This is a genomic window from Enterococcus sp. AZ020 (genome assembly GCF_050499205.1).
GTDB classification, from domain to species: domain Bacteria; phylum Bacillota; class Bacilli; order Lactobacillales; family Enterococcaceae; genus Enterococcus_L; species Enterococcus_L dunnyi.
Genome location: NZ_JBIPAT010000001.1, coordinates 2,836,029 through 2,951,371 on the forward strand (window position 1 = coordinate 2,836,029; position 115,343 = coordinate 2,951,371).

Below are 115,343 nucleotides of genomic sequence, written 5' to 3' on the forward strand. Positions count from 1 at the left end.
GGATGCATGGATCTTTCGCGGCGAATATGGCATTAACTGATTGTGATCTATTGATTAATATTGGATCGCGTTTTGATGACCGATTGGCAAGTGCACCGAAAGAATTCGCTTCAAATGCAATAATTGCACATGTAGATATCGATCCCGCTGAAATCGGAAAAATCATCGATACTCAGATCCCGATCGTAGCTGATGCCAAAGAGACGTTGAAGGAAATGTTGAAGATCGATGTGACTTGTGGTGGCTGGAATGATTGGAACAAACTGAATCTCTCAAGAAAAAAATTACATCCATTTAAATACGATAAAGAACAAGAGGCAGAAATCAAGCCGCAAAAAGTAATTGAATTCATTGGTGAATTAACCAAAGGAGAAGCGATCGTTGCGACAGATGTTGGGCAGCATCAAATGTGGGCGGCTCAATTTTATCCATTTAAAAATGAAAAGCAGCTAGTCACTAGTGGAGGGCTTGGAACAATGGGGTACGGTGTTCCAGCAGCAATTGGCGCAAAACTAGGTTGTCCAGATAAAGAAGTTGTCTTATTTGTTGGCGATGGCGGCTTCCAAATGACGAATCAAGAATTAGCCATTTTAAATGAGTATAATATTCCGATCAAAATCGTCATTTTAAATAATCAGTCCTTAGGGATGGTTCGTCAGTGGCAAGAGAGCTTTTTCAATAATCGCCGTTCAGAGTCTGTTTTTTCCAGTCAGCCTGATTTCGTAAAAATGGCTGAAGCATATCATATCAAAGGTGTTAAAATCGATGATCCGAAAATGTTGGAGAAGGCGCTGACAGAAGCCTTCAAGGAAAATGGACCAATACTTATCGAAGTAATGGTTTCTCCGACAGAACACGTGCTGCCGATGGTTCCAGCTGGAAAAGCGAACTATCAGATGTTGGGGGTGGAGTAAATGAGGCGCATTATCACTGCAACAGTTAACAATAATTCTGGTGTGCTGAACCGTTTTAGTGGGGTATTGACACGAAGACAGGTGAATATTGACAGTATCTCAGTTGGTCCAACAGAGCAAGAACATGTTTCAAGAATAACGATAGTTGTTCAGGTAGCGGATTTAAATGAAAGTGAACAGGTCACAAAGCAATTAAACAAACAAATCGATGTGATCAAAGTTTCTGATATCACAGACGAAGCTCATTTAGAGAGAGAATTGGCATTAGTTAAAGTCAACGCACCTGCTGCGGTTCGGGCAGAATTATTTTCAGTCATCGATCCATTTCGAGCAAATGTCATCGACGTTGGAACACGTTCAGTTGTTATTCAAGTTACGGGTACCAGTGAAAAGATCAGTGCATTTGTTGATGTGGTCGCACCATATGGCATCAAACAGCTTGCACGTACTGGCGTTACAGGATTTACAAGAGGCAACAATTAGAAAAGGGTTTTAAGCATAAGCTTATAAGCATAAAAAATTTGGAGGGTTCAACATGGCAAAAGTATATTATGATAATTCAGTAGAAAAAAATCAATTAGAAGGAAAAACGATCGCAGTCATTGGCTACGGTTCTCAGGGACATGCTCACGCGCAAAATCTAAGAGATAATGGAAACCAAGTCATCATTGGTATTCGCGAAGGAAAATCAGCTGAAGTAGCTCGTAACGATGGGTTTGATGTTTTTCCAGTAGCAGAAGCATCTAAAAAAGCAGATGTTGTGATGATCTTAGCCCCGGATGAAATCCAAGGAGATCTTTATGACAATGAGATTGCACCAAACTTAGAAGCAGGCAATGCCTTAGCGTTTGGACATGGATTCAATATTCATTTTGATGTGATCACACCACCCAAAGATGTGGATGTTTTCTTAGTTGCTCCTAAAGGACCGGGGCATCTTGTTCGCCGGACATTTACAGAAGGTTTTGCCGTACCTGCATTGTTTGCAGTTTATCAAGATGCTTCTGGTCATGCTAGTGATGTTGCTTTATCTTACGCAAAAGGAATCGGCGCAACGCGTGTAGGAGTACTTGAAACAACCTTTAAAGAAGAAACAGAAACAGATCTATTTGGTGAACAAGCAGTTTTATGCGGCGGTTTGACTAGTTTGATCGAAGCTGGTTTCGAAACGTTGACAGAAGCAGGTTACCAACCAGAATTAGCCTATTTTGAAGTTTGTCATGAATTAAAATTGATCGTAGATCTTATTTATGAAGGAGGATTTGAGAAAATGCGTCACTCTATCTCAAATACTGCGGAATATGGAGATTATGTTTCAGGTCCACGAGTTGTTACAGCAGAAGCAAAAGCGAATATGAAAGATGTTTTGACAGACATTCAAAATGGAAAATTTGCTAAAGGCTTCATTGACGATAACAAAAATGGTTTTAAAGAATTTAATCAAATGCGTAAAGAAAATGCTGGACATCCAATTGAAAAAGTTGGAGCAGAACTACGTAAAATGATGCCTTTTGTTTCTAGAGAAGACTAAATAGGTAGCAAATGGATAAAGAGAGCGGGACAAAACTAAACATCCGTTTTGTTTCGCTCTCTAAACCTAAATAAATGGCGAGAAAAAGCAACTACTACGGCTACGCTTCGATCACATCAGCTAATGCATATAGTTTCACTACTGTTCAAAGAACAAAGTAAAGCTAGCAACATTCTAAGTCCTAAACTCCTAAGAGTTGAAAGATTCGGAAATAAGCTGAAATTACTGTAAAACACAACGAAGAATAAGTGGATGCTTTCTCAGCAAAGACTTGCTGCTGATAAACAGTGTTGCAAAGTACCTAATTGGTTCTTGGAGCTAAACACTTTAGTCTCAGCCTTTTTCTGGCTATATGAAAGGTAGTGGAACAGTTGTCACAATTAACACGAGAAAAAATAGAAGATGCGTATCATACATTAAAGGAAGTCGTAACTGAAACACCATTACAATACGATATCTACTTATCCCAAAAATACCAATGCAATGTTTATCTGAAAAGAGAGGATTTGCAAAAGGTTCGTTCCTTCAAGTTACGTGGAGCTTATTATGCTATCAAAGAAACACCGCAAGAAATGCTAAAAAACGGCGTTGTCTGTGCGAGTGCGGGTAATCATGCACAAGGTGTTGCCTATACTTGTCAAGAAATGAAAGTTCCTGCAACGATTTTTATGCCGACAACCACTCCTCAACAAAAGATTTCTCAAGTGAAATTTTTTGGTGGCGATGAAGTCACAGTCAAATTGATCGGTGATACGTTTGATTCCTCTGCGGCAGCGGCGAAAGACTATGCAAAAGCGAATAATCAAGCATTTATCGATCCATTCAATGATCTAAATATCATGGCGGGGCAGGGTACCGTTGCAGTTGAAATCTTTAAAGAAGCAAAAGAAGCGGAATTTCAAGTTGATTATCTACTGTCAGCGATCGGCGGCGGCGGTTTAGTCAGTGGTGTTTCTACATATGCAAAAGCTGTAAGTCCAATGACCGAAGTGATCGGTGTAGAACCACTAGGGGCTCAATCGATGAAAGCAGCTTTTGATAAAGGCGGACCGGTCATGTTGGAACAAATCGAAAAGTTTGTTGATGGCGCTGCGGTGAAAAAAGTTGGCAATCTGACCTATGAACATGCAATGGACTATGTAGATAGATTACTGGCTATTGATGAAGGACAAGTTTGTACGACGATTCTAGAGCTCTACACAAAGCAGGCAATCGTAGTGGAACCTGCTGGGGCGTTGAGTGTTTCTGCATTAGAACACATCAAGGAAGAAATCAAGGGAAAAACAGTTGTCTGTATTATCAGTGGTGGAAACAATGATATCAATCGAATGGAAGAAATCGAAGAACGTTCGTTGATTTTTGAAGGTTTGAAACATTATTTTGTCATTAACTTTCCACAGCGGCCTGGAGCATTAAGAGAGTTTGTAACCGATATTTTAGGTCCTGATGATGATATCACTCGTTTCGAATACACGAAAAAAGTGAATCGGGGAACCGGACCAGTAATTTTGGGGATTCTTTTAAAAGAAAAAGAAGAATTATCCAATTTATTAAAAAAGATGGCTACATTTGATCCGAATTATATTGATTTGAGTGACAATCCATCTTTATATGCATTACTTGTTTAGAGAAAAAATAATTGTTTATATTTTAAAATTATTGTTATTTTATTTTGGTTTTTTAGTAAAAATTTCCGAGAATAAGAAGGGGAGAAATTGACATCATTTATCAGCGGATGACCTGATAAATGAGTCAATTTTTTTTTACAAAAATAAATATCTAAAATTTGATTAAAAATGTAGAAAAATGGAGAGAGAGTCCTTGCCATTTCCTCCGAAAGAACGTATATTTAACTTACTACATTAAATCAGTCAAAAACATCGACTGTCAATGAGCATGAGCCAGATAGAAAATCATTTTCACTTCATTCGATCACCTTTTTGATCAAACCAGAATTATTTTTTCTATCATTCGTCATTTTTATTATCATGTCTCTTTGTTAAACATTACTCGAAATACCAAAATAGAATATTAGTAAAGTTGGAATATAAATGAATATTAATAAAAGGTTAGAAGATCGCCGTTATATCACCGGATTTGATGGAATTCGGACACTAGCGGTCATTGGCGTGATTCTTTATCACTTGTTCCCAAATATAATGCATGGGGGCTATTTAGGTGTCCCTATTTTTTTTGCTGTCTCAGGTTATTTGATTACTGACCTGCTGAGGCAGGAATGGCTTCAGACCGAAACGATCGATGTCAAGGGCTTTTATATTCGTCGGATGAAGCGGCTTTACCCAGGCTTGATTGCTATGTTGATCCTATCATCAGCCTATATCGTTCTTTTCCAAAAAGATTTACTGAACAATTTACGCAGCGTTTTTGCCAGCAGCGTATTTTACTATAATAACTGGTGGCAGATATTTAAAGGCTTTTCTTATTTTGATCGTTTTGCTACACAATCTCCTTTTACTCACATTTGGTCATTGGCAGTTGAAGCACAGAATTATCTGGTTTGGCCGTTGTTATTTATTGTCTTAAAAAAATACGTGAAACATAGTGGTAAAATTTTTGCTTTGATCATGGGGGCGACAGTCATCTCTGGGGTGCTGATGGCGGTTTTGTTCACACCAGGATCGGATCCCACAAGGGTTTATTACGGAACAGATACGCGATTATTTTCGATTTTAATGGGGAGTGGCTTGGCTTTTGTTTGGCCAAGCTATCGTCTGAAAGAAGAAATTCCTGCTAAAGCAAGGAATTTATTGAATGGCGTCGGAATTGCTTCATTGGTCGTTTTATTAGCTTCGTTTTTGTTTTTCGCAGATCGTTATTCTTTTGTCTATTACGGCGGGATGTTTATTGTCAGTATTTTTGCTACGCTTTTAGTAGCAGTTACGGCTCATCCAGGAGCTGACGTCAATCGTTGGCTGACAAATCCCGTTTTTACTTGGATCGGTAAGAGAAGCTATGGGATCTACTTGTATCAGTTTCCAGTGATGATTTTTTACGAAGCCAAAATAAAAAATCTTAGTGATCATGTTTTATTGCACTCATTGATCGAACTAGCTTTGATTTTAGGCATCAGCGAGCTTTCTTATCGCTTTATTGAAAAACCTTTAGGCAAATTTTATTATAAGTATACATGGTTCGCAATCAAAGATTTCTTTAAAAAGCCTTGGTTTACTTCGGCTAAAATCACTGCGGTCATCTGCACAGTATTCACTTGTTTTGCGTTATATGGTCTGGCGATCGCACCATCTAATGAAGTAACTGCTGATCAAAAGCAGCTGCAAAAAACGATTGAAGAAAATAAGAAAAAAGCAGAAGAACGTAAAGAAGCAGAGAAAGCGAAAAACGAAGGAAAAACGGCTGAGTCTACAGAACAGTCAGCAAAAGCACCAGAAATAAATGTTGATTTGACAGCTGAAGAAATCAAAAAAGCACAAGGGATGGAGATCACTGCTTTTGGGGATTCAGTAGTACTTGATGCAGCAGCTGGACTACAGGAAATTTTTCCAAAAATAATTGTTGACGGTGAAGTGGGAAGACAATTATATGAAAGTGCTCCGACGATTCAAAAGTTGGATAAAGATAAATTATTAAAAGACAATGTTTTGGTTGGGCTTGGGACGAATGGCTCATTTACTGAAGCACAGTTTGATGAATTTATGTCAGCGATCGGTACGAAGCGAAAAGTTTATTGGATCAATGTTCGCGTTCCAACACGTAGATGGCAAAACGAAGTTAATACGATGTTGGACAACATGAAAAAGAAATATAAGAATTTAACGGTTATCGATTGGTATAATTATAGTAATGCACATGAAGAGTGGTTTTATGAAGACCGAGTTCATCCCAATGTTGATGGACAAGTCAAATATTCTAACTTTATTGCAAAAGAAATTCTGAAATGATATTGAAAGAATCTGGATGATGACGAAAAAGTCAATGTTCAGATTCTTTGCCATTTTTCTATGTATCCAATGTATAATATAAAAGAAAACAGGATGAAGGAGGCACAAAAAATGCAGTTTTGGTCAATAAAAACAGAAATACCTAAAGTTGAAGAATACCTAGATTTACGTAAAAGCGGAGGTCTGTCTCCACGTGGAAAAAAAGCAAGTGAATTAGGATTAAAAAATAGCTTATTTTCTATCTGTATTAGAGAAAAAGAGACAGGAAGATTAGTTGGAATGGGGCGAATCGTAGGGGATGGCGGTACAAGTTATCAAGTTGTTGATATTGTTGTCCACCCAGAATATCAGAAACAAGGTTTAGGAAAGCAGATCATGGAGCAGCTGATGGCTTATATAAACGAAAAATGTGACCCGCTAGCTTATGTCAATCTAATTGCAGATGTGCCTGCAAATAAATTATATGAACAATTTGGATTTGTTGAAACAAGTCCTTCTAGTGTGGGCATGTATTTAAAAGTGAAACATTGAATTATAGTAAAAATGTATCTATTGAGGTTGTATCACTGATAGATGTTTAGTTAAGAATGATAGTGAACAGTCTTTTATTTAGTAGGATGTCAAAATAAGTTAAATAAAGAGGTGAGACAACTGATCAACAGTTTGTTTCACCTTTTTACTTATGTTAAGACTAATTGATAAGCATAACGCTCTCCATTTGGTGCTTCCAACAGGATATCCCCTTGATACGAAAAGCCTGCTTTTTTTATCAATTGTTGCATGGCTTGATTTTTAGGATGAGTATCAATTCGGATATCTAAATATCCATTTAACCTAGCGGCTGAAACAAGCAGATTCATCAGGGTCAGCGCTAAACCTCTTCCTTGGTGATCTGAATGAAGAGCAACTCGATGGATAACAGCATAAGACGAACCTGTATCTTGCCAGTTACCATTTTTTATTTGTTCATAAGGTGGTTCTTTATCGGTAGAAATAACGCCTAGACCAACAATCATTTGATCGACGACCAGGACATAGCAGTGTCCCAAAGAAATATCTGAAATCAATTGATTCTCACTTGGGCCTTCACCATTTTGCCATTGTGGAATTTTCTGTTTTGCTAAAAGTTGCCTTGCACGGACAATAATTTCTATCAGCTCAGGCAAATCATTAGGTTGCGCATATCTTAGATAAGTCGCCATAGTATGATCCTTTCTTTATGACATTTAGTGGTCATTCAATGAATTTTCAGGTTTTAGCTGGTAAATTTTTGAAGGACGACCGATTCCTACGGGACGCTCGCCAATTTCTTCAAAATGGTGAAGCATTGCTTTTTTAAAGTTTGAGTGATCGATCGTTTTGTAGTCAACTCCAGAAAATTTAGCGAATACTTTACGTGCTTCAGTAATTGTAAAATCTTTTCCCAATACCTGTAGAACTTGCGGATCATGCTCCATTTTGTTTGAAACCCGATTAAATGCTTTTAAAATAATTTCACTATGGTCAAAAGCTAATGTATCCTTGCCGTTTGAAGCACCTGTTTTCAAGTCCAAAATAATCTCTACACTGCCATTAGTTAGTGAAAGAAGATCTCCGTCACGTTCCATCGTAAACCAACGTACTTCTTTAGCATCATCTCCTGCAATCAATGGTTCTTCTCCAATAAATGCTAAATAGCTGACAGTCACGACCCAGCCGCGCGGATCACGATCAGGTCTGCTGAAACTATGCAGCTGTTCAATATTTTCTTTAGAGATAACAACGCCTGTTTCTTCAGTCGTTTCACGCAGTACGCTTTCACCAGTAGACTCATTTCGGTTGACGAATCCCCCAGGTAATGCCCATGAATTTCGATAAGGATGGCCTTTTCTTTTTATCAATAATATTTTTAATTGATCCTCTTCTTTGTTATAGCACATCAAAACAATATCTACGGTCAGAGAAGGCTTTTCATATTCAGGAAGTTCTTGTTGATGATACCAATTTAAAAATTCGGCTTCACTAGCGTGTTGCTCATAGTATTGTTTTTCTTCTTCCTTAGAATTAAAGTGCACCAAATCGCTCATCCTCTCTAAATTAGATAAAAGTACTTTTTACTTTATTGTATCATTATCAACAAGAAAAACAACTAAAGACTGATGATTGATAAAAAATAAAAATCTTAAAATTTTGCGTATCTTTATCAAGAAGGAAAAATAAGAATGAAAAACATGAGGGAGCAAAGAGAATGCATAGCAAACAAGGACTTAAAACAACGATCACTAAATATTTCACTAGCGAAATAGAAGAAAAAATGCTTTATCCTAATGAGGAATTAACACTATTGATGGTTATTTCAGGACAAATAGAATTGATTTTATTGGATCAGTATGTGGTGTTGAAAAAAGGGGAGATTTACCTATTGAATAAGAATGAAGTGATGAGTGTTTTTCCAAGCAGCAAGAATCAGGTATTAAGTGTAAGCTTGAACATTACGCCAGAAAAGTGGCTGAACTGTCGATTTAAACAACCCAGTCCTTTAACAATTTCTAGTGAAAAAATCTATCAAGAAATTGTTAAATGTCTACTTTATAAAGAACATCCTCAGTATTTGTTGAAGATGTTACTGAGAAATCAGATTATATTCATCGAGAAGACCGTGAGAGACGAGGGCAGCCCATTCACTGATTTTATAGAGATTTTGGAGTATATCAATAAAAATTATATGGAGGAGCATTGCTTAGAAAAATTGGTCGAACATTTTATGTTGGATAAATATACTCTTTTTCAAAACTTTAGAAAGAGTACAGGTTTTTCTATCCAAATCTATTTACGGGAAGTCAGACTATTTTACAGTGTTCGTCTTCTAAAAAAGACGAATGCCAAAATTATGGACATCGCTTTGGACACAGGTTTCTCCAGTCTTAGGGCATTCAATAAATCATTCAAGGATAAATTTGATTTACCACCATTATCATTTAGAAAACAACATAAATTATGTCAAAAAAATAGTGAAAATGAGTTTGAACTTGAACAAGTTGAACAGTTTTTGGAAAGAAAAATCGATCAGACCTCCTAAAATAGTAAAAGAAATAGCTGTAAATCTTATTGATGTGAGGATATAATTGAGTCTTCTGCTTTTTTTGTTAACCATTATTTGAAAAAGGTTGACAAAAGAAAAAGTAAATAGTATTTTAAAGATACAACAAATACAAATAGTTTGGAGCCGATCTATGAAGACAAAAGATATTACAAGAGTTGCAATTATGATAAGCATTATTATTGTGTTAGGATTTTTCCCGCCGATCCCAATTAGTCTGTTACCAGTGCCGATCGTTATTCAAAATGCTGGATTCATGTTGAGTGGGTTACTTTTAGGGAAAAAGAATGGAACGATTGCTACGCTGCTGTTTTTACTACTAACAGCAATCGGATTTCCGATTTTAGCAGGTGGACGCGGTGGGATCACTGTATTTATAGGTATTACGGCAGGGTATCTTTTCGCGTATCCTTTTGCGACTTTTTTGATTGGCTGGTTAACTGAAAAATTCAATCCAAACAATCAGAAGCTTATCTATGCATTTGTCATTACTTTTATCTTTGGCGCAGTTTTCATTGATTTTTGTGGTGCTGTTGGTGTAAGTCTATTATCAGATGTTTCTCTTTCAAAAAGTTTAGTGGCAAGTTTGGCATTTATTCCTGGGGATACGATCAAGGCCTTTTTAACTGCTTTTGTTGCTAAGAGACTGTCAAGAGTTCTTCTAAAAAAAGGGGAACAATCGTGAAGAGGATCAGCGGCATCGGTGTCGATGAGCATGGCAGATGCAGTCATTATGATTCTGAGTATGATGTTGTTGCCAATCAGTGTTATGAATGTCGGACGTATTATGCATGCTATCATTGCCACGACGAAATGGAAGAGCATAGCTTTAAAGCTTGGCCAGTCAGTAAAGATTCCCAGGTCAAAATAATTCTCTGTGGGGTCTGCTCTGTTGAAATGAATTATGATCAATATAAACAAAGCGGTTCTTGTCCAAATTGTGGTCACCAATTCAATTCTAAGTGTGCAAGTCATGAAGGTATTTATTTTTGTTAATCGTATAAACAAGGATGAAAGAAGCCAAGTAGACATAGCAACTTTACTTACTACATCAAAAAAAGAGCCCGAAACAAAGTTAGAAAATAGCTTTGTTTCGGGCTCTGATTCTTATTGAGTCAATTCCAATAATTTATTTTTCAGATCTTCTTCCATATGACCTAATTCGATTTCAGCAGCTCTACGTTTTTCTTTTCCTTCTTTTTGAATACGTAATGTTTCTTGGATCGTTTCTACTAAGTCATTTTGTGTTTTTTGTAATGTTTCAATATCAACAATACCGCGTTCGTTTTCTTTAGCAGTTTCGATTGCTGAGATTTTCAACATTTCAGAATTTTTCTTCAATAGATCATTGGTTGTTTCAGAGACTTGGCGTTGTGCAGTTACAGCATCTTTTTGTCTCAAAAGAGTTAAAGCAATAACTACTTGGTTTTTCCAAAGTGGAATGGCAGTATTGATCGATGCCTGAATTTTTTCTGCTAATGCTTGGTTGGTATTTTGAATTAGACGAATCTGTGGTGCTTGCTGGATCGTGATTTGACGAGCCAACCGCAAGTCATGGGTCCGTTTATCTAAACGATCTAAAAATTGTGTATAGTCGTTGGCGATTTGTACGTCCATCTGATCGCCTGATTCTTCTGCTTTTTTCATTGCTTCCGGGATGATCGTTGTTTGTAATTCTTCGATTTTTAATTCTCCTGCAGCAATATAGATATTCAATGCATCAAAATAATCTTTATTTTTGTTATACAGCTGTTCCAACATTAAATTATCTTTTAGCAAGCCATTTTTTTCTTTATCAAGTTTGATGGCGATCTTATCGATTTGTGCACCGATTTTTTGATATTTTGCAGTGATTTCAAAGATCGACTGTTTGACTTTTCCAAACATTTTTTGGAAAATATTTCCTTCACCAGTCCGTAATTCATCCGGGTTCGCTTCATTTAGACGATACATCAAATCGGTCAATGAATCGCCAAGAGGGCCGATATCTTGTGCTTGCACATGATTTAACATTGATTGAGAGAATTCTCCTAATTTTGTTTGAGCAGCAGCTCCATAAGTAATGACCGCTTGGGCATCTTGTACATCGATTTTTGACGCTAATTCTCTGGCCTGTGCCTGACGTTCTTCTGGTAATTTATCTACCAAACGGGCAGCCACTTGCTGATCCTGTAAAGCAGAAATTTCGCTTTGCTGTGTAGCAGTCAATGAATCGATAGGGGTTGAAAACGGGTTATTTAATAAATCATCTAAAGTATCACTGACAGGTGTCACATCTTTTGGCTTATTTTCCATATAGTTTCCTCCTCTGTGCATAAACGAGCTTACATAGTGCTGTTAATGATATTATTCTTCATTTTCACTATGTTCATTATCTCTTTTTAAGCTGTTTTTAGCAACGGAAATCTCAATATCTAGATCATCTAAATCGTCTGCAACAAATTGTTCATAATCTTTTTTGATCAATTTTGAGACTTGATCGATAATTTGAGCACTTTCTTCTAATTTTTCATAGGTTTGTTTATTTTTGATTTCATGATCATCGATTTCTAAATACTTACTTGTTAAATCAACTAAGTTAGGTAAGTGTGTGTAAAGAAAATGATTTGCTAAATGAAGCTTTTTAGGCTCCTTAACTAATTCCTTGAACAAAGCTTTGGATACTCGCAATGTATCATTGCGCAAATCGATCGCTCTCAATTTAGTTGAGGCGTTCATATTTTCTTGCAGTTTAATGATCTGTTTTTTTGTTGTGTTCATCGTATCACGGAAAAAGGTGATTTCCTGATCTGTCATACCTGATTCAGAATAATGTTCTTCTTTTGCCTTGGTCAAGCTAGGCAGCTGTTCTTCTTTTTTCACATTCTTTTTGTTTGACCCAGTAAAGAGCAGCACCATTAATATCACTAAAGCCACGATAACGGCAGGTAGATGTATACCGGTAATAAAACGCAGAACGAAGCCAGCTAAAATCAAGTAGGCAATTATTTTAATAAGTTTTCCTGTTCTCATTTCAGTTCCCTCCAATCATTTATTCCATCGAAAGTTAATTTTCCTTCGCTATATATGCTATTTTAGCACATTCTACTTAAGAAAGAATATCAGTCCAAAGATGGATTTTAATATTTAGAGAAAATGTAAGAAATGACAAGTGAATTCAACTGTTTTTTACTACTTAGGATGTAGAATGATGCATCCTGTTCACAAAAAAGTCAAAAGAAATCTGAGAAAAAAGCAAAACCATAGGGTATAATGGATAATAATGATTTGGTATAAAGGAGAAATACAGTGAAGATAAAAAATATCATACCGCTTTTATTTGTAGGGTTTATGCTCACAGGTTGTTTTGGGCGTAAAGCTGAGGTAGAAATAATAGAGGATGCCTATAAAGAAGAGTCGAGTTCCAGCATTGAGGAATCTGTTTCCTATGAAGGCGATGAAGTGTTTTATGAACCCAGAGATAGCACTGAGACAAGTAGTACAATAGATGAAAATAAACAAGCGACAGAAACAACAACACAATCTTCTACTGAAGACAAGGGCAAAGTAGAAGTGATCAAGACAAGTAATGGTGACTTTAAAGTAGAGCTTCCAACAGGATGGGAGACTGTCGAGACAAAAGAATTGAGTGATAATGCAGATATTAGCGTGAAAAATTCGAATACAGAAACCTATTATATTGTGTTAAGTGAAGCCAAAAAAGATTTTGAAAATTTTTCTGCGTTTAAAAAATCAGTCGATATTTCTGATTTAGGAGAGATATCGAATGAGAAAAAAGAATCGATCAAATATAACGGGATGAAAGGTGAACGCCGTAAGTTCACTGCAACGAAAGACGGTATAGAAGTTTATTACATGTATGATTTAATGGAAAGCGAAGACCACTACCTTCAATGTATCAGCTGGACTTTGGAAAGTACAAAGAAGGAGAATGAGCCTGATATGATCAAGCTTATGAAATCATTGACAGAACTATAAAAAAGTTTTTATAGAGAAGAAGGGAAACGAGCGTCTTGTTTCCCTTCTTTTTTTATTTTAGCGAGTAAAATCGAAAAAAAGTTTGTTAAGACTAATTACTGGTATAATTGTAACTGATAGCGAAAGTCCTAAGTTATTGTTAATAAATCATGTGAATTGCGCATAAATGAGCAATTAATTGAGAGAAAGGATTCACAAAAAGAAGCAGAAGTGATAAAATTTCAAAATTAAGGTATGATATCGATAGAAAGATTGGTGAACAGTATGATGAATTTTGAAGATTTTGAAGAAAAAACGATTTCCAGAAATGAAATATTTAAAGGTCATATCATTGAGGTCGTCGTCGATGATGTTCAGCTGCCTGATGGAGGAACGGGAAAACGAGAATTAGTGTTTCATCCAGGTGCTGTTGCAGTCATTCCGATCACAGAAGATAATAAAATGATCATGGTCAAACAATATCGAAAACCACTGGAAAAAGTTACTTTGGAAATTCCTGCCGGCAAAATCGATCCTGGAGAACAGAATAATCCTAAAGAAACGGCTGAGCGAGAGTTAGAAGAGGAAACAGGTTATCGTGCAAATAAGTTCTCTTTTGTAAACTCTATGTATGTCTCACCAGGTTTTGCGAATGAACTACTTCATATTTATTTTGCTGAACAACTTGAAAAAGTTCCTAATCCTCGTCCATTAGATGATGATGAAGTGATAGAATTATATACATTAACATTAGCTGAGGCAAAAGCTGAAATCGCTAGCGGATTGATTTGCGATGCCAAAACAATCTTTGCTGTACAATATTGGGAATTGCAGCAGCTAAAGGAGGATAAACGATGAGCAAAGGTCCGCTGGTCACTCGGACAGAATTACGAAAGCGAAAAGAAGAGGCTGAAAGAGAAGAACAGAAATATTTGGAACAACAAAAAAAAGAAGCGGATAAAGAATACCGTAAAAAGGAAAAAGAAATTTCCAGCTTTTACCGCAAAGAACATAAAAAGCAAAAGGAAATCACAAAAAGCCGATCAAATGAGCAGACAAAAATCCGCGAACGGAGCAGCACATTGACGAAAGCGATTATTGTTGTTGCCATTTTACTTGCGATCGTGATATTTATTGTATTGAATTTATAGAAAAGAGGTAATCAGTATGAAAATCGGTATTATCGGTGCGATGGATCAGGAAGTAAAAATTTTAAAGGAAAAATTATCAGATACTCGTTCGTGGGAAAGAGCAGGAGCACTTTTTGTCTCAGGGTCTTTAGGGCGTCATGAAGTAATCGTTGTACGTTCAGGGATCGGTAAGGTATTGTCAGCAGTTACGACGACGCTTTTGATCCACCAATACGGAGTAAACATGGTCATAAATACTGGCTCAGCCGGCGGTATAGGATCAGGGTTAAAAGTTGGTGATGTAGTGATCTCTGATAAATTAGCTTATTTTGATGTTGATGTCACTGGCTTCGGTTATGCACCAGGACAGCTGCCTGGCATGCCTTTATACTATGAGTGCAGTGAATATTTGAAGCTAGAAATGAAAAAAGCTGCAGAAAAAACTGGAATGTCCGTTCGACATGGACTGATCGTTACAGGCGATTCATTTGTCAACGATAAAGTAAAAGTACAAAAAATCCTTCAAAACTTTCCAGAGGCATTAGCTTGTGAAATGGAGGGGGCATCTATTGCTCAAGCTGCGGCACAATTCAAGATTCCGTTCCTAGTTGTTCGAGCAATCAGTGATACGGCTGATCATGAGGCAAGTCAAACGTTTGATGAGTTCATTGAAGAAGCAGGCGAGAAATCTGCTCAAATGGTGATTCATTTTGTAGAACATCTTGTCTAATTTGGAGGGATAGCGATGAAAGCACTGATTTCTATTGATTACACTAAGGACTTTGTAGCCAATGAGGGCGCTTTGACAACAGGGCAGGCTGGACAAGCGATTGAATCCGCATTAGTCGAATTGACAAAAACATTTACTGAAAATGATGATTTTGTTGTCTATGCAATAGACTGCCATGATACAAAAGATCGATATCATCCTGAAAAAGAGCTGTTTCCTCCCCATAATCTCAAGGGTACAACGGGCAGAGAGTTGTATGGAGCACTTGCTGATCTTTATGAACAAAGCTCGGATCAGTCAAATGTTTATTGGATCGATAAGCGCCATTATTCTGCATTCAGCGGGACGGATTTAGATATCCGTTTACGTGAGAGAAAGATCACAGAAGTTCATTTGACAGGTGTTTGTACAGATATTTGCGTCCTGCATACGGCAGTAGATGCGTATAATTTAGGGTATCAAATTGTTGTGCATAAATCAGCAGTCGCCAGTTTTGATCCAGTAGGTCATGAGTGGGCCTTAACGCACTTCAAACAAACATTAGGTGCTCAAATAATTGAATAGAAAAAATAGGTTGAGACAGAAGTGTCTAATCCCGAGAAATTAAGAAAGAATCCGCGAAAATTATTTTCCAAATTTTTGTGAATTCTAGCTTATTTCCGAAGGGATTGCTTCTGCTCTCACCGCTTATCTGGATTCCAGGTGTCCGGGATTTGACTCGCAGAGTTTTGTCCCAGACACTTTTTTAGTGCGAAAGATCACTATTTTTGTATTAATGGTAAAAGAACCATTATAATAATAAAGAACAGGAGAACTTATTAAATCAGAATGGAAGTGATCAAATGCAGATACTGAAAAAAGAAGTGACTGAGTTTGAATTGTTTTATGATTTGATTTTTGCGTATGCTATTAGTAAAATCGCCTCTATTTTACTTGTCGGAACAGATCACCTGTTGTCTTTCAAAAGCCTTGGAGAATTTTTGATGCTGACGCTTGTTTTTTGGACGATTTGGACTTACCAAACCGTTTTTGCGAATCGTTTTTCGATCAAAAATAAGTTAAGTGCTCTTTTTTTATTTTTTGATATGTTTTGGGTCATTATTTTAGCGCAGTCGATCAATGTCGATTTTGAGCGAACTCATTTTACCTTTGCAGGCGCGACCTCTATTTTGTTTTTTAGTATTGCTTTGCAGTATTACTTGAAGATGAAAAGTACGGATAATGAAATTATTAGAAAGTTATGTATTCAATTGGCGGTAGTCTTAGTCGTAAGTGGAGTGCTCGGATTCATTTCAATACTGCCGTTTGGAAGCTATTGGCTTCGTTTTGCTATCTATGCATTTTCAATTTTTATCACCGCTTTTTTCCCGATCTTGACAAAAAAAGCATTATTGGATTTTCCAACCAACTTTGAACATTTGACTGAGCGCTACAGTTTATTTACCTTACTTTTGTTTGGTGAGGCTGTGATAGCTGTTGCCAGTACGATTTTATTTAATGATATTCAGTTTAGCAGTGTCTTGTTCTTTTTATTGATCGTTGTGATGTTTCTATTTTATAATACGATCTATAAATCTGGGATCGATCGGCAAAAAACTACGGCAGGGCTGGTCTTGATCCATTCTCATTATTTTGTATTTGCTGGATTGGAACTATCGATCGTCTTATATGAAAACTACGTAAAAGGTGAGATCGATCCACTGTTTTTTGTTCTGTGTTTAGCGGCCAGTCTAATTTGTTTCCTGGGCGGCACGCTTGTCAATATGTTCATCTATACGAAAAAAGAGTACAATTATCTTCCTTTCATCAGTAAAAATATTCTTTATTTTGTCGGCTGGGTGGTGATAGGGTTGCTGTTGCAAGATTATACAGCTCCGTTCTTACTTGTGAATATTATTTTCTTATTATTCTTCCTTTATAAGGTAAAGCAGGAGTTGAAAATGCAAGTTGAATAAATAAAAACCATCTTTGATCAGTTTTTTGATCAAGGATGGTTTTTATTTAAATAGGCTATTTTTTGTTTACGAGTCAATTTTTTAAAGGCATACTCTGCCTTAGTTGCTTCGCTGCGGCTGGTAAATTTTTCGATGTGGATCATTTGTGCCGGTAAACGTGAAGCAAGCCTCGTATATTTTGCGCCAGTTCCGCTATTGTGTTCTTTCAGGCGGCGATCAGGATCAGTTGTGTAACCGCCATAGTAAGTATCATCTTTACAATGAAGAACGTAAAAGTAGTGTTCAGTTTCCATATAACATCGCCTTCATTTCTGGTAAATAATTATTTTCTTCATCATAAGTAAATAGAGGAGAAAGAACACGAAAACCATCTTTCTTTCCTTGTTTGATTCCTTCGATCAATAATGCATTTGCCTCTTTTCCAACTTTCGGATAGACAAATCGAACTCGTTTAGGTGCAATATCAGCAGCTTCCATTGCATGTAAAATATCTAAGAAGCGATCAGGACGGTGAACCATCGCTAAGCGTCCGTTAGTTTTTAATAGTTTTGAAGAGACTTCAACGACTTCAGTTAACGTCGTATGAATTTCATGGCGAGCGATCGCTAGGTGAGGATTAGGATTTTTCTGACTGGTTGGCAGTTCCTTAAAGTAAGGAGGATTACATAAAACAAGGTCGACAGAGTCTGGCTTGATTGCTGTTGTTGCCTTTTTTAGATCTAGTTCGATCATAGTCATCTGTTGTTCTAGCTGATTAAGCTGGATACTACGCTGTCCCATATTGGCCAAGCGTGTTTGAAGTTCGATCTGTATGATTCTGGCGTCTGTTTTTCTACTGGCAAATAAACCCACAGCACCATTACCGGCACATAAGTCTACGACTACTCCTTTTTTAGGAAGCTTGGGAAAATTTGCCAGCAAGACAGCATCGATCGAAAAAGAAAACACCTCTTTACTTTGGATGATCTGGATATCATCAGCAAATAATTGATCGATTCGTTCACCTGGTAATAGCATGTATTGTTCATTCCTTTAAGTAGATTATAATTAAATTTTTTTCATTAAATAAAACTTTGTTGTTCCTTCAAATGGAACATCTTCTAGTTTTCCAAAAACGGAATAACCAAATTGTTCATAAAATGTTTTTGCTTGGTAATCTTGTGTATGGATCGTAATGACAGATGCTCCTTTTTCTGCAGCAAAAGCTTCAGCCTTTTTTAAAAGCTTTGTTCCATAACCTTTTCCGCGAGCACTTTTGACAAGCGCAAGTAGAGAAATATGTGTGATGTTCATCCATTTATTTGCTGTGATTCCGCCAAGATAATGTCCATCGTCATAAAGCGCCAATGAAAAATCACAATTTGGTTCAGAAGGAATTTGTTTCTCTTCAAGTTGATTTTCAGAAAGCAGTTCGATCAGTTTCTCTTCATTTTCACTAAGTGCGAGTTGTTTGAATTCAACCATAAGATAGCCTCCATTTTTCTTAGATTATATAGTAATTATGCTGAAATAGAAAGACTTGACAATGATTCTTAATGTAAAAGACACTTTGATGGAATCACTAAAATCATTGTATTATACTACGATTAAGAATCATAAGAAACTAAAGAAAAAGACTTGTCAAACGCCAAAGCTTTCGGCATACTTATAACTAGTGAAAAGAAAGGAAGAAAATTATGTTTTTTACATTTATGCGCGGTGTTGTGCGTGTTGTGCTATTTGTTATCAATGGCAATGCACATTATGAAAAAAAAGACCGTATTCCTCAAAATGAAAATTATATTTTAGTTGCACCTCATAGAACGTGGTGGGAGCCTCTTTATTTGGCTGTTGGCGGTTCACCTAAAAAGTTTAGCTTTATGGCCAAGAAAGAACTATTTAAAAATGGTATTTTAAGCTTCATCCTGCGTCACGCCAATGCTTTTCCGGTCGATCGGGATAAGCCAGGGCCAAGTGCGATCAAAACACCAGTCAAAAGTTTGAAAAGCACAGATTTAAGTTTGATCATGTTTCCGAGCGGGACGAGACATTCTTCTGAACTAAAAGGCGGCGTCGCTTTGATCGCCAAAATGGCGAAAGTCAAAATCGTTCCAGCAGTTTATCAAGGACCATTAACATTAAAAGACTTGTTCAAACGTCGTCGTGTCACTGTGAGATTTGGAGAGCCGATCGATATCAGCGATGTTCCAAAAATGGACAAAGAGGGTATTGCTGAAGTGGAACGAAGAATGCAAAATGCGTTTGACAGTTTAGATAAGGAAATCGATCCGAACTTCAAATATGAAATCAAAGAGTAAAACAAACGGACTAAAACCTAAATAGGTTTTGGTTCTTTTTTTGATGCAATTTTAATAATTACAATACATTTGGATGACCTCTTTTTCCATAAATTTGGTATAATAGTGAGAAGGACTTTTTTTAGGTGGTGAAGGAATGCGTTTTTTACATACAGCCGATTGGCATATTGGCAAGAAACTGCATGGATTTGATTTATTAGAGGACCAAAAAGCTGCATTTGACCAAATTTTGCAAATTGCAAAAACTGAAAAAGTTGATGCAATCGTTATTGCAGGAGATTTGTATGACCGTTCTGTACCAGCGGTGGAGGCAATTGAACTTTTCAATCAGATGGTCATTGAAATGAATTTGCAGGAAAAATTGCCAATTTTAGCAATTTCGGGAAATCACGACAGTAGTACTCGTCTGGAAACAGGCGGTCCTTGGTTTGTACAGTCTGATTTTTATTTACATACACGCTTAGAGCAAGCATTTCAGCCGATCGAAATGGGCGATACTCAATTTTTTCTATTGCCATATTTTGAGCCGATTTCTGCTCGTTTGTATTTTGAAAATGAAGAAATCAGAACGATCGAACAGGCAATGAAAGAAGTCGTCAAAGAAATGACCATGCATTTTGATCCGGAGAAGGCACATGTTTTAGTTAGTCACTTTTTTGTGGCTGGCAGTGAAAAAACAGATTCAGAAACAAAATTGATGGTTGGCGGACTAGATACAGTACCATTAGCAACACTGGATGCTTTTGATTATGTTGCTTTAGGCCATCTTCATGGGAAAAATGCTCTTCAATCAGAAACTGCCAGATACAGCGGTTCGCCGTTGAAGTTTTCATTATCTGAGCTGAATCAGACAAAAGGGGTTTGGCTCGTAGATATCGACGTTCAAAAATTAGCGCTTGAATTCAAAGAAATTCAACCGGTAAGGGACATCGTACAGATCGAGGGGAGTTTCAAGGAACTGACCTCACCTGAATTTTATGAAACGATCCAAAAAGATGATTATCTTCATGTGCAATTGACAGATCGCGCGGTTATTCCAAATATGATGAATCAATTAAGACAAGTGTATCCTAGAATCATTGGTGTTGAGCGACTGTATGGAAGAGAAGACCAAACGGCAAAGAAAACAACTAAAGCTGGATTAAAAAAACTAGCACCAAATCAATTGGTCGAACAGTTTTTTTCAGAAGTCACTGGTGAAGAACCAACTGGTCAACAGCAAAAATGGATCAAAGAACAATTAGCTGAAATCCATCAATCAGAAAGAGGGAAATAAGTTGAAACCATTAAAATTAACATTGAAAAACTTTGGCCCTTTTATTGACGAAACGATCGATTTTAGCCGATTTGAAGATTCCTCATTATTTTTGATCAGCGGTAAGACAGGGGCTGGAAAAACAACGATCTTTGATGGGTTAAGCTATGCTTTGTTTGGCGAAAGCTCTGGAAAGCTGCGGCAGGGAAAAGAAATGCGTTCAACATTTGCAGATCCTTCTGAACCAACGGAAGTTCATTTGACTTTTTCACATGGAGACCATGTTTATGATATTCTACGAAAGCCTGAACAGGAATTATTTAAAAAACGCGGAGATGGTACTAGGGTACAGAGTGCCAAGATTTCATTGGTGGTTAAAGATCACAAAGGCAAAGAACTTAGAGAATATACCAAGCGACGTGAAGTTGATACTTTTATTCAGGAATTGCTTCATTTAGATGCTAACCAATTTGCTCAGATCGTGCTTTTACCTCAAGGAGAATTCCGCACCTTTTTAATCGCAAATAGTAGTGATAAGGAAAAGGTGTTGAGAAATCTTTTTGGCACTCGTTTATATCAGACCTTGAATGAACAGCTTAAACTACAGTTAAAGGAAGTCAATAAAGGAATCGAAGCAACACAACAAACAATTGAGGCTAAATTGGATCAATTATATTGGCTGACTGACATAGAAGCTGAACAAACGGTGGAACAGCAATTAGCACGATTGAATCTACAACAAAAAGAAATGCTGGAGCAACAATCAGCAACTAAAGAAGCTGTGACTATCCTTCAACAGAAAAAGCAAACGAAGGAACAAGAAAAATTTCAGTTGGAAGAATTGATCAATGATTTTACTAAGAAGGCACTGTTAGAAAAACAAAAGACCGAATTAGATGAAACAGCTGAGTTGATAGAAAAACTGCGAACAGAAGAGCAGCAACTGAAGTGGATCAAAGATCATCAAAGCGTCATCGAAAAAATCGACGAAAAAAATCGGGCAGTTTTGTCTTATACGGAGCAACTACAGACCAATCAATTGGAACAAGAAAAGCAGCAGGAATTAGAACAGCATTGGAAAAAAGAACATGAGACGAGTCAAAGTCAAGCAGCGGCAATGGCTCAAATAAAAGAAAAAATCACTAAATTGCAATTTCAAATTCCTTTATACGAGGAAAAAGAGAAAGTAAATAAAGATATTCAGCAAAATCAACAGACTTTGGCAAAGATCAATAGTCGATTAGCAGAAATCAAAGAGAAGCAAGTCATCACCCAAAACGCATATCAGGAACAACAGTTGATCGTTGAGCAGCAAGCAACGATCGAAAAAGAACAGCTGACATTAGAACGAAGTCAGGAGCAGTGGGCAATATTTCTCGAAAATTGGGAAAATAACCAACACCTAGAACAAAGAAAAGAACGGTTAGGAGAAGAAATCACCAATAAAAAGACAGCATTGGCAGAAGCTGAACAAACGAAAACGGCCGTTTATGAGCAAGTCAAAAAACAAAAAAGCCAGTGGGCAAAAATGCAAATCAGCCGCTTAAGCCTGCTTTTAGTCGAGGGAGAACCTTGTCCTGTCTGTGGCTCTCTTGAACATCCTATACAAAACGAACACCAAGAATTTTCACTCGAAGAAATCCAAATGATGGAAAGTCAGTTAGATGAGCTGGAGAAAAAGGCACAAAAGCAAGAAGCACTTGCAGCAATGCTTCAGTCAGAACTTACGCAAGCTCAAACAAGTAAGGTAGAACTGACAAGTGAACTGCAAAAACAAGAGAAGAAACTGAAGCTATCGAGAGAAGCCTTAAATAAGATATCCTTCTTGACACTATCAAAACCAATAACTGAAGAGTGGATCAAAAAGGGAAGCGATGAATTCGAAAAAGCAGCTCATGATTTGAATCAGGCATTGGTACAAGTTGAATCAGCTAAGTTAAAGAGCATTGAATTAGCATCAATTGTCGACCAGCAGATTGAGATGTTGAAAGAGCAAGAAAATCAATGGAATGAAAAAAATCAAGAGCAGATTTCAGCTAAAACAAAATTAAAAACAATCTCAGAACAATTACAAAATGAAGATATATCTTTAGCAGAGGTACTAAATGAAAAGCAACAATTAGAACAACAGTATACTCAGTGGGAAGAAATGAAAGAAACGATCGAAAAGCAATGGTCAAAAGTAAAGGAAACACATTTGATCTTAAAAAATACAGCAGTTCATCTTGCTAAGGAAAAAGAAGCCAGTTTAGCGGAGCAAGTAAAGTCACAAAAACAGCTAGAAAAGGCAATCAGTGCATCAATGTTTGATTTTGATGAACAGAGCTTGCGTTTGTTAGTGCAGGAAGTTCCAAAACTAGAAAAGATCACAGAAGAATTGACAGAATTTGATAAGAAAAAAGACCAATTGATCTTCCAACTCACTGAGCTAGAGCAAAAATTAGAGAATAAGGAACAACCTGAAATCGATGCAGTTGAAGCGGAACTTACTTCTTTATCAAATGAAATTCAGTCAAAAGAAGAACAATACTATCAACAACAAGAAAGAATCCAAACAAATGAACATATAGAAAAACAGATCAAAGAATTGATTGCTTCTGTAGAACAAAAATGGGAAGAAGTGACAGCTTTGCATCAATTATCAGCAACGATCAATGGCGATAATCCAAGAAAAACAAGCTTAGAACGATATGTTCTTCAAACCTACTTGGAAGAAGTATTGACTGTTGCGAATCAGCGTTTGGGTTTGTTGACGAATAACCGATATCAGTTTGAGCTGAACCAAGATTCGGGCAGTTATAAAAATCAAACTGGACTTGAAATCAATGTATATGATGACAATGCGGGAACGAGTCGAAGTGCTCATACACTTTCTGGCGGCGAAAGCTTTATCGCGGCGTTAGCGTTGGCTTTGTCTTTAGCAGAAGTCATCCAAGAACAAGCTGGTGGTGTTTTGATCGAGGCACTCTTTATCGATGAAGGATTTGGATCTTTAGATGAAGAAGCGCTAGAAATGGCGATGGAAGCCTTGGAAACAATTGAAAATGAAGGAAGAATGATCGGTATTATCAGTCATGTAAGTGAATTAAAAGCAAGAATTCCACAACAGTTACAAATCAAAACAAATGGGAATGGTCAAAGTAAAGTGACCTATCAAATGGCATAGGAGGTGAACATATGAAATGGAGTATACCGGAGCGTATCGTAGAGCGCGGTAGAGATTATATGAAAGAAGGACGCGTCTTGTCGATCGTTCAAGACCCAGAGCGAAAACTCTGGCATGCTGAAGTGTTAGGGAATGAACTATACCATGTACAATTAGATGGTTCAGCAAAGGAAAATGATGTCTGCGAATGTCCATACTGGATGGATCATGGTTATTGTAAACATACTGTAGCTGTTGAGTTATCTTTGCGGCAAAAAGGAACCTCAAGGATCATCAAAGACGATCAGCCTCAGATGTTTGAAAAGCGTTCTGTATCTATGTCTGAAATGTTTACAAAAGGCTTTGCTAAGCTAAATCAAACAGCTGAAACGGAAAAAATAATTCCTTTAGTTGTTGAAGTAGTTATTGATGTGATCGAAACAAATAATTATTATCCCGAACTGGCTGTTTTAGGTGTTTCTCTTCGATTGGGGTATCAAGGAGTCAAACCGAAGACCTATATCATCAAAAATATTGGTGAATTTTTACAAACTTTTCAAAAAGAGGGCACTTTTTTAGTCAATAAACAGCACTACTTTGATTTGAAGAAAGATGCATTTTCGATCGAAGTACAAGAGTTATTGACGCAATTGGCTGCTGTTTATCAAACAAGTCAGCTGCTTGGTGCGAATGGTGTCCAAGTGAAAGGAAAGATCGATAAGCGCTACCTCATTTTACCGATCGATCAAGGACAACAATTGATCGAAAAAATGACCCATATTCCCTACTTTCAGCTGAATGATGAAGAGAAAAAATATCGTCATTTGACATTTACTAGAGGCGCGTTGCCGATTTTGTTCGACGTTAGTAAACAAAGTGACGGTACGTATAAATTAAAGATCGATGATCGAATCACTACTTTTTTGGCGCATTATCAGTGGGGGATCAGTGATAATCAAGTCTATCTGTTTACACCGGAGCAAGAGTCAATTTATACTACCTTGCTGCAATTGTTGAAACGGATCGAAAAGCCTGAGATCGTTTATGAGAAACACGAGTTATCAGATCTATTTGGTTCCGTTGTGCCATTATTAGAAAAAATCGGGATGGTCACAGTCAGTGATGAAGTCTCAGGAGAAGTTGTTTACCATTCTTTGGAAACAATTTTCATTTTCAGGAAAATCAAAGGAATGATCAAAGTTCGAGTTGATTTTACTTATGGTGATGTTGTTTTCTCAACTGATGAAACGCATTCTATCGCTTCAGGAGAAAATCAGGAAGTGATTCGTGACGGAAAAAAAGAACAAGAAATCCTTGAGCAGCTTGGCACATTCGGCTATCAAAAAAGTGTTGATGCCTATGAAAAACCATTACCAGCTGGTGAGCGTTTGTATTACTTTTTCAAAGCAGAAATTCCTGCTTTCCGACGTCTAGGCGAGGTTAGGATGGGGAAAAAACTACGAGAATTATTCTTGGATGCTCAACATCATCAGCCAATGATCGAAGTTTCCGATTCTGATTCTTGGTTGGACGTTCGGTTTGATATCAGTGGTATCCGCGAACAGGAAATCGATGAAGTCTTATCCAGCTTATTACGGAATGACCGTTTTTATACCTTAGAATCAGGAGAGATTTTGTCATTTGATTCAGAAGAATTTCAACAAACCAGTGAAATACTGACATTGTTAAGACAAAATATGAAAAATGTTCAAGGAACGATTCAAGTACCTAGAAACCAAGGGTTGATGATCGAAAGTATGCTGGAAAATAATTCACGGGCTCATTTTTCAGAATCATTCAAGGAAATGGTTGCAAACCTGACTCACCCAGAAGAATTTGAAGCAAAATTACCTGATAATATTCAAGCAACTTTACGAAATTATCAAGTCGATGGATTTAAATGGCTCAAGATGCTAAGTTATTATCAATTTGGCGGTATTTTAGCAGATGAAATGGGTCTTGGGAAAACACTGCAGACGATTACCTATTTGCTTTCTGAAAAAGAAGAAAATAGAATCAAAGGCAAAGCATTGATCGTTGCGCCAGCGAGTTTGATATACAACTGGGCTGCGGAAATCAAGAAGTTTGCACCAGACCTGGAAGCAGCTGTTATCGCCGGCAACAAAGCAGAGCGAGAAGTTATTGCGGCTCAGAAAGATCTGGATATTTTGATCACATCTTATGCAAGCTTAAGGCAAGATGTCGATATGTATCAAGCATTTGATTTAGGTTATCTGATCTTAGATGAAGCCCAGATGGTCAAAAATAGCGGCACTAAAACAGCTCAGGCGCTAAAAAGTTTAGTAGTCCCTCAACGTTTTGCATTAAGCGGAACGCCAATCGAAAATAATTTAGATGAGCTGTGGTCGATTTTTCAAATGATTTTACCTGGTCTATTTCCAACGCGTACATTATTTAGAGCGATGAAGCCGGAAGAAATCGCCAAGATGATCCAACCATTTATCTTACGCCGGGATAAACAGACGGTTCTTAAGGATTTACCTGAAAAAATTGAAAGTAATTTGTATAGTGTACTGACTGAGGAACAAAAAACAGTTTATCTGGCTTATCTAAAACAAATGCAGGAAGATGTCAGCCAAATGGATCAAGATGCGTTCAAGAAAAATCGTTTAAGTATTTTAGCAGGCTTGACAAGATTACGCCAGATTTGCTGCGATCCTCGTTTATTTATTGATGATTATTCTGGTGGTTCTGGTAAGCTTGAACAAGTGAAAGATCTATTGATCGCAGCTAAAGAAAATAATCGTCGCGTCTTGCTTTTCTCTCAATTTACCAGCATGCTGTCTATTATTGAAAAAGAATTAGATGAATTAGGTCTGTCGACCTTTTATCTAAGGGGGAGTACGAAGCCCAAAGAGCGAATGGAAATGGCGGATGCTTTCAATGCAGGTCAAAAAGACGTTTTCTTGATCTCCTTGAAGGCTGGAGGTACTGGACTTAATTTGACAGGAGCAGACACAGTTATTTTGTACGATCTTTGGTGGAATCCTGCTGTGGAAGAACAAGCTGCTGGACGCGCACATCGTATTGGACAAAAAAATGTCGTTGAGGTCTGGCGAATGATTGCCGAAGGAACAGTTGAGGAGAAAATGAATTCTCTTCAACAGGAGAAAAGGGAACTATTCCAAAAAGTAATTCAAGGAAATGAAGAGCAGTTAGCTAAAATGACTGAAGACGATATTCGTGCAATTTTGAGCATTGGAGAGTTGTAGAAAAGGAAACAATAATGAAGCTGTATGTCCTAGCTGATGTGATCAGAGCGCAGCAGCAGCTTACTCGTAAATAGAGAGGCTGAGACAAAAGTGTTTAGCTCCGAGAAATAAGAAGGAATTCACGAAATTGCTCTTCAAATTTTTGTGAATTTCGGCTTATTTCCGAAGGAGCTGCTTTTATCTCGCCGTTTATTTGGGCTCTATTTGTATTTCCTTATGAAAATATCGATTGAATGACTGGCAGCAATTCATCAAATGAAGTTACTTCATGAAGATGTGTTGGTGTTTCGTTTTCAGGTAAGGCTCTTAAACGATGATTGAACCATAGAGAGTGCCAGCCGCCGTTTTTGGCACCAGCAATATCATTTTCAAAGCTGTCACCGACGTAAAGTGTGTGTGCAGCCTCCATAGAAAATTCTTTTGCTGCTAAGTCAAAAATTTCTTTTTCTGGTTTTTGAAAGCCAGTACTTTGAGAAATAATGATGTTATCAGTAGGAACCCATTGTTCAAGTTGAAGCTGTTTTACTTTTTTATATTGATGATCTGTTGGACCATTTGTAATGATTCCCATTGGAATATTTTTGTTTTTTAAGAAGTCAAAGACTTTTTTTAATTCAGGATGCATGACGATATTGTCTAATTCCTCTTCATATACTTTTTGAAAAGTGATGCCGTCTTCTTTTGTAACAGAAGCATACCCTAAATCTTTCAATGATTCGTCGATTCGATAAAAACGCATAAAGTCTAATGTCCATTCATTGGACATTACTTTTGGAAATGTTTCATCGCTATGAAAGCGAAAACGAATGTAAAGCTCATGCATATCATCTGATTTCACAGTAGGAAAAACTGTATTGATCGCATTTCTAAAAGGCTGTTGTTGGTCATAAATCGTATCATCCACATCAAAAACAATAGTTTTCATTAAAAAAGTTGCACTCCTTAATATTTTTCAGAAATTTTTTCAATCTCATTTTCATTGTAGCGAATTTCACGAAAAAAGAACAGAAAGAAATTTTTAATGTTAGAGGCAAATTTTCTTGAAATAGGAGGCGGATTACTGTTGAAAGTTAACTCGATTCTTTAGAATAAGGCTTTTAAAAAAATGTACATTTAGTATAATATAAACAGAAACACCGATTAGGCCTATCTTCCCCAAGATATAAGCAACTTATCGGTGTTTTTCAATGATGTACATGTATGTATATAATTTAACAAATACTGGTCAGCTTTTCAAGTATTTGAAATAACAGGGAGCAAAATGTATAAAAAACTAAAACTAAAGTTAATTATAATAAGTACGAAGTAGTTATCTGATATTTATACTGATTATATCTGAAAATATTACCGATGGATTTATTAAAAAATTTTCATAATGATGTTGTCTACATGAAGAAATAACTATCTATTTCAACGACTTTAATTACTAAAGAAACTATTTTTTATTAACGTGAAAATCAAAATATATTATTCAAATAATATGGATTTTAAAAATAGAATCATTATTTTCTACATTTAAAAAATAACGATCATTCATTTTTTTATGCTTAAAAAATAAACTTTTTTCTCTTTTTCTACTTATCATGTGAATTTATTCTCAAGTTTTTTTACTTTGCTTTTTGTAGAGTATGAAGTGTTTTTTTCAAATTTTGCATCAATGCTTTTCTTTGCGTATAATATATAAGAGTCAAAAAGAGAAAGAGGGAGTTTATGTTAAAACGTTTTTTTAGCTATTATCGACCATATAAGCATTTATTTATCTTAGATTTTTCCTGTGCTGTTATTGCAGGTCTATTAGAATTATCATTTCCCGTTGTCGTCAATCAAGTGATCGACAAAATCATGCCTAAAGGTGATTTTCGTTTGATTGGATTGGCTTGTGTAGGCTTACTGTTTTTTTATATTTTAAACACAGTTTTACAATATATTGTTGTATTTTTTGGTCACAAGTTAGGGGTCAATATTGAAACGGATATGCGCAGGGAGTTATATGAGCATTTACAGACTCAACCGTTCGAATATTATGACAACCAAAAAACAGGGAAGCTGATGAGCCGCTTAACGACTGATTTATTTGAAATTTCAGAAGTTGCCCATCATGGGCCAGAGGATGTTTTCATTACCGTAATGACATTGCTTGGTTCCTTTTATCTAATGCTTCGTATTCATGTCCAATTGGCGCTAGCAACGTTTGTTCTTTTACCATTCATCACGATTGCACTAGTCTTTTTCAATAAAAGAATGACAAAGGTCAATACTAAGATTTATGACAATCTAGGGGAATTCAATGCAGGCGTAGAAGCTTCTGTCAGTGGAATAAGAGTCACACAATCTTTTGCAAATGAACCTTTTGAGCGTCAACGCTTTGAGGGCTTGAATCAGGCTTATCGCCAATCAAAGATCATGTTTTATAAATTGATGGGTGTCAGCTCTGCGTACAATTATTTTCTTATTCGCCTGATCAATCTGTTTACCTTGATTTTTGGCGCGTATTATACGATCAATGGTGAGATCACTAATGGTGATTTTGTAGGATTCATTTTGTTGGCAAATGTTTTTGTGCGTCCGATCGAGAAAGTCAATAACATGATCGAAAGTTATCCTAAAGGGATCGCTGGATTTAAACGTTTTACTGAGGAGATCGACAAGAAGCCGGCAATCAAGGATAAACCGAATGCGGTAGCAGTTGAGCATTTAACAGGAGATATCATTTATGATGATGTATCGTTTTCATATGCAGATTCCACAAAAGTACTGAATCATATCGATTTGCATATCGTTCCTGGTGAAACGGTCGCGTTTGTGGGTCAAAGCGGTTCTGGTAAAACAACACTTTGCAATTTACTGCCGCGGTTTTATGAAGTAAGCGAAGGAAATATCACGATCGATGGAATCAACATTCAAGATATGACTTTAGCTTCATTAAGAAGTCAAATCGGGATCGTTCAGCAGGATGTATTTTTATTTCCGGGAACGATACGAGAGAATATCGCTTATGGAAAATTAGATGCAACAGAAGAAGAGATCCAAACGGCTGTCAAATTAGCCCATTTAGAAAAAGTGATTGATCAGATGTCTGAGGGCTTGGATACATTGATCGGTGAAAGAGGAGTCAAGCTTTCAGGTGGGCAAAAACAGCGTGTAGCAATTGCCCGAATGTTTTTAAAAAATCCGCCGATCTTGATTTTGGATGAAGCAACTTCTGCACTTGATACAGAAACAGAACAGGTCATCCAAGAATCACTGAATTCTTTAGCTGAAGGTAGAACAACAATGATCATTGCCCATCGTTTAGCAACGATCAAGCATGCAACACGTATCATCGTCGTCAGTGATCAAGGAATCCTAGAAGAAGGAACACATGAAGAACTGCTATCAAAAGGTGGACATTACCGTCGTTTACATGATGCACAGTTTAGAGATTGATCAACAAAAAGGGTGTGAAGCAAAAGTCGTTGTACTTTTGCTTCACACCCTAAATTCATATCTACACTGAGAATAGAAGTAATTTCTTAACTATGCAATCGATCTACTTGGTTCAAGTTCTTATCTGCGCGGTTTTCTACCTAAGCCAATCGCATTTTTCATTCGTTGTAATGTCTTATTCGCAACTAGACGTGCCTGTTCAGCGCCTCTATCAAGGATCTCATCTAGTTCATCTGAAGCTAATAGTTCATTGTAGCGAGTTTGGATCGGCTCAAGTAGCTCAACAACAGCTTCGGCTAAATCAGACTTAAAATCACCATAGCCTTTACCTTCATATTGAGTTACTATTTCTGCAACAGGACGACCTGTCACCGCTGAAAAAATACTTAATAGATTAGATATACCAGGTTTATTTTCTGAGTCATATTCGATGATTCCAGTAGAGTCAGTCACAGCTGATTTGATTTTTTTACGGATCACATTAGGTTCATCCAGCATAGAAATGAATCCTTTAGCATTCGTATCAGATTTGCTCATCTTACTTGTTGGATCTTGTAAACTCATCACGCGTCCGCCTTGTTCCGCGATTTTGACCTCAGGCATCACTAATAGTTCTTGGTTTGCCTGACCATAGCGTTTGTTAAAGCGTTCAACAAAATCTCTAGTCAATTCTAAATGCTGCTTTTGATCGTCTCCGACAGGAACTAGATTAGCGTTGTATAAAATGATATCTCCAACCATCAACGGCGGATATGTCAAAAGACCGGCACTCACACCAGTTCGTCCATTTTTTTGTGATTTATCTTTGAATTGAGTCATACGTTCAAGCTCGCCGATCGTTGTATTACATTGAATGATCCAGGCAGCTTCTGCGTGTGCTGATACTTCAGATTGAATAAAGATCGTTGCTTTCTCAGGATCTAACCCAACTGCTAAATATAAAGCTGCTAGGCCGCGGATTTGCTGACGCAATTTAATAGGATCTTGAGGGACTGTGATCGCATGTTCATCAACGATACAAAAGTAGCAATCATAATGATTCTGCAAATCAACAAACTGTTTCATTGCACCGATATAATTACCGATCGTTGGTATTCCGCTTGGCTGTATGCCAGAAAAAATTGTTTCCATAAAGTAACCACCTTAATCAATTAATAAACGTTATTGTTATCATTATACAGCTAAAAGAAAAAAAAAACAGGGAAACAAAGAAAAAAACTAAATTGTCACAATTTCTGGACTAATACAGATAGAATAATAGGGGAAACTGTATCATTTTTCACCTGTGTGAAACCGCTATATTTTTTCGTGACTAAGTGGCAATTTATCTTTGCTTATTAAAAAAAAAACGTAAAATAACGAAAAAACTATGCTTTTTTTCAAAAAAAGACCTAGTATTTTTATTAGAAATTGGGTATACTTACATTAAACAGGTAAACAGTTTGATTTCCTGTTTTAAAAAAGTATTACTAATCACAAAAGGAGTGATGCACATGTTGACACTTTATACTTCCCCAAGTTGTACGTCTTGCCGTAAGGCTCGTGCGTGGTTGCAAGAACACGAGATTCCATTCAAAGAAAGAAATATTTTTTCAGAACCATTGAATATTTCTGAATTGAAAGCAATCTTGCGAATGACAGAAGACGGAACTGAAGAAATTATTTCTACCCGTTCTAAGGTCTTCCAAAAACTTAATATGGATTTGGATGAGCTGCCATTGCAAGATTTACTAGAATTAGTAAAAGAGAATCCAGGATTGTTGCGTCGGCCAATAATGATTGATGAAAAAAGATTACAGGTTGGTTTTAATGAGGATGAAATTCGACGTTTCTTGCCAAGAGGAGTTCGGCAGTTAGAATTACGTCAAGCGCAACTAATGGCAGGTTTATAAAATTTAAGCAGAGGGACTGGGACATAACTCTACGAGTTACGACCCAGTCCTTTTAAAAACGAATAAACATTGAAAGCAGGAGTGATTATTGTCATATCAGCTATGTCGTATAGTTTCACTGCTTTTCGATTACATCAATTTTTAAGTACGAAATATATAGAAAGTTTGAACGCATAAGCCTCGTTGCTGAACGGTTCTGTCCTGAATTTTTTACATAGAACAATCAAATTTTTATAGAAAAGTAAACATATATGCTGCTAGAGTTAAGGAAAGTAATAAGAGAACAGTTTATTTACAAATATTGTTACTTTTCCCTTTACATTTGGCGTGATTCCGCTACAATGTACGTAAGAATAAGTTTCCTGAAAAGCAAAAGTGAGGTGTAGCGACATGGAAATGGAACATATCAATGAAAATACCATACGGGTATTGATTGGCAATGAAGATCTGGCTGACCGAGGGATTACGTTTTTAGATTTACTTGGCAATCATAAGGAGGTAGAAAATTTTTTCTACAGCATTCTAGAAGAAGTTGATGTGGAAGATGAATTTCAAGGCAGTGAAGCTGTTACCTTTCAGGTTCTGCCAAAAAGTGATGGGTTAGAACTTTTTATTAGTAAAAATGCTTCGATGGATGATGTTTCTAATTTTGAAAATTTTAATGATTTGAGCTCAGAAGAAGTGAGTAATATTATTCGAAAACAAATAGAAGATGACTTTGCTGATGACACACAAGAATTTTCTGATAATACAGTAAAAAATTTAGTGTTTGAATTGAATGATTTTGAAACAATGATTCAACTAGCAAATGAAGTTTATCTACAATCTGTGATAGCGAATTTATATACATTTAAAGGAACATATTATCTGCAAGTTATTTTCTTGCTGGATGAGTTAGGGAAAAATGATGTGGAAAATGAATTAGCACAATTATTAGAATTTGCTCGTTTATCGACAGTCACTCCTGAAACCTTAAATGAATATGGGACGTGTATTATGGAAAGAAACGCATTGGAATTGACTAGATATTACTTTGAATAGACTCAATGAAACTGAAACAGCACTTAATATGTGTGCTGTTTCAGTTTTTTTCGTGCATCATTGAAAAAAGTGCGTATATTAGCATTAGAGGTGATCACTATATTAAATGCATATACGGAAGACAAAGAGCTCATCACATTACTCCATAAGACCAGAGAAGAGATAGACGAGCTAAAAGGAGTCCAATATTTTTGCCCTATTTGTGAAGCCGTTGTTCAAATCAAGAACGGACGTATAAAAATTCCTCACTTTGCACATTATAATCGAAGTCATTGTCCATTTGCCGCAGATGGAGAAACACAAGAGCATCTTTCTTTGAAGGAAATGTTTGCAGCGTGGTGTGAATCTGAAGGACTTGCTTATGAATTGGAGAAATATTTGCCGGAAATCAATCAGCGGCCAGACCTACTGATCGGAAAGATCGCTGTGGAATTTCAGTGCAGTCCTTTAAGTTTATCAAGATTGATCGAAAGAAGTAAGAACTATCGAGATAATGGGTATCAGGTTGTTTGGATCTGTGGGAAAAAGCTCCTTCGTGATTTTAATAGTTTAACAGAACTAGCGAAAAATTTATGTTATTATTCTGAAAACATCGGTTTCTATTTATGGGCAGCAGATTGGCAAAAAAAGGAGCTTTCCTTATACTTTCATTTAGAAGAAGATTGGAAAAAGAGGGTCTATTCTGCTAAAAAAACTTGGCCGCTGTTTACAGATTTTCTTCTTAAAATCATTCATTTTCCCGTGACAGCAGCGCTGCATCATTACAGAGAATACCAGGTTGGACAGTTGATTTCAGCTTATTATGATGAACTGAATAAAAAACTATGTAAAAGAGAAGAGCAGGTACGATTGATTCAATCTCAATTATATAACAACCATTTTCATATTCTCCAATTGCCTTATTGGTTTTACTATCCAGGTCTTCATATTTTTTGCTGTGTCGGATCAGATATGTTGTTAAAATTGATCGTTTGGAAATGGGTACAGTTTTTTGATCAGAATGTTTTTTTGCCTGATGAACTAAAAGCATCTTTGATGGCTGAATTAGCAAAATCAACAGAATTATTTTATGATTTTCCCAATATTTCGTTAGGATCGATTCAAAAGTATTGCTTTGAGCAATTGCTTCGTCGTTTGGTCCATTGTCAGCATTTGATCAAAACGTCAAAAGGTTGGAAGGTAAATGCAGGGGAAAATGAATATTGTGTTGTCGATATCTACAAATGGCTGAAAAGTATTGAAAAGAAACGCGTAATCAGTGCTACTCCACATCAAAATATGATACTATGAATTTATGAAAAATAATTCTTAAAGGAGTAGATATGATGAGCGGAGCAAAACAATTACCAGAACGTTCCACATTACCTATTGAAATGACTTGGGATCTAACTAAAATTTTTAAGGACGATCAGGCATTTGACGATGCTTACCAAGTGTTGACGAAAGAATTACAAGAAGTAGAAAAATATAAAGGGACGCTGGATCAGGGCAGTACAGCTTTTTTAAATAGTATTGAGATGCTGCTAAAAGTATATCGACAAATCGAAGTCATCTACGTGTATGCTCATTTAAAAAATGATCAGGATACATCGAATGCAACCTATCAAGCATTGTATTCTAGAGCGAGCTCATTATTTGCACAAGTCAGTGAGGCAGTTGCGTGGTTTGAGCCAGAATTATTATCTTTAAATGATGATCTGATTTGGGGATATTTTGCTGAGAAGCCAGAATTGGAAATTTATCGACACTTTGTTGAAAATATCCTAAATGAACGTCCGCATATTTTATCTGCAGAGCAAGAAGCGCTACTAGCAGGCGCTAGTGAAATTTTTGGCGCTTCAAGTGATACATTTTCAATTTTGAACAATGCAGATTTGAAATTCCCTGTGATCGAGGATGAAAATGGCGAAAAAGTTCAATTGACTCATGGCGTTTATGGCCAGTTAATGGAAAATATCGATAGAGATGTTCGTGAAAAGGCATTTAAAGCGCTGTATTCAGTGTATGATCAGTTCCAAAATACATTTGCTCAAACGTTGAGTTCTCATGTCAAAGCGCATAATTATAAGGCAAAGATTAGAAACTATCCATCGGCTAGAGCAGCTGCATTAAGTAGTAACCATATACCTGAAAGTGCCTACGATACGTTGTTAGATGTTGTAAATAAGCATTTACCGTTGCTTCATCGATATGTTGCATTACGGAAACGTTTACTGAACCTAGAAGAACTGCATATGTATGATATGTATACGCCGATTTTAGGAGAAGCCTCGATCAAATACTCTTATGAAGAAGCAAAAGAAAAAGCACTGGCTGCATTAAAACCAATGGGAGAGGAATACCTGACCGTTGTTGAAACAGCGTTTAATGATCGTTGGATCGATGTCATTGAAAATCAAGGGAAACGAAGCGGTGCATATTCATCAGGAGCATATGACACAGCACCCTATATTTTGATGAATTGGCATGACAGTCTAGATCAACTCTATACATTAGTACATGAGATGGGCCACAGCGTGCACAGCTATTTTACTCGTAACAATCAACCTTATGTTTATGGAGATTATTCGATTTTCTTAGCTGAGATTGCGTCTACTACAAATGAAAATATTTTAACAGAGCATCTTTTAAAGACAGAAACGGATCCGCGCATCAGAGCGTATGTACTGAACCATTATTTAGATGGATTTAAAGGAACGATTTTCCGTCAAACACAGTTTGCTGAATTTGAGCATTTTATTCACACTGAAGATGCGAAAGGAACGCCTTTAACTAGTGAGTATTTAAGTGAATATTATGAGCAGTTGAATGCAAAATTCTATGGACCGGATGTTGTGAAAGATCCAGAAATCACGTTGGAATGGACACGAATTCCACATTTTTACTATAATTATTATGTTTATCAATACGCAACAGGTTTCTCAGCCGCTTCTGCTTTAGCAAATAAAATTTTAGCAGAAGAACCGCAAGCATTAGAAAACTATTTGACCTATTTGAAATCAGGAAGCAGTGATTATCCGATCGAAGTCATGAAAAAGGCTGGTGTGGATATGACTCAGCCACAGTATATAGAAGATGCAATGAAAGTTTTTGAAACACGTTTGAATGAATTAGAGAAACTTGTAGAGTCAATGGAATAGAAAAAAAGCCTCCTTTTAGATAAGGAGGTCAGACTGTAGACAAAGTCCTAAAAAAGGGATGACGTCTACAGTTTTTTCTTTTATACTTAACGTATGAAAACGTTTTAAAGGAGAGTGGGAAAAATGATGACAAAACACCCAATGAATGGCAGAGATCAGTACATGATGATTTCCTTGGAAGAACTTGTCCCAACAGATCACTTGATTCGAAAAGTAGATAAAGCAATCGATTTTACCTTCATTTATCCAATTGTTGAATCAACTTATTCGACCTTAGGTCGACCAAGTATTGATCCTGTGGTTTTAGTCAAAATCGTCTTCATTCAATATCTCTTTGGTATCCGTTCCATGCGTCAAACCATAAAAGAAATAGACACGAATGTCGCTTATCGTTGGTTTTTAGGCTACGATTTCAATGAAACCATTCCACATTTCTCTACCTTTGGAAAAAACTATGTTCGCCGCTTTCGAGAGACCACACTCTTTGAAGATATCTTTGCCTACATACTGGAACAAGCTGTCAAAGCTCGGATGGTTACGGAAGATGTTCTCTATATGGATTCTACTCATATCAAAGCCAATGCAAACAAGCACCATTTTACTAGAGAAATGACCCATATTGAAGCTAAGGCCTATCAATCAGAATTAGAGAAAGAAATTAACGAGGAACGCATCAAGGCAGGAAAGCGTCCTTTTATTTTCCCAACAGAAAGTGAGTTGAAAGAACGGAAAATAAGTAAAGTTGATCCTGAAAGTGGTTATTATGTAAAAGGGGAACGAGAGAAACAATTTGCTTATTCTGCTCATACAGCTTGTGATGAACACGGCTTTATTCTAGATGTTATTGTTACCCCCGGAAACCTTCATGACAGTCAAGTGGCTCCGAATTTAGTGAAAACCGTTTGTCACAAATTTCCCAAAGTACGTGCTGTTGCGGCAGATGCTGGGTATAAAACAGCTACTTTTGTAGAATTTCTCCGACGGAGAAATCTTCGCCCTGTTCTCCCTTATACAAGACCTCGTGGCGATCGAACGCTACTCCCTAAAAAACAATTTGTTTATGATGAATACTACGACTGTTACTTATGCCCAGAAAATAGAGTATTGTCTTTTTCCACCATTACTCGAGAAGGATATCGTGAGTATAAATCCAAAAGTTATATTTGCCAAAACTGTCCTCAATTAACGCAATGCACACGGAGTGAAAGCCACCAAAAGGTCATCACACGTCATGTTTGGAAAAAGGGCTTAGAAGAAGCGGAACATCTTCGACATACCGCGTTTAATCGAGAAACTTATGGCAAACGAAAAGAAACAATTGAGCGAGTTTTTGCGGATGCCAAAGAAAAACACGGAATGCGCTGGACAAAGTATCGAACCTTAGAAAAAGTCGCTGTCCATACGCGGCTGATTTTTGCTGCCATGAATTTGAAAAAGTTAGCCCTATGGGGCTAAAGAAAAGGGCGAGAACCTTTCTTTTTTTGCTCTTTTTTCAGAAATAAATAAAAAATACGTTCAGAATTTCTATTTCTAGAAACCTAAACGTATTTGTCTACAGTCTGGCCTCCTTTTAGATAAGGAGGTTTTTTGTTTAAAGTAAATGTAGGTGACCATGAGGAACTCTTGAATCATTGAAATGGTTCAATTCGAATTTTTCATGGAAATATTGTAAGTTATCTTCCGAAGTCTCACAAAGGCTTTTGATGTCATCCATAGATTCACAATCTTCAACAAGTACGCCAAAATCACGATCACAAGCGTAATTATAAACAACTGCAGAAGGATGCTTAGTGATGCCCATTTCTCGAGCGATTTGTTGATCTGTTTGGAATGATTCCTTAACAAAATCAGAAGCACGATCAGCATGGAACATCTCTAAATCACCACCAGCTTCTACAACAAGTTTTTCAACTAACTCTGATGAGTAAGGTTGGTTATCAACTGCTACAGCTTGTTGAAGACCGAGAAGTAAATGACGACCTTTCTTTTTTCCTTGTAGCTGTGCAGCTTTGTAATCAAGAGCTGCGGAATAGATATCTTCAAACAATTGATTTCGTTGTTCAATATCATGTGCGGGGATATCAAATAACTTTATCAGGTGGTTTATCGTTTTCATATTAACTAATGGAATGAAACGAAACTGAATTTTCTTATTTTCCGTTTCAACTAATTTTAAAATATCCTTTTCTATGTTGAGACAAATGCCCCCCAAAGGATTAACGAACAGATAGATTTCAATCATTCATACTTCCTCCAATTTGACTCTTTTTTTGCAACTAGACATCATTTCTCAACTAAGTGACCCTAATTTATCAGAAAACTTGGGAAAATTGAAATGATATGTTTTACCATTATAACTTCTTAATCTTTTTACTTGAGCTTTGCATCATTCGCTGAATTTTATTTGGTGATGGCTTTTCTTTGATATTCAAAGTATCCAATAAAGCAAAAAATTCTTTTTTACCAATAATGGCATCACTAACTTCTAATTCTAATTCAAAATCATGCTGCTCGTTGTACCAACTTTCATCTAGCGCGAGTAAACCTTGGGGAAGTTTTTTTTCTGCTCGTTTAGTTGTTAAGCTGCCGATTAAACGTAAATCGTCTTTGGCAATGCCTAATGTAATCAATTTATTGTAGACAGCTCCTGAATTAGGGAGTACGCCTGAGTCGATAATTGCTTGTGCTTGCGCAGTGGAAAGCGAGTCATTGATCTCTAATAAACCGACCTTTTCAGGTACTTTCAAAGTGATTTCTGCATTTTTCGATAGTGTTCGAACTCTTAAACCAATGTGCTTTTCTTTTAACTGGAAATCAGCTGTATCGAAATAGTAATTGGTTTGTGTAAAAAAGTGGTTTTCTTCTAATTGAAAAAAATCAGCGGTGCGCAAAAATTCTTCTTTAGATAATAAGGTTTTAAATTCTATTTCTAAATTTTCACTCACTACTTTTTGACCCACTTTCTTTAATTTAATTCAATTTTTACATACTTTACCCATTTACGTCAAGAAAAGTGAACTAGAAGTTAAAAAGTTTACGAAAGTCTAAAAAAAACAGACAATTTCTCAAAATGTCCTATTTTTCTCAGCTCTATGGTAAAATAAGCTGTGAATCAAATTCAAGGAAATAGAGGGATTAGGATGGAGAAAGAGTGGGAGCTTTTTCTGGCACCTTATGAACAGGCTGTTGGAGAAATGAAAGTCAAACTGCGCGGCATTCGTAAGCAGTTTCGAGAACAAAACAAACATACGCCTATTGAGTTTGTAACTGGACGTGTGAAACCAGTCGATAGTATTTTAACCAAAGCAGCTCTGCGGAATATTCCAGTAGAACGAATTGAAGAGGAAATGCAGGATATAGCTGGTCTTAGGATCATGTGTCAATTTGTGGAAGACATCCGTCAAGTGGTGGATATCATTCGCAATAGAAAAGATTTACGGATCATTCAAGAGCGAGATTATATCACGAATAAGAAAGAAAGCGGCTATCGTTCGTATCATTTAGTGATCGAATATCCTGTCCAATTGATCACAGGTGAAAAGAAAATTTTAGCTGAGATTCAGATTCGGACATTAGCAATGAATTTTTGGGCGACCATTGAGCATTCATTAAATTATAAATATCAAGGTGTTTTTCCCGAAGAAATGAAAGAACGTCTGCAAAGAGCAGCAGAAGCAGCCTACCAATTAGATGAAGAAATGTCCACGATTCGTGAAGAAATTCAAGAAGCGCAGCATTTATTCTCTCATGGGCGGGGAAAATTTCAAGATGATTATTATCAACGATTATCTGAAAAGAAAGAGAAACTAGATCGATAGGAGGCATCAGATGAAAGTAGCAATTGTTCATAATCATGAGCATCTGTCAAAAGAAGTGACAGGGCGTCTGCTTTTGCTGTTAAAGCAAAATAACATTGAAATCGATGAACAACAGCCGGAACTGGTGATTTCTGTAGGTGGAGACGGTACATTGTTATCGGCCTTTCACCGCTTCAACCATCGCTTGGATGAGGTTAGTTTTTTAGGTGTCCATACAGGACATCTAGGATTTTATACGGATTGGCGGGACTATGAACTTGAAGAATTAGTGCAAAGCTTGTTAGTTCATCAGGAAAAAAGCATTAGTTATCCATTATTAGATGTGAAAATCAGTTTTCACGGGAATAAGCCTGACAAGCATTTTCTAGCTTTGAATGAGTCAACGATCAAGCGTGCTAATCGGACGATGGTAGCAGATGTATTTATTAAAGATGAGCTGTTTGAACGCTTTCGGGGGGATGGCTTGTCTGTTTCTACACCGACGGGCTCAACAGCTTATAACAAGAGTATTGGCGGAGCTGTTTTACACCCAAGTATCAATGCCTTTCAATTAGCTGAGATCGCCTCATTGAACAATCGTGTCTTTCGAACGTTAGGATCTCCGATCGTGATTGCTCATACCGAATGGGTCGAAATCAAACTGCAGGAAAGTAATGACTATCTGATCACAGTCGATCAGTTGGATATTTATCAAGATGACATCAAATCGATTTATTATCGTATTGCTGATGAACGAATCCATTTTGCGTCATATCGACATATGCATTTTTGGCATCGAGTGAAGGATGCATTTATTAGTGAGGATTAAAGGAAAATGGAATTTAGTTGGATTGTAGAGAAAGAAGAACCGCAGCAAGTAAAATATTTTTTAAAAGAGCAGGGGATATCCAGGGGTCTCCTAGCCAAAATCAAGTTTCAAGGTGGTAAGATCGAAGTCAATGAATCAGTCGAAAATGTTTTATTTAAGCTGTCTTTAGGCGATCGAGTCAAAGTGACGATCCCGGATGAACTGGAACATGAGACGTTATTGGTTGATGATAAACCTTTAGAAATTTTATTTGAGGATGAGCACTATTTAGTAGTTAATAAACCGGCTGGAGTTGCCTCTATTCCATCTCAGTATCACCCGAATGGTACGATGGCTAATCGAGTCAAAGCGTATTATAAAGCTCAGGGGTATAAAAATCAGGTGATTCATGTAGTTACTCGTTTGGATCGTGATACCACAGGATTGATGTTATTTGCAAAGCATGGTTTTGCTCATGCGATGCTGGATCAAGAACTGCGGCAAAAGAAAGTCGTAAAAATTTATCAGGCGTTGGTTGGCGGACATGTAGAGTCATTATCTGAACATGGGAAAATCGATCAGCCAATAGGAAGAGATTTGTCGTCACTATTGAAGCGCACGATCGTTGAGACAGGGCAACAAGCTGAGACGGAATACTGGTTGTTGAAGCGTCAAGCGGATCAAGCCTTGGTGAATATCCAGCTTCATACAGGAAGAACGCATCAAATCAGAGTACATTTTGAATCGATCGGCTGTTCGTTATTAGGGGATGATATGTATGGCGGTAATATGGATCAAGGAATCGAACGTCAGGCGCTGCATTGCTGCCAGTTGAATTTTGTTCATCCTTTTTCAAAAGAGTATATGGAATTAAGGTCTCCTTTAGCAGATGATATGAAAAAAATTGCAGCACGATTATAGCGAGGAAGGAGCGGTATATGTGAATGAAGGACAGGAAATGGAAGAGCATTTCTCGCTGTTGCTAGAGACGCTGCAGAAACAGGAAATGACTGAGTTTCGCGAATTGTTTTTAGCACTTCACATTTATGAACAAGGACAATTTTATCAATCGATCGACGAAACAGATCGAAAACAGATCTATAGCTACTTATCACCAAAAGAGCTGGCGGATATGTTTGATGTGATCGAAGAAGATAATGAAAACATGAAAGACTACATCGCTGAAATGCGGCCAAGCTATGCAGCCGAGATGCTGTCAGAAATGTATACAGATAATGCGGTTGACTTATTGAATAAATTGGATAAAAGCCAAAAGGCTAAATATCTGAGCTTAATGAGTTCAGAAGATGCTGGTGAGATCAAAGAGTTGCTACATTATGAAGATGACACGGCTGGGGCGATCATGACCACTGAGTTTGTTTCGATCGTGGCTAATCAGACTGTTCGTTCAGCGATGTATGTATTGAAAAATCAAGCAGATGTTGCGGAAACTATCTATTATGTGTATGTCGTCGATCAGGAAAATCATTTAGTCGGAGTTATTTCTTTGCGTGATTTGATCGTGAATGATGATGATACCATGATTTCCGACGTTTTGAGTGAACGGGTCATCTCGGTTCATGTGGGAGACGACCAAGAAGATGTTGCTCAAACGATTCGGGATTATGACTTTCTGGCATTGCCGGTCACGGATTATGATGATCACTTATTAGGGATCGTCACTGTCGATGATATCATTGATGTTATCGATGATGAGGCTGCCAGTGATTACTCTGGTTTAGCAGGGGTCAATGTAGAAGAGGTAAGTGAAAATCCAATTAAAGCCGCATCCAAACGTCTTCCGTGGTTGATTACGCTATTATTTTTAGGAATGTCTACAGCAACGTTGATCAGCCATTATGAAGAATTAGTTAGTGAAGCAAGTATTTTGGCTGTATTCATTTCATTGATCACAGGAACGGCTGGTAATGCTGGTACACAATCGTTGGCGGTTGCAGTTAGGCGGCTTGCTGTTTCAGATGAAAAAGACAATAGTTTTGTTCGACTGATCATCAGTGAGGTATTGACGGGATTGGTGACAGGTGCTGTAACTGGAGTTTCTATTTTTGTTGTCGTGGGAATTTGGCAGCATAATTTTCCGCTTGGCTTTGTAATTGGCATGGCAATGCTTTGTGCGATCACTGTTGCGAATTTAGCTGGAAGCTTGATTCCTATGCTGATGGATAAATTGGGTTTCGACCCTGCAGTGGCCAGTGGTCCATTCATTACAACATTGAGTGATTTGACTAGTGTACTGATCTATTTTAATATCGCTAGTTTGTTCATGCAGTATTTTGTATAAGGAAGAATCTAAACTTTTGATATAAGATTTATTAGCTAAAACATACTCAAAAATGAGTGTGTTTTTTTATTTATTTGACAAAAAAATTGTTATAAGATAAGATACATACTAACGGTATGTATAGAGGTGAATAAATGGCACGGAATAAATATCCTGAAGAGACAGTGAAAAAGATTTTGGATGTATCAGAACAACTTTTTATAGAAAAGGGATATGATCATACCACTGTTCAAGATATTGTTGATAACTTAGGCGGATTGACTAAAGGTGTAATCTATCATCATTTTAAATCTAAAGAAGAGATCTTCAATACGATTTTAGAAAAACGATATACAGTTGATATCAATAAGCAAATTCAATCATTGGAAGGAATCAGTGGTTTTGAAAAAATCAAGCGGATCAACAGGATCAGCCTTCGATCATTAGAACATCAGAAATTAGCCTTTTCTGCGAAATCGTTGATCACAGATCCTAGGGTGATCGGTGAGTTGTATATAGAAGCATTTCAAAAAACGATCCCTTACCTTCAAGGAGTCATTGAAGAAGGGATTCAAGATGGTTCTATCTCAACTCAATATCCTCAAGAAATCGCTGAACTGATCGTTCTTTCAACGAATATGTGGTTAGCGCCTTCTTTATATAAAATGAATGAAGAGGAACTTTTAAACAAATTGAATTTTTTTAAGCAGTTGTATGATGGGGTTCAATTTCCGTTGATCGATGATGAGTATATTCAAGATGTCGTTACCATGTATAGAGTGATCAAAGAATAAAGATGCTAAGAGCATTTTTATTTTTAATATATACATACTAATGGTATGTATATAGATTTAGTTTATAGAGTAGTAAAAAAAATGAAGGAGGAAGAATGATGATCAATGAAGTAAACAGAAAAATCAACCAGTTAAATAAAAAAGTGGGAAGTCAGATTCGAGTCCCAGAATTGACTAAGCGAAGAATGAATCAGAGTGCCTTGACGAATTTGGTTGTTGGTGGATTCATAGCAAGTGCGGGTATCATTTTTGAAAGAAAAGAACTATTTTTTTTAGGAGGTCTAGGACTGGTAGGAAGTCTCGTAATGAGTATTGAAGCTAGTAATATTAAGAATGATGAAGAGTAAAGGAGAAGATCTTGAGACAAACAGAAAAAGCAGTTTATTTCTAAATAAACTGCTCTTTCCTCATTTTCTTTGAGTTATCCTACAATTTTTGTTCCATGAACTTCGTTTACCTGCAGCGCATTGACAACAGTGTCTAAATTTTTATCTGAAATACCTCCGCCAGGGAGAATAAGGATTCGATCATTTGCATAGGCGATCAATTCTTTTAAATGATCAAAATTATCTTCGATTGGTGTTCCGCTAGGACCGCCATGCGTCAAGATTCGATGAACCTCATGATCTGCTAGCCAATCGATGGCTTTGAATTGTTTTTCTTTCGGTAAGGCATCGAAAGCCATATGGAAGGTGATTTGTAAGCCTTCTGCAGTCTCAATCAACAGCTCCAATGCATCCTCATCAAGCCATCCATCCTCTGTTAAGCAGCCTAAAACGACACCGTCAGTGCCTATTTTTTTTGCTTCGATCAAGTCTGTATGCATGATCTTTAATTCGATATCGTTATAGACAAAATCACCTCCGCGCGGTCTGATGATTGTCATCACAGGAACAGAATGCTCACCAGCATAAGCAATTACTTCTTCAATAACGCCTGTACTTGGTGTTGTTCCGCCAACAGCAAGATTGTCGCATAGCTCGATGCGGTTAGCTCCATTTCGGATAGCTGTTGGGATATTTGTAAAATTCTCAGCACAAAATTCTTTGATCATTGGTTCCACTCCTCATTTTTGTTTCACAGGCATTGTACCATAGTTCAGCTAGTTGCCAAAGCGTTGTTCTCGTTGTAAGATAAATAACGATAGTTTAAGAAAATGTAATAGAACTTTTTAATAGAATAGGAAGAGGTCTATGTTAAAAAAAATTGAGGCAGCACGTAACTTTTTAGAAGAACATCAACAACAATTTCTATGTCCAGTTTGCCATGACCAAGTTCAGTTAAACGAATACAGCTTAACCTGTAAATTAGGACATCGGTTTGATCTTTCAAAAAAAGGAACGCTTTATTTTCTTTCACATAGTATTCAAACAGAATACAGTAAAGAAATGTTAGAGCCTCGTGGACGTATGATCAAAAGCGGGATGTATCACCCGTTATTAGAAAAAATCAGTGAGCATATCGAACCGACTGCCAGTGTGTTGGATGTAGGATGTGGTGAGGGGAGCTTCTTATCTGAACTTAGCAAACTGGGGTTATGTGGGTCAAAAGTTGGCTTTGATATTTCTAAAGAGGGAATTTATTTAGCTAGTAACCAAGCAGTCGATGCTTTTTGGTGTGTCGCTGATTTAACCAACTTGCCATTTGCAGATCACTCAATGAATACGATCTTGAATATTTTTTCACCATCACACTATCAAGAATTTCGTCGTGTTTTGACAAAAGATGGAGCATTGGTCAAGGTCATACCAGAAGCGGATTATCTGAAAGAGCTGAGGGCAGCATTTTATCCGGACGACGAACGGAAGCAATCTTATTCAAACGAAAAAGTCTTTGCGAAATTTTCTGAAGAGATGGATATTTTAGTGGATGAAAGAATCCGTTATACCTTTCATATTCCGGAAGAAAATCGTTTGGATTTATTAGAAATGTCCCCCTTGGAGTGGGGCGCTGCAGAACAAGTGAAAGAAACATTGAAAAAGGACCCGTTGAAAGAAATTACAATTGACGTCCGAATGTTAAAAGGAAAGGTGAAATAGCGCTTACATTTAGTTAATTTACGAAAAGGTATTGCAAAGCTCCAATATTGGTGTTATATTACATACAAGTTGTTTTTTCATTGGTTTTTATCAGGTTCCTGTTCTGATAAAAGTTAGTGAGAAGAGCTTCACTAACGTAACGACTCGCAGTGATTGACACCGAGGCGGTACGTTTTTTTTATGTCGATAATGAATAAAAAAGTGAGAATTATGTCATTCAATTGAAAGGAAATTGTAATCATGACCAACCATATTGTCTTATTTGAACCACAGATCCCGGCAAATACAGGGAATATTGCTCGCACATGTGCAGCAACGAATTCTCCTCTACATCTCATTGAGCCGTTAGGTTTCTCTACAGATGACAAACACCTGAAACGTGCAGGATTGGATTATTGGAATGATGTGAATATTACGTATCATAAAGATCTGGAGGCGTTTATAAATCATTTAGGTGAACATTCACTACATCTGATCACTAAATTTGCGAATCAAACATATAGCGAAGTAAAATACGCAGATGAAAAAGATCATTATTTTATGTTTGGGAAAGAAACCACAGGATTGCCGGAAGAATTTATGCGGGAGAATACAGAAAAATGTTTACGTATCCCGATGAATGATGAGCATGTCCGTTCATTAAACTTGTCGAATACGGTGGCTTTGGTCGTTTATGAAGCACTGCGGCAACAAAACTTCCCTCAGTTGGAATTACAGCATCACTACGAGAATGATAAAATAGATTAACTTAAAAAGAGCTTGAGAACAAGGGCGATTAGGTTCTATCAAGCGTCGAAGAATCTGATTTTTCACCGTTAGCTATAAAGTTTTAGAGTGCGAAACAAAACTGTTTTTTTAGTTTTGTTTCGCACTTTTTTTGTGATTATTCATGAAGCTCTAATGGCAAGCCATCAGGATCAAAGAAAAAGGTCATTTTTTCTCCAGTAAAAGTGTCCGTTCGAATGGGCTCACAATCGATATCTTTACTTTTCAAATCGGCGATAACTTCTTCAATATTTGTCACTTTAAACGCCAGATGTCTTAAACCTAGTGCTTCTGGGTAAGAGGGACGTTTTGGATAATCAGAGGAAATGAATAATTCTAGTTCGTAAACACCTAGTTTTAAATCAAGTTTGATATCGTTTTTATCTTCTCTATGATTTTCACGAATGATCTGAAAACCAAGTTTGTCTACATAGAATGCGATCGTCTGCTCATAATTTGAACAGTTGATCGCAATATGATGAATGGTTGTTAAAAACAAGGGAATGCCTCCTTCAAGTTGGTTGATCGTGCGTCTCCCATTATACGCTATTTTTCTAGAGAAAACCTTAGAGGTGAATGGAATTTTTATAATGAAAATGATACACTAGTTAAGATAATCAATATTATAGGATCAAGGGAGCAGTCAAAAGAATGAAATTGTACTTTACTCGGCATGGTAAAACAGAATGGAATCAGGAATTACGTTTTCAAGGCATGACAGGTGATTCGCCATTATTGCCAACGAGTTATGAAGAAATAAAATTACTAGGGCAGCAAATCAAGGATGTGCCGTTTGAAAAAATTTTTTCCAGCACCTCCTTACGTGCGAGAAAAACAGCTGAAGGAATTCAAGAAGTACTAGCGTCTCCGGTTGAGATCGTCTATACTGATGAGCTGAAAGAGCTGGGGTTAGGTCAACTTGAAGGTCAGCTGATCAACGAGATGCGAAAAACTTACTCAGAACAGATGGATCATATGCGTTATCAATTAGACAAATACGATCCGAGTGTTTTTCAAGGAGAACCGATCGAGCAAGCAATCTCAAGAATTTCATCTGTTGTTGAAAAAGCAGTTGATACGGGTGTAGGTCCCTATTTATTCGTAGGGCACGGAGCATCATTGACTGCGGCGATCCAATCTCTAGCAGGCAAAGATTTAGCCGACTTGCGTAGTATGGGTGGGCTAAAAAATAATAGCTTATCGATTTTAGAAACAACTGGTTCTGATGATCAAAGCTACCATTTAAAATTATGGAATGATGATTCCTTTTTACAATAACAATATTTTTGGAAAGAAGGCGGGGGCAAAACGATGGAAACACTATTTGGAGATGAGGAAAAAGAATATGTCGTAGGCCATGTTCAGGCTATTTTTTTCCAAAACCCCAGCAACTTTTACAAAGTATTATTAGTGAAAATCACAGACACAAATACCGATTATTTAGAAAAAGAAATTGTGACCACAGGTAGTTTTGGCCAGATCCAAGAAGAAGAAATCTATCGCTTTTTTGGTCACTTTGTCGATCATCCTAGATATGGGCGTCAATTTCAAGTAGATAATTATCAGCAGGAACGACCAACTTCAGCAAATGGAGTCGTCAATTATTTATCCAGTGAAAAATTTCCGGGAATCGGTAAGCGCACTGCTGAAAAAATTGTCGAAATACTAGGTGAAGATGCCATTGATCGAATCATTGCAACACCGGATGTACTAGAGGAAGTTCCACAGTTGAACGAAAAAAAACGGCAGACGATCATTGAAACGATTCGGTTGAATCATGGGATGGAGCAAGTGATCGTAGGCTTGAATCGCTATGGCTTCGGGAGTCAGTTGTCATTTTCGATTTATCAAACCTATAAAGAAGAAACGCTGGATATCATTCATGAAAATCCCTATCAATTAGTTGAAGACATTGAAGGAATTGGGTTTAAGCGTGCAGATACGATCGCAGAACAACTGGGGATCGAAGCTGATTCTGAAAAACGTATTCGAGCAGCGGTCACTCATGAGATCTTTCAACATTCTGTACGTTCCGGAAACACATATGTTGAAGCTGAAACGTTGCTGCAAGAAACGATCAACACGCTTGAATCCAGCCGTCCATTCGAGATTTCAATGGACTTAGTTGCAGAACAAATCATTCATTTAGTAGAGGAAAGTAAAATCCAGCAAGAAGGGACAAAACTATTTGAAAATAGTCTTTACTTTTCAGAATGGGGCATTGGGACATCTGTGCAACGATTGCTTTCACGCAAAAAAACGATCAAGTATGACAAGAAAGATGTCGAAAAAAATATTCGGATGATCGAAAAACGTTTGGGGATCTTATATGGAGAGTCTCAGCAGGCTGCTATCGAAGAAGCGATCAAATCTCCTTTATTTATTTTAACTGGGGGACCTGGAACGGGGAAAACAACTGTTATCAATGGAATCGTTTCGTTGTTTGCGGAGTTGAATGGGTTATCTTTAGATATCAAAGACTACACGCAGGATATGTTCCCAATTTTACTGGCAGCACCTACCGGCAGGGCTGCAAAACGGATGAATGAGACGACAGGCTTACCGGCCAGCACGATCCATCGCTTACTCGGCTTGACAGGACGGGAAAAAAATCCCAGCATGTCTGCTAAGGAGCTGGAAGGTGGGCTTTTGATCATTGATGAAATGTCGATGGTCGATACTTGGTTAGCCAATACGTTGTTCAAAGCGATCCCAACAAATATGCAAGTGATCTTTGTCGGTGATAAAGATCAACTTCCTTCTGTTGGACCGGGCCAAGTCTTGCATGACTTATTACAGATCAATGAAATTCCTAAGACGGAGCTGACAGAAATTTATCGTCAGGGAGATGGCTCAAGTATCATCCCTTTAGCTCATGAAATCAAACAAGGGAAATTACCGCAGGATTTCACTGTGAATCAGAAGGATCGTTCCTTTTTCCCAAGTGATGTGTATCATATTGAAAATTATGTTCGGCAAATCGTGACTAAAGCAAAAGCTAAAGGTTTTTCACCACAGGATATTCAATTGTTAGCTCCGATGTATCGTGGAGCTGCAGGAATTGATGCATTGAACAAAATGATGCAGGAGATATTCAATCCGAATGATGGTTCAAAAAAAGAAGTGAAATGGAATGAATCGGTATACCGAATTGGCGATAAAGTGCTGCATTTAGTTAATACTCCTGAACTGAATGTGTTTAATGGCGATATGGGTGAGATCGTCGGGATCATTCTGGCGAAAGATTCAGAAGATAAAGTAGATGAATTAGTGATACAGTTTGATAATAATGAAGTGAGCTACAAACGAAATGAGTGGAATAAGATTACGCTGTCGTATTGTTGTTCGATCCATAAGGCACAGGGCAGTGAATTTAAAATGGTTATTTTGCCAATGGTGCATCAATATCATCGAATGCTTCAACGAAATTTACTATATACTGCTGTCACTCGGAGTAAGGAAATTTTGATTTTGCTGGGTGAAGTTCAAGCTTTTTCGACCTGTGTCACACATGAATCAGCGAGTCGTTTGACAATGTTGAAAGAACGGATCACGAGTGCTGATGATATGACATTGACTGTCAGAATGCAGCTGGAAGCTTATGAAGAAGGACTGAGCGAGGAATCACCATTTTCAGACACTCATGAAAATAAATCAGTTGCCTACGAAGAAGTCAAAGAGAAGAAAGCCTCTGTTGTAGAAGAGAAAATAGAACCGATCCCCACGAAACCAAAAGTAGAAGAATTGTCTCTGTTTACCCAACCAGAGGAAGAAATAGAGGAACAGGTAGCGTTAGAAATCAAACGTCTGTTAACGCCAGCATTAGTTCAAGAGCAATCGATCGATCCAATGATCGGTATGAAAAATATAACGCCGTATGATTTTATGAAGTAGTAAAAAAATAAAGTGCCCCTCAAAAATTTAACTTTTGAGGGGCATTTCATTTAAAAAACTTATAATGAAACAAAGGGAATATGTTTTGCTAGTTGAACTAAATCATCCTAACCACAAATTTTCTAGTATTACATGCTTTAAATATTTTAGATAGGATAGTCCCATTTTAGAGCAATGAACAATACTTCTTATAGGGAATGATCTCTCCACATTTTTCTTCATCTATTTTTTTGTCCAACATTGCGAGATATTCAATCGAATGACCATTAGGGTCTGTCACATAAAATGAGACAGCAGGCATAAAAGTAAAGACATATAGATCACCTGAGTCGTCGCCGTAAAAGTTCTCTGTCTGGATCCCCTTAGTTTCTAATTCCTCTCTGATAGAGAAAAGTTGATTTTCTTCTACTTCAAAGGCAAAATGCTGTCTTTGAATTTGACTAGAAGGATAGTTTTCTCTGATCCCTAACATTCCTTTGCCTTTTCCACCAACCCAAAAAAAGATCGATTTCCTTTTATGATCGATATGTAATGATTCCAATCCCGGTAGCTGTTCATAGAATTTAGCACTCTCCAGATAACTTGCCACATTCAAATGTGTTTCAAAAATTCCTTTTACCATAATTAATATCCCCCATTTTTTATTCTAATTTTTCAAGGTATTTCTATAGTAAATCAAAAAAGATAGATAGTATAGTTATTGGTTTCTTGATCAAATATAGCAAAAAAATAAATAATACAAACATGCTTGTAATAATTATTGGACATCGCCATAAAAGAATGATAAACTTAACTTTATTTTTGGTAGAAATGAGGGAAGCAAATGGGATATGAAGGGCAAAGAGACAACATTCAAACAGACACCTTTTTAGCACAAATCGGAAATCATCAAAATCCAATGACAGGATCGATCAATACGCCGATTTATTTTTCAACGACGTATGAGCATCCAACTTTAGGAGAGTCGACGGGCTATGATTATACGAGAACGAAAAATCCAACAAGAGAAGTTGTAGAAAATGCTTTAACTGTGCTAGAAAATGGTTCTGTAGGTTTGGCAACGAGTTCAGGTATGAGTGCAGTTCAGTTAGTTTTTAGTCAATTTCCTGTAGGCAGTCAAATTGTTGCTTCAAGAGATTTATATGGCGGTAGCTATCGTTATTTTAAAGAATTAGAAAAGCTGGGAATGTATCAGTTTGTTTATGTGGAAGATGAAGCTGGGTTTGAAAAAGCAATTTCGGATCATACAGCAGCAGTCTTTATTGAAACACCGACTAATCCATTGATGGGGGAAGTGTCCATTGAAAAAATAGCTGCTATTGCTAAGCGTTATAAAGCACAAGTGATCGTGGATAATACATTCTATACACCATTGATTCAAAAGCCGCTGGATTTAGGAGCAGATATTGTTGTCCATAGTGCAACAAAATATCTTGGAGGTCATAACGATCTCTTGGCAGGTGCAGTGATCGCTCGTTCGAAGGAAATAGGTGATCTATTAGCGTATCAGCTGAATACAACAGGGGCAGTCCTTTCTCCTTTTGACAGTTGGCTATTGATTCGAGGGTTGAAGACATTGTCCTTACGGATGGAAAGGCATGAAAAAAACGCACAGGCAGTTGCAGAATACTTGAGTCAGCAGCCTCTTGTAAAGGAAGTCATGTATCCAGGACGTGGCGGTATGTTGAGTTTCAAATTAAAAGACCAACAGGCGATCAAAGACTTTTTAAAGCAATTATCGATTTTTACTTTTGCAGAGAGTTTGGGTGGTGTTGAGAGTTTAATTACGTATCCCACAACACAAACTCATGCAGATATTCCACAAAACTTGAGAGAATCTTATGGTTTGACTCCAGATTTACTGAGGATTTCAACTGGTATCGAAGCAAGTGAGGATTTGATCAACGATTTAAGACAGGCTTTTGAAGCAATAAAATAAAAAAAGAACATTAGACGAAAGTATATACACGCTTTTGTCTAATGTTCTTTTTTTGCTAAAACCAAAATAGTCTAGGCTCTGTTGCAAATGAAAAGTCTGTTCCTCGTTTGCCTAGAATTTCGCCATCTGCATGGATATATTCAGGAACGGTTGAAACTATTCTTAATTTACTTGATTGAAAATGATGAAAATACTTAGATTTCATGTGCTTTTTTTGAATCAATAAAATAATCAACCAAAAAATTTTGAATAGATTGACCCGTTCGACTAATACAAAATCCAAAACCGGTTTGCGTGGATCGGCAACTGGTGCAATCGCAACGCCTCCTCCAAAGTAAGGATGGTTAGTTACTGTACACAAAAACGCACGGTCAAACTCGAGGTCTTGTCCATTCACTTCTACACGAACAGGAAATCCTTTTTGAGTGAATAAAACTTTTAGAATCGAAAAAATATAAGAAAGTGAGCCTAAATTGAATCTATTCAATGCATGCTTCGAAGCCGATTCATTAGCCGCATTGACGATAGCTGCATCTAAACCAATGCCGACATTATTGACAGCAATCCCCTGTTCTTCCTGGATCGATTCATTATAGGTGATGACTTGCAGTTCTTGCGGTCGTTCCGCCTTCAGCAATTGAACGAAGGCTTTTTCCGTTTGACGTGAAATTCCAGCACCACGAGCAAAATCGTTACCAGAGCCACAAGGAATATATCCTAAGGGAATGTTTGGATCAAATGCTTGCAGGGCATTCATCACACTATGTAAAGTTCCGTCGCCGCCTAAAACGACGAGTAATGGAAATACTTCGATATCCAAATCATCTGACCAAGGAAGCAGTGTATGCTCAATCAATTCTTGGACGATCACTTCTTCGTGACCTGCATATTCTGTATAAAAAACTGTATGATCGATTACTACTGTTTGTAATTGATTAATGATTTTTTGAGCAGCCTTTTTCCCAGTTCCGCTGCCGGCGTTTTCATTGATGACAAGATAAAAATGCTTTTTCATTTGTTTCCTCCTTGTTCAAACTCCTATTATAACAGACAATGGAAAAATTAAGAATGTGCAATGCTTGAAAAGTATTCGGGAAAAAATAGTGATGATTTTCCATTGTGAAAGAATCCAATATAAGCTATAATGCCTAAGTATCATTTTTTGAGAACGAAAAGTTCTCGACAAGGTTCATCAACCATCCCTTGTAAAAAAACTCGGAGAAAGAAGGAGAAACTATGCAAAAAACTGTTACAACAAACAGTAAAGTCAAAGTAATTACCATGAACAGTATCGTGATGGCGCTCTATCTTGCCTTAACGCTATTGGTCGCACCAGTTTCGTCAGGACCAATCCAATTTCGAATCTCGGAAAGTCTGAATCACTTAGTCGTTTTCAACCGCAAGTTGATGTGGGGTGTTTTAGGCGGAGTAATTGTTTATAATTTCTTTTTTGGATATGGTGCTATCGATGCGTTATATGGCGGAATGCAGTCATTTATTTCACTAGGCTTAACAGCCTTGCTTTATAAAAAAGTACCTAATGTGATGCTTCGATTAGCATTGAATACGGTCTTTTTTACGGCTACCATGTGTATCATCGCATATATGTTGGCGCCACAAGGTGGAGCTGCTTTTTGGGGCAATTATGCAACACTTGCACTTAGTGAATTTGTGACAATGGCAGTAGCCGCACCGATCATGTATTGGATCAATAAATCGGTTCATTTTGAAAAAAGAGCATAATTCAAATAGTATCTAAAAATGTGGTTGGGACTACAGGGGTTTCTTTTGATTCCACTGTTTATTAAATTTTAGAGTGCGAAACAAAACGGTTTTTAGTTTTGTTCCGTACTCTTATTTCTTTAATGATCCATTTTTTATTTATTTTCCCGAAAAACTTTACTGTTCCTAGTGGCTAAATTATGATATGGTAATACAGAAGCAAAAATGTAGAGGAGTTTTTAACCAATGTTTGAATTTAAGATCGGAATCGATGCAAAAGAACATGATTCCTTTGTAGAAAACCATCCCTTATGTAATTTACTGCAATCATCTGCTTGGGGAAAAGTAAAAGATAACTGGGGCTCAGAACTTGTCGGCGTTTATGAAAATGGGACGCTCGTTGCCTCTAGTTTGGTTTTGATCAGACCTTTACCGATGAAATTTTCCATGTTATATACCCCACGCGGACCGATCATGGATTATTCTAATAAAGAATTAGTCGCTTTCTTTTTAAAAGAATTAAAGAAATTCGGCAAACAAAAAAGAGCTTTATTTGTGAAGATGGATCCAACGGTGCATTACAAAGATTTTCATTTGGGTGAGGAACAAACGATCGATCCTGCTGCCAAAACGATCATCGATAATCTAATTGCCAGCGGAGCAAAACATCAAGGGTTGACGATGGCGATGGATGCAACGATTCAGCCACGTTTCCAAGCAAATATCTATAAAGAAGATTTCAGTGAAGAGCAACTGTCAAAAAGTACGAAGAAAATGATGAAGCAAGCGCAAAAAAAAGGTGTCACAGTAAAAATGGGACATACTGATTTTGTTGATGATTTTGCCAAAGTCATTGAATTAACGACAGAACGACAAAATATTTCTTTAAGAAACAGTGATTATTTCAAAAAGCTATTACAGATCTATCCAGAAAATTCATTCATCATGTTGGCAGAAGTGAATTTGAAAGAACGCTATGAAGAAACTAAACAACGTTTCGATAAAAACAAAGAAGATCTGGCAAATTTGAAAGAAAATCAAGTTAAGAAGCGTCATAATTTAGAAGAATTAGATTTTTCTTTGACACGTGAAATGACAGAATTAGAAGAAAACATCGCACATTCCGGAGATGTTGCTGTCGTTGCAGGTGCTTTGGCGATCACATTCGGTTCAACGAGCGAAATTTTATATGCGGGTATGGATGACCGTTACAAGCGCTATATGCCTGCGTATTTAACGTGGTTCGATGCAATCGAAGAATGCTTTAAACGAGGATGTTCTTCGTGTAATATGGGTGGACTTGAAGGAAGTTTGAACGATGGTTTGATCAAATTCAAATCTAATTTTAATCCAACGGTCAATGAATTTATTGGTGAGTTTGATTTACCTGTCAATAATTTATTATTTAAAGCAAGTGAATATGCATATAAGTTAAGAAAACAGAAAAAATAAATAAAAGAGGTGCGATTTCGATGGAAAAAATTGAAATCGTATCTTTTTTTATTGGGTTTACCTTCTGGCAGAAAAATGAGATAATCAAAAAGGAAAAGTGAGTTTTTGGAGGGAATAAAATGGAAGAAACGTTAGTTCAGAATCAATGTTCAGCTTGTGGGGGAGCGATCAATGATCCATCATTTAAAAATTGCCCGCATTGCGGAACTACGTTGGATATGATCCAAAAGGAAATCGATGAGAAAAACAAAAATATCGAGTTGTGTGCAAATTGCGGCTCACCGGTGACTTTTAATATTGAGAAACAGCAATTTTCATGCGATTTTTGTCACTCGACTTTTACAACAAAAGCGGAGCAGGATTTTGATAATTTGACCTATGAAGCGGATGATTTGATTCCGTTTCAAGTGCCGGAAGGCTTAGCAAAAAAGAAATTTTATGAATGGTTGATCGCAGGGGAAAATGTTCCTTTAGATATTCTTGGAAAAGCAACGAGCATCCAATTAGAACAAGTGTATATTCCTTATTTGGGGGCAAGTGTTTCATATGAAGGCTCTTGGAGTGCCGATATTGGCTATAATCGCAGTGAAACCTATACAGAATACGTAACAAAAGAGGATAAAAATGGCAATAAATATACAGAGCCTGTGACTAAAATGCGAACAGTCGTTGATTGGAATCATTCAAGCGATATTTTCACAGGAACCGCTTATAAAAGTTATCTGATCAGCAATGAATTGACAGGAGCTGTTGTGGCATTTGCAGAAAAAGCTTCCGGACTAGCAATCATAAATGAAGTGAAGCCTTTTGATGCGCATTATACAGCTGGAACTCGTCAACTAAAGATTTCGTCAGACAAGGTTTCAGAAGCGTTACGTTCTGTTCGTGGATTTGCCCATGAAGAAGCACGCAAGAAAATGAAGAGCCTCTTACCTGGTGATAAGAATAAGAATGAAAAAATCACTAAATTTTCGTATACGTTGATATCAAAATATACGTATGTACCATTTTGGAAAATTACGTATAAATACGAAGGAATCGATCATATGACGTTGATGACTGCATCTAAAAAGGAAAAAATTGACATTGACGGCAGTCGTCCTGTGAGTCAGGAAGATTCAATAATTGAAAAAGGGATGAAGCGCAAGGGACGTTACGGTTTGTTTGCAAGTCTTGGATTTTTCTTAGTAAATATTTTAGGTGTGCTTCCAGATGAAGCAGGTCCTTTTCTAGCATTACTTGTTGTAGGCGGTATTGGTGTTTGGCTATTTTTTGCAATAAAAAGGCATAGATTTCTCGGTGCAAATAAGAAAAATTTAAAAAATAACTTGCAAGAGCATCCTGAATATATGAGTTTACTAAAACAATATTCAGAATAAGCTTGGCGTGAGATAATGAGAGCTAGAAATTTTTTTAATTTCTAGCTCACTCTTATTTGTTATAATCGATTTTTGTCATTATATTTATTTCAAATGAGACTAAAAAATGTTTGTAGAGATTTTTATGTAGATAAAATATTCTTCGAAAAGATCAATGGCTAGAATGTTTACAAATGAATAACCGTAAAGAGAAAAAGGAGTTGGAAAAAAGTGTTAGCTGTTGAAAAAAATAAACGAAGTATCCTCTTAGTTTTTTTTATTTATCTGGTCATCAATTTGGCGATAGGGATAGTGAATTTTCCTTATTTAGATGATGTTGGACGGCAATTATGGGGATATTCAAAATTTGCAGAAGGATATTCACGGTGGGGCAGTGAGATTTTAGCTTGGATGATACAGGGAAGTAGGCATCTAACTGATTTAGGATTAGTTTCTTCGATTCTAACGGCAATTATTTTAACTATCTCCAGTAGTATCGTTGTATATGTATTAAATGATAAAAAATTACAGATCATTCCAATGATCGTATCCACGATCGTCGGGATAAATCCTTGGTTTCTTCAAAATATAAGTTTCAGATTTGATGCTCCTTTTATGACATTCAGCATTTTGTTCTCAGTCATTCCATTTCTTTGGTGGGATAGCAAACGGTATTTCTTTTTTTGGATATCGGTTATCGGCGTTTTTCTTATGTGCAATACCTATCAAGCGTCTTCTGGCGTATATCTTCTTTTAGTATTGGCTTTGTCCTTCAAAAGAATTTTGGAAAACGAAAAATGGATAGAGATCCTCAAACAAATAGCGTTGTCAGCGTTAGCTTATATTGTTGCTATGGGGAGCTATGTACTTGAAATGAAATTTAACCCTGAATTAGCAAATAGAGGTGGCAATGTTGCAATAGCCTCTCTAAAAGATATTCCAGCGGTTATCTTTATTAATAGCAAAATGTATTTGCAAAAAATTATAGAACAAAGTACGCGCTTATGGATATTATTCGTTATAGTTTTGTTGATAGTATTCATTTTTGTTCACGTTATTACAGCTAAAACTAAAAGAGCTAATGTCTTCTTTTTTTCTTTTGTTTATTTGATTTTAGGATCAATATTAAGCTATGGTGTTTTCTTGATATTCTCAGAAAAATTAGCTTTAGCAGCACCAAGATACGCATATGGATTTAGTATTTTTGTTGCTATAACGCTGATCTTACTTCTTAATCGATTGCCTATGATTCCTAGTTTATCAATACCGATACAAGGAATAATCACTCTATTTTGTTTCTATTTACTGTCATTTCCTTTTGTCTATGCCTCATCTTTGTCCTATCAACTTGATGCATTTGAACGTCAAAGCCTTGTGTTAGCATCAGATTTAAAGGATTTAGTACTTTCAGATAAGCAAAAGGTCTATTCAAACACTCTTTTTAAGGAATCACCTGTATTTGAAAATACCGCTAAAAACTACCCGATCTTAAAAGATTTAGTACCAACAAATACAGCACTTTTCTGGCCAAATCAAGTGCTATTCAAAACATATTCAGGTATGAATATTGATATCCAACCTTTTAACTTAGAAGAATTCCAATCCGATGAAAAAGAACGAAAGAAGTCGGACTATTATTATGATATTTACCAAAAAAATCAGGATATTTATATTATTGTTAAGTAAACAAAATCAATTAGTGTAATTGATATGCATGATGAAAAAAGCTGGTCGTTATATCTATATTGTTACTATTAGACAGAGATAAAAGGGTAAAGCTGGCAATGGATTTAAAAAGGTATTGGATGGTTTAGAAAATAAATCAGGTGAAGCTTATAGGACAAAAAATTTAAGTACTTTTTCTATCAATAATCGATTCTGTGGTTCAAATGAGTATTGACGTAGCTTTTAAAGAGGAATTGCAAAAGTTACAGATAAAAAAATTGTTCAAAATAAATTAAATTTATTCTTTAGAGAGCGTGTCATCTAAGTGAATGGATTGAAATTGCAATCTGATACAACGTAAATTGTTTTATCGAGTATTTTGTTTAGAAGATAACTCAACCAGTTATCCTCTAAACTTTTTTTATATAAAAATTTACTGTAACAGACAAAATAGCTACAAGAATACCTTTATCGAATCAGATAAAGGTAAGAAATAATAAAAATAATAATTGACTTGTTGAAAGGATGTTTTATAATAGAGTAAATGAAAGTGCTTAAAAATATTTATGCTAGATGAAAAATATTTAGTTTTTTGATTTACTTTGGCTAGAAGGAGGAGTTCTGTGGGAATGATCAAAGAGGCTACAGCCGTCATTTTATGTGGGGGAAAAAGTACAAGAATGGGCTTTGATAAATCTTTGCTAAAAGTCAATGGAGAGTTCGTTCTACTTAGAACAGTAAAACAGCTCCAAAAAACTTTTCCTAAAGTATTGCTCGTAGCAAATCAAAGAACAAAATTTCCAGCTGTTTTTTCTCAAGTGGCTATCATTGAAGATCATTACCATGAAAAAGGGCCTTTGGGCGGTTTAGCAACTGGACTGGAAGAAATAGAAACAGAATATCTATTTTTAGTTGCTTGTGATATCCCTAACTTAACAGTTGATTTGATTCGGATCATGACAGAGCATTTATCAACGTATCAAATTGTATTATGTCAGCAAAACGGTCGATTAGAACCATTATTCGCTTTTTATCATCGTTCTTGTTTGTCTGTCTTTCAACAGCAGCTTACATCAAAAAATTGGCGCATAGCAAAAGAATTCGATCGATTTTCAGTTAAGATCATTACATTAGAAACGTCTACGACTATCAACAATGTGAACACGCCAAAAGAACTTGTCTTTTGGAATTAAAATAAAGTGACATGAAAGGAGTACAGGATGGATTTTGACAGCAGTCAGGAAGTCGTCAGCAGTTTAGGGGATAAAGCAAAGGCAAAGACGAAATTATCATTTGTTCGGTTGAGCATTTTAGGAATTATGGCAGGCTCTTTTATTGCACTGGGGTATTTATCGTTTATCAGAATTACAGGAACTGTTCCTGAAACGTGGGGCAGCTTTGCGACGTTTTTAGGAGGTTGTTTATTTCCAATTGGATTGGTAGCGCTTACTTTTGTAGGCGGTGAGTTAGCAACAGGAAATATGATGGTGATGACTTTAGGATTGATGCAAAAGAAAATTACGAAAAAAGATGTGATTTATAATTGGCTGATTGTATTGATCACCAATTGTCTTGGCGGTTTTTTGGTCGCTTTTTTCTTCGGTCATATCGTTGGTTTGACTGAAGGCGCATTTCTAGAAAAAACGCTCTCTGTGGCACAGGCAAAAATCAATGATACGCCGCTTGTAGCATTTGTTTCAGGTATTGGCTGTAATATTTTTGTTTGTCTAGCTGTCTATTTGGGTGCCATGGGGAAAACTTTTTTAGGCAAGATTTTTGGGCTATGGTTTCCTGTAATGGTTTTTGTTGTTTGCGGATTTCAGCACGTTGTAGCGAACGCATTTATCATTCCCGCAGCGATTTTTTCTAACGCAAGCAACATCCAATGGTCTGAATACTTAATCAACACAGTGGTTGTTTTTTTCGGGAATGCAGTCGGTGGCAGTCTATTTTTAGCGGTACCTTTGATGTTTGTTACAACTGAGAAAAAAGAAGCAGAAGAGCTAAGTGTAGGTGGCGTGTATGAAAAAACTTGAAATGCCTCTGATGGTTCAGATCGGTTCTACAGGACGTAATAGTGGTAAGACAACGCTTGCGAAAACTTTAATAGAAAAAGGACAACCGTTTTTCCCTATCTATGGCCTAAAAGTCATTACGATCAGCGGTGCTAAAGGGAAATGCCAACGAGGAGAAACCGGTTGTGGGATATGTACAAGTATTGACGAAGGGTTTGAATTGATCGAAGAAAAAAACGCCAGTGGTTCCAAAGATACGATGCAGCTATTAAGAGCGGGGTGCGAAAAAGTCTATTTATTAAAGGTTTTTTACGATCATTTATTGGAAGGTCTTTTAGCTTTTCAACAAGTAGTTCCTGCAGATACAGTGGTCGTTTGTGAATCAAATTCTGTTCGTGAGGTAGTTGACCCCGGATTATTCATCATGATGAATAATCAGAAAGGAATGAAGAAAACTGCAGCAAAAGTGATCGATCAAGCGGATTTGATTTTAAATTCTCCAGAATTACCCAATCATTTCGATCTCGTCAAAACAAATTCAGGTATTTATTATAACAAAAAGGATAAGGATAGGAGAGCAAAAATATGGGGTTAAGTTTGAAAGAGAAAGAAGCAATTATTTTTGAAAATGACTCTGATCCACAACGCATATTAAATATTTTCCTCGACATTCAATTTGCGTCAGAGGAAGGATATATCGATGAAGAAACAGCAAAGCTGGTTGGAAGTCATTTGGGCTTATCGGAAGCGCGTGTTTATGAGCTGTTAAGTTTTTACGCTATTTTGAAGACAGAACCACAAGCAAAATATGTCCTTAAAATTTGTAACAGTACTCCTTGTTTATATACAGGAGGAGACATGTTGGCAGAAGTATTAGAAACGATTCTAGAGGTTCCGATCGATCAGGCAACTCCGGATGGATTGTTCATGTATCATAGTATTCCTTGTATTGGTGCATGTGATCAAGGTCCAGTCATTAAAATCAAAGATACAGTATTTAGTGATTTGACAGAAGAAAAAGTATATCAGCTGATCGATGATTTACGTAATGGCCGCTATCAGGATCTATAGGAGGAAAAGAGATGATCAAACGAAATCAACCTGTTTTGCTGGAACGAGTCAACAAGATGGAACATGCGACGGACGTGGCAGAATATGAACGTTATCAAGGCTTTGAAGGACTGAAAAAGGCAATAGAAATGGATAAAGAAACCATTTTAGATGAACTGGATATTGCTCATTTACGCGGCAGAGGCGGAGCTGCCTTCCCTTTAGGCAAAAAGTGGCGACACTTGTATGGCTCCAAAGGAGATACAAAATATATCGTATGTAATGCTGACGAAGGTGAGCCGGGAACTTTTAAAGATAAAGCATTATTGGCACATGATCCACTTAGTGTGATCGAAGGGATGGTCATTGCAGGATACTTATTTTCAGCTAAGGCTGGCTATATTTATATGCGGGGAGAGTATCGGCGTATTCAAAAGGTTTTTCAAAAGGCGCTGGATCACGCAGAAGCAGCAGGTTTTTTAGGCGATAATATTTTAGGTATCGAAGGCTTTGATTATAAAATTACGATTATTTCAGGAGCAGGTGCTTATGTATGTGGTGAAAATTCAGCCCTGCTAAATTCAATTGAAGGTAAAACAGGGCGACCAAGAGTAAAACCGCCTCATTTAGCAGATGTGGGGTTGTATTTAAAACCTACATTAGTCAATAATGTTGAATCTTTTGCGGGAATTCCTGTGATTTTGCGAGAAGGAGGACAGGCCTATCGTGATCTAGGCACCGAAGATGGCGGTGGAACAAAATTGATTTGTTTATCTGGTCATGTGAAGAATCGCGGATTATATGAAGTAAACCTAGGGACACCTTTACATGAAATTATCTATTCAGACGAGTATGGCGGCGGATCATCTACAGGGAATCCATTGAAATTTATTCATTTTGGCGGACAGTCTGGACCGATCGGTGCTGTTAAAAATTTAGATGATTGTATTTATTCATATGAAGGGTTATGGGAGAAGAATTTGTCGATCGGTTCAGGAGCTATTGTTGTCATGGACAATCGGGTCAGTATTGTTGACTACTTGGTACAAGTGGCAGGTTTTTTTGCACATGAATCTTGTGGGAAATGCACACCTTGTCGTTTAGGAACAACGAGAATCTTAGAACTATTGACGAAATTCAATAAGAAACAGGCGGAATCAGGTGATCTTGAACGTCTTGAACATATGCTGACACATGTCACGAATCTTTCAGCGTGCGGCTTAGGTCAATCTGTAGCGAATCCGATGAGAAGCGGTTTAGACTATTTTCCAGAAGAATTTGAAGCTGGACTGAAAGAAGCTGCTGTACCAGTTAAAGGGGGACTTTGGTAATATGGAAACGATGATCAAAACACAAACTGTGACCATGTCTATCGATGGGCAACAGGTTACTGTACCGAAGGGAACAACAGTATTAGAAGCTGCAAAGACGCTTGGTATCGATATTCCTACATTGTGTCACTTAAAAGAACTGGCTCCGGATGGCTCTTGCCGCATGTGTGTGGTAGAGGTTGAAGGTGGAAGAAAAGGCGGACTGAATACGGCTTGTACAGCACATTGCCAAGAAGGTATGGTGGTTCATACCGGATCACCAAGAGTCAATGATTCCCGTCGTTTCATCTTAGATCTATTATTGAGCAATCATAAGTTAGAATGCTTTTCTTGCGGGAAAAACGGCGATTGCAAATTACAGGATTACTGTATGGAATATGGTATTGATGATACTATCTTTACAGAAGGAAAAAGGATGCCGTGTCACCAAGAGGACACAAGTAATCCTTTCTTTACCTATGATCCTGAAAAATGCATCATGTGCCGTAAGTGTTCGAGAGTGTGCCAATTACGTCAAGGTAGAGATGTGATCAGCATTGCTAAACGCGGATTTGATACAAAAATGACACCAAGCTATGAAGCCTCCTTTGATCAGTCTTTATGTGAATCTTGTGGAAATTGCGTGTCAGTCTGTCCAACAGGTGCTTTAGTGGCGAAAGAGCGCAAAACCCATAGAGCATGGGAAACGAAAAAAATTCCGACGACCTGCCCGCACTGTGGAACAGGGTGCCAAATGAATTTAGTAGTCAAAGGAAACAAGCTGGTTGGCGTTGAACCGATCAATGGTGCAGCAAATAAAAATCTCTTATGCGTAAAAGGTAAATTTGCTTCCTACAAATTTGTTGGTTCAGGGGATCGATTGACTGAACCTTTGATCAAGCGTAATGGTGTTTTTGAACCTGCGACTTGGGATGAAGCATTGACTTTAGTGGCAGATAAATTCAAACAAATCAAAGCGAATGATGGGCCAGATGCTCTTGCAGGTTTTTCTTGTTCCCGCTCGATCAATGAAGATAATTATGTGTTTCAAAAAATGGTTCGAGCAGCATTTGGTACGAATAATGTCGATAACTGCGCCCGAGTTTGCCACTCAGCTTCTGTTCATGGGCTAGCCCATACCTTAGGTTCAGGTGCAATGACCAATCCAATTGCGGATATTACGACAGATGTCGACGTGATTTTACTTGTGGGCTCTAATCCAGAAGAAGCTCATCCCGTGATCGGCGCTCAAATACGTCAGGCGATGCAGCGCGGTACAAAAGTGATCGTTGTTGATCCAAGAAAGATCGATCTAGTTAAAAATAGTGAATTACATTTGCAGATCCAAGCAGGGACCAATGTCGCTTTTGCTAATGGTATGATGCATGTGATCTTAAAAGAAGGCTTAGCGGACCGGAAATTTATCGAGGAAAAAACAGAAGGTTTTGAAGCTTTAGAACAGCTAGTTGCAGAATACTCACCGGAAAAAGTAGCCGAAATTTGTCATATCGAAGCAGATGATCTAATCAAAGCAGCGAGACTATATGCTAAAGCTGAAAAAGCACCGATTATTTACTGCTTAGGTGTAACAGAGCATTCTACTGGAACCGAAGGCGTCATGAGTATGTCTAATATGGCGATGCTAGTCGGAAAAATCGGGAAGCCCGGCTGTGGTGTCAATCCTTTACGTGGTCAAAACAATGTGCAGGGAGCTTGTGATATGGGCTGTATGCCGTTTGATTTCCCAGGGTATCAAAAAGTTGCAAATCCGGAAGTTATCGAAAAATTTGAAAAAGCTTGGAATGTTAAGCTGAATCGAAATGTCGGAATGACTTCTACTCAAGTATTGCCGGAAGCATCTGAAGGGAAAGTTAAGGGATTATATATCTTTGGTGAAGATCCGATCGTGACAGATCCTGATACGAATCATGTTCGCCATGCGTTGGAAAATCTAGAATTTTTAGTTGTTCAGGAATTATTTATGACAGAAACTGCAGCGTATGCGGATGTTGTATTACCAGGCATCAGTTATGCTGAAAAAGATGGGACGTTCACAAATACTGAGCGGAGAGTTCAAAGAGTTAGAAAAGCAGTTGAACCAAGAGGTAGCGCGCGACAAGATTTTGATATTTTCTGTGAGGTGATGACTCGCCTAGGCTATCCTTGTCATTATGATTCAGCTAAAGAAATCATGGAAGAAATTGCTGCAGTAACACCAACTTTTGGTGGTATCACTTATGAGCGTCTGGAAGAAACTGGAGGACTGCAATGGCCTTGCCGTACCTTAGATGATCCTGGAACACCAATTATGCACGTAGGTAATTTTACACGCGGCAAAGGTCTATTTATGGCTATCCCATACAAAAAAGCAAGAGAGCTGCCGGATGAACAGTATCCATATTTAATGTCGACCGGTAGAATGCTTTATCACTATAACACGAGAGCGATGACGGGTCGTACCGAAGGAATCAATCAAATTGCTGGTCGTTCATACATTGAGATCAATAGTGTCGATGCTGGTCGTCTTGGAATTCAAGAAGGGGATAAAGTCAAAGTTAGATCAAGACGCGGGACGATCGAAACTTATGCGGCAGTAGGAAATCGCGTGTTCCCGCAAGAAGTCTTTATGACCTTCCATTTTCCAGATGGAAATGTCAATGAACTGACAAATGCTGTGTTTGATGATATTGCGATCATCCCTGAATATAAGGTTTGTGCGGTAGATATCGTTCCAATCAAATAAGAGGAGGAGCAACGATGATCGAAGTAGAAGCAGCACAGGAAAAAATTCGACAAGCTTTTCCTCGTCAAAAAAATAGTGAATCTGTTTTGATTTTAGAAGCTGCTGGTCGAGTGTGCGCAGAAGACATTTACGCTAGAGTAGCTGTACCTACATTTTCCAGAGCGGGGATGGACGGCTATGCAGTGATTGCCGCTGAAACAATAGGGGCAAGTGAAGAGCAACCTGTTTGTTTGGCTGTTGTAGGAACCATTTATGCAGGAGATCAAGAAATCCAAACAACAAAAAAACAAGGTGTTGCATATAAGATCATGACTGGAGCACCAATTCCGACAGGTTTTGATGCAGTGATCAAGCAAGAATGGACAGATTACGGCATAGAGAAGGTTGAACTTTATCATGAGGCAAGCAAAGGGCTGAATTATGGAGGAATCGGTGAGGATGTTTTTGAAGGTCAAAAGATCGTGGCAAAAGGACAACTGATCAATAGCCGAACAGTAGGGATTTTAGCTGCACAGGGAATGGAAACTGTACCAGTTTTTCAGCCGTTAAAAGTAGGACTTATAGCGACTGGCACGGAATTAGTTTCACTTGGAAATTCTCTGACTTCAGGAAAAATCTATGACAGCAATCTTTATACGTTAGCTTCCTTTATTCAGGCTAGCGGCAGTCAGCTGCTATTTAAAGAACGTTGCCCTGACAGTATTGAAGAACTTTCTGAACTGATCGAAGAAAAAATGGCGACCGTTGATGTACTGATTACGACTGGCGGCGTCTCAGTAGGAGAAAAGGATTATTTGCCGGAAGTCATTGATAAAATAGGCGGTAAGCAACTCTTTCATTGTGTGAATATGAAGCCTGGCACACCGATCATGGCTAGTTGTTATGCTGATCGTTTGATTTTAAGTTTATCAGGGAATCCTTTTGCTTCTGTGGTCAACTTACATTTATTTTATTGGTCATTCTATGCACATTTTATGCAATGTCCTGAATTAAATCTACAGTCTCGAAAGGTTCAGCTAGGATCTGATTTAACGTTTTCAGGCATTCGTAGGTTTATCCGCGCGTATGAAAAAGATGGGGTGGTTTCACTTATTTCAGATCAGCATTTTTCCTCTGTTTTTCATAATACATTGGAAACGAATTGTTTGATCGATCAGCCGGCGAAGACGTCATTGAAAAAGACGGATGTAGTTACGGTTTATTATTGGAAATTCTAATCATTATGAGGCTGAGAAAAAGAATTTTGCTTATTTTTGAAAGAAATATTTTTGTCTCGTCGCTTATTTGACATTAGAACCCGGAACAAAACTGATGTTTAGTTTTGTTTCGGGTTTCTCTATTTTTGTGCACTAAAAAAAATTATTTATATCAGATTGTTTTTTTTTAGGTGTAGTGATACACTTGTGAGGAAGAGAACAAATTTGTATTTTAATTATTTGAAAGCGTTTTAAAGAGGTGCGGAAATGGATGAAAAAAGACGATTCACTCATATCAATGAGCAAGGTCAGGCACAAATGGTCGATGTGGGAGAAAAACCTTTGACTAAAAGAGTTGCTATTGCATATGGCGAAATCCATATGCATCAAACGACTGCTGAAGCAATTAAAAATCAGACGATAAAAAAAGGCGAAGTCCTCCAAGTTGCCAGAATTGCAGGGATCATGGCAGCGAAAAAAACATTTGAGTTGATTCCGTTATGTCATTTACTTGCACTGACCAAATGTGAGATCGATTTTCGGTGGCAATCAGAAGAAGTCTTAGCTGTTGAATGCTTGGCAAAAACAGTAGGAAATACGGGTGTTGAAATGGAAGCTTTGACAGGCGTGAATGTTACTTTATTGACGATCTATGATATGTGTAAAGCAATGGATCGTGAGATGACGATGACCAATATCGGTTTAATAGAAAAATCTGGTGGAAAAAGTGGCATGTTCAAAAGAAGTGATATCTAAACATGGAGAGTAGGAAGGGCGCGGAGAAAATGAGGGATTCTTTCAATCGCGAAATTGATTATGTACGTTTATCTGTAACAGATCGCTGTGATCTACGCTGCACGTATTGTATGCCGGAAAAGGGCATGTGCTTTTTGAAAAAAGAAGAAGTGTTGTCACAAGAAGAGATTCTATTTTTATTAAAAGCATTGGCTGAACAAGACATCAAAAAGGTCAAAATCACAGGTGGTGAACCTTTGGTAAGAAGAGATACAGTCGCTTTGATTGCGAAAATCAAAGAGATCAAAGGGATCGAAAAGGTGACGATGACAACGAATGGTATTCAGCTGGTACGTCATGCGCAAGCATTAAAAGATGCCGGATTAGATGGCCTAAATATCAGTATTGATACACTCGATCCAATAGAATTTAGAACAATTACGAGAGTTGGTGAATTAACCCGAGTGTTGGATGGGTTAAAAGCAGCCCTCAAAGTAGGCTTACCCAATATAAAAATCAATACAGTTGCCAGAGGTGAGCTGACCGACCAAGAAATCGTAGAAATAGCTGGATTAGCACAAAATGAAGACCTTCATGTTCGTTTTATTGAACTAATGCCGATCGGTTTAGGAAAAGGCTGTCCTGGACGAACGCAAGAAGAACTTTTTTCAGTGATACAGTCAGCTTACGGACGCTTGGATCCATTTGAGCAACGCTTAGGGAATGGACCAGCAAGTTATTTTTCATTACCAGATTTTCAAGGCAAGATTGGATTTATTAGTGCATTAGGGCATTGTTTCTGTGCTGCGTGTGATCGCATTCGCATTACTGCAGATGGTAATCTCAAGACATGTTTGCATATGGATGAAGGGTGTTCTTTAAAACCTGCCTTGACTGCTCAAAATAAAGAGCTGTTATTGACTCAGATTTTTTCAGCTATTCAGCAAAAACCGGAAAAACATCATTTTTTAGAAACACAGGGAGATTCCCGTTTCATGTCACAAATTGGAGGGTAAGACGATTATGGCTACAGGAGAAATTATTGGTATCAATATTAGTGAACGAAGAGGAACACAGAAAAAGGAGATTCCAGAAGTTGATTTAGTGAAAGGCTTTGGTTTAGCGGATGATGCCCATGGTGGAAATTGGCATCGTCAAGTCAGCTTATTGTCTTTTGAAAAAATCACCGAGTTCAATGAGCGCGGGGCTCGTGTTGGCAATGGCGCATTTGGTGAAAATATTATTGTTTCAGGAATCGACTTACGTAGATTGCCAGTAGGTACAAAAATCCAGATTGGAGATGCGTCTTTGGTCGTGACTCAAATCGGAAAAGAATGTCACAAGCATTGTCAGATCTATGCCCGCGTTGGGGACTGCATTATGCCTAGAGAAGGGATCTTTGCGGTCGTCGTAGATGAAGGCCATATCAAAAAAGGTGATACGCTTGAAGTTGTATAAATTAGGCATCATCACGCTCAGTGATAAAGGGGCGCAAGGACTGCGACAAGATGAGTCTGGGGATTTAATAGAAAAAATGCTGAAAGACCAATTTGAGATCGTTGATCGAATCCTTATTCCAGATGAAAAAGAAATGCTGAAGCAGACCTTGATCGACTGGTGTTCGACATGTGAGTTGATTTTGACTACTGGCGGAACAGGATTGGGCGTGAGAGATATCACACCCGAAACGACAATGAGTATTGCTGATAAAGAAATTCCTGGAATCAGTGAAGGGATGCGTATGCTTAGTATCAAAAAGACACCGTTCGGTATGTTAAGCCGCGGCGTAGCAGTTCAACGTGATAAGACATTGATCATCAATCTACCTGGAAGCCCAAAAGCTGTTGAAGAAATTTTGACTTATCTTCAGCCGATTCTATCACATGCGCTCGACATTTTAACGGATCGTAAAACAGAGCACTAAATGGAGGAAAACGATGAAAGTAGTAAAAACGATCGATTCACAAGGGTTGATCCTCTATCAAGACATTACTAAAATCGTCAAAGGTGAGTTCAAAGGCGTGGCTTTTCGAAAAGGACATCGTGTGACTGCAGAAGATATTCCGATACTGCTCTCGTTAGGAAAAGAACATTTATTTTTACGATCAGAACAGTCGAACTTGATCCATGAAAATGAAGCAGCTGACTTTTTGTATCAACTTCTAGCAAGCGAGTTTATGAACGCAACGCCAGTTTCAGAAGGAAAGATAGAAGTAGTTGCTGAACGTGATGGACTACTGAAAGTTGATCGAGAATCTTTGTTTAGACTAAATGCAGTTTCGGGGATGGCCGCTGCAACACTTCCCACGAATCAAAAAGTCCGTGCCGGACAAAAAATAGCTGGTACGCGAATCATTCCCTTAGAAATTGAATCAGCTGCTTTGGTCGAAGCTGAACAAGCTGTAGGGACCGACCCTATATTGTCGTTGATTCCGTTTGAAAAAGTGACGATTGGTATTGTGACGACTGGCAGTGAGATATACAACGGTTTGATCGAGGATGCGTTTGGCCCAGTGATCAAAGAAAAGCTGGCTGACTATCCGACGGCAGAAATCAAGTTTCATACGATCGTCAATGATGAACCTAATCAGATCACTCAGGCTATCGAGAGTATGCTGGAAGCTGGAGCAGATATTATTTTTTGTACCGGTGGGATGAGTGTGGATCCGGATGATCGAACACCTTTGGCTATCAAGCAGACTGGAGCAGAAATCATTTCTCATGGGACACCTGTTTTGCCGGGATCGATGCTTTTACTTGCATACTTGAATGAAAAGACAATCGTCGGTTTGCCTGGCGGAGTCTTATATTCTAAACGTACGGTGTTTGATTTATTGCTGCCTAGGATCATGGCCAAAGATAGCATAAATAAAGCTGAAATTATCGGTTTGGGTTACGGCGGTTATTTATAGCCTTAGTGAAGGAGTGAAACGATGAAGCACCTAAGAAAATCATGTATTCTAGGCTGGATCTTCGCAGTATGCTTTCTTTTATCTGCTTGCACAACCAATGACACCAAAAAAACAACGACCGCAAATTCCGCTAGTCAGTCAAAAGAACATCATTTATTGATCGCAGCAGCAGCCAGTTTAGAGGCAGTCATGGAGAATCAGATCATTCCCGCATACATCAAAGAGCATCCAATGACGACGATCGAAGGCAATTATGATAGTTCGGGGAAACTCCAAACGCAAATCGAAAAAGGTTTGGAGGCCGACATATTTTTTTCAGCTGCAACAAAACAAATGGCTGCGTTGACTGAACAAAAATTGATCGAAGAAAAAAGTGTCGTACCGCTGCTGAAAAATCAGCTAGTGATGATCGTACCGAGTGCATCTAAGGAAAATTGGCACTCATTCAGTGATCTGAACAAGGCAGAAACGATTGCAGTCGGCGATCCAGCGAGTGTTCCAGCAGGACAATACGCTGAAAAAGGACTAAAAGCAACTGGTGATTGGGCATATGTGAGAGAACATGCGAGCTTTGGTACGAATGTTACAGAAGTTTTGAATTGGGTCGCAGAGGGAAGTGCCCAAGTTGGATTGGTTTATGCAACGGATGCTGTCTCTAGTAATAAAGTAAATGTCGTTGCTGTGATGCCTGATGACATACTTGATGAACCGATCATCTATCCAGTAGGAATCGTCTCAAGTTCGAAAGAAAAAGAGTCGGCGGAAAGCTTCCTTACATTTTTACAAAGTGAGGAAGTCGCAAAATATTTTGAAGATACAGGGTTTATTATCAATAAGTAGGTGAGTCTGGTGGATTTAAGTCCGATTATTATTTCATTCAAAACAGCGATCGTTGCAATCATTTTTACTTTTTTCAGTGGTACGATCATTGCTTATTTGATTTTCCGTATGAAAAAGCAAAATCTAAAACTCATTTTCAATAGCTTATTTACCTTGCCGCTGGTGCTGCCGCCAACGGTTTTTGGCTTTTTCTTACTTGATATTTTTGGTGTCCAGCAACCGATTGGGAAGTTTTTGCTGGATTTTTTTGCGGTAAAAGTCGTTTTTTCATGGAAAGCAACAGTGATTGCGGCAGTAGCTGTGTCCTTTCCATTGATGTATCGCTCCGCAATCGCAGCCTTTGAGCAAATTGATGGGGATCTTTTTTCTGCTGCACGAACTTTGGGATTCTCAGAAATGAAAATTTTCTTCAAAATCGCTTTGCCTTTATCTTTGAATGGTTTATTGGCTGGTGGAGTTTTAGCGTTTGCCAGAGGATTGGGTGAATTTGGTGCTACAACGATGTTGGCAGGAAATATCGCAGGAAAAACACGAACCTTACCATTAGCGATCTATTCAGCTGTCGCTGCTGGAGATTGGGCTTTAGCTCAAAACTATGTGTGGGTCATCGTCATTATTTGCTTATTGATTCTTTTTATGACGGAATTCTTTGGTCGAAAGTCATGGAGGCATAAATCATGAAACTAAGCGTGGATATCAAAAAAAGACTGCAGAACCATACATTGCGCGCTGCCTTTGATATAGAAGCAACTACTTTAGGTGTTTTAGGCGCTTCCGGCTGCGGAAAAAGTATGCTGCTAAAATGTATTGCTGGAATCGAAACGCCAGATTCAGGTCGGATCCAATTGGGTGATCGAGTGTTATTCGACAAAGAAGCGACTATCGACTTGTCACCACAAAAACGAAATGTAGGCTTATTATTTCAACAATACGCCCTGTTTCCCCATTTAACGGTGTATAAGAACTTAGCTAGTGTCACAAAGAATCGTCAGCTGATTTCAGAACTGTTAGAGATGTTTCATTTAGAAAACAGCCGAAATAGCTATCCGCATCAAATCTCCGGCGGTCAAAAGCAGCGTGCAGCGTTAGCGCGGATGTTAGCCTCAGAGCCGGCATTATTGTTGCTGGATGAACCTTTTTCTGCGTTGGATACTTCATTGAAGGAAGAGCTTCAGCTTGAGCTACAGAAGCGTTTGTCTTCTTTTAGCGGAAATATCTTGATCGTCAGCCATAGCTTAGATGAGCTGTACCGTTTGTGTCCTGAGCTGATGATCATGACGGAAGAGACTTGTTTGCAGGGAGAAACAGATACCTTATTTAAACAACCGCAAACCCTAGTAGCAGCCCAGCTGACAGGCTGTAAAAATATTTTCCCGATAAAACGAATAGATGCGCATACGGTTTTAGTGACTGGTTGGTCCGTACCTTTGACCGTAGCACAAGAAGTATTGCCGAGACATTCTCATATTGGGATCAGAGCTCATGATTTTCTATTGGATACTTCGGGAGTGAATCAATTAGAGGTCGAGTATGGTTTTTCACAGCAAACACCTTTTGAACAAAATAGCTGGTTTTCTCACCGTGGGAAAAAGCTTTGGTGGAAAGGTAGTAAACAGATAGCAGTAGGTCAGGTAAAACAACTAACGGTGAATCCTGAAGCGATTATGCTGTTGACAGAGTGAAGAGCAAAAAACGAAGATTTTATGCTTCGTTTTTTTTATTGAGGTAAACTAATCGTTAACGACTAAAAAGAAGAAAAACTTGCAATTGATACAAAGTAATGCTATCCTTATCTCTCTTAAAACGAAATGATTACGATTTGAAGGAAGGAGATAAGAATATGGCGAAAAAATCAAAAATTGCCAAAGCAAAACAACAACAAGCATTGGTCGAAAAATATGCTGAACTACGACAAGAATTAAAAGCAAATAAAGATTACGCAGCACTGGCAAAATTACCCAAAGATTCAAACCCTAATCGCTTAAAAAACCGCGATTTGATCGATGGACGACCAAGAGCGTATATGCGAAAATTCGGCATGTCACGGATCAATTTTAGAACGCTGGCACACGCAGGGTAAATTCCCGGTGTACATAAAGCTAGCTGGTAATAATAAAGCTTTTGGGGGAGAAACAATGGAAAAACAAGACATTTCAAGCGCACGCAGAAGATTAAAATGCACCAATCGAAAGACACGTAAACGTGCACTGAAGATCATTCAGCAGTATAAGCGGGAGAAAAAAAATCGAACGATGGCTTTAAACAACGCTAGTACGATCAATAGTTGAAGAAGAAAATGACCATTTCTTCTATAAAAAAGTAAAGCATTCCAAGGGGAAGCTTTACTTTTTTTTCGTCTAAGCATAAAATATTAGAGAATGTGTTTAGGGAAAAGAAAAGGGAGAACGTTGTGAAGAAAAAATTACAAATATTTAAGAAAAAATCAGTCAGCTATCCTCTGATCGTGATTGGGCTGATTCTGCTGGTAGTCATCAGCAACCTATATCTGCAATGGTGTCAAAACGAATTATCTACGGATTTAATGCTAAGATTTGCCTTTTCTTGGCATACAGAAAAATTTATCTTAGGCTGCTTGGTTTTACTGGTATTCTTGCTATTTTTGATCAGTCTAGCTGGCTCTTTTCTACTGGGGAGTGTTCTTTATGCCATAACGATCGCTATCTTAGGGTTTGCAGACTATCAGAAGATGTTTTACCGGACAGAGCCTATTTATCCTGATGATCTAAAAATGATCACCGAATTCGGGCTGCTAAGAGAAATGATCGGAACCGTTCCTTTTATTGTGATCGTACTGATTGCAGCGATTGCCCTAGTCTTTTATTGCCGAGCAATCTACAAAAGTCGTTTATTATCGAAAAAAATGCAAATCGTTCGTGTGACCGGCTTGATCGTCACGATTGGATTATTAGTGTATATCAGTGATTTCAATAATCCAAATAATCTCTTACGCAAGCAATATGACAAAACAGCGTTGTGGATTCCGTATAGTCAAAAAATGAATTACTACAATACAGGCTTTATGGGTGGCTTTTTATTTAATTTAAAAGTCGAAGCAATGGATGAGCCGGACAATTACTCTAAAAAAACGATCGCAGAAATCACCGAGAAATACAATAAACAGGTTACATCAATAAAAGATGCTGAAGAAGAACAACCAAACATTATTTTTGTGATGAGCGAAAGCTTTTCTGATCCACAGCATCTAGCAGGGGTAACCGCAAATAAGAATCCACTAAAAGATTATTATGAAGTAGCAGATAAAACTTATAGCGGCCAAATGCTTTCTCAAAATTACGGTGGTGGGACAGCCAATATCGAATTTGAAGCATTGACCAGTTTCTCAATGGAACTATTCAATCCGCAAATGACGACACCGTATACTATGTTAGTACCTAAAATGGATGAGATTCCGTCGGTTGTTTCCTTGTTGAAAAATCAGGACTATCGAGCAACAGCGATCCATCCGTACAATACCTCAATGTATAAGCGTAAAGATGTCTATAACGTGTTAGGTTTTGATCAGTTTATTAGTGAAGATACGATGAAGTATAAAGAAAAACTGCAAAACAATCCCTATATTTCGGATCAATCTGCGTATAAAGAAGTTCTTGATCTTTTAAAAGACGATCAGCAACCACAATTTGTCCATCTAGTAACGATGCAGACGCATATGCCTTATAGTGATAAATATACTAATATAGAGTATTCATCTCAAGGGCAAGGGAATAAAACCGCGATCGATAGCTACATGCAGGATATTGCCTATAGCAGTGCTGCATTGAAAGAATTTACTGAGGAATTGAAAAATGTCAAAAGGCGAACCTTAGTTGTTTTTTGGGGCGATCATTTACCAAGTATCTATTCAGATGAGATCAAAGAAATGAACGATGAGGTAATGATGCACCAAACAGAATTCCTGATGTATGATACTCAAGGATCATTACGTAAACAAAAAACACAGGATGCGATCACAAGTCCTTTTTACTTTGCACCAACGTTGTTCGATCAAAGTAATTTACAAATGACTGGCTTTTATCAATTACTAAGTCAACTTGAAGAACAGGTACCAGCCTTTGAAAAAAGTTTCTATTATACGAATGAGAAGTGGAATAAAACGTTGAAACTGACGCAGTCACAAGAAGAGCTGTATGAAGATTATCGGATGATTCAATATGATATCGTTTCTGGAGAGCAATATAGTCTAAAAAATGATTTTTTTGATTAAAATCTAAAGGAGCACAAGATGAGTTTTAAAAAGAAAGACAATCAAGTCTACTACAATCCAATCCGCCGAGCTGTCTTGAATCATCAAATGATCCAGCCAGGCGATAAAGTAGCGATTGGTATGAGTGGTGGTAAAGACAGCACAAGTTTATTATATTTTTTGGATATGATCAGTAAACAAAAGCGTTTAGGCTTTGAATTTGAGATCGTGCCAATTACCTTAGCGATGGGCTTTGATGTGGATATTGTACCGATGCAGGCGTTTGTAGAAGAGCTAGGTTATACATTGGATGTTGTTCCTACAAATATTGCTCAGGTCGTTTTTGATATTCGTGAGGAGCGTTCACCATGTTCATTATGTGCAAAATTACGCCGAGGTATTTTATATAATCGAGCAAAAGAATTAGGTTGTAACAAAGTCGCTTTAGGACACCATTTAGATGATGCGATCGAAACGTATTTCATGAACTTCTTTTTCCATGGGCAGCTGGCAAGTTTTGAACCGCGAAGTTATTTGTCTAAAACAGATATCACACTGATCCGTCCGCTGCTTTATATAGAAGAAAAAGAGATCATTCGTTTTGTTAAGAGAGAAGAGTTACCAGTGATCTTCAATCCTTGCCCGGTAGATAAAAAGACCAAGCGCGAGGAAATCAAGCAAGTCGTCACGAATTTATCACAGAGCTATCCTGATATTCGCGAGAAGTTTATCATGGGGATGGAGCAAGGAACGACGGAAAACTTTTGGACGAAAACGATGTCAGTTTCTGAAGAGAAGTTATTCAAATAGTTTCTTTTGCCGTATGTTCCTACAATTAGTATAAATATACCTGTTCTGAAAATTTTTCTGAAAATCAATACGATTTCATTTGAAAAACACTAAAAGAACAGGTATAATTAATTTCAGCAATAATTATTGGTGATTGTACCTCAAAAGATCACCATCATATTATTTCATGAGGGAGTAACTGGCGGCTTAAGCTGCGACAACATCACCAACTCCGAAAGAAATTTCTGGTGTTGTCTTAATCAGTGAGACTTATGTATGTTCTATTTAGGTAGCATACAGAGGTCTATTTTTTTTCGTTTTTGCTACGAACCAGCTTCTCTTTATAGAGGTCTAATACGTGTTCGTTTCGCTATTATGAAGTAAAATAGATGTAAGTAGCTGCAAATTACAGAGGAGGAAGAACATGTCAGAAGAAAAAAAGGTTCAATTAGCTGAAGCATTTTATACTCAGCCGGAAGCAACAGTTCTGGAAAAGATGGGTACGACTGCTGAAGGTCTAACGGATCAAGAGGCTAAAAAAAGGTTAGAGAGTTATGGAGCAAATGCTCTGGATGAAGGGAAAAAGAAATCGATCGTCGTGAAGTTCTTTGAGCAGTTTAAAGATTTTATGATCATCGTATTACTATTTGCTGCAGTGATTTCAGCGGTATTCTCACATGATGTCGTGGATTCGATCATCATCTTACTCGTTGTTGTATTGAATGCAATTTTCGGTGTGATCCAAGAAGCCAAAGCAGAGCAAGCGATCGAAGCACTAAAAGAAATGTCTTCACCAAATGCGAACATTCGTCGTGATGGACATGTGATCACAGTTAAAAGTGATGAATTAGTGCCAGGAGATATCGTCTTATTAGAAGCTGGCGACGTAGTGCCGGCGGATTTACGTTTATTAGAAGCAGCTAGCTTGAAAATTGAAGAAGCAGCATTGACTGGTGAATCAGTTCCAGTTGAAAAAGAAGCAACTGTTTTAGAAGGTACGCCAGAAGATATCGGTATCGGTGATCGTATCAATATGGCTTATTCAAATAGTAATGTCACTTATGGTCGTGGGATAGGTGTAGTTGTCGGTACTGGTATGAATACCGAGGTCGGTAAAATCGCCGGCATGCTAGCTAACGAACAAGAAACAGAAACACCATTGAAGCAAAACTTGAATCAATTAGGTAAAATGTTGACGATCGCGATTTTAGTGATCGCTGCGATCATGTTTGTTGTTGGAATGATGAACGGTAGAACATGGATCGATATGCTATTGACTTCGATTTCATTAGCTGTTGCTGCGATTCCGGAAGGTTTACCGGCAATCGTTACGATCATTTTAGCTTTAGGAACACAAAAAATGGCGAAGAAAAATGCGATCGTGCGTAAACTTCCAGCCGTTGAGACATTGGGTAGTACAGATATCATTTGTTCAGATAAGACGGGGACGTTGACTCTGAATCAAATGACTGTTGAAGCATTATATACAGACAATAAAGTCGCTGCAGCATCTGAAGATGTAGCAATGGATAACATGGCTTTAAAAATCATGAACTATACAAATGATACAAAATTTGCTCAAGATGGTACATTGATTGGTGATCCAACCGAAACGGCTTTAGTTCAATTCGGTTTAGACCATGGCTTCAATGTCACTGAAAAAGTTGCAGCGGAACCTCGTGTAGCTGAAATTCCGTTTGACTCTGATCGTAAATTGATGACAACTGTTCACCAATTAGTCGATGGCAAATTCTTAGTTGCAGTCAAAGGTGCACCCGATGAGTTGCTAAAACGCTGTGAGCAAGTATTATTAAATGGTCAAACAACAGCATTAAATGATCAAGAACGCAAAGAAATTTTAACAAACAACACGAAAATGGCGAAACAAGCGTTACGTGTATTAGGAATGGCATATAAATTCGTTGATGCAGTTCCTGCTGAAATGGATTCAGCTGTGGTTGAAAATGGTCTAGTGTTTGCTGGTCTAGTCGGTATGATCGACCCTGAACGTAAAGAAGCAGCAGAAGCGGTTAAAGTAGCTAAAGAAGCTGGTATTCGTCCGATCATGATCACAGGTGACCACAGAGATACAGCGGAAGCCATTGCTGCTCGTCTTGGCATTATCAAAGAAGGCGATGACGATGCAGTGATCACAGGCGCTGAATTGAATGAGTTATCAGATGAAGCTTTTGCAAAAGTCGTTGGACATTACTCTGTTTATGCTCGTGTATCTCCTGAACATAAAGTTCGTATCGTTAAAGCATGGCAGCAAGAAGGTAAGGTCGTTGCCATGACAGGTGACGGTGTGAATGATGCACCAGCCTTAAAAGCAGCAGATATCGGTATTGGTATGGGGATCACTGGTACGGAAGTATCGAAAGGTGCTTCAGATATGGTTTTAGCGGATGATAATTTCTCTACGATCATTGTCGCCGTTGAAGAAGGACGTAAAGTTTTCTCAAATATCCAAAAAACGATCCAATACCTACTTTCTGCCAACTTAGGAGAAGTATTGACACTCTTTATTGCAACAATGTTAGCTTGGGATACATTACTACCAGTTCATTTATTGTGGATTAACTTAGTAACGGATACTTTCCCAGCGATTGCTTTAGGTGTTGAGCCGGCAGAACGTGATGTGATGAGTCATGCGCCTCGTGGTAAGAAATCGAACTTCTTCTCAGGTGGTGTCTTGAGCAGTGTCATTTATCAAGGGATCACTCAAGGTGCTTTGACATTGATCGTTTATAAAATGGCCATCGAGTTTCCTGCGCATACAGCGGCAAATATGCCAAACTTATCTGCACAGGCGTTGTATGATTTACAACATGGAGATGCGTTGACTATGGCATTTGCGACATTAGGATTGATTCAATTGTTCCATGCGTTCAACGTAAAATCGATTTATCAATCGATTTTCAAAGTTGGCTTATTCCGAAACAAATCGTTCAACTGGGCGATTTTAGTTTCCTTCCTATTGTTAGCCGCTACGATCGTTATTCCAGGATTCAACGATTTGTTTAGTGTAACATCACTAGATGCGTACCAATGGGCAATCGTTGCAGGAACATCCTTTGCGATCATTCCTATCGTTGAAGTTGTAAAATTTGTTCAACGAAAAATGGGTAAAGGGATATAAAATTAGTAAAAGATAGTCGAGTATTCGGCTATCTTTTTTTCTATGGTTCAGTATAGTAGCATGAAGAAAATTTTAAGGTCAAAATAAGTCAAATAAGTGGACAAATTTTTAGATTACGGTATTATTAATATAGATATTCAGCTTTAAAATATGGAGGTCATTCATTATGAACTATTTAGATGAAAATGAAGAAACAGAAGAAAAACAACAACCAAATGCATTTATGAAAAAACTTTTTGAAGAGAGAACGATTTTGATTTATGGTGAGATCAATCAGGATCTAGCGCGGGAAGTAACCTCACAATTACTTTTATTAGCAGCGATGGGTGATGAGCCAATCAAAATTTTTATCAATAGCCAAGGCGGACATGTTGAAGCAGGAGACACGATCCATGATATGATCAAGTTTGTCAAACCAGAAGTGATCGTTGTTGGTACCGGCTGGGTAGCAAGTGCGGGTATTACGATTTATTTGGCTGCTGAAGCTAAAAATAGATACAGCTTGCCAAATACTCGTTACATGATCCATCAACCAGCTGGCGGTGTTCAAGGCCAAAGTACTGAGATTCAGATCGAGGCCAAAGAAATCATCCGTATGCGTGAGCGTGTAAACCGTTTGATTGCTGCAGCAACTGGTCAAACGTATGAAAAAATCGCAAAAGATACAGACCGTAATTTCTGGATGTCTGCTGAAGAAGCAAAAGATTATGGAATGGTATCTAAGATCATCGATACAAGCGATGAAATCCAGTAAAATAAGAACGAACTGCAAGTACAAGTGACTTGCAGTTTTTTTATCAAAATTATTAGAAAAAAGCTGTTTTGAAAGATTCTCCTTGTCATCACCCTATGAAAAAGTGTAAAATTAGGTGATCATCAAAAGAAAGTAGGAAAGAATTTGAAACCCAATTTAGGCTATTATGTGCAAAACATCAATGATATTGTAAAAGAAACAGAAGAAGTCGGCGAAAAAATGAACGAATATTACGAAGAAGTTCGTAAAGCAATCGACGAAGATAAGGTAACAGAGCTAGCACCAGAGCGGATTGTTGAGATCCAACGCATATTCCAAGATGGAACAAAAGAATACGAAACGATGCTGGAGAAAGTGTCACAATTACGTCCGCCCGCTCGAGTAATGGGCATCCATAAAAAATTTGAGCGCTCATATATTGAATATTTAGCTGGTTGTAATGAAATGATTTTATCTTTAGACCCAGAAAAAGGAATAGATGTTGACTTGTTCAATGCTTCAGAAGAGAAACAAGACAAAGCAACAGATGATATCTCATTTGCAATCACTAGAATGAGTAATCTTTTGTTAAAAAAATAAAAATATAAACGAAAAAATGATAAAAAGAAATGGTATTTAATTTCTTTTTAACGTTATTTTTAGTAGACAATGAAAAATATTTGTTGTATTATATATTCATACCAACAACAACCTTTTTATTTTTCATTTTACTCTTATTGAGTAATACTCCTTTTCCATCGGTCAGTTTGACCGGTGGTTTTTTCTTTCATTATTATTTGAATCAAAATATAAATTAAAAAATATTATTTATATTACACTAGTTTTAAAAAATGGCAGTTATTTTATGTAAATAAATAATTATATTAATCATAAAAAAGATGAGATAAAACATTTTTGTTTTATCCCATCTTTTAATTTTAACGACGTAGTCGTATCAGTTTTCTACATTTCGAACGTAATCATCAAAATACTGAACAAGATCAGCTTTGATTTTTTGATATTCTTCTTCTGTGTATTCACGTTCTTCAATCGATCCATTAAAAAATGGAATCTCCAACTCTTCGCGCAAGCGATCCAATACTTCGCTTTGATCCATTTGTGCACCTTCTTTATTTGTTGTCTTCTCTATTATAAAACATTAAAATCATTCGTCAACTGCTCAAAAGCATCTTTCATCGCAGATAACTTACTATAAAGAAGTGCACTGTTGTCATCTTCAAGGAAGAAAACTTGTTTCAACTCAAAGTAGAACTCTTCAAACGCAGTAAAAAAGGGCTGAACTGCATCGGAAGAAATCTCATCATTACTAATATAAAAAATCCGGATACTATGATAGTAGGTAAAGACCTCATTGATATTCAAAAGAATCCGAGATTCTTCAGGCCGTGGACGGCTGGTGACTAAATCATACAAAGAAAGGCTCTTTGTATGGATCTCTGATAAATAAGATAAAAGAAAATCCACTTTTTCAATATGTTCTGACATTCGATCGACCTCCATTTTATTTAAGTATAATAAAAAATGAGTAGAAAGAAAAACAGGAACCCTTATTTGAATCTAATTAATTTTGATCAATTAATTTAATATGAAAAAATGTTGACAAATAAATGAGTATGTTCTAATATTGATTCAATATCAAAACTCATTGAAAAGAAGAGTACACAAAAAAACATTTATTCAGCAAAGATTTTTTGCTGAAGCGAGAGAGCTTTCGGATGGTGGAAGAAAGTAATGGGAATTTGTCGAAAATGATCTTGGAGAGGAAAAATCGATTTGATTTTTACGGCTGCTACCGTTAACAAAGCACCAAATCATAAAGTGATTTATTGTTTGGCTTGAGATGGAAATGATTTTCCAATAAAGGTGGTACCGCGATCGTCGCCCTTTACTAGCATAGGCTGGTAGAGGGCTTTTTGCTGTTCATCACTACGACTGGCTACGCCAGAGTAGATGATGAACAGTACTTGGCGACCAAAGGGAGCGAAGTATCCATACTAGGAATCACCCAACGCTTGAATCCAACCCGAAAGAGGGGAAGCAACTTCAAAAAGAGTCAGCAAAGAGGGATGATGAACAGTACTTGGGGACCAAAGAGAGCGAAGTAACCTTACTAGGAATCACCCAACGCTTGAATCCAACCCGAAAGAGGGGAAGCAACTTCAAAAAGAGTCAGCAAAGAGGGATGATGAGCAGTACTTGGCGACCAAAGAGAGCGAAGTAACCCTACTAGGAATCACCCAACGCTTGAATCCAACCCGAAAGAGGAGAAACAACTTCAAAAAGAGTCAGTAAAGAGGGATGATGAACAGTACTTGGCAATCAAAGAGAGCGAAGTAACCCTACTAGTGAGTCACCCAATCCCCTCTAAGCTGATCATGGAAAGTCAAAGGACCACAACTAGTTCAGCTAAATCAATCAAAGAACAATAAATGAGGCTGAAAAAGAAAAATTCAGAATGAATAACTCTCTGTGATCGCCAAGATCACAAAAGACAACGAGGTACCAGATTTAAAGTATCAGGTGTCGGATTTTCTACTAACAGATCTGACAATCGCTATAAATTCTTTTCAATGAGAACAATCCAGAAAGAGGTGGTCATTATGCAAGAAGGTGACATGTGCAGCAAACGAATAAAATCAACTAAATTTAAAAGAAAAGGAATGAAGCATTATGACAAACCAAAACTATCACTTTGAAACCATCCAAATTCACGGAGGACATACCCCCGATAAAGACACGAACTCTAGAGCGGTACCGATCTATCAAACAACCTCCTACACATTTGATGATACGCAAGATGCAGCAGAAAAATTTGCTTTATCAAAAGCGGGCAATATCTATACACGGATCACCAATCCGACGACGGCCGTATTAGAAGATCGTTTGAATGAATTAGAAGGCGGTGTGGGCGCTGTAGCTGTTGCTTCAGGAACAGCAGCAATCACCTATGCCATTCAAAACCTTGCTAGCAGCGGCGATCATATTGTCTCTGCATCAACTCTTTATGGTGGAACCTTCAATTTGTTTGCCCATACGTTACCTGAATTTGGCATCACAACAACTTTTGTTGATCCAGATGAGTTGGCTAATTTTGAGGAAGCGATCAAAGAAAATACGAAAGCGATTTTTGTTGAAACGATCGGAAATCCCAGTACGAATGTTGCAGACATTGAAGCAATCGCAGACATTGCTCACAAGCACGAGTTACCGCTGATCGTCGATAATACCTTTGCTACCGCTTATCTAACTCGTCCGTTTGACTTTGGCGCAGATATCGTCGTTTATTCGGCAACAAAATTCATCGGTGGACATGGTGTTGCTTTAGGCGGTGTGGTGATCGATTCTGGAAAATTCAATTGGGCGAATGGAAAATTTCCGAAATTGGTCGACCCTGATCCAAGTTATCATGGCTTATCTTATACTAAGGATGTTGGTGCAGCAGCTTTTATTACTCGTTTACGTGTGTCATTACTGAGAGATACAGGAGCCGCAATTTCGCCCTTCAATAGTTTCTTGCTGATTTTAGGCTTAGAAACACTTTCCTTGAGATTAGAACGTCATGTAGAAAATGCCCAAAAAGTCGCGGAATTCTTAGTGAAGCATCCGAAAGTCGATTGGGTCAACTATCCTGGATTGCCTGATAATAAATATCATACCTTAGCTGAAAAGTATTTGCCGAAAGGAGCGGGATCGATTTTTACATTTGGTGTCAAAGGCGGAGCAGAAGCTGGGAAAAACTTGATCAATCATGTGGAACTATTTTCTTTATTGGCAAATGTCGGTGATGCAAAATCATTGATCATCCATCCAGCATCAACCACACATTCCCAATTAAGCGAAGAAGAACTGAAGGTCTCAGGAACTTCTCCTGAATTGATTCGCTTATCGATCGGCATCGAGAATGTTGATGACATCTTATCAGACTTAGAACAAGCTTTAGCGAAAATCTAAACATAAACACTTGATACAGAAACTTTTCCTTTTGTATCAAGTGTTTTTTAGAAAGCTGATAAGGTAGAATAATCGATTCTTAAAAAAATTCTCATAAAACTATTGACTTTGATAGAAAAGTTCTGTATCTTTATGACTATAGTTTGAATTATTCAAAAATTCTGACAATAAAGGATGTTGACGATCATGGACAAACAAATCACAACAATTACATTCTTATTATTAGTGAAGGACTCATCACACTGATCTTTAGAAGCGAGCAAATAAGCTGCTTTTCAATCAGAAGTTGAGAGTCCTGTTTTCGCATTGCATGAACGGGATGACAAGCATCCCATATCGTGGGATGCTTTTTTATTGCAAATCACAGCGATTGCTTGCAGAGCTGATGATGCGCAATACTTGGCGAGCGGAGAGAGCGAAGTATCATTCGTACAAAGACACAGCGATTGCTTGCAGAGCTGATGTCGCGCAATACTCGGCGAGCGGAGAGAGCGAAGTATCATTCGTAGAAAGACACAGCGACTGCTTGCAGAGCTGATGATGCACAATACTTGACGAATAGAATGGGCGAAGCTTCATACATGAGTAGCCCAAGTCAAAAAAGCAAAACAACCACATGATAAGAACGTATCAAACTAAAAAAATGAAGAAGTAATTTACCAGAAAGGGTGTATGCAAAATGAAACAGATTCAATTCTTCGACACAACACTACGGGATGGCGAACAAACGCCAGGTGTAAATTTCAACACAAAAGAAAAAGTCCAAATCGCTAAACAACTGGAAAAATGGGGGATCGATACGATCGAAGCCGGTTTTCCGATCGCTTCTGTGGGTGATTTTGAAGCTGTCAAAGCCATTGCAGAAAATGTAGAAAAAATGACGGTTGCCGGGTTAGCTCGTTGTCAAAAAGCGGATATCGACCGCGCTCATGAAGCCCTTCAACACGCTAAGCATCCGCAAATCCATGTATTCCTAGCCACAAGTCCTGTTCACATGGAATACAAGCTGAAAATGACACCAGATGAAGTGATTGCTTCAATCAAAGAACATGTCAGTTATGCCAAAACCAAGTTCGAAAAAGTTCAATTTTCTCCAGAAGATGCCACACGAACAGAAAAGGACTTCCTATTAAAAGCAGTTCAAACAGCGATCGATGCTGGTGCGACGATCATCAATGTTCCTGATACAGTTGGTTACTCTAATCCTTCCGAATACGGCGAGTTGTTCAAGTTTTTGATCGAGAATATCCAAAGTGATCAAGAAATCATTTTTTCTTCCCACTGTCATGATGACTTAGGAATGGCGACAGCCAATGCACTTGCTGCGATCGAAAACGGCGCACGTCGTGTAGAAGGAACAGTGAACGGGATTGGTGAACGTGCAGGAAATACTGCGCTTGAAGAAGTAGCTTTGGCTTTGTATATCAGAAAAGACTTTTATCAGGCAGAAAGCAAGATCACATTAAATGAAACGAAACGTACCAGTGATTTGGTCAGCCGTTTATCTGGTGTAGCTGTACCCAGAAATAAAGCTATTATCGGAGCGAATGCCTATGCACACGAATCAGGGATTCATCAGGACGGCGTGCTAAAAAATCCTGATACGTATGAAATCATCACCCCATCATTGGTTGGCGTCAACGAAAACTCATTGCCGCTTGGTAAGTTATCCGGGCGTCATGCCTTTGCCGCTAAAATGGAAACATTAGGTTACCAGCTAACAGATGATGAACTAAAGGATGCCTTCAAACGATTCAAATCACTCGCTGATAAAAAGAAACAAGTAACAGAAGATGACCTCATTGCGTTGATGGTCGGTCAAAGCCAAGAATCAAATGACGCTTATCGGTTGGAACGAGTACAGTTGCAATACGTTTCTGACGGTAGCCAAGGGGCAATTGTTTCCATCGATACAGGGGAAGAAGCAAAAACAGAATCGGCGATCGGCTCAGGTAGTATTCAAGCGATCTATAATTCGATCGATAAAATCTTCGGCCAAAACCCAGATTTAAAAGAATATTACATTAAATCAGTCACAGGCGGGGAAGATGCTCAAGCAGAAGTCCACGTGACCTTAGCCGATCAAGAGAACACGCATTATAACGGCATCGGTATCGATTTTGACGTACTGCAGGCATCTGCAAAAGCGTATGTCAAAGCAAGTGAACAATTTCAAAAAGAAGTGGGGAAAGCATAATGAGTAAAAAAATCATTGCCTTGCCGGGAGATGGCATTGGTGCAGAAATCATGGATAGTGCTTTAACGATTTTAGAGGAGATCATGGTTCAAGATAACTTAGAATTTGATATCGAGCGTTTTGCTTTTGGCGGCGCTGGAATCGATCAAAAAGGAGATCCTCTGCCTGTAGAAACGCTGGAAGCCTGTAAAAAAGCAGATGCGATTTTACTTGGTGCGATCGGCGGACCGAAATGGGACAACGCTCCGAAACGCCCAGAACAAGGGCTGCTGGCGTTAAGAAAAGCGTTAGGACTATTTGCCAATATTCGTCCAATTTCTGTGCCGGATGCAGTGGTTCATTTATCTCCATTAAAAGAAGAAAATGTTCGCGGCGTCGACTTTGTTGTCGTACGTGAGTTGACAGGCGGTATCTATTTTGGCGAAAAACAATTAGGTGACACAGAAGCATCAGATCTTTGTACTTATTCAAAGGCAGAGATCCAAAGAATCATCCGCAAAGCTTTTGAAATCGCTCGTACAAGAAATAAAAAAGTAACTTCTGTTGATAAAGCCAATGTACTATCTACCAGTAAATTGTGGCGTCAAACAGCGGAAGAAGTGTCAGAAGAATTTCCGGATTGCACGTTGGAGCATCAGCTTGTCGACTCTGCGGCGATGGTCATGATCCAAAGACCAAAACAATTTGATGTGATCGTGACAGAGAATCTGTTTGGCGATATTTTAAGTGATGAAGCGTCAGTCATCCCTGGTTCACTAGGAATGATGCCAAGTGCTAGTCATAGTGAAACGGGTCCTTCATTATATGAACCGATTCACGGATCAGCGCCAGATATTGCCAATCAAAATAAAGCCAATCCGATGTCGATGATTTTATCTGCGGCGATGATGCTTCGTCAGTCATTTGGGTTAGAACGATCAGCACAAAAAATCGAAGCTGCTTGTGAGCGTGTCATGAATCAAGGGATTTTAACAACAGATCTTGGCGGTAAAGCGACTACGACTGAATTTACAGAAGCGGTATTAACAGAATTGAGAGGTGCTTAATATGGGAAAAACATTATTTGATAAGCTTTGGGAACAACATGTGGTCAGCGGGAAAGAAGGCGAACCGCAGCTGCTTTATATCAATCTTCATTTGATTCATGAAGTGACGTCGCCGCAAGCATTTGAAGGATTGAGAGAAGCAGGGCGGAAAGTCCGTCGACCAGATCGCACATTTGCTACGATGGATCATAATGTTCCAACAAAAGATATCTTCAATATCACAGACCTAGTAGCAAAAAAACAAATCGAAGCACTTCAAAAAAACTGTGACGAATTCGGCATCACGCTATGTGATAACGGCAGCGACCGTCAAGGGATCGTTCATATGGTCGGTCCGGAAACTGGCTTGACTCAGCCGGGAAAAACAATTGTTTGTGGTGATTCTCATACCGCAACACACGGTGCTTTTGGTGCATTAGCTTTTGGTATTGGGACGAGTGAAGTCGAACATGTTTTTGCTACACAATGTATTTGGCAAAACAAGCCCAAATCGATGGGCGTGAAAATCACAGGGAAATTAGCAAAAGGCGTGTATGCAAAAGATATCATCCTAGCGTTGATCGCAAAATACGGAGTTGATTTCGGTGTCGGCTATGCTGTTGAATTCTATGGCGAAACGATCGAAAGCCTGACAATGGAAGAACGAATGACGATTTGTAACATGGCGATCGAAGGCGGTGCGAAAATGGGGATGATGGCCCCGGATGAAAAAACCTTTGAGTACGTGCGCGGTAGAGAATATGCGCCGGAAGATATGGAAGCAGCGATCGCGGATTGGAAAAAACTGCCAAGTGATCCTGATGCGGTGTACGATGTGGATCTAGAATTGAATGCAGATGAACTTGTGCCATATATTACTTGGGGCACAAACCCGGAAATGGGCATTCCAGTTACAGGGACTTTCCCAGAAATCAAAGATATGAATGATGAACGTGCTTATAATTATATGGATCTTAAACCGGGACAACGCCCATCTGATATTGAGATCGGCTATGTGTTTATCGGATCTTGTACGAATGGTCGACTATCTGATTTGGAAGAGGCTGCTCGAATCGTCAAAGGTAAAAAAGTCAAAGAGGGGATCACAGCAATCGTGGTACCAGGGTCCAGACCTGTTCGAAAAGCAGCAGAAAAAATCGGTTTGGATAAAATTTTCACAGAAGCCGGCTTTGAATGGCGTGAACCAGGCTGTTCAATGTGTTTGGGCATGAATCCAGATCAAGTACCAGCAGGTGTTCATTGTGCTTCCACTTCAAACCGAAACTTTGAAGGCCGTCAAGGAAAAGGGGCTAGAACGCATCTTTGCAGCCCCGCAATGGCCGCAACAGCTGCACTTGAAGGAACATTTGTGGATATTCGAAAGGAGCTTGGTGCATAATGGAGGCATTTACACAACATACAGGAACCACGGTTCCGCTGATGAATGATAATATCGATACGGATCAGATCATTCCCAAATCATTTCTGAAACGCATCGAAAAAACAGGATTTGGGGAATTTCTATTTGATGAATGGCGTTATTTGCCAGATCGTACACCAAATCCTGACTTTACCTTAAACGAACCGCAATATAAAGAAGCAACGATTCTGATCTCCGGCGATAACTTTGGTTCAGGATCATCTCGAGAACACGCGGCTTGGGCATTAGCAGATTATGGTTTTAGAGCGATCATCGCCGGAAGCTTCAGCGATATCTTTTATATGAATGCGACTAAAAACGGCTTGCTGCCGATCGTTTTAAAGCGGGAAGAATTAACAGCTTTGGCACAGCTCAAAGCAGATGAAACGATCACGATCGATCTGCCGAACCAGCAAGTCATCACACCTAATGCGACGTATACATTTGAGATCGATGGCACATGGAAGCATAAGCTGGTGAATGGCTTAGATGATATTGCCATTAGCTTGGGCCATGCTGACGAAATCACGGCTTATGAAGCGAAAATTCCTGCTTATTGGCAGTAAGTACATCGGTAGAGAAAAGAGGGGACAGATGGACTGGGATGCAAAAAAATACAATACCACGCATGATTTTATCTTTAAATATGGTGCTGGTTTATTAGAATTATTACCCAAGGAGCCAAAGCGAGTGATCGATATTGGTAGCGGTACAGGAGAATTGACTAAGCAAATTGCAGCATTAGGTCACAGCGTAACAGGCATTGAACGATCCGAAGCAATGATCACGCAAGCGACGAATAAATTTCCAGAGTTGTCATTTATAAAGGGAGATATTTTAGAGCCTGTGACAGGATTTGACTCTTATGACATTGCTTTTTCAAACGCTGTTTTTCATTGGATTCCAGATCAAGATCGTTTGCTTCAAAATATTTATCAGCTTTTGGTTGATGGTGGTGAGTTGATTTGTGAATTTGGTGCGGTTGGCAATGTTCAAGCTATTCGAGATGCTTTTCGTGAAGAGTTAGCTGCGTATGAGATTTCTTTAGAGGAACCGTTTTGCTTTACTTCATCCGAAGACTATCAAAAATTACTTGAAAAAAACCATTTTGATCGCATCGAAATGTTAGAATATGAGCGACCGACACCATTAAAAGAAGGTGCTTTTGGGTTACGTCAATGGATGGAACAATTTTATCCGAACGAGTTAGCAGAACTGACCCTAGAACAAAAAGAAATAGTTCTCGAAAACATGGATCAGAAATTAAAACCTGTTTTATGGAAAGAAGATCATTGGGAAGCCGATTACCGCAGATTGAGAATCCACGCAGTTAAAAGGAATCTGTTATAAGATAAAGAATTTATTTATAAAAGGATTATCAGTTTTTGATAGTCCCTTTTTGTTTTTTCACGTGGATAATTGCTTGATAAAAAAGTTTATAAAAATTGAATTAGATTTTTCATATGAAATATAAATCTACAAATGTCTATTTTGACTAATATAAATAAAAAAGAGTTGTTTAAAAATAAAGAGTAGTAATTTTGCATGTTATCAACTTATAAATAAAAATATTTCACGTAATTTTCTTCTTTTTTAAGAATGATAAGATAGATACATACAATTTCTAAAAACTTTAATTAGAAATGAACACGAACATTTGGTATAATATGTCTTAATCTATGTTAATTAAAGGTTTTGATGTTAGGAGATAATTTTTGATGGGGATTAAGCAAGATTATATGGATTTACAAGAAAATTTTGATGGAATTTTTAGTGAGACACTAAAAAAAAACGGAAATCAAATTAATCATTTTAATATTGTATTAGAGGAATTTGAAATTATTAAAACTATTTACAAAGAGCATGATGCTTTTAAAGTAATGAATGAAGTACAAATGGATTTATTGGTAGCAAATTATTTGGCAAGTCTTGGAATATATAGAACTGCGTATGCCACGTTAAGAAGTGCCTTGGAATTAGGTATGTTATTCATTTATTTTATTGATAATAATTATGATTATATCTGTTGGAAGGATAACAAGAAAGACGTTTCATGGTCAAGGTTATTTGGGGAAAATGCCTTTATTGATATAGATTATTTTTCTATATTTTATGGGAAAAAAGAGAAGGAAAAATTTAAAGCTATTATTCAAGATATAAAGGAAGCCTATAGAAAATGTTCTGAATATACTCATGGAAAATATGACTATATGATGTCAATACAGGGTGCAAGCCAATTCGGATACGATGAAGATAAGTATGATGACTTTTATAAGGAATTTTCTAGGGTAGCAGATCTAATATACGTTGTTCAAGCTATTAGATTCAAAAAAAATATCGAGCGATTGTATATTGAAGATAACGACTTTAATGTCGAGTTAACCGAAGAATACAATGAAAAATTAAAGAAATATGATCTAAAGGGGATATAACAATGTCAGCTGAAATAGTATATAGAACTGAAGATATGAAAAAAGGTGAATATCAGAATTATTATATAGATTCTGAGCAAGAAAGAAAAATAATTGAAAACTTGAAATCTAAATCGCCAATACTATTAAATGGGAGCAGAGGGAATGGAAAGACGTTATTAATGAGGGTTGCTGAAAAGGAATTAGATGATAAATTTTCAATTGATAGAATATTGCCCATATTCGTAAGTTTTAAAGAGTCACGGCTTGTAAATAGTGAATATTTTACATATTGGATGATGTCAAAAATCTTATTTGCTTTAAGAAGAAAACTGAAAAGCCATGGTTTTTCAGATAAATCAGTGATTAGTAACTATTACGATAGAGAAATAAGTAATGAGAACGAATCCACAATAAAAAAAATTGAAGAATTTCAAAAAGAACTTGAGAAAATAACCAAAACTGACAATAAACGATTAGAATTACTTGCTCAAGAAGTTACAGAAGAGCTTAATCTATTTGATGACATTGAATATTTTCATGGTTTGATAGAGGATTTATCTATTGATAATGAAATAGATAGAATGGTTTTTTTCTTTGATGAAGCTTGTCATAATTTTATGCCAGAGCAACAAAGACAATTTTTCTCTTTCTTTAGGGATTTAAGGAGCCCTTACATTTCTTGCAAAGCTGCAGTTTATCCTGGACTATCATATTTTGGAACTTTTCAAGCTTTTCATGATGCTGAAGTAATTGATATAAATCGTGATGTTTTAGATAGTTATTATGTGACAAATATGAGAAAAATCGTAGAGAAACAGATTCCTTCTCAATTGTATTCGAACTTAGTTAAACAAGGAGAGTTATTTAATTCTTTGATTTTTTCTTGCAGTGGGAACCCTAGACTCTTACTAAAAAGTTTATCTAAAGCTACAGAGAACTTTAGCAAAATGCTTAATAGGAAAACCGTAAATGAAGTAATTAAAGACTTCTATCGATCAGATATATGGACAGAACACACAAAAATTTCTAATCTGTATCCGACATTAGCAAAACATATTGATTGGGGAAGGCTCTTTATAGAAGAAGTAGTAATTTCAGACACGCTGCAAAAAAACAATAGTTGGATGAGCAAAGAAGATACAGCTAGATCAACTTGCTATTTTTGTATACATAAAGATGCGCCAGCGGCAGTGAAAAAAGCAATTAAGATTTTGGAATATTCAGGGATTGTTTATCTACACACTGAGGCAACTAGAGTTCGTAGTAATATTTATGATCGATATGCTTTAAATATAGGAATACTAGTAGCTAATAATCCTTCACCTTATGAAGAGGTAATAAAAATAATGAACATTCTAACACCTAAGCTATATACGGATTATTCAATGAATTCACCTAAATATGGGGACATTAGTGAGGTTGTTGAAAATGTTTTAAGTGACACAATGCAAGATGAAATAATTAATAATATACTTCAGCAGCCAATTGATAAGCTAGATATCACAAGATATCAAAGACGAATATTGAAAGAAAATGGTATTGATATCATTAAACAGATTCTTGAAAAAGAAGAAAGTGGGCTGAAAGAGTTTAGAAATATTGGTAATGTAAGATCTAGACAGATATGGAGCAGTGCCTATAATGCCTTTTTTGAGTATATTTCAGGTTAATATTTGAAATAGGAAAAATATAAAGTATAATCAGTGTTCCAAAACACATTTTATTTTTCAAATAGAAAACACTAGTGAAATAAGTATTTTTTATAGTTTTGTTTCATTAGTGTTTTTTTTGACGATCTATAATTACAGTTGAGATTTTCGTAAGGCAGATAAAATAAATATGATAAACTATCAATAAGTAGTAAAAATAGAAAAGCTGGAGAGACAGGAGTGTTTTGGGGAATGAAGAAGAAAGTTTTGGGGATCTCGATCGGTGTAGTTGTGGTGATTCTTGCGATCATCGGTGCAGTTTTACTTCAAAAGCAAGCAAGTGAAAAGAAAAAAATCACCGCCGCGCAAAATGAAATCGCAGTCATCGAAAAAACAACAGCAAAAGATGGTGAGTTATCGAAAGATGTTGCATTACTTTACGAGGACGAACAAGAATTTCTAAACAAAGAAATCAAACCTGCAACGATCAAAGAAACGAAAGAAAAGCTGTTAAAGAAACAAACAGAAATTGAAAAAATCAAACGTGAATACGGCAAGAAAGTCACAGCCGACAAAGCTGAAACAAATATTCAAGAGCTACAGAAAAAAACAGCTTTAGCCAATGATAAATTAGAGATACAAACAAAGACAAATGAACTATTCAGCTCAAAAGAACCAGCGCTGAAAGGCGATAACGTCAAAGATCAATTACCGATCACAGTTGATTTGACGAAAGATAAAATCACCACAGTCACAGATGAACTCAAAGACAACAAGGAGCTAAAAGGAAAATGGCAGGACGCAATCGAATCGATTCTAAAAAATGCGACGGAACAAGTCGATCAAGTTGAAAAAATCAAAAAATTACTCAACGAGTCATTTGATGGAAATGTGCCTAAGGAAACCGTTCAGCAAAGCAACTATGATACTTTAAACAAAGAAATCGAAAAGGTCAAAAACGAAGAGCTGAAAACGACCTTTACAGCCAAATTGATTTTAATGAAAGCGATGATCGATACGCAAGGACAAATCAATGCATTGACGCAGCAGCAAAAAGCGGCAGAGCAAGAAGTCAATAACGCACTAGAAAAAGCCAAAGCAGATGCCAATAAAGCGGTAGAACAAGCAACAGGTGATGATAAAATGCTTCTGGGCTATTCGGATGACCAGATCGAATATGCTCGTGTGTGGTTGACATTGATCGGCGTGAAACCATCGGAGCTGCATATTGAAAAAATTCCAGCAGGTTCTCCAATCGATATTTATGATGCCGGAAGTGTTGGTTATCCTACAGACGTTATCTCACTTTCAGGTGCAGCAATGGCAGATGGTTCAGTGGTATATAGTAGTAATCATAATGGAACGATCACTGTATACCCTGTACCAAGCCATTGGCAAATGACAGCAGAGAATGCAAATGATCCAGAGAAAATTAGACAACTAACACAAGGAATTTTAGATCAAGCGAGAGTCGTTAGTGTAGACGTAGGGAATCCTCGAGATGTATTGGATTTGATAAGAGTTCAAAAATAGAATAGTCATAGAAACAGGTGATTTGGAAAATGGTTATTTTCTGGATTGCCTGTTTTTATTTGTGGTTAATACCTCACTATAAATAACTAGATTAAGTTCAAAAGTTAAAAAAGAATGCGACATATAAACTTAACATTTTATTAAAAATGAATTTTGGTAGCAATAGAGGTGTTCGAGTAGGTTATAATAATTTATAATGATCAATTTAAGGGGACAGGGAAATGAAGACTAATAAACGATTTATAGCTATTATTTCAGTCTGTCTAATATTAGGAGTTTTTCTTCTATTTAATTTCTTTATGCCGAAAGACTTCAAGAAAATATATAACAAAGAAAATGATTTAGTCACTACATTTTTTCAGCTGTACAAAACTGACTTTCTTAAAGATGAAAAGACAGTGAATGAGAGTCAAAATACTATGACTTATAAAAGAGATCTAATTACTGGAGATGTAAGACAGTTAACAATAAAGGATGGCGCAATATCTTATTCATATGATATTGCTCCTAAAGGAAAAACGATTCATTTTGTAGTTCATATGGATAAGCCTGGCATAGATGATATTCTTTCAGGAGAGATTTTAAATGACAATAAACTGAGTATTAGAAAATTCAATTCAGAAGTAGCGAATAGTAAAACGCAAAGCTATTATGAAAAAAAAGTAATAAAGAATTTGAAGCTTATATTTAATGAAATGTATGATAATTCGTAGTAGGTTAAAAAGAAGACATTTTTTGATCTATAATCTTAAATTAAAACAGATACTAACATTACGAAGGAAAAATAATAGACGATGAAATCAGGTAATTTGGGAAATCGATATTTTCTAAATCACCTGTTTTTGTATACGCTGATAAAGGAGTTTCAAATAAAAAGAAAGTATTTCATAACAACCATTTAATTAAGTGGATAAAACATTTGAAAATTATATATTTACACAGAGTTAGTTTCGAATTACAATTAAGAAGATAAGTAATTATTCAAAGATTAGAGGCCATTTTATTATTTCGGTCCTCGAATATACTTCATTTTTAAATAAGGAGGATAAAAATGTCAAATATAAAAAGTGATTCAGGCGTAGCACAAGCCGTCGCTTCATCCATTGCATCGTCTTTGGGCTCTTTAAATCAAGGCTCGTCCATTACCAAAGATACGCAAACAACAGTATCGGGAAATAGTAACGCACAACAAGCAATCACACAGCTGACAACATTTAACACATCGCTCGTTCAAGCAGTGACTCAAGCAAGCAACAATATTTGTTCGGTAGCTGCTGAATTTGAAGCGGTTGACCAAAAAATCGCTCAAATTTCAACGAATCAAATGCTGCAGTAAAATATCTATTTTATAAGTAGTATCTTTTCATAAAAATAAATGAATATTTTAGATGAAAGGAGTAGTAAAAGGTGTCTAAACTTGAAGAAATCCAGTTAGAAAAAACAAACATCGAACGTGAAAAAGATGAGATAGAAGCTTTACAACGAAACATGAATCAAACAGCAGAAAATTATGAAGAATACTTTTTCTATCAAAAGCAACTATTCAGTGACTTACAAGAAGACTTTGCTCAAAGTCAAACAGGGATGCTTTATCAAGATATGTCAGAGGAAATCAACTGGCAAAACAGAGGAATCCAAGACTTTTTAGAAGAGCAACAACAAGAAATAAAAAAACAAACAAGAGAGCTAGAAGATAAACAAGAAGAATTATACTGGCAAGAGCTAAAATCAAAGGAAGAAATGGAGGATGCACATGAGTATTGATATGTACCTAGGGCAAGCGCGTAGTCAAGCATCAAGTGTTAAAAGTGCCTGTAATCAATTAGCACAAGGGTATAGTTCTTTACTGCAAAGTAATCAGCAATTTATTAGTGCAGGTGAACTATCAAGCAAAGGCTATGACTCTGCGAAAGAATTTTTTTCAGCTGTGATACAACCCTTGGTTCAAGGTGCTGAAGTTGGCGCAGAGATGACAGCTGATGCCTGTCAAAAATTTGTGGATCGATATACATCTGACGTTGATAGTATTGATTTAAAATCAGATGAATTAGAGCGACGAATCCAGCAAATAAATACATCGATCCTGAATATGGAAAGTATCAATCGAAATTTACCTAAATTACCAACAGGAACGAATCCATTAGAGCAGGCAAATCAAAGAATCATCAATTCTCTGGAGACAACGAAACGTGATTTGGAGAAAAAACTAGAAAAATTACTTGCGTTCAATGGTTCATCACCAGCTATTTTTTCTGAAGTGAATGCCTTTTATTCAACACTGTCACAGGGCTTACAACAGGCAAATTCAAGCTTTGATCCAGCAAGTGGCACTTTTTCGATTCCGAAGGGGAAGGATTTAGATTGGGCGAAGAAAGTAAATACAGCATATCAAAAAGCAAATCAGAAAAAATTGAAGAACCTAATGAACTTACCTTATTCACCGGAGAATGCAATCAAAATATATGAATTAGCACAAAAAGATCCTTCTATGACGTTAGATGAAAAAGCCATTCAGTGGTTTAGAGATCATAAAAATGATTTACAAGGATTGTTTGTTGATTTTAGTTTATCAACAATTGAAGAAACATTAAAACATAACGGGGACGAGCTTGCTATTTCCATTGGTTTGATGTTTGGTACGCTATATAGAAATGCACCTTATGGCTCATGGATGAGCGCAGCTAATCAAAGTATAACTGCCGGACTCACAAGCTCTGCTAATACAGCGTTTAAGGCAACAACAGACTTTTTAGGTTCAACTGCCAAAGCAAGTGTTTTAGGGATGGGAATTGGTACAGTTTTAGGACTTGCTTCGGGTGACTCGTTTGGACAAGCTTTTGCTGGGTCTGCGGTGACGACTGGAGTATCTTTAGGGCTGAATGGAGTAGCATTAGGTGTATTAACCACTCTTGGCGTTTCAACACCTGTCGGATGGGCTGCAATAGGTGTTGCTGTTAGTGTAAGTGCAGTAACAACTTGGGCATTCAATAAAAATATTTTAGGAATGAAAGATATTGCACAGAATGTCGGGCATAAAATTGACGAAGGCATAGCTTGGGGTGGAGAAAAAATTAAGAATTTTGAAACAGGAATGAGGCAAATTAGTAGTGCTGTTGAAAGTACATGGAATTCTTTGACTAATTGGAGTTGGTAAGTGTGATAGTAAAAACTACAAATAAGCGATATAGACAATTGACTTATGATGGTAAAAAAATTTTATTAGACATGGATAGTAATAAACTAACATGGTTATTTCCTTTTTTAGTATGGTTTTTACCAATCCGAGGATATATAGATAAAGAAATTCCTATTCTCATTGAAAACAGTAAAACTAGAAAACCTTCGGGAATAATCGTATTGTCTTCCTCTATTTTAGCTAGTGTTCTGATTAGGATGACGAATAAAGGGTTTGGAGATCTTAATAGATTTTCAAATCCTCAATGGATTGCAGGAATCACATTGTTTATCTCTATGCTAATAATCATATCTATCCGTTATTTTTATAGATACAAGAAAAATCAAGTACCGATTTTAGACAAGAAAACTGTTTTAGTCAGATTCAAATTTTCGAAAAGCTTTAAGAGTAAAGATACAATTAAAGTATTTTTAGTTATAGTACTATGTTATGTTACCATGATTTATTTTATTGTTATCTTTTTGACATCATACCTCAATATTACTTTTATTCCAGTCATTGGTATGATTGAATATCTAATTCTAATTGTTAATACAACAATTTTACCTCCAGAAAAAGAAGAATTGCTGTTTTTTGAAGTGATATGACTAATTTAGTAAGCAATAATACTATCAGCCTTTTTGAGAATACCTATTATGGAATTTTTAAGAAATATGTTTTTCAGAAGCAAACAGGAGTTGGTAACACGATGATAAAAAATATCTCAAACAAACGATATAAATTCCTGATCTATGAAAATGAAACCTACTTATTAGACTTAGATACAAAAAAAATCACGTGGCTATTACCATTCTTAGTATGGTTTTTACCAATGAAGGCTTACTTATTAAGTGAGGACGAAATAACGTTACAGCAAAACATATCAATTAGGCCGAAGCAAGGGAGACTTGGATCAATAGTATTAATTGCTAGTTTGTTAGCAAGTTCTTTAGTCGGAATTTTAGATGAAAAATTTTGGAAAACAGTTTATTTTGACAACAAATTATTATTGTCTATTTCGTTATTATTCATATGGGTTAGTACAATGATTATACGTTATTTTATTAGATCAAAAAAAAATGAGTTTATTTCAAAAGGAAAACCGATGTATGTAAAATTTCATTTTTCAGGTACTGCAGCAGTTTATTTACTAAAATTTGGATTAGCGATGCTTTTCTTTTACAGTATTCTGTATTTCATGAGTAGTATTTTTATAAATTTTGGGAATATTTTAACACTAGGAATAATCATTCCCATTATTTATCTCTTGAGTATTGTGAACACTACGATTCTTCCATTTGATGAAATTGATCGAGTTGAATTCTTAGATGAAAATTAACAAAAGCAATATAGATGTTCAAGTTAATAAGTATGCAATATAAAAAATTTACCTATGATGTTAAGAGCATTTTATTAGATTAATAACATGGATAAACAAATAGAATTATTATTGCAGGTACTTGGGATTCTTTAACCAACTGGAGCTGGTGACATGCTGGAAACTACGAATAATAAGAGACATAGATTATTTATGAAAAATGATAAGTCATATATTGTCGATTCGGATACTAATATTGTTTCAATCTTTTTCCCTTGGCTTATTTGGCTTTTTCCAATGAATGGATATGAGATTGAAAACCTGATAGGCTTTCAAACCAAGGATAAAGAACATACTAATCGTAAAGGTGGACTAGTAATCACCTCTGCGGTTTTAAGTATAGTAATGATTCGAGTAATACCTGCTAAATATTTTATTGGAAAGCCTTATCCTGATAATGAGAAGTTATTAACAGTACTTATCATAAGTTTTATAGTTGCACTTTTCATATTTAGAATGAGTGTATCTAGAAAAAGGTTATATAAAGGCGAGGTTAAGGCATCAATTAAAGTTAGAGTAGACTTGTTTAAATATTTTAGGGTAAATTTAAAATCTTTGATAATATACTCAATTGGACTAATTATTAGTAGTTTATTTTTAATTGAGTTGTTTAAGATGTTTATTTTTGGTGGAAATCCAGTTGTCTTAGTAATATTTTTGATGATTTACTCATTCCTTATTTTTGCTAATCAGACAATGCAAACCCCCATTAAATATGATATTCAAATAATGAATTTAAAAGAGGATAGAACAGATAAATAAAATATACTAAGAATGGAGTGTTGAAAATAATGCAGTCATTAGGAACTATTGTGTATTTAAAAGAGGGACGGACGAAAGTCATGATCATAAATAGAGGACCGATCGTTGAAAAAGAAGGGATGTCATTCTTATATGATTATGCTGGATGTGTTTATCCTTTGGGTATGAATCCAGAACAAGTTTTATATTTTAATGATGACAATATCGATAAAGTGATATTTGAAGGGTATCGTGATGAGGACGAGGAACGGTTTGAAGAACTTTATAAAAAATCCGTTGAAAATTTGGGTGATTCAGTTAGGAAAGGATTACCTAATTTGAATCTTCAAGGATAAGACTTAGTAGGTGATGTATGAAAGTTTACAAGTCAATGAATGATCGATATAGGTTAGCTGAAATTGATAAAGAAATATGTGATGGATCTGTAAAAATAGAAAAAAGACAGTTATTTGTGACTATTACCATCTTTCTTAGCAAGTGAAAAGAAAATGAAAGAGTAAAATAGTAGAATTCTGATCATAAATTTGTATAGAAATTAGTGTAAAAAATAAATTTTACTTATTTAATATGATAAAATTAAGTAAATATTAATTAGAGGGGGAAAAAAGAATGAATAGAGTAGCATCAGGGTCTCCAACTAAACAATTTTTTGTGGGAATGCTTACACGGGACATTAACTTGAATGATGCAATATTAGATTTGCTTGATAATTGTCTGGATGGAGTTGTCAGAGAAAAGCAGTTAAATTCTACGGCACATATTAACGACAATTATTATGAAGGGTATAAAGCAGAAATTACTATTACATCCGATTCGTTTCTGATAAGAGATAATTGTGGAGGTATACCTTTAACAGTAGCTGAAAACTATGCTTTTAGAATGGGTAGAACACCAGAAAATGATGTTAATGAAAAGTTACCCACTGTTGGAGTATATGGGATTGGTATGAAGAGAGCGATATTTAAATTGGGAAAGTCAGCAGTTGTGAAAACGAAGAATGACGAGGAAGCATATCAAGTTAAGATTAACGAGACATGGACAACTGAAGAAAAGTGGGATTTTCCTATTGAAGAGATCGATAAGAATGAGCTCATAGAAAACGGAACTGAAATATTGATTAATCAATTAAACGATAACATTTTAGAAGGTTGGAAAAACACTGGGCAATTAAGCAACTTTGTTGATGAGTTAACGCAAGCTATTAAAGAAAGTTATAGTTTCATTATGAGAAAAGGATTTACTATCATCCTTAATGGTAAAAAAGTTGATCCTATTGCATTTGGTTTTTTAGTGGCAGAAGATATAGCCAAAAAGGAATCCATCAAACCTTATGTGTTTGAAAAAGATTATGATGGAGTCTTAGTAAAAATGATAATGGGATTTTATAAGCCTATGCAGAGTATTGAAGATGATGAAGAAGTGATGGAAGGAAAACGAACTTCAGCTCAAGCTGGTTGGACAATTACTTGTAATGATCGAGTAGTTTTATATAACGATAAGACGCATATAACTGGTTGGGGAGAATCAGGAGTACCTAGCTATCATACGCAATTTATTGGCATTTGTGGTGTTGTAATGTTTGAAAGTTCAGACCCTTCCAAACTTCCTATGACAACTACCAAAAGAGGAATAGATTTATCATCAGCAATATATGCAGATGTGAAAAATAAGATGAGAGAAGCACTAAAAATGTTTACGCAGTACACAAATAAATGGAAAGGTAGAGTTAAAGAAGAAAGAAGTCTTTCATCAAAAACAGTTGAAGTTCCAATTGCAGAGATACTAGAAAATAAAAAAATGTATGGGATAAATACTAGAAGAATCGAAAAAAGAAAAGAAGAATCATTTAAACCTGATTTACCTTTTCCAGTGATTGAAAAGAAAATAAAATATATTAGATTTTCTAAACCAGATGAACAAATCAATGCACTTCGTAATTTTTTTAATATTAAAGAAACTGACGAAACAATAATAACAGCTTCTGATATAGGAGAAAAGTGCTTTGATACTGTCTATGAAGAGTATCTGGAGGGAGCTAAGAAAAAATGACGGGACAACCATTTTATCATCTTAGACCAAATAAATTCATTGATAGACAAATGTTTTTAAAAACACTATTAACACTTGGAAAAGTCTTAGATTTTAAAGACTATTGTTATATTGGTTTTGGATCATATCTATTTGATGATTTTAAACTTGTACACAATAAGCTTGGAGTTAAAGAAATGATATCTTTAGAAAGTGACCCTAATATAGCTAAACGTGCAGAATTCAATAAACCTTTGAAATGTATAGATATAAAAACAACTAATAGTAGTGATTTTTTAGCAGAGTTTAGCCGTGTCCATAATAATTATATAGTTTGGTTGGATTTTACTTCTCCAAGTAATATAAGGGAACAATTTTCAGATTTTTCGACAATATTAAATGTTCTTGAAGATGGCGATATAGTTAGGATAACATTAAATGCTAATTCATCCTCATTAGGTTTTAAAGACTTGGGTCATCCTGAAATTCAAGAAAAGAGACTTGAAGAATTGCGTAATCGATTGGAAGGTTTTTTACCAAATGATATTGATGTTGATGAAGTTTCAACTAGAACATACCCGTTATTACTGTTAAAATCTTTAAAAAAGACTAGTTATTCTATTATAGCAGAAACAAAATATGATCATAGGTTTATTTTTCCGCTTCTATCAACAATATATCAAGATGGACAAAAAATGTTGACATTAACTTTAATTATTTTAGAAGATCATGAAAAAGAAACTGAAATAATCGAACTGCTAACTAGTGAAATGAATAAACCTCTGAATGAAACATATTATTGGGGAAACCCAGAACAAATATCAATACCTCCATTAACTACAAAAGAAATTTTGGAGATTAATTCGTTGTTACCCACATCTAATCCAGAAGAGTCTATATGGGATGAATTTCAATATATATTTGACAATAAAAAAGAAAATTTTCAAAATTATATAGAATACTATCAAATATATCCTCATTTCAATGAAGTAAGTTTTTGAAATACAACCTTTAAAACTCCTTCAGCAACTAAGGGTGATACACTATTACCAATTTGACGAAAACTGTGCCAAATAGTTTTATCAAATTCAAACCAATCAGGAAAACCTTGTAAGCGAGCAGCTTCTCTAGGCGTAATTACCCGATCTTCAAAATAGTGTATAGGTCTTACAGCTTGGTAACTTCCTTTATCAGATCCGGTTCCAGCTCTTAAAGTAGGGGCAAATCCTAATGGATCAAGCTTTTTAGATCTAGAAATTTTATCAGTTTCTCCCCATTTTAACTTAGAATATCGATGTTTTACTTCCGAATTGTGAATGGTTTTGTTAAATCCATTCACAATATTTTTTTCTTTGTATCTTTGTAGGTATGCTCCATTCATAGATTTAGGTACATGATTTGTGACTCTTGAAAAGAAATAACTAAAAGAGTTAAAAACAATTTCTTCTATTTTAATATTATATTCTTCAAACTCATTTTTTTCGGGTAACCCATTTAAAGCATCTTTAACTCGAATTACAGACTTCAAGTCAAGTTTTGTTTCATCAAAGTCATCAATTTTTATGGAATTTTTAAAAGTATCTAAAACACCTATAAAAAATACTCTTGTTCTAGTTGTTGGAGCACCATAATCAACCCCGCTAACACTAAAAGCTGGTAAAATATGATAATCCTTAATCTGTGAAAAGGCATGATTTCTGATTGAATCATATTTACTATTCAAAATTCCAGGTACATTTTCTGCTAAAAAAAATTTAGGTTTAATTTCTGAGACCAATTTAAAAAAATGAATAAAGAGTTTGTTTCTGTCATCGTTAACGTCTTGCTTGCCCATGTTACTAAAACCTTGACAAGGAGGCCCACCAATTATTCCATCAATATTTTCAACACCAAATTTTTTAAGTAGTTGCTCTCCATTTAATTTAAGAATATTTTCGCATAAATGCTGAGTAGATGTAAAATTTTTAGAGTGACTACTAATTGCTTTTATATCAGAATCAACTGCACCAACAACATTAAAACCAGCTCTGGCGGCGCCTAATGATAGGCCCCCGACTCCAGAAAATAAATCAATTACTTTTGGATCATTGTTCATGAATAGCACCTCATATATTTTTTATCCTATTTGAATACCTTATAAAGAGTTCAAATAAAAATTATCAACTTTATTGAATATAGCTCAATCTTATCTATTCTAACAAAAATCAAAGATTTTGTGTATAAAGAAATTTGATTTCATTAAAAACTTTTATGAAATGAGGGCTCATCATTGTAAGAAATGCTTTTTGAATTAATAAAGAGACTTAAGTAATAGAGTCCGTAACTTGAAACACAACGTTCGCTTTTCCATTCACACATCTCCTCCAAAATAAGCAGGATAAGCCCTCAAGACTCGCTCCTGCCGTTGTTCATTCCTTCGTACATTTACGCATTGACTAGGGCAAGATCCTTGAAGCGACGATAAGAACGACTATTCAAGCCTTGCTGTATTCCTACCGCCTCGGATCAACATAAAACAAAAAAGATATCGCAGTCCCCCAGCAGAAAAAGCCAGTCATAAAACTTCAACGACTTTTTACCATTCGACATACAATACCGTTCACAATCAGCCAAACCAAACCCACAGATTCTCTTGGAAGAACCTAACCTTCAAAAAATTCAAGAACCATCTAGAATTTAAACGAAAAATTAGGTACAATAAAGAAACTAGCGCTTTGGCGTTAGCAAATTGGCAACTTGTGTAGATAGCTAGTTGATGTCCATACAAGGCTTCATTTTTTGGTTGCCGCCAAAGAATGGAGTGCCTTTTTTGTTTTATTCAATTGTTTTGACACAAAATTACTTTCTTCTCCTTTCCATTAAATTCCAAGGATAGAAAAAACGGCATTGAGCAAAGCCCAATACCGTCGACAATAGACTAGCAAGATACACACGACAACTAAATCATACACAAAGGAAAGATTTTTGTGGAAATCTTCTCAGAATTTGGGTACAATAAAAGAAGCTAGTATCTGCTAGCACTATTGGCAACTTGTTTGGACAGCTAGTTCTGTCTTAACAAGACTTCGATCGTACGGTTGCCGCCAAACGATTGAAGTGCCAATTTTTTTATTTATCTTTCCGTGTTACCGTAACAAAAGTTCTGGTTGCTACAGCACGCTGAATTTCTATCCTATGCCCTTTATTATACAGAAAGAAACGCGTCACTGCAATAAAAATAACGTTTTGTCATAATTAGATAACGATTGAAAAATGGCCCCTAAATTTGCGATAAATAACAAAAAAACACAATAAGAACTAGTTCGAAAATTACTGTTCATACTTGCTCAAAAATTCGATCGTATCATTAAATGCCGTTTTTCCTGGTTCTGTATCCAGTTCAAACTGGTACTCATGAGCCGTTTTATATTCTGACAATGCAAAGAATCTTTGTGAAACAGGAACCTTTTTAGATTCCAGTGCTTTAATAAACTCTTTTCCTTGCGATTCAAAGGATGAAGTATTTCCATCAGTGATGTAGCTTGGTGGGAAAGCATCGGTTACAAAATTTTTGACGATGGAGCTTTTTGCTTGTTCAGACCGGCTCCAATCTTTTTCTTTAAAGTAGCCCCAGCCAATACCGCTAAATCCAAACTTAACAATCGGAGAGCTTGAATTTAGTACGATTTCCGGCATATTATATGGTCCGCAGTAGAGCAAAGCACCTTTGATTTGCCCGGCATCAACTACTTGCTTGATTCCTAAAGATTTTCTGTAGACATCGTTCGTTTGAGTAGCTAAAAACTGGCTGGCAATTTGTGCACCAGCGGAGTCGCCAGCAAGGAATAAGTGGTCCATATTTAAAGAATACTCTTTACTATGGTTAGCAAGATAAGTGACAAATTCACTAGTCTGAATGACAGGTCTTGGGTACTGCGTGTCTGGAACCAATTCATAGTTCATCACAGCAACACTATAACCTGACTCTGCAAGTTTAGTAGCATATTCCTTTTCCTCTAGTTTATCTCCGCCAATAAAGCCGCCGCCATGCACCCATGCGATTATTGGATTACCCTCCTTTGGTTTGATGGGCGTGTAGAGATCAAACTGATTGCTCTTGTATGTTGAATCATAATTCAAATTGACCCGCACGTTGACATTGCCCTCCGTATATTCTTTATTACGGCTATCTTCTGGAATCTTGAATAAAATTACTTTTGCTAATGAAATTGTTGGTTTAGGTGAAATATTAAAAATGATAATGATGCTAACGATGATTAGTACAACTAGACCAAGTAACCCTAAAAGTATCTTTTTCATAACTTGAATCCCTCCCGTTTATATAGAAATTTTTGCAAAAAGTCTATATTACTTTCTTTCATTATATTAGCGCATAGCGATAAGTAAAGAGATATGGCTTCAAATATGGAATATCACTTAAGGGGTGAAGCCGCGGTGTCGTCCGCATCATTTTTCCACTAGACGAGTCATCTATTTATACGAATGTGACCATAAATCATAACTATTTTTATCATTAAGAGAGTATTCTTCATTGCAAATCGAAAGTTTTGCAATTTTTTTGTGTTTTATAGAAATATTTGATAACTATTAGGTATAAAAATATGTCAAAATGGATAATGGGGAAGAATACGAAATGTGAAAGTTAAAAATAAGGCAAAAGGGGTTAATCAAATGAGCGGAATCAATAGCAGTCTAACTGTTGCTGGCGGTATTTCAGCACAGCTTAGTCAAACGGCCAGCGGGTTCTTATCAGTCAATGAAGCGACAACCAAAGCAGAACGGACCACCGTTAGCGGAAATACAAATGCAAAAAGCAGTTTAACAAGTATTCACAGCAGAGGACAACGTTTGTCCAACGCAATCACACGAGATGGCAATAATATCCATTCAGTAGCGAAGGAATTTAGCCAGATCGATCAAAAAATAAAACAAGGATTTGATTTACCGTTGTTTTCACCGAATCTAGGAGGAAACAATCGATGAATGTAGAAGATAAGGAATTAAAGATCAATCAACAACTACGACAAGTGAGCATTGATCAAGAAGATAAGCGACAGGAAATCAGAGAATTAGAAGATCTGGAAGCCGACTATTTTTCCATCCACCACCAAGAACAACGGTACTTCCAAGATCTGATCGGAAATAATCAAGGTTCGCGTGATATTGGTCATTTTATGGAATTAGACGAAGAAGCTAATCGGTTACATCAATATGAGCGTCAGCGTTTAGAAGATATTGCAGAGCGTTTAGTCGATGAAGAAGTTCAATTAAGAAGACTTGAAGAAGATTTATACGATGAACGGCAAAAACTATTCGCTTCAGAGAATGACAGCGAGGTGAGCGACTGATGTCCCTTAATTTTTACCTAGGAGAAGTCACTGCACAAAGCGCCGCAGCCAAACAAATGGCGAATGAGTATATGCAGTTTTGCGGCACCTTAAAAGACAGCGTCAATGCCTTCATGAATGCACCATTATCGGGAAAAACCTACGACTCAGCGAAACTTTATTTCTCTACAGTCTATCCAACTTTAGCTAGTGGGTTTATACTAGCATGTGAGGCACTGATCGAAGCGCATAGCAAATTCCCGGAAGAATTCCAATCACAAGTCGATACTTGTGACGTAATCGAAGATCAAATAAAAGCAGAGATCTCCCAAGGACAAGCCCTACTGCAAAGTATGGCACGAACGATGGATAAAGAAAAAGAACCCAACCAACGCTTAGAACAGCGCTATATGGGCGTTCAAAGTTCGATTCAAAAGAACGAAGAAAAACTACAGCGTTTGTATGAATTCAATGCCAGTTCACCAGGTCTATTTGCGGATTTTGAAGCACAGCTGGCGAATTTAGATGCAGGATTAGCAGAAGTTGAAAAAGGGGCTGCATGGAATTCAGGTTCGGGAACGTTTGATTTAGGCCGGATGAATATGGCTTGGACGAAACCGATCATGAACCAATGGAAAGATCGAGAAAAGTCCAAAGGAAACAACTTAGAAGTACGAGAGAGCAAGAATAAATTTGGCGGTACCACCTACGAAATTTATCGAAATGGTGTTTTTGATGAAGATGCGACGGTAGCTTATAATGACCTACTAAAAGACGAGCTGATCAGGTTAGCAAAACAGCGAATCGAAGACGATAAATTTGGAAAATTCGTTTCCTTTGTTGGTACAGCAGTTTCTTTTGGTGGCGGTATTAAACGAGTTATCAGCGAAATCATTGGTATGGCAGGAAACAGATTACTTGTTCGTTTTAGCGATAATAGTGTTGGTACAATTGCAATATCCGGTGGTGTAGCAGTTCCGATTGCCGCAGATTCACTGACGTTGAAGGATTTAGTCCAGTTTTCAAATAACGGGAAGATTACTAGTAAGACATTTGGAAAGCCGATTGAGGGCAGAGTTGATGGTAAAAAATCTAATATACGTGTAGATGCAGAACCAGATGGAGATAAGATTCAAATACAAACGGGTCATGGTAAACGTTCACCATTGGATAAAAGAATAAAGGTTGAAAATATCACGGACAAGGCTAGTATTTATGGACAAGTCCCTCGAACAATAAAACGAGCAATAGGAAAAGGTAAACTTGATGAGTTGGTTGATAATATTTGGAAAGCCTATATATGGCTTAAGAGTAAATAAAGGAGGAAAAAATGCGTCTATATATAAATCCCAAAAAAACAGAAACTAAATTATCTTATAGAGAACTAGCAGAAAAAATGTGGTTCAAAGAAAAAAATGGCCATAAACTTGAAATATCTCATGTAGGAAATGATGAGTCATTACAAGACAATTTATTTCTCAGTTTGTCAATAGATAAATGGTTAAATGATTCCAAATGGAAAAAAATAGAAAGTCCGCTTCAATTTGAAGATATTGATTTAGAGTTTTTAAAAGAAGAAAATCTTCTCTTTATTATGTCTAAACATCAAAAGATACTCACTGTAGATAAACGAGCCTTGTATATCATGGCAGTAGAGTTAGCTAAGGATTTAGACGGATCAATAAGTGAAGATGAAAAATCTACATGGCTAAGTGTTGCAGAGTTTGAGAAAAAGCATCAAGTAGTGCTTAATCTTACTTATGAAGAAGCAAATGATATCAGTCTAAAAGAAGTGAAAACGATGGAGGCAATTGAAGAGCCTTGGGATTATGATGATGAATAGGTAATCAATGCGAATTTAAGTTAAAAAATGGATGGGAAGCAATAAATTGATATTGATAGGAAGAATTTTATGAACAAGTATAAAAGTATTAGTGATTTCTTTGATGAACTAGATTTGACAGACAGTATTATCGAAAATATCTCATTTGATAAAAACTTGACCGATTTAAAAATTGAAGTTACTCACTTTTTTGATGAAGATAAACTTATTTCGATAAAGTTTAATAATTGCTATAAATTTGACTATGAACTATCCAAAGATATATATATATTAAATGATAATCAATTAAACTTTAGCCACTTTACTATTACAAAAATATTGATTGATGAAGGGATAAACATTTTCACCATAAATGATGACGAGCCACTAATAAAAATTATGTGTCAAACTGTAGAATTGGAATAATGATAGAAAATCGAATTTATAATTTGACTTCCACTCAGTTCAAATCGTTAGATAGAAAAGATATTGATAGGAGTGTAAAAATAGCATTAGTACATGAATTTGATGTTTTTAAAAATAGTGAAGAGGTAACTTTTACTAAAGAGGCTAGGGGAAAAATGATTGTCATTGAAGATTATTTAATTTTATATATGATTGATACACTGAATTGGATTCCTTCATACTCTAAAGACTTTATCCACGAATCTTTTGGCTTGGATTACTATGGAAGAACCTATTTAGATGAAAAAGGTATAACTTGCTTAGGTAATATTATTGAAGGATGGCTTCTACTATTCGAACAAGCGCCAGAAGTTGTAGAACTAACAACAGATTATGACATTGAAAAAGGTAAGTTCGATAAAAAAAAGATCGAAAAGAAAGACATACTAAATCAATTAGAGCAACTTTTTTTACTGTGTAAGAAAGCATTAAAGGAAGAACTAATACTTGTTCATTTTGGAATTTAGGAAATATATAGTGCATTTATATAAAATGAAATAATACAAAATTCGATTTAGACTACTAAAAAAATGATCGAAGAATGGCTTTTTAAATCTTATCAAGGTAGGGAGTTAGAACTTTCTTATATTGAGAATATTTCATTGCTGAATGGAACCCACAGACTTTGGTTCAAAATGAGATAAATGGGAAACTGACTAAAAAAGTTCTATTTTATGATGAAGTAAATTTTTTGTTAAGAAGGGTTATCCTGATTATTTAAGGATAACTCTTCTTAACATATTCTTCTATTGTTTGAATAATTTTTCCTGATAGAAAGAAAACATATTATCCCCTAACTTTTACCTAGGAGAAGTCACCGCACAAAGCGCCGCAGCCAAACAAATGGCGAATGAGTATATGCAGTTTTGCGGCACCTTAAAAGACAGCGTCAATGCCTTCATGAATGCACCCTTATCGGGAAAAACCTATGACTCAGCGAAACTTTATTTCTCTACAGTCTACCCAACTTTAGCTAGTGGGTTTATACTAGCATGTGAGGCACTGATCGAAGCTCACAGTAAATTCCCAGAAGAATTTCAATCACAAGTCGATACCTGCGACGTGATCGAGGACCAATTAAAAGCAGAAATCGCCCAAGGACAAGCCTTACTACAAAGTATGGCACGAACGATGGACAAGGAAAAAGAACCCAACCAACGCTTAGAACAGCGCTATATGGGCGTTCAAAGCTCGATTCAAAAGAACGAAGAAAAACTACAGCGTTTGTATGAATTCAATGCCAGTTCGCCAGGACTGTTTGCGGATTTTGAAGCACAGCTGGCAAACTTGGATGCAGGATTAGCAGAAGTTGAAAAAGGGGCTGCTTGGAATTCGGGTTCGGGAACATTTGATTTGGGTCGGATGAATATGGCTTGGACGAAACCGATCATGAATCAATGGAAGGATCGAGAAAAGTCCAAAGGAAACAACTTAGAAGTGCGAGAGAACAAGAATAAATTTGGCGGTACCACCTACGAAATTTATCGAAATGGTGTTTTTGATGAAGATGCGACGGTAGCTTATAATGACCTACTAAAAGACGAGCTGATCAGGTTAGCAAAACAGCGAATCGAAGACGATAAATTTGGAAAATTCGTTTCCTTTGTTGGTACAGCAGTTTCTTTTGGTGGCGGTATTAAACGAGTTATCAGCGAAATCATTGGTATGGCAGGAAACAGATTACTTGTTCGTTTTAGCGATAATAGTGTTGGTACAATTGCAATATCCGGTGGTGTAGCAGTTCCGATTGCCGCAGATTCACTGACGTTGAAGGATTTAGTCCAGTTTTCAAATAACGGGAAGATTACGAGTAAGACGTTTGGGAAGCCAGTAGAAGCAACAATCGATGGTAAAAAAATGAAATTACGAGTAGATGCAGAACCAGATGGAGATAAAATACAAATTCAAGCTGGTGGTGGAAAAAGATCAATTCGCGATGATAGAATTGAGTCTGCTTTGATAACTGATAAAAAAAGTATTTCGGAACAAATTCCAAACATTGTAAAAAGAAAGTTAAGTAAAGGAAAATTGGAAGAACTAATAGATAATATTTGGCGTGCACATATATGGTTAAAAACAAAATAATGTAGGAGAATAACTATGCGTTTATGGATAAAAATCAATAATAAAAAAATTAATTTAGACTACCGAGAATTAGCAGAAAAAATGTGGTTTAAAGAAAAAAATGGTAAGGAATTAGAAATTTCACATGGTGGAAATACTGAGACACTTCAAGGAAATCTGAAAATTTCTCTCAAATTAGATAAATTTTTAAATGATCCTAGATGGAGAAAGATGAATTCACCTTTGGGAAGAGAGTATATCTATGCAGGTCCAATAGAAAATAATGAAATCCTTTATTTAGTCACTGATAATATTGAAATATTAACAGTTGATAAAAGAGCACTGTATATTATGGCTATAGAGTTCGCTAAATCTCTAGAGGGAGATATAAGTGAAGAGGAACAATTAACATGGCTTACTGTTGAAGAGTTTGAGAAAAAGCATCAAAAAGTGCTTAATCTTACTTATGAAGAAGCAAATGATATCAGTTTAGATGAAGTGAAGACAATGAAGGCAATTGAAGAACCGTGGGATTATGATATTGATTAGGTGAGAAAATGCGAATTTACGTTGAATTTAAAAATAGAAATTCATCTTTAGATTATCGAGAATTAGCAGAAAAAATGTGGTTCAAAACATATCTTAATAAAGAGCTGGAACTTTCTCATGGAGGCGATTCTAGTTGGTTAAATGATAAGTATACGCTTGATTTAAAATGGGACAAGTCATTGAATGACAAACGTTGGGTAAAAAATAAATTCGCTACGGAGTATATCTCACTAAATCCAATTAGAGACAAGAAATACTTATATTTTGAAACACAGCATATTGATATCGTCACTGTAGATAAACGAGCGTTATATATAATGGTTAAAGAACTAGCAGAAGCAGTGGAAGGTTCGATAAGTCAAGATGGTATGACTACTTGGATGCCGTTGGATATATTTGAAGAACAAAATCACGAATTGTTTTCAATGAATTTTGAAACAGCAAATGAGATTAGCTTAAAGGAATGAGAGATGATTGAGCTAGTTGATGAACCATGGGACAATGAAGTTAATTACGACTAAAAAATTACGAGGATAGATTATTTGAGAATTTATATCGGGACAAGTGGTAATAAAACATCTTTAGGATACAGAGAACTAGCCGAAAAAATGTGGTTTAAAGAAAAAAATGGTCATGAGCTTGAAATATCCCACGTTGGAAATGATGAAACATTTCAAAATAACTTCTATTTGACGTTGTCTTTAGACAAATGGTTAAATGATGATCGATGGGATGGGGTAAGGAATCCTATAAAATTTGAAGATATTGAAATTGTATTTCATAAAGAAAAGCAAATAATTGCTCTTATATCCAAGCATATTGAAATCCTAATGGTAGACAAGCGTGCCTTGTATATCATGGCAGTAGAGTTAGCTAAGGATTTAGACGGATTAATAAGTGAAGATGGGAAATCTACGTGGCTAAGTGTTGCAGAGTTTGAGACAAAGCATCAAGTAGTGCTTAATCTTACTTATGAAGAAGCAAATGATATCAGTCTAAAAGAAGTGAAAACGATGGAGGCAATTGAAGAGCCTTGGGATTATGATGATGAATAGATGATAAATGCGAATTTATGTTGAAATTAAGGATAAGAATTTATTTTTAGACCACCGAGAATTAGCTGAAAAATGTGGTTTAAATCTTATAAAGGTAAGGAGCTAAAACTCTCCCATAAATGAAATTTAGAGGTGATCAGTAAATGAAAAAATTATCAATGGGAGGGAAATTTGACTGGTATATAGATACTTTATATAAGAGTGGGGTATTTATCAGAGACCTCTCGGATGAAGACATTGAGACGAATATATTTGAAGACTTTATTGTAGGAGTTACTTCCTATTTTAGTAAAAATAATATCGATGGATTAAAAGAAAATGGTTTAATTGATGAAGCAATTTCAGAGCAGAGTTTATTTCTCAGAAAAAAAGTGTTGGGACTTGATAATTCTGAGTTATGGAATATCGATAGTGTAAAAAATAATCTTACGTGGTTACAAGTACTTGAGTTATCAGATTCTATCAAAGAAAAGCTACATGAAATGTGGACTGATGAAGAGTTGGAATACTTAAAAACAATGTAAATATGATTCCTTAGATTTGTTTCATAATTAAAATAAGATGCCTATTAAAGGTATCTTATTTTTGTAGGAGTATTTCTTAGAGTTGTAATGTTTTAACTGATTTAATGAGTCATCATAGTAAAGATTTTAGATGATTGATGGAATTATTTAAACTAGCATTGAGTAATTTTTTTGCACGCGTAGAACGGCAAAAACTATTCGCTTCAGAGAATGACAGCGAGGTGAATGACTAATGTCCCTTAATTTTTACCTAGGAGAAGTCACCGCGCAAAGCGCCGCAGCCAAACAAATGGCGAATGAGTAAATGCAGTTTTGTGGCACCTTAGAAGACTGCGTCAATACTTTCTTGTGTACTCAAAAAGAAAGAGAAAAAATTCCAGCAGTTCAATATAATCTTGAATCGCTGGAACTTTTTTATTGTGCGTTGTTTTTCACTAGCTTTCGATATTTTCCAGGAGTTGTTTGGTAATGATCTTTAAATAATTTGAAAAAGAATGCTTTATCCTGATAGCCGATCTCTTCAATAATTGTTTGAATGGGAAGATCTGTTTGACGTAAATAGGTTTCAGCATAACGCAAACGATAATGAATCACCCAGTCTGAAAAATTTTTATCAGTCTGTTTTTTGATAAATGCGGAAAGGTAGTTAGGATGAAAGTGAAATTTCTCTGCTGTTTCGGATAAAGTTACCGTTGTAAGGTGAGTCTCTATATGTGCTAGGATTTCTTCAACTAGAACGCCAGAGGATAGGTTTGAATCTTTTACACATAAGCCTTTATCTGAAAGTTGGCTGATTTCGACAACAAACAAAACGAAGGCAGATTTTGTCACTTTATTATTAAAATAGCGCATTTTTACGATTTGTTTCAACAATAGCAGAGCATAAACATGGATATCTTCATTTGGAGAAAACTGAAAGATGAAATAATGGCTATTTTCTTCCGTTTCCTTGATGCTCTCCACAAAAAAGCGGTATATGATGGGTTCTTCCGCAAATTGAGCGAGCAAAGAATCATTAAAATACTCTTTTTTAAAATAGAAGCTAAGCATGGTCGTTTCGGCTTCCATCTCCTCATATTCAACCACTGTCCATTCATTTGCTAGAACTAAGCAACCAGCTTTATATAACAATTCCTTA

111 protein-coding genes, 2 pseudogenes and 1 other annotated feature (2 of these 114 cut by a window edge) are annotated in these 115,343 nt (G+C 36.8%); of the genes and pseudogenes, 93 read left to right on the forward strand and 20 right to left on the reverse strand.

Going from position 1 to position 115,343, the window contains the following annotated elements:
* The 6 genes from ilvB to IGI58_RS13625 form a co-directional block, all read left to right on the forward strand.
* Positions 1–914: the 3' portion of a biosynthetic-type acetolactate synthase large subunit gene (gene ilvB, locus IGI58_RS13600; RefSeq protein WP_429952981.1), read on the forward strand. Its footprint begins 781 nt before the window's first position; only the last 914 of its 1,695 coding nucleotides appear in the window; its start codon lies off the left edge, out of view; it ends in the stop codon at positions 912–914.
* Complete coding sequence (gene ilvN / locus IGI58_RS13605) at positions 915–1,397, forward strand: acetolactate synthase small subunit (RefSeq protein ID WP_087639582.1); 483 nt, start codon at positions 915–917, stop codon at positions 1,395–1,397.
* Between the two features lie 52 nt (positions 1,398–1,449).
* The gene (ilvC, locus tag IGI58_RS13610) at positions 1,450–2,445 is read left to right on the forward strand and encodes a ketol-acid reductoisomerase (RefSeq protein WP_429952980.1); all 996 of its coding nucleotides are present in this window, start codon (positions 1,450–1,452) and stop codon (positions 2,443–2,445) included.
* A 371-nt stretch (positions 2,446–2,816) separates the two neighbouring features.
* Positions 2,817–4,073, forward strand: a complete 1,257-nt coding sequence (gene ilvA, locus IGI58_RS13615) for a threonine ammonia-lyase IlvA (RefSeq protein WP_225533011.1) — start codon at positions 2,817–2,819, stop codon at positions 4,071–4,073.
* A 423-nt stretch (positions 4,074–4,496) separates the two neighbouring features.
* A complete protein-coding gene (locus IGI58_RS13620; protein WP_225533012.1) occupies positions 4,497–6,365 on the forward strand; it encodes an acyltransferase family protein in 1,869 nt (622 codons plus the stop codon).
* A gap of 111 nt (positions 6,366–6,476) precedes the next feature.
* A complete protein-coding gene (locus IGI58_RS13625) occupies positions 6,477–6,896 on the forward strand; it encodes a GNAT family N-acetyltransferase (RefSeq protein ID WP_429952979.1) in 420 nt (139 codons plus the stop codon).
* 149 nt (positions 6,897–7,045) lie between these two features.
* Here IGI58_RS13625 and IGI58_RS13630 read toward each other — a convergent pair whose 3' ends face one another.
* Positions 7,046–7,567 (reverse strand): GNAT family N-acetyltransferase, encoded by a 522-nt coding sequence (locus IGI58_RS13630; protein WP_429952978.1) that lies wholly within the window; start codon positions 7,565–7,567, stop codon positions 7,046–7,048.
* A 24-nt stretch (positions 7,568–7,591) separates the two neighbouring features.
* Positions 7,592–8,422 (reverse strand): NUDIX domain-containing protein, encoded by an 831-nt coding sequence (locus tag IGI58_RS13635; protein ID WP_429952977.1) that lies wholly within the window; start codon positions 8,420–8,422, stop codon positions 7,592–7,594.
* A gap of 170 nt (positions 8,423–8,592) precedes the next feature.
* Between IGI58_RS13635 and IGI58_RS13640 the strand changes: the two genes are divergently transcribed.
* The 3 genes from IGI58_RS13640 to IGI58_RS13650 all read left to right on the forward strand — a co-directional run bounded on the left by IGI58_RS13640 (position 8,593) and on the right by IGI58_RS13650 (position 10,440).
* Positions 8,593–9,423, forward strand: a complete 831-nt coding sequence (locus IGI58_RS13640; protein WP_429952976.1) for a helix-turn-helix domain-containing protein — start codon at positions 8,593–8,595, stop codon at positions 9,421–9,423.
* A gap of 154 nt (positions 9,424–9,577) precedes the next feature.
* Complete coding sequence (locus IGI58_RS13645) at positions 9,578–10,129, forward strand: biotin transporter BioY (protein WP_429952975.1); 552 nt, start codon at positions 9,578–9,580, stop codon at positions 10,127–10,129.
* Complete coding sequence (locus tag IGI58_RS13650) at positions 10,126–10,440, forward strand: CHY zinc finger protein (RefSeq protein ID WP_429952973.1); 315 nt, start codon at positions 10,126–10,128, stop codon at positions 10,438–10,440. The genes IGI58_RS13645 and IGI58_RS13650 overlap by 4 nt, the downstream gene beginning before the upstream one ends.
* A gap of 111 nt (positions 10,441–10,551) precedes the next feature.
* Here IGI58_RS13650 and IGI58_RS13655 read toward each other — a convergent pair whose 3' ends face one another.
* Together IGI58_RS13655 and IGI58_RS13660 are read right to left on the reverse strand one after the other, a co-directional pair.
* Positions 10,552–11,739, reverse strand: a complete 1,188-nt coding sequence (locus IGI58_RS13655; protein WP_087639592.1) for a toxic anion resistance protein — start codon at positions 11,737–11,739, stop codon at positions 10,552–10,554.
* 51 nt (positions 11,740–11,790) lie between these two features.
* The gene (locus IGI58_RS13660) at positions 11,791–12,456 is read right to left on the reverse strand and encodes a 5-bromo-4-chloroindolyl phosphate hydrolysis family protein (RefSeq protein ID WP_087639593.1); all 666 of its coding nucleotides are present in this window, start codon (positions 12,454–12,456) and stop codon (positions 11,791–11,793) included.
* A 276-nt stretch (positions 12,457–12,732) separates the two neighbouring features.
* On the opposite strand from IGI58_RS13660, the gene IGI58_RS13665 reads away from it, so the two are divergent.
* The 6 genes from IGI58_RS13665 (at position 12,733) to IGI58_RS13690 (ending at position 17,216) form a co-directional block, all read left to right on the forward strand.
* On the forward strand, positions 12,733–13,422 hold the full coding sequence (locus tag IGI58_RS13665) for a hypothetical protein (protein ID WP_087639594.1): 690 nt from the start codon (positions 12,733–12,735) through the stop codon (positions 13,420–13,422).
* 264 nt (positions 13,423–13,686) lie between these two features.
* On the forward strand, positions 13,687–14,259 hold the full coding sequence (locus IGI58_RS13670; RefSeq protein WP_087639595.1) for an NUDIX domain-containing protein: 573 nt from the start codon (positions 13,687–13,689) through the stop codon (positions 14,257–14,259).
* Complete coding sequence (gene macP, locus IGI58_RS13675; RefSeq protein WP_087639596.1) at positions 14,256–14,552, forward strand: cell wall synthase accessory phosphoprotein MacP; 297 nt, start codon at positions 14,256–14,258, stop codon at positions 14,550–14,552. Before IGI58_RS13670 ends, macP begins: the two co-directional genes overlap by 4 nt.
* Positions 14,553–14,568: 16 nt before the next feature.
* Positions 14,569–15,261, forward strand: a complete 693-nt coding sequence (locus tag IGI58_RS13680; protein WP_429952972.1) for a 5'-methylthioadenosine/adenosylhomocysteine nucleosidase — start codon at positions 14,569–14,571, stop codon at positions 15,259–15,261.
* Positions 15,262–15,276: 15 nt separating this feature from the next.
* Complete coding sequence (locus tag IGI58_RS13685; RefSeq protein ID WP_429952971.1) at positions 15,277–15,825, forward strand: cysteine hydrolase family protein; 549 nt, start codon at positions 15,277–15,279, stop codon at positions 15,823–15,825.
* 278 nt (positions 15,826–16,103) lie between these two features.
* Positions 16,104–17,216 carry a low temperature requirement protein A gene (locus IGI58_RS13690; protein WP_429952970.1) on the forward strand — a complete coding sequence of 371 codons (1,113 nt, stop codon included), beginning with the start codon at positions 16,104–16,106 and terminating at the stop codon, positions 17,214–17,216.
* A gap of 29 nt (positions 17,217–17,245) precedes the next feature.
* Here IGI58_RS13690 and IGI58_RS13695 read toward each other — a convergent pair whose 3' ends face one another.
* The 3 genes from IGI58_RS13695 to IGI58_RS13705 are packed head-to-tail and all read right to left on the reverse strand — an operon-like array spanning position 17,246 to position 18,680.
* Positions 17,246–17,509, reverse strand: coding sequence for a GIY-YIG nuclease family protein (locus IGI58_RS13695; RefSeq protein WP_429952967.1), 264 nt, complete (start codon positions 17,507–17,509; stop codon positions 17,246–17,248).
* Entirely contained in the window at positions 17,499–18,233 is a 735-nt protein-coding gene (locus IGI58_RS13700) for a tRNA1(Val) (adenine(37)-N6)-methyltransferase (protein ID WP_429952966.1), read from the reverse strand. Before IGI58_RS13700 ends, IGI58_RS13695 begins: the two co-directional genes overlap by 11 nt.
* Before the next feature lie 30 nt (positions 18,234–18,263).
* Complete coding sequence (locus IGI58_RS13705; RefSeq protein ID WP_429952965.1) at positions 18,264–18,680, reverse strand: GNAT family N-acetyltransferase; 417 nt, start codon at positions 18,678–18,680, stop codon at positions 18,264–18,266.
* A 212-nt stretch (positions 18,681–18,892) separates the two neighbouring features.
* On the opposite strand from IGI58_RS13705, the gene IGI58_RS13710 reads away from it, so the two are divergent.
* From IGI58_RS13710 to IGI58_RS13730, 5 genes and pseudogenes are all read left to right on the forward strand, one after another.
* Entirely contained in the window at positions 18,893–19,513 is a 621-nt protein-coding gene (locus IGI58_RS13710) for a lysophospholipid acyltransferase family protein (protein WP_429952964.1), read from the forward strand.
* Positions 19,514–19,649: 136 nt separating this feature from the next.
* Complete coding sequence (locus tag IGI58_RS13715; protein ID WP_429952963.1) at positions 19,650–20,789, forward strand: exonuclease SbcCD subunit D; 1,140 nt, start codon at positions 19,650–19,652, stop codon at positions 20,787–20,789.
* A gap of 22 nt (positions 20,790–20,811) precedes the next feature.
* Positions 20,812–21,381: pseudogene (locus IGI58_RS13720) on the forward strand (AAA family ATPase); the annotation flags it as partial.
* Between the two features lie 882 nt (positions 21,382–22,263).
* A pseudogene (locus IGI58_RS13725) lies at positions 22,264–23,934 on the forward strand (SbcC/MukB-like Walker B domain-containing protein); the annotation flags it as partial.
* A gap of 11 nt (positions 23,935–23,945) precedes the next feature.
* On the forward strand, positions 23,946–27,146 hold the full coding sequence (locus IGI58_RS13730) for an SNF2 helicase associated domain-containing protein (protein ID WP_429952962.1): 3,201 nt from the start codon (positions 23,946–23,948) through the stop codon (positions 27,144–27,146).
* Positions 27,147–27,360: 214 nt separating this feature from the next.
* Here IGI58_RS13730 and IGI58_RS13735 read toward each other — a convergent pair whose 3' ends face one another.
* On the reverse strand, positions 27,361–28,071 hold the full coding sequence (locus IGI58_RS13735; protein ID WP_429952961.1) for an HAD family hydrolase: 711 nt from the start codon (positions 28,069–28,071) through the stop codon (positions 27,361–27,363).
* 785 nt (positions 28,072–28,856) lie between these two features.
* Here IGI58_RS13735 and IGI58_RS13740 point away from each other — a divergent pair.
* Positions 28,857–30,572 carry an ABC transporter ATP-binding protein gene (locus tag IGI58_RS13740; RefSeq protein WP_087639607.1) on the forward strand — a complete coding sequence of 572 codons (1,716 nt, stop codon included), beginning with the start codon at positions 28,857–28,859 and terminating at the stop codon, positions 30,570–30,572.
* A gap of 120 nt (positions 30,573–30,692) precedes the next feature.
* Here IGI58_RS13740 and trpS read toward each other — a convergent pair whose 3' ends face one another.
* Positions 30,693–31,703, reverse strand: coding sequence for a tryptophan--tRNA ligase (trpS, locus tag IGI58_RS13745; RefSeq protein WP_429952960.1), 1,011 nt, complete (start codon positions 31,701–31,703; stop codon positions 30,693–30,695).
* A gap of 362 nt (positions 31,704–32,065) precedes the next feature.
* Between trpS and spxA the strand changes: the two genes are divergently transcribed.
* From spxA to IGI58_RS13770, 5 genes are all read left to right on the forward strand, one after another.
* Positions 32,066–32,464 (forward strand): transcriptional regulator SpxA, encoded by a 399-nt coding sequence (gene spxA, locus IGI58_RS13750; protein ID WP_010760718.1) that lies wholly within the window; start codon positions 32,066–32,068, stop codon positions 32,462–32,464.
* A 390-nt stretch (positions 32,465–32,854) separates the two neighbouring features.
* Positions 32,855–33,505, forward strand: coding sequence for an adaptor protein MecA (locus IGI58_RS13755; RefSeq protein WP_087639609.1), 651 nt, complete (start codon positions 32,855–32,857; stop codon positions 33,503–33,505).
* Positions 33,506–33,574: 69 nt separating this feature from the next.
* Complete coding sequence (locus IGI58_RS13760; RefSeq protein ID WP_429955288.1) at positions 33,575–34,795, forward strand: competence protein CoiA; 1,221 nt, start codon at positions 33,575–33,577, stop codon at positions 34,793–34,795.
* Between the two features lie 35 nt (positions 34,796–34,830).
* The gene (gene pepF / locus IGI58_RS13765; RefSeq protein ID WP_429952959.1) at positions 34,831–36,645 is read left to right on the forward strand and encodes an oligoendopeptidase F; all 1,815 of its coding nucleotides are present in this window, start codon (positions 34,831–34,833) and stop codon (positions 36,643–36,645) included.
* Between the two features lie 123 nt (positions 36,646–36,768).
* A complete protein-coding gene (locus IGI58_RS13770; RefSeq protein ID WP_429952958.1) occupies positions 36,769–38,100 on the forward strand; it encodes an IS1182 family transposase in 1,332 nt (443 codons plus the stop codon).
* A gap of 136 nt (positions 38,101–38,236) precedes the next feature.
* On the opposite strand, the gene IGI58_RS13775 is transcribed toward IGI58_RS13770, so the two are convergent.
* Positions 38,237–38,887 carry a ClpXP adapter SpxH family protein gene (locus IGI58_RS13775; RefSeq protein WP_429952957.1) on the reverse strand — a complete coding sequence of 217 codons (651 nt, stop codon included), beginning with the start codon at positions 38,885–38,887 and terminating at the stop codon, positions 38,237–38,239.
* A gap of 109 nt (positions 38,888–38,996) precedes the next feature.
* The gene (locus tag IGI58_RS13780; protein ID WP_429952956.1) at positions 38,997–39,590 is read right to left on the reverse strand and encodes a CYTH domain-containing protein; all 594 of its coding nucleotides are present in this window, start codon (positions 39,588–39,590) and stop codon (positions 38,997–38,999) included.
* A 195-nt stretch (positions 39,591–39,785) separates the two neighbouring features.
* Between IGI58_RS13780 and IGI58_RS13785 the strand changes: the two genes are divergently transcribed.
* The 6 genes from IGI58_RS13785 to IGI58_RS13810 all read left to right on the forward strand — a co-directional run bounded on the left by IGI58_RS13785 (position 39,786) and on the right by IGI58_RS13810 (position 44,672).
* Positions 39,786–40,463 carry a GTP pyrophosphokinase gene (locus IGI58_RS13785; RefSeq protein ID WP_429952955.1) on the forward strand — a complete coding sequence of 226 codons (678 nt, stop codon included), beginning with the start codon at positions 39,786–39,788 and terminating at the stop codon, positions 40,461–40,463.
* Between the two features lie 10 nt (positions 40,464–40,473).
* Positions 40,474–41,271: an NAD kinase gene (locus IGI58_RS13790; RefSeq protein ID WP_087639614.1), complete on the forward strand. Its 798-nt coding sequence runs from the start codon at positions 40,474–40,476 to the stop codon at positions 41,269–41,271.
* A 6-nt stretch (positions 41,272–41,277) separates the two neighbouring features.
* Positions 41,278–42,171: an RluA family pseudouridine synthase gene (locus IGI58_RS13795; protein ID WP_429952954.1), complete on the forward strand. Its 894-nt coding sequence runs from the start codon at positions 41,278–41,280 to the stop codon at positions 42,169–42,171.
* 19 nt (positions 42,172–42,190) lie between these two features.
* The gene (gene mgtE / locus IGI58_RS13800; protein ID WP_087639616.1) at positions 42,191–43,552 is read left to right on the forward strand and encodes a magnesium transporter; all 1,362 of its coding nucleotides are present in this window, start codon (positions 42,191–42,193) and stop codon (positions 43,550–43,552) included.
* A gap of 134 nt (positions 43,553–43,686) precedes the next feature.
* Positions 43,687–44,325 (forward strand): TetR/AcrR family transcriptional regulator, encoded by a 639-nt coding sequence (locus tag IGI58_RS13805; RefSeq protein ID WP_429952953.1) that lies wholly within the window; start codon positions 43,687–43,689, stop codon positions 44,323–44,325.
* Between the two features lie 98 nt (positions 44,326–44,423).
* Positions 44,424–44,672, forward strand: coding sequence for a hypothetical protein (locus IGI58_RS13810; protein ID WP_429952952.1), 249 nt, complete (start codon positions 44,424–44,426; stop codon positions 44,670–44,672).
* A 74-nt stretch (positions 44,673–44,746) separates the two neighbouring features.
* On the opposite strand, the gene IGI58_RS13815 is transcribed toward IGI58_RS13810, so the two are convergent.
* Positions 44,747–45,379: a copper homeostasis protein CutC gene (locus IGI58_RS13815; protein WP_429952951.1), complete on the reverse strand. Its 633-nt coding sequence runs from the start codon at positions 45,377–45,379 to the stop codon at positions 44,747–44,749.
* Between the two features lie 139 nt (positions 45,380–45,518).
* On the opposite strand from IGI58_RS13815, the gene IGI58_RS13820 reads away from it, so the two are divergent.
* Positions 45,519–46,364, forward strand: coding sequence for a methyltransferase domain-containing protein (locus IGI58_RS13820; RefSeq protein ID WP_429952950.1), 846 nt, complete (start codon positions 45,519–45,521; stop codon positions 46,362–46,364).
* A 240-nt stretch (positions 46,365–46,604) separates the two neighbouring features.
* Entirely contained in the window at positions 46,605–47,111 is a 507-nt protein-coding gene (gene trmL, locus IGI58_RS13825) for a tRNA (uridine(34)/cytosine(34)/5-carboxymethylaminomethyluridine(34)-2'-O)-methyltransferase TrmL (RefSeq protein WP_429952948.1), read from the forward strand.
* Between the two features lie 136 nt (positions 47,112–47,247).
* Here trmL and gloA2 read toward each other — a convergent pair whose 3' ends face one another.
* Positions 47,248–47,628 carry an SMU1112c/YaeR family gloxylase I-like metalloprotein gene (gene gloA2, locus IGI58_RS13830; RefSeq protein WP_429952947.1) on the reverse strand — a complete coding sequence of 127 codons (381 nt, stop codon included), beginning with the start codon at positions 47,626–47,628 and terminating at the stop codon, positions 47,248–47,250.
* Between the two features lie 152 nt (positions 47,629–47,780).
* Here gloA2 and IGI58_RS13835 point away from each other — a divergent pair, with 152 nt between their 5' ends.
* Together IGI58_RS13835 and recD2 are read left to right on the forward strand one after the other, a co-directional pair.
* A complete protein-coding gene (locus tag IGI58_RS13835) occupies positions 47,781–48,407 on the forward strand; it encodes a histidine phosphatase family protein (RefSeq protein ID WP_087639623.1) in 627 nt (208 codons plus the stop codon).
* Between the two features lie 33 nt (positions 48,408–48,440).
* A complete protein-coding gene (recD2, locus tag IGI58_RS13840; RefSeq protein WP_429952946.1) occupies positions 48,441–51,023 on the forward strand; it encodes an SF1B family DNA helicase RecD2 in 2,583 nt (860 codons plus the stop codon).
* 166 nt (positions 51,024–51,189) lie between these two features.
* Here the strand turns inward: recD2 and IGI58_RS13845 are convergent, their stop codons facing one another.
* Positions 51,190–51,645 carry a VOC family protein gene (locus IGI58_RS13845; protein ID WP_429952945.1) on the reverse strand — a complete coding sequence of 152 codons (456 nt, stop codon included), beginning with the start codon at positions 51,643–51,645 and terminating at the stop codon, positions 51,190–51,192.
* Between the two features lie 201 nt (positions 51,646–51,846).
* On the opposite strand from IGI58_RS13845, the gene IGI58_RS13850 reads away from it, so the two are divergent.
* The gene (locus IGI58_RS13850; RefSeq protein ID WP_429952944.1) at positions 51,847–52,962 is read left to right on the forward strand and encodes a PLP-dependent transferase; all 1,116 of its coding nucleotides are present in this window, start codon (positions 51,847–51,849) and stop codon (positions 52,960–52,962) included.
* 55 nt (positions 52,963–53,017) lie between these two features.
* Here IGI58_RS13850 and IGI58_RS13855 read toward each other — a convergent pair whose 3' ends face one another.
* Positions 53,018–53,977: a diacylglycerol/lipid kinase family protein gene (locus IGI58_RS13855; protein WP_429952943.1), complete on the reverse strand. Its 960-nt coding sequence runs from the start codon at positions 53,975–53,977 to the stop codon at positions 53,018–53,020.
* A 221-nt stretch (positions 53,978–54,198) separates the two neighbouring features.
* On the opposite strand from IGI58_RS13855, the gene IGI58_RS13860 reads away from it, so the two are divergent.
* The 26 genes from IGI58_RS13860 to IGI58_RS13985 all read left to right on the forward strand — a co-directional run bounded on the left by IGI58_RS13860 (position 54,199) and on the right by IGI58_RS13985 (position 81,446).
* Entirely contained in the window at positions 54,199–54,705 is a 507-nt protein-coding gene (locus tag IGI58_RS13860) for a QueT transporter family protein (protein ID WP_429952942.1), read from the forward strand.
* 225 nt (positions 54,706–54,930) lie between these two features.
* Positions 54,931–56,136, forward strand: coding sequence for an aminoacyltransferase (locus IGI58_RS13865; RefSeq protein WP_429952941.1), 1,206 nt, complete (start codon positions 54,931–54,933; stop codon positions 56,134–56,136).
* Between the two features lie 119 nt (positions 56,137–56,255).
* The gene (locus tag IGI58_RS13870) at positions 56,256–57,515 is read left to right on the forward strand and encodes a zinc ribbon domain-containing protein (RefSeq protein ID WP_429952940.1); all 1,260 of its coding nucleotides are present in this window, start codon (positions 56,256–56,258) and stop codon (positions 57,513–57,515) included.
* A gap of 210 nt (positions 57,516–57,725) precedes the next feature.
* Positions 57,726–59,180, forward strand: coding sequence for a glucosyltransferase domain-containing protein (locus IGI58_RS13875; protein WP_429952939.1), 1,455 nt, complete (start codon positions 57,726–57,728; stop codon positions 59,178–59,180).
* Between the two features lie 608 nt (positions 59,181–59,788).
* A complete protein-coding gene (gene mobA / locus IGI58_RS13880) occupies positions 59,789–60,352 on the forward strand; it encodes a molybdenum cofactor guanylyltransferase (protein ID WP_429955286.1) in 564 nt (187 codons plus the stop codon).
* Positions 60,353–60,379: 27 nt separating this feature from the next.
* Positions 60,380–61,195, forward strand: coding sequence for a formate/nitrite transporter family protein (locus IGI58_RS13885; protein ID WP_429952938.1), 816 nt, complete (start codon positions 60,380–60,382; stop codon positions 61,193–61,195).
* Entirely contained in the window at positions 61,182–61,769 is a 588-nt protein-coding gene (locus IGI58_RS13890; protein WP_429952937.1) for a hypothetical protein, read from the forward strand. Before IGI58_RS13885 ends, IGI58_RS13890 begins: the two co-directional genes overlap by 14 nt.
* On the forward strand, positions 61,760–62,245 hold the full coding sequence (locus IGI58_RS13895) for an NAD(P)H-dependent oxidoreductase subunit E (RefSeq protein ID WP_088268326.1): 486 nt from the start codon (positions 61,760–61,762) through the stop codon (positions 62,243–62,245). Before IGI58_RS13890 ends, IGI58_RS13895 begins: the two co-directional genes overlap by 10 nt.
* An 11-nt stretch (positions 62,246–62,256) precedes the next feature.
* Positions 62,257–63,555, forward strand: coding sequence for a complex I 51 kDa subunit family protein (locus IGI58_RS13900; protein ID WP_429952936.1), 1,299 nt, complete (start codon positions 62,257–62,259; stop codon positions 63,553–63,555).
* 1 nt (position 63,556) lies between these two features.
* Positions 63,557–66,277: a formate dehydrogenase subunit alpha gene (gene fdhF, locus IGI58_RS13905; protein WP_429952935.1), complete on the forward strand. Its 2,721-nt coding sequence runs from the start codon at positions 63,557–63,559 to the stop codon at positions 66,275–66,277.
* A 14-nt stretch (positions 66,278–66,291) separates the two neighbouring features.
* Positions 66,292–67,494 carry a molybdopterin molybdotransferase MoeA gene (locus tag IGI58_RS13910; protein WP_429952934.1) on the forward strand — a complete coding sequence of 401 codons (1,203 nt, stop codon included), beginning with the start codon at positions 66,292–66,294 and terminating at the stop codon, positions 67,492–67,494.
* A 246-nt stretch (positions 67,495–67,740) separates the two neighbouring features.
* Complete coding sequence (gene moaC / locus IGI58_RS13915) at positions 67,741–68,229, forward strand: cyclic pyranopterin monophosphate synthase MoaC (protein WP_087639635.1); 489 nt, start codon at positions 67,741–67,743, stop codon at positions 68,227–68,229.
* Positions 68,230–68,258: 29 nt separating this feature from the next.
* Positions 68,259–69,224: a GTP 3',8-cyclase MoaA gene (moaA, locus tag IGI58_RS13920; protein WP_429952933.1), complete on the forward strand. Its 966-nt coding sequence runs from the start codon at positions 68,259–68,261 to the stop codon at positions 69,222–69,224.
* 7 nt (positions 69,225–69,231) lie between these two features.
* Entirely contained in the window at positions 69,232–69,666 is a 435-nt protein-coding gene (locus tag IGI58_RS13925; RefSeq protein ID WP_087639637.1) for an MOSC domain-containing protein, read from the forward strand.
* On the forward strand, positions 69,659–70,132 hold the full coding sequence (locus IGI58_RS13930; RefSeq protein WP_429955284.1) for a MogA/MoaB family molybdenum cofactor biosynthesis protein: 474 nt from the start codon (positions 69,659–69,661) through the stop codon (positions 70,130–70,132). Before IGI58_RS13925 ends, IGI58_RS13930 begins: the two co-directional genes overlap by 8 nt.
* Before the next feature lie 13 nt (positions 70,133–70,145).
* Positions 70,146–71,120 carry a molybdopterin-binding protein gene (locus IGI58_RS13935; protein WP_429952932.1) on the forward strand — a complete coding sequence of 325 codons (975 nt, stop codon included), beginning with the start codon at positions 70,146–70,148 and terminating at the stop codon, positions 71,118–71,120.
* A gap of 21 nt (positions 71,121–71,141) precedes the next feature.
* Positions 71,142–71,960 carry a molybdate ABC transporter substrate-binding protein gene (gene modA / locus IGI58_RS13940; protein ID WP_429952931.1) on the forward strand — a complete coding sequence of 273 codons (819 nt, stop codon included), beginning with the start codon at positions 71,142–71,144 and terminating at the stop codon, positions 71,958–71,960.
* 9 nt (positions 71,961–71,969) lie between these two features.
* Positions 71,970–72,641, forward strand: coding sequence for a molybdate ABC transporter permease subunit (gene modB, locus IGI58_RS13945; RefSeq protein WP_087639641.1), 672 nt, complete (start codon positions 71,970–71,972; stop codon positions 72,639–72,641).
* The gene (locus IGI58_RS13950) at positions 72,638–73,642 is read left to right on the forward strand and encodes a sulfate/molybdate ABC transporter ATP-binding protein (RefSeq protein ID WP_429952930.1); all 1,005 of its coding nucleotides are present in this window, start codon (positions 72,638–72,640) and stop codon (positions 73,640–73,642) included. Before modB ends, IGI58_RS13950 begins: the two co-directional genes overlap by 4 nt.
* A gap of 158 nt (positions 73,643–73,800) precedes the next feature.
* Positions 73,801–74,040, forward strand: a complete 240-nt coding sequence (gene rpsN, locus IGI58_RS13955; RefSeq protein WP_429952929.1) for a 30S ribosomal protein S14 — start codon at positions 73,801–73,803, stop codon at positions 74,038–74,040.
* Between the two features lie 55 nt (positions 74,041–74,095).
* A complete protein-coding gene (locus IGI58_RS13960) occupies positions 74,096–74,248 on the forward strand; it encodes a putative metal homeostasis protein (protein WP_429952928.1) in 153 nt (50 codons plus the stop codon).
* A 122-nt stretch (positions 74,249–74,370) separates the two neighbouring features.
* Positions 74,371–76,206 (forward strand): LTA synthase family protein, encoded by a 1,836-nt coding sequence (locus IGI58_RS13965; RefSeq protein WP_429952927.1) that lies wholly within the window; start codon positions 74,371–74,373, stop codon positions 76,204–76,206.
* Between the two features lie 18 nt (positions 76,207–76,224).
* Positions 76,225–76,995, forward strand: coding sequence for a tRNA 2-thiocytidine biosynthesis TtcA family protein (locus IGI58_RS13970; RefSeq protein WP_429952926.1), 771 nt, complete (start codon positions 76,225–76,227; stop codon positions 76,993–76,995).
* A 403-nt stretch (positions 76,996–77,398) separates the two neighbouring features.
* Positions 77,399–80,113 carry a cation-translocating P-type ATPase gene (locus IGI58_RS13975; RefSeq protein ID WP_087639650.1) on the forward strand — a complete coding sequence of 905 codons (2,715 nt, stop codon included), beginning with the start codon at positions 77,399–77,401 and terminating at the stop codon, positions 80,111–80,113.
* A gap of 166 nt (positions 80,114–80,279) precedes the next feature.
* Complete coding sequence (locus IGI58_RS13980) at positions 80,280–80,867, forward strand: ATP-dependent Clp protease proteolytic subunit (protein WP_087639651.1); 588 nt, start codon at positions 80,280–80,282, stop codon at positions 80,865–80,867.
* A 144-nt stretch (positions 80,868–81,011) separates the two neighbouring features.
* Entirely contained in the window at positions 81,012–81,446 is a 435-nt protein-coding gene (locus tag IGI58_RS13985; protein ID WP_087639652.1) for a hypothetical protein, read from the forward strand.
* A gap of 355 nt (positions 81,447–81,801) precedes the next feature.
* Here the strand turns inward: IGI58_RS13985 and IGI58_RS13990 are convergent, their stop codons facing one another.
* Positions 81,802–81,963 carry a hypothetical protein gene (locus IGI58_RS13990; protein ID WP_087639653.1) on the reverse strand — a complete coding sequence of 54 codons (162 nt, stop codon included), beginning with the start codon at positions 81,961–81,963 and terminating at the stop codon, positions 81,802–81,804.
* A 32-nt stretch (positions 81,964–81,995) separates the two neighbouring features.
* A complete protein-coding gene (locus tag IGI58_RS13995; RefSeq protein ID WP_088268343.1) occupies positions 81,996–82,352 on the reverse strand; it encodes a hypothetical protein in 357 nt (118 codons plus the stop codon).
* Between the two features lie 151 nt (positions 82,353–82,503).
* Positions 82,504–82,756, forward strand: a binding site (T-box leader).
* A gap of 781 nt (positions 82,757–83,537) precedes the next feature.
* On the opposite strand from IGI58_RS13995, the gene IGI58_RS14000 reads away from it, so the two are divergent.
* The 19 genes from IGI58_RS14000 to IGI58_RS14090 all read left to right on the forward strand — a co-directional run bounded on the left by IGI58_RS14000 (position 83,538) and on the right by IGI58_RS14090 (position 103,400).
* The gene (locus IGI58_RS14000; RefSeq protein ID WP_429952924.1) at positions 83,538–84,818 is read left to right on the forward strand and encodes an O-acetylhomoserine aminocarboxypropyltransferase/cysteine synthase family protein; all 1,281 of its coding nucleotides are present in this window, start codon (positions 83,538–83,540) and stop codon (positions 84,816–84,818) included.
* 679 nt (positions 84,819–85,497) lie between these two features.
* Positions 85,498–87,015 carry a 2-isopropylmalate synthase gene (locus IGI58_RS14005; RefSeq protein WP_429952923.1) on the forward strand — a complete coding sequence of 506 codons (1,518 nt, stop codon included), beginning with the start codon at positions 85,498–85,500 and terminating at the stop codon, positions 87,013–87,015.
* The gene (gene leuB, locus IGI58_RS14010; RefSeq protein ID WP_429952922.1) at positions 87,015–88,061 is read left to right on the forward strand and encodes a 3-isopropylmalate dehydrogenase; all 1,047 of its coding nucleotides are present in this window, start codon (positions 87,015–87,017) and stop codon (positions 88,059–88,061) included. Before IGI58_RS14005 ends, leuB begins: the two co-directional genes overlap by 1 nt.
* Position 88,062: 1 nt before the next feature.
* Positions 88,063–89,439 carry a 3-isopropylmalate dehydratase large subunit gene (leuC, locus tag IGI58_RS14015; protein WP_087639658.1) on the forward strand — a complete coding sequence of 459 codons (1,377 nt, stop codon included), beginning with the start codon at positions 88,063–88,065 and terminating at the stop codon, positions 89,437–89,439.
* Positions 89,439–90,026: a 3-isopropylmalate dehydratase small subunit gene (leuD, locus tag IGI58_RS14020; RefSeq protein ID WP_429952921.1), complete on the forward strand. Its 588-nt coding sequence runs from the start codon at positions 89,439–89,441 to the stop codon at positions 90,024–90,026. The genes leuC and leuD overlap by 1 nt, the downstream gene beginning before the upstream one ends.
* Positions 90,027–90,054: 28 nt before the next feature.
* Positions 90,055–90,810: a class I SAM-dependent methyltransferase gene (locus tag IGI58_RS14025; protein WP_429952920.1), complete on the forward strand. Its 756-nt coding sequence runs from the start codon at positions 90,055–90,057 to the stop codon at positions 90,808–90,810.
* Positions 90,811–91,178: 368 nt separating this feature from the next.
* Positions 91,179–91,892, forward strand: a complete 714-nt coding sequence (locus IGI58_RS14030) for a hypothetical protein (protein WP_429952919.1) — start codon at positions 91,179–91,181, stop codon at positions 91,890–91,892.
* Between the two features lie 2 nt (positions 91,893–91,894).
* Positions 91,895–93,544 (forward strand): hypothetical protein, encoded by a 1,650-nt coding sequence (locus IGI58_RS14035; RefSeq protein WP_429952918.1) that lies wholly within the window; start codon positions 91,895–91,897, stop codon positions 93,542–93,544.
* 231 nt (positions 93,545–93,775) lie between these two features.
* Positions 93,776–95,056: a hypothetical protein gene (locus IGI58_RS14040; RefSeq protein WP_429952917.1), complete on the forward strand. Its 1,281-nt coding sequence runs from the start codon at positions 93,776–93,778 to the stop codon at positions 95,054–95,056.
* 221 nt (positions 95,057–95,277) lie between these two features.
* Entirely contained in the window at positions 95,278–95,769 is a 492-nt protein-coding gene (locus tag IGI58_RS14045) for a hypothetical protein (RefSeq protein WP_429952916.1), read from the forward strand.
* Between the two features lie 338 nt (positions 95,770–96,107).
* Entirely contained in the window at positions 96,108–96,392 is a 285-nt protein-coding gene (locus IGI58_RS14050; RefSeq protein WP_429952915.1) for a TIGR04197 family type VII secretion effector, read from the forward strand.
* A 71-nt stretch (positions 96,393–96,463) separates the two neighbouring features.
* Entirely contained in the window at positions 96,464–96,820 is a 357-nt protein-coding gene (locus IGI58_RS14055; protein WP_429952914.1) for a DUF3958 family protein, read from the forward strand.
* A complete protein-coding gene (locus tag IGI58_RS14060; RefSeq protein ID WP_429952913.1) occupies positions 96,810–98,210 on the forward strand; it encodes a hypothetical protein in 1,401 nt (466 codons plus the stop codon). Before IGI58_RS14055 ends, IGI58_RS14060 begins: the two co-directional genes overlap by 11 nt.
* Before the next feature lie 2 nt (positions 98,211–98,212).
* Positions 98,213–98,839 carry a DUF443 family protein gene (locus IGI58_RS14065; RefSeq protein ID WP_429952912.1) on the forward strand — a complete coding sequence of 209 codons (627 nt, stop codon included), beginning with the start codon at positions 98,213–98,215 and terminating at the stop codon, positions 98,837–98,839.
* 101 nt (positions 98,840–98,940) lie between these two features.
* A complete protein-coding gene (locus tag IGI58_RS14070; protein WP_429956328.1) occupies positions 98,941–99,570 on the forward strand; it encodes a DUF443 family protein in 630 nt (209 codons plus the stop codon).
* A 153-nt stretch (positions 99,571–99,723) separates the two neighbouring features.
* The gene (locus IGI58_RS14075; protein ID WP_429952910.1) at positions 99,724–100,371 is read left to right on the forward strand and encodes a DUF443 family protein; all 648 of its coding nucleotides are present in this window, start codon (positions 99,724–99,726) and stop codon (positions 100,369–100,371) included.
* A 29-nt stretch (positions 100,372–100,400) separates the two neighbouring features.
* Complete coding sequence (locus IGI58_RS14080) at positions 100,401–100,706, forward strand: DUF4176 domain-containing protein (RefSeq protein ID WP_429952909.1); 306 nt, start codon at positions 100,401–100,403, stop codon at positions 100,704–100,706.
* 274 nt (positions 100,707–100,980) lie between these two features.
* Complete coding sequence (locus IGI58_RS14085) at positions 100,981–102,420, forward strand: ATP-binding protein (RefSeq protein WP_429952907.1); 1,440 nt, start codon at positions 100,981–100,983, stop codon at positions 102,418–102,420.
* Positions 102,417–103,400, forward strand: coding sequence for an O-methyltransferase (locus IGI58_RS14090; protein WP_429952906.1), 984 nt, complete (start codon positions 102,417–102,419; stop codon positions 103,398–103,400). The genes IGI58_RS14085 and IGI58_RS14090 overlap by 4 nt, the downstream gene beginning before the upstream one ends.
* On the opposite strand, the gene IGI58_RS14095 is transcribed toward IGI58_RS14090, so the two are convergent.
* Both IGI58_RS14095 and IGI58_RS14100 read right to left on the reverse strand, forming a co-directional pair.
* The gene (locus IGI58_RS14095; RefSeq protein ID WP_429952905.1) at positions 103,376–104,494 is read right to left on the reverse strand and encodes a DNA cytosine methyltransferase; all 1,119 of its coding nucleotides are present in this window, start codon (positions 104,492–104,494) and stop codon (positions 103,376–103,378) included. The genes IGI58_RS14090 and IGI58_RS14095 overlap by 25 nt on opposite strands.
* A 1,214-nt stretch (positions 104,495–105,708) precedes the next feature.
* Positions 105,709–106,698: an alpha/beta hydrolase gene (locus tag IGI58_RS14100; RefSeq protein ID WP_429952904.1), complete on the reverse strand. Its 990-nt coding sequence runs from the start codon at positions 106,696–106,698 to the stop codon at positions 105,709–105,711.
* A gap of 372 nt (positions 106,699–107,070) precedes the next feature.
* On the opposite strand from IGI58_RS14100, the gene IGI58_RS14105 reads away from it, so the two are divergent.
* The 11 genes from IGI58_RS14105 to IGI58_RS14155 all read left to right on the forward strand — a co-directional run bounded on the left by IGI58_RS14105 (position 107,071) and on the right by IGI58_RS14155 (position 114,205).
* Positions 107,071–107,382: a TIGR04197 family type VII secretion effector gene (locus IGI58_RS14105; RefSeq protein WP_225533091.1), complete on the forward strand. Its 312-nt coding sequence runs from the start codon at positions 107,071–107,073 to the stop codon at positions 107,380–107,382.
* On the forward strand, positions 107,379–107,747 hold the full coding sequence (locus IGI58_RS14110) for a DUF3958 family protein (protein ID WP_087639667.1): 369 nt from the start codon (positions 107,379–107,381) through the stop codon (positions 107,745–107,747). The genes IGI58_RS14105 and IGI58_RS14110 overlap by 4 nt, the downstream gene beginning before the upstream one ends.
* The gene (locus IGI58_RS14115; protein ID WP_429952903.1) at positions 107,747–109,045 is read left to right on the forward strand and encodes a T7SS effector LXG polymorphic toxin; all 1,299 of its coding nucleotides are present in this window, start codon (positions 107,747–107,749) and stop codon (positions 109,043–109,045) included. Before IGI58_RS14110 ends, IGI58_RS14115 begins: the two co-directional genes overlap by 1 nt.
* An 11-nt stretch (positions 109,046–109,056) precedes the next feature.
* Positions 109,057–109,569, forward strand: a complete 513-nt coding sequence (locus tag IGI58_RS14120; protein ID WP_429952902.1) for a hypothetical protein — start codon at positions 109,057–109,059, stop codon at positions 109,567–109,569.
* Between the two features lie 69 nt (positions 109,570–109,638).
* Positions 109,639–109,974, forward strand: coding sequence for a hypothetical protein (locus IGI58_RS14125; RefSeq protein ID WP_429952901.1), 336 nt, complete (start codon positions 109,639–109,641; stop codon positions 109,972–109,974).
* Positions 109,974–110,480 (forward strand): hypothetical protein, encoded by a 507-nt coding sequence (locus IGI58_RS14130; protein WP_429952900.1) that lies wholly within the window; start codon positions 109,974–109,976, stop codon positions 110,478–110,480. The genes IGI58_RS14125 and IGI58_RS14130 overlap by 1 nt, the downstream gene beginning before the upstream one ends.
* A 376-nt stretch (positions 110,481–110,856) precedes the next feature.
* On the forward strand, positions 110,857–112,098 hold the full coding sequence (locus IGI58_RS14135) for a T7SS effector LXG polymorphic toxin (protein ID WP_429952899.1): 1,242 nt from the start codon (positions 110,857–110,859) through the stop codon (positions 112,096–112,098).
* A 15-nt stretch (positions 112,099–112,113) separates the two neighbouring features.
* Positions 112,114–112,626, forward strand: coding sequence for a hypothetical protein (locus tag IGI58_RS14140; protein ID WP_429952898.1), 513 nt, complete (start codon positions 112,114–112,116; stop codon positions 112,624–112,626).
* Positions 112,627–112,634: 8 nt separating this feature from the next.
* Positions 112,635–113,093, forward strand: coding sequence for a hypothetical protein (locus tag IGI58_RS14145; protein ID WP_429952897.1), 459 nt, complete (start codon positions 112,635–112,637; stop codon positions 113,091–113,093).
* A 75-nt stretch (positions 113,094–113,168) separates the two neighbouring features.
* Complete coding sequence (locus IGI58_RS14150) at positions 113,169–113,681, forward strand: hypothetical protein (RefSeq protein WP_429952896.1); 513 nt, start codon at positions 113,169–113,171, stop codon at positions 113,679–113,681.
* Positions 113,682–113,824: 143 nt separating this feature from the next.
* Complete coding sequence (locus tag IGI58_RS14155) at positions 113,825–114,205, forward strand: hypothetical protein (RefSeq protein WP_429952895.1); 381 nt, start codon at positions 113,825–113,827, stop codon at positions 114,203–114,205.
* Between the two features lie 414 nt (positions 114,206–114,619).
* Here the strand turns inward: IGI58_RS14155 and IGI58_RS14160 are convergent, their stop codons facing one another.
* Positions 114,620–115,343, reverse strand: partial view of a helix-turn-helix domain-containing protein gene (locus IGI58_RS14160; RefSeq protein ID WP_429952894.1) — the 3' portion only. Its footprint extends 236 nt past the window's final position; the window shows 724 of its 960 coding nt (coding positions 237–960); the start codon falls outside the window, past its right edge — the gene reads right to left on this strand; its stop codon occupies positions 114,620–114,622.

What these genes read in the sequence shown, in the direction of transcription:
- ilvN (WP_087639582.1), top strand. Translation starts at nt 915, where the DNA reads ATGAGGCGCATTATCACTGCAACAGTTAACAATAATTCTGGTGTGCTG.
- ilvC (WP_429952980.1), top strand. Translation starts at nt 1,450, where the DNA reads ATGGCAAAAGTATATTATGATAATTCAGTAGAAAAAAATCAATTAGAA.
- IGI58_RS13620 (WP_225533012.1), top strand. Translation starts at nt 4,497, where the DNA reads ATGAATATTAATAAAAGGTTAGAAGATCGCCGTTATATCACCGGATTT.
- IGI58_RS13625 (WP_429952979.1), top strand. Translation starts at nt 6,477, where the DNA reads ATGCAGTTTTGGTCAATAAAAACAGAAATACCTAAAGTTGAAGAATAC.
- IGI58_RS13630 (WP_429952978.1), bottom strand. Translation starts at nt 7,567, where the DNA reads ATGGCGACTTATCTAAGATATGCGCAACCTAATGATTTGCCTGAGCTG.
- IGI58_RS13640 (WP_429952976.1), top strand. Translation starts at nt 8,593, where the DNA reads ATGCATAGCAAACAAGGACTTAAAACAACGATCACTAAATATTTCACT.
- IGI58_RS13645 (WP_429952975.1), top strand. Translation starts at nt 9,578, where the DNA reads ATGAAGACAAAAGATATTACAAGAGTTGCAATTATGATAAGCATTATT.
- IGI58_RS13655 (WP_087639592.1), bottom strand. Translation starts at nt 11,739, where the DNA reads ATGGAAAATAAGCCAAAAGATGTGACACCTGTCAGTGATACTTTAGAT.
- IGI58_RS13660 (WP_087639593.1), bottom strand. Translation starts at nt 12,456, where the DNA reads ATGAGAACAGGAAAACTTATTAAAATAATTGCCTACTTGATTTTAGCT.
- IGI58_RS13670 (WP_087639595.1), top strand. Translation starts at nt 13,687, where the DNA reads ATGATGAATTTTGAAGATTTTGAAGAAAAAACGATTTCCAGAAATGAA.
- macP (WP_087639596.1), top strand. Translation starts at nt 14,256, where the DNA reads ATGAGCAAAGGTCCGCTGGTCACTCGGACAGAATTACGAAAGCGAAAA.
- IGI58_RS13680 (WP_429952972.1), top strand. Translation starts at nt 14,569, where the DNA reads ATGAAAATCGGTATTATCGGTGCGATGGATCAGGAAGTAAAAATTTTA.
- IGI58_RS13685 (WP_429952971.1), top strand. Translation starts at nt 15,277, where the DNA reads ATGAAAGCACTGATTTCTATTGATTACACTAAGGACTTTGTAGCCAAT.
- IGI58_RS13690 (WP_429952970.1), top strand. Translation starts at nt 16,104, where the DNA reads ATGCAGATACTGAAAAAAGAAGTGACTGAGTTTGAATTGTTTTATGAT.
- IGI58_RS13695 (WP_429952967.1), bottom strand. Translation starts at nt 17,509, where the DNA reads ATGGAAACTGAACACTACTTTTACGTTCTTCATTGTAAAGATGATACT.
- IGI58_RS13700 (WP_429952966.1), bottom strand. Translation starts at nt 18,233, where the DNA reads ATGCTATTACCAGGTGAACGAATCGATCAATTATTTGCTGATGATATC.
- IGI58_RS13705 (WP_429952965.1), bottom strand. Translation starts at nt 18,680, where the DNA reads ATGGTTGAATTCAAACAACTCGCACTTAGTGAAAATGAAGAGAAACTG.
- IGI58_RS13710 (WP_429952964.1), top strand. Translation starts at nt 18,893, where the DNA reads ATGTTTTTTACATTTATGCGCGGTGTTGTGCGTGTTGTGCTATTTGTT.
- IGI58_RS13715 (WP_429952963.1), top strand. Translation starts at nt 19,650, where the DNA reads ATGCGTTTTTTACATACAGCCGATTGGCATATTGGCAAGAAACTGCAT.
- IGI58_RS13730 (WP_429952962.1), top strand. Translation starts at nt 23,946, where the DNA reads ATGAAATGGAGTATACCGGAGCGTATCGTAGAGCGCGGTAGAGATTAT.
- IGI58_RS13735 (WP_429952961.1), bottom strand. Translation starts at nt 28,071, where the DNA reads ATGAAAACTATTGTTTTTGATGTGGATGATACGATTTATGACCAACAA.
- IGI58_RS13740 (WP_087639607.1), top strand. Translation starts at nt 28,857, where the DNA reads ATGTTAAAACGTTTTTTTAGCTATTATCGACCATATAAGCATTTATTT.
- trpS (WP_429952960.1), bottom strand. Translation starts at nt 31,703, where the DNA reads ATGGAAACAATTTTTTCTGGCATACAGCCAAGCGGAATACCAACGATC.
- spxA (WP_010760718.1), top strand. Translation starts at nt 32,066, where the DNA reads ATGTTGACACTTTATACTTCCCCAAGTTGTACGTCTTGCCGTAAGGCT.
- IGI58_RS13755 (WP_087639609.1), top strand. Translation starts at nt 32,855, where the DNA reads ATGGAAATGGAACATATCAATGAAAATACCATACGGGTATTGATTGGC.
- pepF (WP_429952959.1), top strand. Translation starts at nt 34,831, where the DNA reads ATGAGCGGAGCAAAACAATTACCAGAACGTTCCACATTACCTATTGAA.
- IGI58_RS13770 (WP_429952958.1), top strand. Translation starts at nt 36,769, where the DNA reads ATGATGACAAAACACCCAATGAATGGCAGAGATCAGTACATGATGATT.
- IGI58_RS13775 (WP_429952957.1), bottom strand. Translation starts at nt 38,887, where the DNA reads ATGATTGAAATCTATCTGTTCGTTAATCCTTTGGGGGGCATTTGTCTC.
- IGI58_RS13785 (WP_429952955.1), top strand. Translation starts at nt 39,786, where the DNA reads ATGGAGAAAGAGTGGGAGCTTTTTCTGGCACCTTATGAACAGGCTGTT.
- IGI58_RS13790 (WP_087639614.1), top strand. Translation starts at nt 40,474, where the DNA reads ATGAAAGTAGCAATTGTTCATAATCATGAGCATCTGTCAAAAGAAGTG.
- IGI58_RS13795 (WP_429952954.1), top strand. Translation starts at nt 41,278, where the DNA reads ATGGAATTTAGTTGGATTGTAGAGAAAGAAGAACCGCAGCAAGTAAAA.
- IGI58_RS13805 (WP_429952953.1), top strand. Translation starts at nt 43,687, where the DNA reads ATGGCACGGAATAAATATCCTGAAGAGACAGTGAAAAAGATTTTGGAT.
- IGI58_RS13810 (WP_429952952.1), top strand. Translation starts at nt 44,424, where the DNA reads ATGATCAATGAAGTAAACAGAAAAATCAACCAGTTAAATAAAAAAGTG.
- IGI58_RS13815 (WP_429952951.1), bottom strand. Translation starts at nt 45,379, where the DNA reads ATGATCAAAGAATTTTGTGCTGAGAATTTTACAAATATCCCAACAGCT.
- IGI58_RS13820 (WP_429952950.1), top strand. Translation starts at nt 45,519, where the DNA reads ATGTTAAAAAAAATTGAGGCAGCACGTAACTTTTTAGAAGAACATCAA.
- trmL (WP_429952948.1), top strand. Translation starts at nt 46,605, where the DNA reads ATGACCAACCATATTGTCTTATTTGAACCACAGATCCCGGCAAATACA.
- IGI58_RS13835 (WP_087639623.1), top strand. Translation starts at nt 47,781, where the DNA reads ATGAAATTGTACTTTACTCGGCATGGTAAAACAGAATGGAATCAGGAA.
- recD2 (WP_429952946.1), top strand. Translation starts at nt 48,441, where the DNA reads ATGGAAACACTATTTGGAGATGAGGAAAAAGAATATGTCGTAGGCCAT.
- IGI58_RS13845 (WP_429952945.1), bottom strand. Translation starts at nt 51,645, where the DNA reads ATGGTAAAAGGAATTTTTGAAACACATTTGAATGTGGCAAGTTATCTG.
- IGI58_RS13850 (WP_429952944.1), top strand. Translation starts at nt 51,847, where the DNA reads ATGGGATATGAAGGGCAAAGAGACAACATTCAAACAGACACCTTTTTA.
- IGI58_RS13855 (WP_429952943.1), bottom strand. Translation starts at nt 53,977, where the DNA reads ATGAAAAAGCATTTTTATCTTGTCATCAATGAAAACGCCGGCAGCGGA.
- IGI58_RS13860 (WP_429952942.1), top strand. Translation starts at nt 54,199, where the DNA reads ATGCAAAAAACTGTTACAACAAACAGTAAAGTCAAAGTAATTACCATG.
- IGI58_RS13865 (WP_429952941.1), top strand. Translation starts at nt 54,931, where the DNA reads ATGTTTGAATTTAAGATCGGAATCGATGCAAAAGAACATGATTCCTTT.
- IGI58_RS13870 (WP_429952940.1), top strand. Translation starts at nt 56,256, where the DNA reads ATGGAAGAAACGTTAGTTCAGAATCAATGTTCAGCTTGTGGGGGAGCG.
- mobA (WP_429955286.1), top strand. Translation starts at nt 59,789, where the DNA reads ATGATCAAAGAGGCTACAGCCGTCATTTTATGTGGGGGAAAAAGTACA.
- IGI58_RS13885 (WP_429952938.1), top strand. Translation starts at nt 60,380, where the DNA reads ATGGATTTTGACAGCAGTCAGGAAGTCGTCAGCAGTTTAGGGGATAAA.
- IGI58_RS13890 (WP_429952937.1), top strand. Translation starts at nt 61,182, where the DNA reads ATGAAAAAACTTGAAATGCCTCTGATGGTTCAGATCGGTTCTACAGGA.
- IGI58_RS13895 (WP_088268326.1), top strand. Translation starts at nt 61,760, where the DNA reads ATGGGGTTAAGTTTGAAAGAGAAAGAAGCAATTATTTTTGAAAATGAC.
- IGI58_RS13900 (WP_429952936.1), top strand. Translation starts at nt 62,257, where the DNA reads ATGATCAAACGAAATCAACCTGTTTTGCTGGAACGAGTCAACAAGATG.
- fdhF (WP_429952935.1), top strand. Translation starts at nt 63,557, where the DNA reads ATGGAAACGATGATCAAAACACAAACTGTGACCATGTCTATCGATGGG.
- IGI58_RS13910 (WP_429952934.1), top strand. Translation starts at nt 66,292, where the DNA reads ATGATCGAAGTAGAAGCAGCACAGGAAAAAATTCGACAAGCTTTTCCT.
- moaC (WP_087639635.1), top strand. Translation starts at nt 67,741, where the DNA reads ATGGATGAAAAAAGACGATTCACTCATATCAATGAGCAAGGTCAGGCA.
- moaA (WP_429952933.1), top strand. Translation starts at nt 68,259, where the DNA reads ATGAGGGATTCTTTCAATCGCGAAATTGATTATGTACGTTTATCTGTA.
- IGI58_RS13925 (WP_087639637.1), top strand. Translation starts at nt 69,232, where the DNA reads ATGGCTACAGGAGAAATTATTGGTATCAATATTAGTGAACGAAGAGGA.
- IGI58_RS13935 (WP_429952932.1), top strand. Translation starts at nt 70,146, where the DNA reads ATGAAAGTAGTAAAAACGATCGATTCACAAGGGTTGATCCTCTATCAA.
- modA (WP_429952931.1), top strand. Translation starts at nt 71,142, where the DNA reads ATGAAGCACCTAAGAAAATCATGTATTCTAGGCTGGATCTTCGCAGTA.
- IGI58_RS13950 (WP_429952930.1), top strand. Translation starts at nt 72,638, where the DNA reads ATGAAACTAAGCGTGGATATCAAAAAAAGACTGCAGAACCATACATTG.
- rpsN (WP_429952929.1), top strand. Translation starts at nt 73,801, where the DNA reads ATGGCGAAAAAATCAAAAATTGCCAAAGCAAAACAACAACAAGCATTG.
- IGI58_RS13960 (WP_429952928.1), top strand. Translation starts at nt 74,096, where the DNA reads ATGGAAAAACAAGACATTTCAAGCGCACGCAGAAGATTAAAATGCACC.
- IGI58_RS13970 (WP_429952926.1), top strand. Translation starts at nt 76,225, where the DNA reads ATGAGTTTTAAAAAGAAAGACAATCAAGTCTACTACAATCCAATCCGC.
- IGI58_RS13975 (WP_087639650.1), top strand. Translation starts at nt 77,399, where the DNA reads ATGTCAGAAGAAAAAAAGGTTCAATTAGCTGAAGCATTTTATACTCAG.
- IGI58_RS13980 (WP_087639651.1), top strand. Translation starts at nt 80,280, where the DNA reads ATGAACTATTTAGATGAAAATGAAGAAACAGAAGAAAAACAACAACCA.
- IGI58_RS13990 (WP_087639653.1), bottom strand. Translation starts at nt 81,963, where the DNA reads ATGGATCAAAGCGAAGTATTGGATCGCTTGCGCGAAGAGTTGGAGATT.
- IGI58_RS13995 (WP_088268343.1), bottom strand. Translation starts at nt 82,352, where the DNA reads ATGTCAGAACATATTGAAAAAGTGGATTTTCTTTTATCTTATTTATCA.
- IGI58_RS14000 (WP_429952924.1), top strand. Translation starts at nt 83,538, where the DNA reads ATGACAAACCAAAACTATCACTTTGAAACCATCCAAATTCACGGAGGA.
- IGI58_RS14005 (WP_429952923.1), top strand. Translation starts at nt 85,498, where the DNA reads ATGAAACAGATTCAATTCTTCGACACAACACTACGGGATGGCGAACAA.
- leuB (WP_429952922.1), top strand. Translation starts at nt 87,015, where the DNA reads ATGAGTAAAAAAATCATTGCCTTGCCGGGAGATGGCATTGGTGCAGAA.
- leuC (WP_087639658.1), top strand. Translation starts at nt 88,063, where the DNA reads ATGGGAAAAACATTATTTGATAAGCTTTGGGAACAACATGTGGTCAGC.
- leuD (WP_429952921.1), top strand. Translation starts at nt 89,439, where the DNA reads ATGGAGGCATTTACACAACATACAGGAACCACGGTTCCGCTGATGAAT.
- IGI58_RS14025 (WP_429952920.1), top strand. Translation starts at nt 90,055, where the DNA reads ATGGACTGGGATGCAAAAAAATACAATACCACGCATGATTTTATCTTT.
- IGI58_RS14030 (WP_429952919.1), top strand. Translation starts at nt 91,179, where the DNA reads ATGGGGATTAAGCAAGATTATATGGATTTACAAGAAAATTTTGATGGA.
- IGI58_RS14035 (WP_429952918.1), top strand. Translation starts at nt 91,895, where the DNA reads ATGTCAGCTGAAATAGTATATAGAACTGAAGATATGAAAAAAGGTGAA.
- IGI58_RS14040 (WP_429952917.1), top strand. Translation starts at nt 93,776, where the DNA reads ATGAAGAAGAAAGTTTTGGGGATCTCGATCGGTGTAGTTGTGGTGATT.
- IGI58_RS14045 (WP_429952916.1), top strand. Translation starts at nt 95,278, where the DNA reads ATGAAGACTAATAAACGATTTATAGCTATTATTTCAGTCTGTCTAATA.
- IGI58_RS14050 (WP_429952915.1), top strand. Translation starts at nt 96,108, where the DNA reads ATGTCAAATATAAAAAGTGATTCAGGCGTAGCACAAGCCGTCGCTTCA.
- IGI58_RS14060 (WP_429952913.1), top strand. Translation starts at nt 96,810, where the DNA reads ATGAGTATTGATATGTACCTAGGGCAAGCGCGTAGTCAAGCATCAAGT.
- IGI58_RS14070 (WP_429956328.1), top strand. Translation starts at nt 98,941, where the DNA reads ATGATAAAAAATATCTCAAACAAACGATATAAATTCCTGATCTATGAA.
- IGI58_RS14075 (WP_429952910.1), top strand. Translation starts at nt 99,724, where the DNA reads ATGCTGGAAACTACGAATAATAAGAGACATAGATTATTTATGAAAAAT.
- IGI58_RS14080 (WP_429952909.1), top strand. Translation starts at nt 100,401, where the DNA reads ATGCAGTCATTAGGAACTATTGTGTATTTAAAAGAGGGACGGACGAAA.
- IGI58_RS14085 (WP_429952907.1), top strand. Translation starts at nt 100,981, where the DNA reads ATGAATAGAGTAGCATCAGGGTCTCCAACTAAACAATTTTTTGTGGGA.
- IGI58_RS14090 (WP_429952906.1), top strand. Translation starts at nt 102,417, where the DNA reads ATGACGGGACAACCATTTTATCATCTTAGACCAAATAAATTCATTGAT.
- IGI58_RS14095 (WP_429952905.1), bottom strand. Translation starts at nt 104,494, where the DNA reads ATGAACAATGATCCAAAAGTAATTGATTTATTTTCTGGAGTCGGGGGC.
- IGI58_RS14100 (WP_429952904.1), bottom strand. Translation starts at nt 106,698, where the DNA reads ATGAAAAAGATACTTTTAGGGTTACTTGGTCTAGTTGTACTAATCATC.
- IGI58_RS14105 (WP_225533091.1), top strand. Translation starts at nt 107,071, where the DNA reads ATGAGCGGAATCAATAGCAGTCTAACTGTTGCTGGCGGTATTTCAGCA.
- IGI58_RS14110 (WP_087639667.1), top strand. Translation starts at nt 107,379, where the DNA reads ATGAATGTAGAAGATAAGGAATTAAAGATCAATCAACAACTACGACAA.
- IGI58_RS14115 (WP_429952903.1), top strand. Translation starts at nt 107,747, where the DNA reads ATGTCCCTTAATTTTTACCTAGGAGAAGTCACTGCACAAAGCGCCGCA.
- IGI58_RS14120 (WP_429952902.1), top strand. Translation starts at nt 109,057, where the DNA reads ATGCGTCTATATATAAATCCCAAAAAAACAGAAACTAAATTATCTTAT.
- IGI58_RS14125 (WP_429952901.1), top strand. Translation starts at nt 109,639, where the DNA reads ATGAACAAGTATAAAAGTATTAGTGATTTCTTTGATGAACTAGATTTG.
- IGI58_RS14130 (WP_429952900.1), top strand. Translation starts at nt 109,974, where the DNA reads ATGATAGAAAATCGAATTTATAATTTGACTTCCACTCAGTTCAAATCG.
- IGI58_RS14135 (WP_429952899.1), top strand. Translation starts at nt 110,857, where the DNA reads ATGGCGAATGAGTATATGCAGTTTTGCGGCACCTTAAAAGACAGCGTC.
- IGI58_RS14140 (WP_429952898.1), top strand. Translation starts at nt 112,114, where the DNA reads ATGCGTTTATGGATAAAAATCAATAATAAAAAAATTAATTTAGACTAC.
- IGI58_RS14145 (WP_429952897.1), top strand. Translation starts at nt 112,635, where the DNA reads ATGCGAATTTACGTTGAATTTAAAAATAGAAATTCATCTTTAGATTAT.
- IGI58_RS14155 (WP_429952895.1), top strand. Translation starts at nt 113,825, where the DNA reads ATGAAAAAATTATCAATGGGAGGGAAATTTGACTGGTATATAGATACT.